This window comes from Mesorhizobium sp. 1B3 (assembly GCF_050958605.1).
In the GTDB taxonomy this organism is placed as follows: Bacteria; Pseudomonadota; Alphaproteobacteria; order Rhizobiales; family Rhizobiaceae.
In genome coordinates this window covers 399,575-511,419 of record NZ_JBJHDO010000002.1, presented here as the reverse complement: position 1 = coordinate 511,419, position 111,845 = coordinate 399,575, and the positions used below count along the sequence as shown (strand labels likewise).

Below are 111,845 nucleotides of genomic sequence, written 5' to 3'. Positions count from 1 at the left end.
TCGTTCAGGGCGCGGATCATCTCATCAATAAGGTGAGTGTTTCGGTCCTTGTCGGCTCCGAAACGCTCACCGTTCCAATGAAATGATGCCGGCGAGTGGACATGCAGATCCCACTCGCGCCACTCCGATCCCCTCGAGTACATCCCTGCCCCACCCCCATGCGTACGACTGTACCGCAGTCGTAACGTTGCTTCATTTTCTTTAATCTGATTCCGTAGCCCCGGCAAAAGGCTCCTGCTCAACCGGGGGATCTTCTTGGCAGTGAGCTGAACTCCATCGTAGCCATCCGGTCTGGGCCGCGGCAGACACACGTTTGTGCTAGATTGAGCCCATGGATATCGACACGGACGAGATCGATGATGCGGTCCTGGCGTTGCTCTGGCTGACGCTGCACAATGAACGCTGTGCCTGAAGAGCTTCGTGTGCGCCTTGGAGCTTGCGGCTCTCATCTAAAGCATGTCGCCTTTGACGTGATTCAAGATTCCCATTGAGGCTAAAGCGCGATCATTGCGGTTGAAGGAGAACCGCGATGGGCAGCCATTACCGATGGCGTTGCGTGTGCGTGTTGCTGGGTTTGTTGACGAGGGCCATGGACACCGGGAGGCGGCGCGGCATTTCCGTGTGTCGCCTCGATTCGTGAACGAGTTGATGAAGCTGCGGCGGGAAACGGACTCTGTGGAGCCGCGCCGCCAGGGGCATGCGCCGTGCGGGGGCAAGCTCGCGCCGCATGCCGCCTTTGTGCGTCGGCGCATGGCGGAGGCGGGGGAACTGACGCTGGATGAGTTGTGCGTGGAGTTGGCGGCGCGCGGGGTGAGCGTGCACCGTTCCAATGTCGCGCGCCTGCTGCATCGTCTCGGGCTCAGCCACAAAAAAACTCTGCAGGCCAGCGAGCATAAGCGCCCTGACATCCGTGAGGCGCGCGATCTGTGGGTGAGGCGGCGCAAGCGCTTCTTCAACAAGGCCTTGCCGCGCCTGGTCTTCATCGACGAAACGTCGACCACCACCAAACTGACCAAGCGCACCGGCTGGTCACCGAAAGGCGCGCGCTACAAGACGCATGCCCCCTTCGGCAATTGGAAGACGCAGACCTTCATCGCCGGCCTGCGCTGCCATGGCCTGACCGCCCCACGGATTGTCAATGCCCCGATGAACGCCCGGCGCTTCGAGACCTGGATCGAGACCCAGCTGGCTCCCGAACTCCAGCCCGGCGATGTCGTCATCCTCGACAATGTCGGGTTCCACAAGAGCGAGCGGGCGGCCGAACTGGTCCGCCAACGCGGCGCTTGGATGCTGCTCCTGCCGCCATACTCGCCCGACCTCAACCCGATCGAGATGGCCTTCTCAAAGCTCAAGGCGCTGCTTCGCAAGAAGGCGGCCAGATCCTTCGACGCCCTGTGCGACGCGCTTGGCGACATCTGCCATCTCTTCGAACCCACCCAATGCCGCAACTTCTTCAAAACAGCAGGGTATGGGGTCGATTCAGTGCGACACGTTTTAAGTGCGACACGCTTTAGCAAGCAGGATGCAAGACGCATTGGCCGCTAGGCCAATTCCGTGTGGATCATTTTTTGGCATTGGCGAGTCGGGCTCGGCTTTGGTTGAGCCTGTAGATTTCGCCGTTCATCACATGCGACTTGCGCTCCATCCATTCGCAGCGCGCCAGTTCCAGCACCATCATCTTGTTCAGGCTGTGGGATAGCCTTGAGGTCAAATCTGTCCAGGCTCTTCACTGGGGGAACTTCGCCGATTTTATCCGGCGCTCCACCGGTGAAAAGGAAACCCTTCTTCACCTACATGCTCGACAAAGGCGAGGAACACGTTGCCGTTCATGGCGCCGCCGTAAACGAAGGTTGGCCGAGCCGGAAGACGTTTTTTTTGGTTGTACCGCCCCCCGGGGAGGTACATTGGGAAAGAATGCACTCCGCCCCGGAGACTGATGATTGGCTAGAACTTCCCGACGATATTGAGGAACACGCCCTCGTTGCCGAGGGTGAAGTCGCGCAGGTCGCCGGAGAACCTGCCAGAATTGTAGCCGACCCCGACCTGGAAGTTGTTGCCGAGGTGCCGGTAGACGGCGGCCAGCGCCATCGCCGAGTTCCGATCAACCTCGGGCCACCTCAACTAACTGCCTTACCTTAGTTGCCGCGTCGCCAATATCGTTCCTCAACCGCCGTGGGCTGTTCTGCCGGTACTCGATACCGTTCCTCCTTAACGGAAATGTCGAGGTGCTCATGGAAGAGCGCGACATAGTCTCGATTAAATTGGAAATCCGAAGGAACACCGCCCATGATTTTGGCGACTTCCAAAGATGCGCCTCCTGTCGAAGTGACAGGAATAACTCTGGCATCCGGTTGGAATTTCCTGAACATCTCGTATTCGGCCACGACCCCGCCCATACCGCCGATGAACACTGCAGCCCTGAACTGAGTTTCGGTGAACATGCGTTCGCGCATCAGGCTCAGACTCGCTTCCCGATCCCCTCTAACGTTTGCGGTGAGAACGACGTTCTGGAAGCGCTTGTTGTCCTCCGGGAACTCCTCCTTGAACACCTCCGACTGATACAGGGTGACCCATTCGGCATAGTCGACGCTCATATCTTCGCACATGACGAGGATCATCGGGGTAATGGCCGGATGTCCGCCCCAGACCAGCGGTCTCCGCCCCAAGGTCACGTAAGCAAGTGCCGAGACCGCGGAGGTGATCGCCACGATGTCGGCTGTTTCCGCATAGGCGGGGCCACGCTTCGGGTCGGGAACTCCTGCCGATAGGAAGATTGCTTCAGTCATGATCAATCGTCCATTCCAGCCAAAGCCCAACCGGCCTCCGCAACCCGGATCGCCTTCACGGACTTGATCTGTTCGTCCAGCCAGGCAAGATGCTGGATCCAAGCATCCCGGATTCCGACGTGATCGTAAACCAGCACAGGGGCCTCGCCCTGTTCTGCCTTCTTGGCTTTCGAGGCTACATCGTTCAGGGCTTCCGCCGAAGGGATGCCGACGATCGGATATGCCCAGACCAGCCGTTCGTTCAGCAGGCGCACGGCAATTGCCCGATGTGCTCCGATCGCTTCAATCGAAGCTCCGATTTTCTCGACGTCGGCCCTAAATTTGCCAGTTATGGACATGTATCGGGCTGCAATGCTCCTGCTCCGAAGTCGTTCCACACGCAGAACAATGGACTCAGCGATGGCCTCGACGATCGGCCCCTCTTGCCCAAGAAGCTCTTCGGGATCCAAATAAACTGACTCTGCCATGTCAGTGAGCATTGTCGGCGTGTGTTCGGGCCATATCACGCGTATGACCTGAATTTCTTTCGCTCGGGCTCTGCCAATTTCTTGACGCGTCCATCTGCTCGCGGAATATGAAGGGGTGTCGAGCATTACCATGACATCAGAATCGACGAGGCGATGCCACAGGACGTCCTGGAAAGGATCTCCGGGACGAATATCATGGGTGTCGAGGAAGACGTCGAAGCCGCGCGAATTGAGAAGATCGTGAAGCTGCAAGGCAGCGGCCCGCGACTCCGTTCGTCGATAGCTGACGAAAACCCGACGCTGGGGACGGAGCAGCCCGACGCACTCGAGAACGGCGGACGACAATTCGGTCAGATTGCCATCGTCGGGCCGGCGCCTGAGGCCATTCGCAAATTGCAAGACCTTCGGGATCAAGGCGCCGAAGTCTTCCGTATGACCCACGGTCGGGATTACCGGCATGCTGGCGGCGACCAGTTCCTCCACCTGCGCGAGTTCGGGATGTCCCGCGCGCCCGAAATATATGGCTGCGAACGCGTTGCGTCGATCGCGGCCGCCAACGGACTGGCCATCGTGGATCAGAATATCCTCTCCAACCGATAGGCCGAAGTCGGCAATCATCTCTCCGATGGTCGTGGTGAGCCTGCGGCGTTCTTCGCCTGTCGGTTGCCCCAAGATCGCGAGCTCGTAGAGGCTCATCGGCCGGCAAGCCCTGCGGCCGTTTCGATCCAGCCGCCGATGTTCTTGTGACCGTTTTGCTGCGCATAGTCGTAGCTTTGGCAATGCTGCGAGAGCTGCACGACGGCAGTGGATGTCGGGGGGGCAAACCAAAGGTCGCCTTTAGGTATCGCAAGCGTGTAGTCGGCGTACTTCACCCACTTGTCGTCCTTCCATTCAGCGAGATAGATTCCTGTGTCGGTCTTGTAGAGGCCCATCTGCGCCAAGGGGTCCGCACCTTTCGTCGAAGTGTTGCCGTTCTTATCCTTGACACCATGGACATGCACAGTGAGTAGGCCGTTTCCCTTGATGACGCTCCGCGCGATCTCATAGCGGACCCATCGCCGCTTCCAGGTGTCCGTGCCGGTAAGTACGCAGGTCACCGAAGTGTTCTCGAGCCCTTTCCGAAGAAAGGTCTTTAGTGAGTCGTCGTTCTCGCGTTTCGACGCTTCAAAGACGCTGCTATCGAAGAAGCCGACGTCGATCTGATCTGCGGGCGAGATCACCCAAGAATTGCGGACGATCCAGGCGCGCCAGACATCCGGCGTGTAATGAAAGGAAAAGAATGTGCGTCTCGCCATCGGCTAGTTTCCATTTTCAAAGGTGACCATCACTAAACTGAAGGGAGCGCCATCAAGGCGTCTGGTTTCCGCTCAAGCGGTACCCGTTTCCGGCCGCGTCGAAGTGGCCGATACCGCCCGAGCTAGTTCATCAAGATGACGGTAGAGCTGTAGGTATTCGTTCCCGTGGGTGACGCCACGGGCATCCCTCGTTGGAATGACCAGGATTCGGTTCAGATCCTTCACACCGTCGGCATATCCAATTTCCCATGGGCACCAGCGGCTAGCCATCGAGTTTTGGGTAGCGAGGAAAAAGAACATCTCCAGGTCACGAATCTTACCCTGTATCTTCTCGGCAGTCCGGCGGTCAGGTCGCTCCGGCAGTGTATTGTCCTCCCAGTCTAGGTAGATTTGCCAGCCCTTCCGATGCAGATAGCCCTGGAGACCCTTTGCGAGATCGGCGTGGCTGATTTTTTATAGTTGAATAGCTTGCAGAACTTCGAATATTGCCTTGATCGATCGCCATTGTTTCCCCACTCCCTAAGCTGGAGTAAGACTTGCCCGATTCTCAACCGTTAAGCGAGTCCGGGGCTGCGGCCAGCAACCAGACGAAGCCGATCGACGTTCCATGGTATCTATGAGCATTGGTGCGAGCGCCCCGGATACAATTCGTGGGGCGGTTGGGGCTTCGAGCGCGGCAGAACCACGGTGTGGTATTGCTTCGAGCACGAAGGGATGGCGACACTGACGCCAGGCCGCCGAAGATAACGCAGCGAATAGGTAGCCGACACGCGCATCGCGAGCCATTCGGTGGTAAGGCCTCCCCAATATCACCGGAAGGAACTCCAGGAATGGCGTGGAACTCACCCAACGACGTGGACATCTTTGTTGGCGAACGTATCAGAATGATCCGCACGTCGATGGGGCTGAACTAGTACGATTTGGCCGTGCGCCTCGACGTATCTTATCAGCACGACCACGCCGAGACGGCTTCCTCTTATGGGTAAGGTCGATTTGCCTATACCCACGGTCCAGCAAGTCGCCCGGATGGCGCCCGAACTGAATGCCTGGACCTCAATGGCCGCCCAAGCCTATGGCATCTATGCCGGCGTCAATGAGGCCTTGAAAATGACGCGCGGCAAGCACGCCGTGGCTAAGCACCGCGCAGAAGAAGTTCGCCAAGAGATGATCATGATGACGCTGATCCGGCTATTCGCGGTCCTGGATCGGCAGTCGGAAGTATCGCTGCAGTCTGCATACCGGTTTCTCAAACAGCCGAATGCCTTGGATGAAGTGGCCCGATGTTACTCCGGCGGCCGAGAGGCTGGATCGGGTACCCTGTCGACATGCTCGGTGGCGCTGGACAAATTTCTTTCGGTCTACCGGGCCGTCGATTTCAAGAGCTTCGGCCGGATTCAGTCGTTCCGGAACGGCCAAATCGCGCACATCGTCTGGCCAGATGCGGAGAAGGCCAAGATCACCTACTCCGAAGTGGAAGCGATGATGCGGGCGTGCTGCGACATGGCGGGCCAGTTGACGCTAATGACCTCCGGCCTCAACGACTGGCCCGAGGAACGCCTCGACGAGGCACATCGGGAGGCTTATGAGTTCTGGTTAGCAGCGATTTTGGCAGATGCAGACGGGCGACTGAAAGTCGGCGACATCGCGGCAGTGAGCGATCATTCCTAGTCTTAGTCTAGGTCTCGCTTCGCCAGTCAGCAGCATGCTCGCTCAGCCAGTCAGCCTCCTGCTCGCTCCGCCAGTCAGCCGCTTGATCGGCTTCGAAATCCCGCATGTAGCTCTCTCTGTCCCATAGGTAGGAGTAGGCGCCGCCGAAATAGTTGGCGATGCCACGCATGACATCTCCGAGTCGAGCAAGGTCAATTGCTGAATGTTTCAGATCGATCGGTTTGCCCTTCTTGTCGAGATGGTACCGGAAATTGAATGAGCCAGGGTCGATATCGTCAAACTCGGCGATGATCGCAGCCATATGCGGGAAGGCTTCGTCCCTATCGGCGATGTCGAAACCGTCGCAGATCTGCCGGTACTTTTTCCAGAGCTCGCCGAGGCTATGGTTTTTTCGATCAGGCGAGATCCCGGTTCTCGGTCCGTACGTCTCAATCAGTTCCTTTAGCGACAACTCGATCATGTGACGATATAGGAAAACGATCGGATAAATTAGCAACTCATCGTCGCGGCGCGCGCTCAGCGCCTTGGCAATCAGGTGCGACGCCGCCTGCTCATATCCGTCGATCATGTAACGGAGCCGATCCCCGGGCTTTTGCTGAATGGGCGTGTGATTACCCGTCGGCGAAGGTGCAAACAGAACATCGCCGTCTGTTGGCCATCGTATTGGCGGCGGGAGTATCTTGGTGAAGTTGGCCATTGACGACACGGAATGGTAGCGAACTCGTTGAACCTACTAGTGTCGGCTACCGCGCACCAGCGGCAATATTGCATCGTCTACTCGGCAGCGAGTGCCAGCCGAACGCCGGGCCCGCCTCCGTTCTCCAAATGAACTGGAGCCCGGTGGTTCGACCGCGGCTCGAAGTGCGTTCATTGTAGACTGCTTGGCATCTGCGCCATTCTCGATTCGCGTGAAGGTGTTTGCCGTGACGCCGGCTTTCGCAGCGAGATCCCTAAAGCATTTCGCAGCCGACCGGATTCGGTCGGAGTCGCGAGAATGCGGCAAGAAGAAATACGTAAAGCGTGTCTCCCGAATCCGATTGCGGGCGACATGCTTTTAACTCCCCGGCCCAGAGCTGCCCTCGCCGTTTTGATCTGAACCGGCTTAATTTGTACGTTGTCCAGTTGACAGGATTCAGCTTCTCTCACTTCAATCCCCGTTGCGCCGGGTTACTCACTGCCCATGACCATACCAGCGACATTTGCTGGTGGGCCATCGATCGGCAGGACCTCGCTCGAAACCATGGTCGTGCCGCGCTATTGTTGTAACTTATAAAACGGACATGCTTGCTGATCCGCCGCGCCCCGCACAATTGCCTCGGCAAACCTGCAGCGCAATTCCATCAACAGCTTACCTTCTTGGAAGTCGTTCGAACTGACATCATTTCGTCCGCGGCCCCAGTCCTTCGCACACGCTTCTGAAGCGTCGCGAAAATCCCAGTACTCAGCAATAGCAACCAGAATTGCCAATCCGTCAGCCGTATCCTGAGCGTCAGCGAGTTGCAGCATGGACTCTTCGAAGCCGGGACCGACGGGTCCCGATTCGTGCCCTGAGATCCTGCCATCCGGACGGACGCATACCGCCAGCAAGTCGTCGCGCCACGCATGGCGCAGTCCGGGGCCTTCTGAGGGGTCGGAGAGATCGTACGTGTAAACCGCGACAGGCTGCGTCAAACGGGCAATGTCGTAAAGTGCCATCAATTCAGGCTCCCCATTGAAGGGATGCACTTCCTTCAACCGGGCAAGTCCGTCTGGCGACAGGCGCAAATCGGTCGCCGAATGGAAATGCGTTTTTGCCGGGATTGAAATCTTTGTTTCCGCAATGTACTCGCCGCGCTCCCAGAAAATATCCCACGGCGTGTCGGCATAGTCGGCACGTGGCATTTTATAGAGCGTCAGAAGCGCCGTCGCGGCTGGGCTCTCCGGCTCCATCTCCTTCCCTAGCCTCTCGCCATAGGCTGCCGCAGTTTCCTGGAGAAACGATGTTGCACCATCCGGGTCGAAAATGCCTGTGATCTCGGCGCATTCAACAAGCCATTGACGCTCGTCGTCGACGACCACAAGGCAACCATGCAATGCGGCGTACCCCCGCAGCGCACGCCGAAACGCCGGCCACCCGGATCCCGAGGATCCGTCCCCGTATCGCAGTTCGACATTACGTTCATCTGCAAGTGGCGAAATTGCGCCCGCCTTCAAGTCCTCTAGGATTCGGGAGGAAAGGGCGTGCCTTTCGTGTGAAAGGTTATAATTGTGCGATGTAATACCGATCATACAATCCTCATTAAGCGCATTTCTAAATTAATACGAGCGTTTGTAAGATTATCACTGCAAATTAAAACAAAGTCAACAATGAAATTACACAGATATTCAATAGACATATGTTCGATCCAACGTTTTTCAATTTCTTATGTCAAATTAGACACGCATACGGCTCGAAATAATGGCCAGAAACTTGCCATCCAGGCAAGGTCGAAAACGTTATTAGAGTTCACCCTACGAAGTTCCATTTGCTAATATGCCTTAACACTTGTTAGAAATGATCTTACTGTCGGGACCCGAAATGCGCACTCTCAGGGATCGCGTTGACGGCCGCCATTTGTCGACTCGGGCCTTAATACAGGCTTCGACCATGGCCTCGTCAGGCTACCAGCACCCAGGCTTCTGACCGGGAACCTGCCCCTTGCCGGCGTTCGCTGGGAACTAAACCAGGCCTTACAACTCAACGTTTTAAAACACTGCCGGAGGCTATTCTCTTAGCTTCAGCAGCCCAAACCGCCTCGTTCGGAAAATAGACCCGGTTTGCCCTCGGAAAGGTTGACGGTTCAAGACCGAATCCCCAGGCGTCAAAAACCGTCCCTCGTTCAAGACCGGAATTTCCGGAATCCTCTACTCTGAACAAGTGACGCCCGGCTGTGTCGCGCCCGTAGGTTCGCCCCAATTTTCCGAGATCAGCGGTAGCCTGTGCGACGGAACAGCGGAGTCCATCGAGTTCCTCACAGGCTGGAGGGAGCTTCAATGTACAATCGATTGCGTCTGCAACTGAAAAGCCGCCAAACAGGCAATATGACCAATCATTTTCAAGTGAGAATATACGAAGCCGAGACGTCCTAATTCCCATGTCTTGGTATGATAAGACGCTAAAATAAGCACACCCTTCAAAGACTGGTATATCCGCATCGGTAACAATCTTGGCATTCTCGCCGAATATGTCCCACTCTTTTTCCATGATTATTGTCCCTTATGTCATCACCCCCTATCGTCGTTAGACTTTTGCAAGGGACAAGGATCTAGATTGTTCACGACGAACGCGGCTATTCCAATCAGGTCAGGAATTACACAACGACGCCCTGACATAGCGGGACAATAGTGCGATGTAAGGACGCAGCACATGTCTGGCTTTTTTCAAAACCTAGCGAGGCTCCGCTGTCGCGGCAGGCCGCGATCGCATTTACGTTCGCCCAATCAAACCAGACCCGGTGAATGACAAGGAAGCGGCTGAAGCTCAGACTCCAACTTTGCAGGAGACGGCAGCCAATTTAACGTAATTACGATTACGGTAATCAGGACTACGCCATCAGCAGCGAGCACATTTCTCAAAAAGGTGCTTCCCGCGGCAGGGTTGCGGAAGATCGCGCACCCACTCCCCTCCGAGGCCGCCCAGCCGCTGGTCAAGCCCACGCACCGCCCTCCCGCCCTTTTGAAATCTAGCCACAGCACTTTTGCTGACCATCACTCCTTTGCCCGCAGCAGGGTGATTTTAGGCTTCTTCGACCAGCCAACGATCTCTTCGCATTCTTGATGACGCAGATTGGAGCGACCGCGGCGCTCTCGGTAACGGGCGGCCTGCAGCCGCGGCGGGGTTCGCGAGTATTGGGTCTGGCCGTAGATCGATGCAGTTGGCCCCTTCCCGGCGATCAGCTCGTCATCGTCGACAAGCCTACGACGCAAATCAAATACCTGGCCACCGCGGCGCAAGGCTCCCTGCTGTAGCTATTTCCGACGATCCCCTGCTCCCTCGACCCACCGGCACGCCAGCCGCACCTATGAGCACTGGTGCGAGCATCCAGCTTGCAAATCATGGGGCGGCTGGGGCTTTGATCGCGGCAAGGCCACAGCATTGTATTGCTTCGAGCACCGAGGGGACGGTGATGACCAGCTTAAGGCCTCCGAAGACAGCCCTGTCTAAAATGGACCGCTATCTTGATCGCCACCCCAAGATTCTGACAGTGGAGGATGCATCAGGATCCAGACCGGTCCCTTCGCTAACTAGGCGAATACACGCGCATTCATCGATCAGGAACTTCATCAAGCGCGCCTACGTGGCACGCGGTGTTCCGAGATGACGCCCGTGCCTTTGGGCAGTCTTGCCATGAGAGGTTTCGGCCGCCCGCGAAGGGGGTTGGCATCCGCGTAGAGGGCGACAAGTTCCAGCTTTTCAGCGGTGAGCGACGGATAGTCTTCAAGAATTTCGTCCACCGGGACGCCCGCCGCCATTGCGGCGGCGACATCGTGAACAAGGATACGCGTGCCTTTAATAACTGGCGAGCCGCCCATGACATCGTCGGAGACCGACACCATTTCACGCGCCACATCAAGCCGTTCGAGCCGCTTGATGGACCGTTCAAAGAAGGGCCGAAGGTCAATTGTCAGGTACTCGTCTCGAACTATCCAGTCCGCTTTCAGCAAAACCTTGGTAGCTGCGCGAGTCCAACTCCGCAGGCTCGGCTCGACATAGCGGATTGCGAAAAGTCGCTCTTCCGAGGTCAGGTGCTTGGCACTTTCGAAATAGAAAGAAATCAGAGCGCACGCGGCAGCCTGCACGTATCGGCCATTGTCGATCGAAACCAGCGTCTCCGGTAGAATGCGCTCATCGATGACGCGATTGACATCGCGCAGGCTCACGCGAGCTACCACGGCCGCCTCTGCGGCCTTCAACATTTCAGTGGCGGTCATGATGCCTCCGCCGTCCATAAATCCTCCGATGCGTCGGAACCTATATCGCAAGCAGCAAAATTTCAAAAAGCCTGACGCGTGTGGGCTCTTCACTGGCGACTCCGCCTACGACGCGTATGCGGTCGGAAGCGTGCTAAATCATACGTGCTGGACGAGGCGGTTTGCGCGCTCAAGGCAGTGCTTCAATCGATGTCATCTGACGCGCTCAGATCCGCAGTGGCATAGCACTTCTCGCCGTTTGCTTTGGATAAGGCCTACTCGTGTTTAGATGCGCATCTGCGTAAGCCTTGGCCGCAACGATCCGTTGCTCGTTGAGGGACGGATAATCGTGGAGGACTTCCGCCATAGCTTTGGACTTTGGGCTTTGGGGCCGTCCGGCTGCACGTACCGAAGTTCTTGATCGAAACGGCGTCAGGAGCCATATTGTCGGAGCGCCTCTCGTGATTTGAGGGTGATCGCATTTTTGGGATGCCGCCCGTCCGGGCCTTTCGACATCGGCCTCTGCTTGTATCGAGTTTTCCGCTGGGCCGCCCTCTACATTGGAGGCAAGAATGACTGCAACGCCTTTTGCGCTGCCTGAAGCAGTGCTGACCGCAATCTCAGCAGGAACTCCCGTCATCCGGGCTTACCGGGAACATCTGGGCTATTCGATCGACGACATCGCCGTCACCAGCGGTCTGACCGTTGAGGAGGTCGAGTTGATCGAATCAGGCTACCGTTTCGAAAAGGGCTATCGCGACCGCATTGCCCGGGCGCTTGGGCTGCCCGAAGGCATCTTCGACGAAATTTCGGACATCCCGAACGCTGCCTGAACGGCGGCCCGTATCACACCCCGCTGCCCTGTCTACGCATCAAAATCCTTATGGCAGCGGGGACAAGTCTCAGAATTCGTGCACCTGGCCGCCGACAGTAAGTCGCCGCGAGAGCAGCCTGGGGAGGAACAACGACTTCTGCGCGATGGCGGCCGAAGCGCAGTCTCCGATCTCCAGAGTCAGGCAGAAGGCTTCTACTGTGGCGCTCGCTTGTAGTAGACGCATCGGCGGGTTCTTCGTTGAGAGATGCTAAGGTCACCGTCATCAGGAGCGGTGCATGGTGATGTCCCGTGTGCTCGCCGAATGGATCGGTGCCGGTCACTTCGACAGGCTGGTCGACCAGTTTGGTCAGGACGCCCTTGTCGTCGATGAGCTGGATTCGGTCGTTGGTTTGCCCGTCTTCGAGGAAATCATCTCCGGTCATGCAAAATGGGGATCCAGCCTCAGAATGAGGGCTCCGGCATATCCCCCTTGCGGACGTCCTCGTAGTTCGGTGGCCCTGCAAACATTGGGCGGGTCAGTTGACCGGATGCCGAAATCGTCGACACTTGGAGAGATCGAGGCAGGCCCCGGCGGCAGGCCCTGAGATCGTTGCCGTGAAAACGAGCGCCAGTGCCACTCGCAACGCATCCGTGAGCCGATTTTCGGGATGCCGATATCGATCGAACAGATTGCGCAACAATCTCCCCTCGCCGTAAATTTGCTGGACCGCATTGGCCATGTAAACCTAACCGGAAATGATCCGGGCAACGTATCCCGCCATCCCGAGCCGTCTGATTTCCGCCTTGTCGCAATGGTCGCAACATGCCCAGAAACGCTTGATCTTCGTTCGGTTGCCGAAGGCCCAATCCAGAATTCGCACGGAAAGACTGGGGCGTCGGGTAGTCTTCGGTCCCTGAAAGTACTCCGAGATCGCGGCCCTCATGCAGGAGGAAGCGCGCATGATCTCGCTGACTTGGTCGATCTGGTGATAGTGCTGCTCCAGCATCTGTTGCCGATCAAGCACGGAAACCTGCGCTGACTCGACCGTTTTCTCGGCCATAAATCGCAATCGTGAAATGTCGCGGCCGAAGCTGGCACCGTTGTGGAACATGACTGCCACCGAGGGCTTTCCGTCTCTCCCGGCACGCCCGAATTCCTGTAGCTGGTCTTCAACCGAGGCCGATTGCTGCCAGTGGATCACGAGGCGCACATTTGGGACATCGAGGCCCATTCCGAAAGCATTGGTGCAGATGATCTGGTCGACTGACGGCTTGCTTTGCCCGAGAAAGCGTTTGACGAGTTCCTGCCGCCCCCATGCGTTTCCCAGTCTCGAATGATAAAGGGGCACTTCAAGTCCGAGATTGCGCAGCGCAGCTTGCAGTTCCTCGCCGACCTTCGTCGACGGCACGAACACCATGGCCTTCTGTCCTTGGAGTTGCGGCAATCGCAGAAGATACGCGATTTCTTCTGGTCTCTTTTCAGCTGCGCATCGCCACCGGAGCAGGGAGATATTCGGTCGGTCGACATCACGCACGAAGACTTCGGCGTCCTCGATGCCCAGTGATTTCAGGATACGCTGCTGCATCTCCCGCCCCGCAGTGGCCGTGAAAGCCAAAACGGGCGGCGATCCCAATTTCTCGCGGACTTCCTTGAGGCGGCCGTACTCTCGTCGGAAGTCCCTGCCCCACTGGTCGACGCAATGAGCCTCGTCCACGACGATGAACGACGGCTTTGTCTGCTTCAGGCGTGCCCGTTCATCCTCGTTCCGGACAAAGAACCGCTCCGGTGCCAGATACAGCAATTTGATCGCACCCCGCCCCAGCAGGGAAAACCGGGTCTGCTTCTCTTCGGCGCTCAAGTCGGAGTTTACGAACGTGGCCGGGATTTTCTTCGCGAGAAGATCCGAGACCTGCTCCGACATCAGGGTCTTCAACGGGCTGACCACCATTGTGAGACCCCGCCTTAGAACTGCTGGCAGCTGGAAGCAGAGGGTCTTCCCCGAACCAGTCGGGCTGACGACGAGCACGGACTTGCCGGACAACGCCGCCAGCACGATCGGCAGCTGTCCTTGCCGGAAACGATCCAGCCCGAACAGGCGCAGAACTGGCCCGAAGTTTGCGGCAGCTTCCAATGCCCGGCCATCCGTATCCAGCCACCCGGCAAGTCTTACGGCCCATCTTTCGATAACCCTGCGTGCCAGTCCGCCAGCAAGATTCGGATGATGGATCGCGTGACACCCATCGCAAAGAGTAACGAGGTTCGAGAGCTCGTCTGTTCCCCCCATCGATCGCGGCAGCAGATGATGAATGTCAGCTTCCGCGGACTTCGCGGGTGTCGAGCATGACACGCAGCGGAAGTTGTCTCTCTTGAGAACCAGCAGGCGGGTGTCTTGCCACGAGTCTGCTGCGGTCGATTGATTCATTAATCGAATTGTTTCCATGTCCCCAGGCCAAGATGTTCTCTAGCAGGCGTGGTTACTAAAAGCTGACCAGAAGTCCGTTGATCAGCCTCGTCCCTTGGTAGAAAGTGTGCTGGGAAACGGGGTTAATGGGTTTATGAGGCGGTGGACAGTAATCGGCACAATCTTCGCGCTGATGTCGTGGACCGGGGTGGCAACAGCGGCTGATATCGACGTGATAGCAGTCCCGGGTGCAATCGACTTCGTGATCATCAAAGGGGAAATCACGGACGGCGACGGTGACCGATTTGTCGACGCCGTCCAGAACCGCGAGAAGGTGACTGTCTACCTGGAGAGTCCTGGCGGGCTCGTCCGTGAAGCACTGCAGATCGGTGCGGAAATCCGGTTGCGTAACTATGCAACGCTTGTCGCCGGCGGCGACGAGTGTTTTTCAGCTTGCGGTCTGATTTGGGTGTCGGGTGCCCGCCGCTACATGTCTCCGGATTCCTTGATTGGATTTCACGCCGCATATCGCGAGGAAGCGGGAGAATTTCGGGAAAGCGGTGTCGCCAATGCCGAGATCGGCTCGTTTCTTACGCATCTCGGTCTACGAATTGAAGCCATCCGGTATTTCACGATCGCGGGGCCAAACAATTTCCTGCTGCTGACCCCGAAGCGGGCAAGAGAACTTGGAATCGATATCTTCCTGCTTGAGGGCGAAGATGTCGTCACGCCTTACGATGCGCCAACGGGTGACCGCTTTGCCGAACGATGGGTTCTGTACAACATCTTGAGGTCTCGATGTCAGGCGTACCTCCAAGCGGATCCCGTTACCCTCGAACAGGGCGCGAACGAGGCCTTTGCAAAGGGCAATGAGATCCTTGGAAGCGAAAAGTGGGGCGATCTATGGCTTCAGCTACTCGATCAACGGGCCGCCCAAATCCCTACCAAGGGCCTGGCGGTGCTTTGTGTGGAGGCCGAGGAGGACTTGCGAAGTCAGGGTCTTCCCACTGGTATCCATGGCCCCAGCTTCGATTGCGTGAAGGCTGCCACACCCACTGAAAGGGCAATGTGCGCGGACCAGAACATATGGTCCAAAGACCGGGCCATGAATTCGATCTACGGCTGGATTCGCAGCAACGTGAAAGCGGATCTCCGCAAGGGTATTCTCGCCGTCCAACGAAGCTGGCTTGCAATCCGAAACGATTGTGGTGGCGACAGGCAGTGCCTGAATTCTGTCTATGACCAGAGGCTGCAGGAATTGAAGCTGGTGGTGATCCAGTAAAACGGAGAGGTCATTGCGAAAGCGACGGCGTGGCCTCACGCAAGGGGGACAATGAGAACTATGCGGAGCAACAAATTGATTTTCGCTTTGCCTCGTGCCTGCTGTCGGCAGCCTGCTCCGCCGCTTTGGCAGACGAGAAAGCATGGATCGTCGTCGATCTTGAAAGGCCCGACGGAAAATCCGTCCAGAGGGCTTTCGATAATCCCGCTGTTCCGGATATGACGTTGAAGGAGTGCGAGGATTCACTCCAGTCGGCAACCCGACTTCGAATGTTCGTATAGCTTTATGTATCGGCCCGCCGCTTATAGCTGGTGCGGGAAACTTATAGCCGACCCGCTGTTCCGGATCGGCCTCTATAGGGGAAGTCACCATAACGATCAATTTCATGAAAGGAGGGGCAGGATTCTGGTCGGCGGCGGCCTACCCAACAGATTGATGCCGCCGAACATGTTCCTTTAGCAAGCTGGGGCATCAAGTATATGGGTAAACATCGGGGCAGCCATGCTTGAAGAGGCGAAGGCTGAGATCAGTACGAAAGGTCCGCTGCTGATGTGCATCCAGACGGAGGCACATTTGAGAAGCCAAGGACTTCCGACTGGCATCGATGGCCCCGGGATTCGCGTGGTCAAAGGCACCTACGACGACGAGATGGCAATGTGTGCCGACAGGAATCTATGGGCCAAAGACCGGGCGATGAGTTCGATCTATTCTGGATCCGCGACAATGTAGAGGTCTCAGTCCGAAAACGCATTCTGAGCGTGCAGCGGGAATGGTTGGCGGAGCGCGATGCGTGCGGCGACGACAAAGTTTGTCTGAACGATGTCTATGAGAGGCGCTTCCAGGAGCTGAAGACGATAGACATAAAGATGTGATCGCTGGTGGCTGCCATCAGCGCCTCCGCAGTCCGCGGTGTCAACAATGGGCCAACCGCAACCTACGGGGCGAGCAGCTCTATGGTATGTGGGTCGAGCACCCTGCCCCGCACGGTATCGCCCTCGCGGAAGTTTTCCTGAAACCAGCGCGCGATGTGTTGGTTGCCGCCGACAACCCTGACAGCACCGGTCCTGTTAGCTGTCCGGATTGATCTTGGAGACGACAATCTGGCTGCCGTCGCTGAAGCGTACGCGGATCGGATCGCCGTCTTTTCCAAGGAAACGGCTGGCTTCGATGCCGGGGTTGAGGAAGCCCTTGTTGTAATATGTAGGCCCTAGCACGATAGAGAGGTTGCCATGGCCGGGCCGCATGCCCGCGGCTCCGGCAGGATATCGGACACCGCGAGGGTATCTGATACTCGGATTCTTCCGCCTCCTCGCGTTCGGCGTCTTCGGAGATAGGCTGCAGCCCTGTATCCTTCCCGTTCCATGGCGGATCGAATTCCCTGATCAGGCTGTCCTCGAGACCTGCCGCTCGGTTGATTTCGAAATCCGCGTATCGGAGGTGGGTTATCGGCGTGAAGGCGAAGATGCGGATCTCGTTGCCCTGGGCGATGGCGGCTTTGATTTTGCCGTGGCAGCGCTTGTTCGTCGCCTGACTTCCCGGACGACAATACCTCCGCGTCCAGATGCGCGAGCTGCAGGAGGAGGCCCTCTCCGAACTCAGCGAATTTACCATTCCCATGGAAATGAGTGACACGATCGCGGGCACCATAAAGGTGTTCGAAGATCTGAGCCTGCCGGAAGGACTCAGGCAGTTCGCCTTCCTCGCACTGCCGAGCTCGTTGGAGAACCTCCGGCAGCAGGCCATCGAAACGCTAAACGACGGTTCGATGGTCTCCATGTTCGGGGCAACTCACCACGACGCGGACGGCAAGGCAGTCGCCGAGATTGAGGCGCTCGGTATCGGAGAGGAGCCGAGCGAGCAACGGGTTAAGTACAAGATGGAGGAGATCGAGGGCTTTCGGCGCTTCGAGCTAGTGAAAGGCTATATCCATCCGGCTCGGGAGTTCATCTCGTCGGCCTTCCTCAGTGAGCGGCACTTCTATCCCATCGTGCGCGCCAGTCCGTTCGTGCCGGCGAGCCACGAGCACATCTTCGCACTGGGCTTGGCGCGGTTGATCCAAGGCGACTACGTCTCGGCGGTCCACTTGCTGATTCCGCAGGTCGAGAACTCGATCCGCAACGTCCTCAAAAACCTGAACACCGATTCGTCGAGGATCCTCAGCGACATGATCCAGGAAGATCGGTCCCTCGACAGTTTGCTGACTAACTACAAGGCTGAGATGGATCGGGTGTTCTCACCTGATGTGGTGCTCCAGATCGACCTACTGTTCAACGGCAAGCCAGGTCCAGGCCTCAGGCTGAACTCGCTCACGGCAAGTTCAACACCGGATACTGCTATCACCCCAACACTGTCTACGCGCTGTGGTTCATCTACCAACTTTGCGTCGTGCCCATCCTTCGTATCTGGGCCTCACACATCGCCCCGGCAATCGAAGCAGACAGTTTCTAGTCAGCCAGACACAACACGAGATTGTTCAAACGGTCGCTTCGCCTATCCACCCGCCGCTGCCTTGCTGAGGATGGCGACTTTCGGGCCTTCGCACCGAACGCATTGGGGAATGGATGAGGTCGTCAGCGAACCGACCGCTTAAATTTCCAAAGCTGCGTCTGGCCTATACCGAGGGCGCGACCATCGTGGAAGCGCCTTTTGTGCGCTTTACGTCTTGACGACTTTTGGCCTTCTTGCGGCCTAGCTCGGAATAGCTGATGACGGCCATGCCGCCGACCAAGAGCCCCCCAAGGGCTCTTCTGTTCTGGATCTGTTTCTTATAATGAGAGGGGGCGCAGGGGGAATGATTCATGGCGGAGCAGCCACCGAACGGGGATGAAGAGCCAAAGGACTGGGAAGGCTATTTCAGCTATCGCTCTCAGCTCGAACATCTACGCGTTCAGCAAGTAACCGCCTTTGACAGTTCCATTGTAAATCTGGCTTCGGGTGCATTGGGGCTTTCTGTGGTTTTACTCACCGCCTTGGCCGCATTTATGCGGCCGGTTCACATATGGGTTTTATTCGTTGCATGGATCGTTTTTGTCCTTTGTATCATAGCCAATCTGGTTTCGTACCAGACTGGAGCAAAGGCGGCTGAAGTTGAGATGGCCGCGTTGGATAGAGGGATGCGAGGGGAAAGCCCGGCAGCCAATCCGAAGTGGAAAACGGTGACGCTATTCCTGAACCGGTCCGTCGTTTCTTTATTCCCAATTGGCTCGATCTTCTTGTTGGTATTTGCGGCATTGAACGCAATGGCTGTTAGTGAGCGACAAGTCTCTCCGGCTGCCAAGCCAGCAGGAGAGCAGACAAACAATCAATCAAACTGAGGGTGACATGAAGAAGATCATCGAAACGACGGTTAGACCATCACCAAAACCGCCACAGAACGGCATCACCTCAACCGGGAAGCCCGTAGCACGCCCGACGACTGCAACTTCAGTGAAGCCGCCAAAGGGGAAATGATATGGCAAGCTCGCCGCGTCCACCTTCACCTGGCCGCCCGACACCTTGGACAGGCGTGGTGCCAAGTCCAAAGCCGGTGAGGCCGCCTAAGTAAGGAGGGATTTTCAGAGAGCTCCGAGAGCAGAGATAGGGTCCAGCCTATCAATCACCGCTTTCAACAATTCTCCCTCCAGTGTGCCGTGTATTAGCAACGCCTCCACGATCAAATCTATCTCTCTTTTATTGCGCAAAACCAGGCCGCGAGCTTCCACCTCCGCGTCAAAGAGCCTGGAATGTACTCTGCGCGCCAAATCCTTGTGAGTGAGAAGCGCCCAGGAATAATCTTGAAATTCATAATGGAGCAGCGGCATCTCTTCGCCAAAACCTAGCTTGCTCTCCATATCCAGGGCGAGCCGTGTAGCCATAGCCAGATCGCTCTGCGTACTCCCGCCAGAGCTCGCCACCGCGCTGCCTAGGATTTGTTCCTCTGCCGTTCGGCCAGAGAGATAGAGCACAAGCATTTTTTCGAGGAAATCCTCCGTAGCTTCCTGTTCCAAAGGCCGCTCCATCCGGACCCAGCCGCCTCCTTCCGTCGTATCGATGGATACCGCAGAAATGCGCCCAACTCCCAGCGACATGTGAGCGACGAGATGACCTGCCTCGTGGATAGCCAGACGTCGACGAACATTAGCAGGGAGGGGCGGCTTGCTTTGCCCCAATGCCTGCACAAGATCATTAAACTCCAGCGCTCGTCCTGCCCGTCGAGCGGCTTGACGACCTTCCCGCACAACACGTTCGACATCAGCCGGGCTTAGCCCCGCCGCCCGCCGCCCGAGATCTCTTAGGACGCGGTCTGCATCTGAAGACATCATCATCTCAGCTCCCGATCAATTCAGCCGCGATCGGACCGTCGGCGACCAGTCGCCCCTGCCATCCGACTCGTGGAGTTCCTCCCGCGAGTCGGCTGCGAGAAACGGAAGGGCCGACTGGATGAGGGGTTCGATATCGTCGCCTAGGTGTGTACGAAAAATTCCGGCCAAAGCTTCAATGCTTGGAAGTGAGATGTCGAAGCGCTTTTCGAGCCGCCCGGATCTCAAGAGGGCATGGTCAATATGACCGACGCGATTTGTGGCCCCGAGAACAACGACCCCCTCTGACTTGGCAATTCCATCCAGAAGCTCCAGGGCTCGATTTACGATATTGTTCCAGTAATCCATGTACTCGCCATGGGCGTGGCGATGACCCAGCCCATCGACTTCGTCGAGAAATAGAATGCATGGAGCTAGGTCGCGAGCCTCTTCGAAAGCATCTGACATCCGTTCCAGCACGTCACCTAAATGCCCACGCTGAAGCCAGGTGGCTGCAGATGTAGCAAGCAATGGGATTTGAAGTGTGTTGGCCAGAGCTCGGGCGAACGTGGTTTTTCCCGTACCAGGCGGGCCAACGAGCAGCGCCTTGCTCGATACCTCCCTCCAGTGAAGTCGCCCCTGTTTGTAAAGATCGAGGTCAATTTTTAGGTCCATGCCCCACTCCTTGGCTTTGCCGTAGCCGCTAAGTGTGGACAGGTCCTCGGCGAAAATACCCAGTGTCAGTCGGTCGTCCGGCTTTGCTGGCCTGAATATGTCGCTGCCGGTGGATTTCTCCTTCTTCTTACGCGGCTTAGCGGCCTCACTCTGCTTGTCAGCCTGGATGGCCTGTTCTTCCTGTCGAAGCTTCGCGTAAAAGCTGATGCCAGAAACTTTGAATGATATCTGTTCGGCGGAAAGATCGGATCTGATCGCTACAACGAGATCAGGAAGGGATAACATTTCGAAATCCATGCCATCATCGAAATCGAGCAAATCAACTCCGGCCACCACTGCTGCCACTTGCTGAACAATTTCCTTGTCGACCTGACCACAATCCAAGATCACATGAGCTGCCGCACGCAAATCCTGGGCTATCTGATCAATTGCATTCGCGAGACAAAGGACGGGCAATCCTGTCATCAACGCATAGCCCACTGCTGGCACCTTGGCCGGGGCTTTCTCGCGAGGGTCGAAAAGAATGGCCTCCCACTCAGTGATTGGAAATCTATTGAAGCGAGGCTCTCTCTGAGAGCCGTCAATTAGATAGCCGTCTGCAAACTTCACCTGTTTTCCGAAGATGTGACCTTCTTCGAACAATTGCCGAAAAATTTCTGCGAAACCTGACGCTCGACAAGCGATGGCGACGATAGGCTGGTCCTTCTCGAACACGTCAAGCAGCTGTCGGGTCGACAGGTCAGATCGTTGTAGGGCTCGCTCCAGCAGAAAAATTGCTGCCATATGCGCGGATGTCAGCGAGTTGGTAATTTGGAGTACTAGGCGACGAACCTTGGCGGAGGAGGCCGCCCATATCCTTCTGCGCTCTGTTTCAGATCGTTCCAGATAGAGCTCTCGATCTAGGCCCTGGACGCCATCTAAATGGTTCGCTTCCACTCCACCCGGGTGTGAATCTCGCACCAGACTGCGCATTTTTCGTGCACTGACTTTGCAGTCGCCGCGTTCCACAAGAACGTCTGCTTCCCGTCCCTTCACATTTGTTGCCGCAACATCGAAGAGGCCTGCCAAAACCGCCTTCTGAATGACGGCGTCACGCGCAGTCCTTTTAGCCTGCCGCAATAGGAATCTTGAAAACACAGGTTTCATCGGGATTCTCTCAATGGGAGGAAGACTGGCTGGGGGCTTTTTGACCCAGGCGGTACCATCTTGATCGAGTTCGCGCCCACCCAAGCTCTTCGCTGATGACGACGAGATCAGACGTGATGATTTCCCTGTCCTGGCCACAAAGAATCGGATGACCAGCCGCGCGACCAATAAGACAGGCTGCGGGTCGAACTCCCACGCTCCAGAAATCGAGTATCGGGGCATTCTCTGGAAAGATTGGACCCGGCCATTCGAGCACTTTTCGGTCAGCAAGTTCGGCCAAATCCGCAGCCAGGGTAGAGAACCTCCCTGCTTCGAATTTCAGCGCGGATCGAAGCCGTTCGGAAGTTTCGAATTCGAACTTCAACATCATGACCACCCATGTGATTCGTTCCGTTCATTCGCGCGCGGCGTCTGCTTTGCCACATTTGCACGGTAAATGCAATTAATTACGCATTTCATGCAGATATCTGCATTAAATAGGCAATTTTTATCCGTTGATAACGGACGAATTTTCTCGAATTAAAACCGAATTATGGACGTTCCATCACAGCTCTTACGCGCTGCCAGGCATGCGCTTGGTTTGAGTCGCGAAGACCTGGCGCAACTCGCCGGGATAAGTGTCCGCACGCTCGCATCACTCGAAGCCGATGAGCCTGTGAAAATCGAAACATTGCGCAAAGTACAACGCGCGTTAGAGTCAAAAGGCGTGTCTTTCTCGGCGGGAGATGGGCACCAAGGACCGAAAATCCAGATGCCGCTGGGCTGGCCAGGGAAGCAATCTAAGGTTTAGGTACATTCTGAGGCCATCCAGCGCGCCCATGTCGGCCCGCATGGCGCTTTGCAGTTTTCCTTTAGAGTGACCGCCAGTCTTCGGATGTGCCGCCGAAGAAAATTGTCTGCAACTCTACGAGAGATAACAATCGGGAGCACCCATTGAGGTGCTTACACTTCCCAGGCGCTACGCAATTCGGCAGACATCGATCGAGTTAGTCGACCAGAGGATTTGTGGAATCACAACTACGGTAATTTGGTCGCGTTAAATCATAGGAACTGTGAATTTGTCAGAAGTGGCGAATCTCTGTCGCTTGGAATTCGCACATTTGGTTAGCGAAGCGAGGGCCTGCCTCGACTTTGCCACATTACACAGCGGTGAATGGAAAATATCCGGCATACATAGTTTATCGAACGGTTACAAAGTCTTAACTCAGGACGAGCGCGACCAATTTGCCCAAAATCGTATCGTGACTATTTGGAATCAAATCGCAACTATTTGTAATCAACTCGCTCTGATTTTGTCGCGTCACCAAGACGTTCGAATGGTGGGCCCGGAGGGACTCGAACCCCCAACCAAGCGGTTATGAGCCGCCGGCTCTAACCATTGAGCTACAGGCCCCACGCGCGCTGGATAGTTGCTTTTTTGCCCGCGCACAAGTCATTGCCGCAATCGCTACATAATCGGACCCTATGCGGTGCGTGCCGACAGGGCGAACCAATGGAGACCAGAATGACGATGAAGTATTCCGCTCTCGCGCTTGCAGCGGCGCTGGCGTTTCCGACCGTCGTGGGAGCGGCGGAGCCGGCGCAGACGCCACGGATCGTGGTGACGGGCGAAGGCGAAGCTTCCGTGGCACCCGACATGGCGCTCCTGTCGCTCGCCGTCATGCGCGAAGCGCCGACGGCACGCGAGGCGCTCGAGGCCAACAACAACGCCATGGCCGCCGTGATCGCCGCCATGAAGGCGGCCGGTATCGAGGAGCGCGACCTGCAGACCGCGGGCGTGCAGATCATGCCGCGCTACGACTACACCAACCGGCCCGACGGCACCCAGGAAGCGAAGCTCGCCGCCTATCAGGTGACCAACACCTTGTCGGTGCGCGTGCGCGACCTCGCCAAGACCGGCGAGATCCTGGATAAATCGGTGTCTCTCGGGGTCAACCAGGGCGGCAGCATCACCTTCACTAACGACAACCCCTCCTCAGTCATCACCGACGCGCGCAAGAAAGCCGTGGCCGATGCGCTCGCCAAGGCGCGCACACTGACCGAGGCCGCCGGTGTCGAACTCGGTCGCATCCTTGAAATCTCGGAAGGCTCCCACGCTCGGCCGCCAATGCCCTACATGGCCAAGGCAATGCGCGCGGAGGACGCAGGCTCCGTGCCGATCCAGGCTGGGGAGAATTCCTATAAGGTGCAGGTCAACGTCACCTTCGAGTTGAAGTGACCGACGGCAGCGGCCCCGATTTCAAAATCGGGCCGTTGCTGTAGTTTTTTGTTTTTCGTAGCGCTCTTACCGAACCGAAGGTTAGCGCCGCAATGCCGCTGTGTCCGTTTCGGCAAGCGGCTTTGGCTGAAATCCGACAAAGCCGGACAAAACAAATCCCCCCGGAGACGCTCTTCCGGGGGGATTTGTTGCCGATGCGCCGAGTTAGCCGATGACCGGGCAACTCGGAGCTCGGCCGAATCTCAGCCAGACGCGATCGCCATGGGAGCGTCCGCGCACGCTGATCGAATGGTGGCCCACATCGACGACCCGGGCGCGGCGGACGCCCATGCGTTCCGCTTTCCACAGGGCGCGCTCGGGCGTGCACCGATGACGGAAATCGTGCCGGCCATGACGCCGGTCCCTATCGCGATGATACCGTGGACCGTCGCCGATATAGAAGCCCGCACCGGGGCCATTGCCGCCGAAATTCAGATAAAGGCCATCGGCATGGGCAGGCATGGCGGCAAGTGCGCCAAGGCCAACAACGGCCGAAAGCACGGCGGTCCTGAGCTTGTTGAACATCATCTTCTCTCCTGTTGGCGGTATCTGTCTCGCCGAAGCGATGGCTGGAGAATGGCACCCCGTCACTGAACCATTCCGGAACCGACCGTTTATCGAACGTTCATCTTTCTTGCCGGGACACGACGGAGACGGGGAAAGCCCGGTAGCCCGGCCTTCAGGCTTGCTTTGGGGCTCGTTCGGAGAATATCAGCTGATGATTGGACAGCCGGGCGCGCGGGCGAACGTCACCCAGACGCGGTCGCCGTGCGAGCGGCCCCGAATGGTGATGGAGCGGCGGCTCACATCCTCGACACGGGCCCGGCGCACGCCCATGCGCTCGGCCTTCCACAGAGCCTGATCGGGCGTGCAACGACGGCGATATTCGTCATGACGGCGCCAGCGATCGTCGCGATCCCAACGCTCGTCGTCGTCATCCAAGTCGTCATCGTCGCCGCGATGCCGGCGATCGCGATGATCGTCATCGACATGGACGCCGACGCCCGGACCGCCGAAATCGAGATAAAGCTTGTCCGCGTGGGCCGGGCCTGCAAGCAACGCGGAAAATCCGATGGCTGCTGAAAGTCCGGCGGTCCTGAGCGTGTCGAGCATCGTCATTCTCCTCACGGAATCCTCTGATCTTTCGTCGCCGAGACAACGCGTCCTGGCAGACGCAAGCTGAACCGTCCACGAATCCCCCGTTCATCGGGCGTTCATCTTCAAGGGAATGTGCGTCGGCCGGATAGGGGAATATCAGCTCTTGGCGAGTTGAGCATTCCAGCCGGCCAGATCGCGATATTCGGTGACACGCGAGAACAGGCCGTCGTCGATCTCGAAGAAAATGCCGGCAAGCAGCGAATAGGACTGGCCGCTCGCCGCCGGCAGTCCTGCCCGTGTCGAAACATAGGTGCCGCGCAGGGTGAATTCGGCCGCCGCGCGTCCGCCGTCTTCGGCCACCATGATCGCGATATCGGACGCCGTTTCGCGGAAATAGCGTGTCTGCATGCCGAGTGACCATCGGAACTTGTCCTTGCCGATCTCGCGTCCACTCTCGCTCATGTCATGGGCGACATTGTCGGCGAGGCAGGCCAGCATCGTCTCATGGTCGCCTGCGTTGAAGGCTCGCAGATAGGTTTCGATCAGTTGACGCGTGGAAGCTTCGCTCATTCCGGTCGCTCCTCCTGCCGTCAGGGCTCGAATTCCAGCATGTAGTCGAAATAATCTTCAGGCTCGGCGAGGTCGCTCTCGGAGGCGGTGACTCGCCCGCGCACCGAAATGCCCGCCTCATGAACGGTCTCGCGGCTGCCCGAGACCAGCGGGTGCCACCAATAGAGATCGTGGCCTTCGGCGATCAGCCGATAGGCACAGGTCGATGGCAGCCACGCGATCTCCCGCACGTTTGTCGGGGTCAGGCCGACGCAGTCCGGGACCTTCTCCAGCCGATTGGCATAGTCGGTGCATCGGCATGTTTGCGGATCGAAAAGCCTGCAACCGACCGTCGTCCAATAGATGTCGCCCGTATCCTCGTCCTCGAGCTTGGCGAGACAGCATTTGCCGCAGCCGTCGCAGAGCGATTCCCACTCGGCCGAGGTCATCTCCTCCAGTGTCTTCGTTTTCCAGAAAGGCGCTTCCATGCGTGGGATGTCGCGCTCCGGGGCCTCGCGGTCAAGGCGTCCGCCGTTTTTTCCCTGCATTGAGCGTCCGACAGCTCTCCACAGCCGCCCAAAAGCCGCCCAGCAATCGCCCGGTAAAGGCCCAATTGCCGGCCGCGCAGGAACAAACGGACATGTTTGCGATTGTCGCAGGCGACGGGACGACCATAACAGGAGAACTTGCCTATGAAATGCCAGACCCGGATCTTGGCTGGAACCGCCATCGGGCTCTTGATGACCGGTGGAGCATTTGCGGCAGCGGCGGCAGCACCCCGCACGACTTTGCCTGCAGATTCGGCACCGGTCATCCTGGCGCAGGCCGAAGATTCCGGCAAAAAGCCGGAAGAGTCGTCCCCGACGGAAGAAGCACCTCAAGGAGCGGGGCCGGCGGAGCAGCCTGAAGCCCAACAGCCTGAAGCAGCTCCGCAGGAATCCCAACCGGAACAAGAGCAGCCCGCCACCGAGGAGCCCGCGCCCGAGCGCGGCTCCGAAGAGGAAGCTCGCGAGCCGGAGCCCAAAGCCGAACCTTCCGAGCCGGCCGCCGAACAGCCGTCCTCGGAACAACCGGCCGACAAGCGCCCTGCCGCGGAACAAAGCGGACCTGCAGGGGAGCCTGAGGCTGAAAGCCAGGAGCAGCCCGAGCCAGCTCCCGAGAAAGCGCCCACTCCGGAAGCCGCGCCGGAACAGCCTACGCCGGAGAAGGCGCCCGAGCCCTCCCCTGCTCCGGCCGAATCGGCCCCGACGCCGACACCCGAAACCCAGCCTGAAGAGGCTGCGCCCGGGAAGGCGCCTGAGCCGTCTCCGACTGAGGAGGAGCCAACAACCCCCGACGTGGCGCCGCAGCCAGCCCCCGCTCCGGAGCCGGCACCGGCACAGCCTACGCCTGATGAGGCCCAGGAGCAGGCGCCGGCACAGCAAGCACCCGCTGGAGAGGAGAAACCAGACACCCAGCCGGGCGAAGCAGGGATAGGCACGTCGGCTCCCATACTCGACAGCCAGAAGCGGTCACCCACGACCGATGACGCGACGCCCGTACCCACCACGCCGACGGCTCCCGGCGACGCGACGCCACCCGGGGCAGCGCCCGCACCTGCCCAATCGACCGAACCGTCAGTGCTGCCTGCCGACGACGGTTCGGCGCAACAAGAGGTGCGGCCGGCCCAACTCCAGCCGGTTACGGCGGAGGAAGGCCGACGCATCGAAAGGCGGCCGGAAGATCCGGTGCGTGAACGCCCACAAGGGGCCAAGGTCGTCCGCGAGATCGGCGATCGCGTCGTCATCGAGGTCGATCACCAGGTCATCGTCGAGAGCAATGACCGGCCGCGTATCGCCCGCGATGCCCGCGACGTCTATTACGAAGAGCTGCCGCGCGGCCGAACCCGCGAGGTGATCCTTCGCGAAGACGGCAGCCGCGTCGTAACCATCCGCAATCGCTACGGCGATGTCATTCGCCGTTCGCGCATCGCGCCCGACGACCGCGAATATGTTCTCGTCTATGTCGAGGATGCCGATTTCGATCGTGTCGGCGAATGGCGGGATCCCGGTCTCGACCTGCCGCCGCTGCGCCTGACCATCCCGGAGGACGAGTATATTCTCGATGCCGAGGAGGTGGACAACCCCGACGCCTACTACGCCTTCCTCGAACAGCCGCCGGTGGAGCGCGTCGAACGCCTTTATTCGATCGACGAGGTCAAGCGCTCTGCCCGGATCCGCGACAAGACGCGCCGTGTCGATCTCGACACGATCACATTCGAGTTCGGCTCGGCCGCCATTCCCGAAAGCGAGGTCCGGCGGCTGGAAGGCGTCGCGACGGCGATGGAGAAACTGCTCGCCAGGAATCCGGCCGAGACCTTCCTGATCGAGGGGCACACCGACGCTGTCGGCTCCGACGTGGCCAATCTCGCTTTGTCGGATCGACGCGCCGAGTCGGTCGCCGAAGCACTCACCAGCGTCTTCGGCATCCCGCCCGAGAACCTGTCCACCCAGGGGTACGGCGAGCAATATCTGAAGGTTAATACCGAGGAGCCCGAACGCCAGAATCGGCGCGTCGCGATCCGCCGGATCACGCCACTGGTCGCGCCGGTGGCCAGCGCTAAGTAGCGATAGTCAAAGGGAGAGTTTTGCCCCGCCACGGAACCGCCTCATAGCAATGCTATGAGCCAGCCTCCCTGCCTCATCCTCCGGCCCGGGGGATGGGCAAGCGCCCCGGCCGGCACTGCAGTAAGCCGGCCGGGCACCTTTTCCCCCTTGCAATCAGCCTTTCTTGGCCTGACATAAGAACCCGCACGGCTGGGAATTCTGAATGCGCGATATTCCAAAGCGCGGGTTCAGGTTTCCAAGCCAAATCACTGGACAGCAAATCGGCATTGATCGTAGCCGCTGGACCTGTACAGCCAGCCGGCTCCCGCAACTTAAAAATCCCTTCCACACGACCGGAATTACCGTATGAAGCGCCTCGAACTCCTGATCGAATCCGTCGTCCTCGCATCGCGATGGCTGCTCGTGGTGTTCTATCTCGGCCTCGCCGTAGCGCTGGCCATCTATGCATTGACCTTCAGCAAGAAGCTCTTCGAATTCGCCACCTCGGCGATGACCATGGCCGACACCGACACGATCCTGAAGATGCTCGGCCTGATCGACGCCGCGCTGGTCGCCAGCCTGGTCGTGATGGTGATCATTTCGGGTTACGAGAATTTCGTCAGCCGCTTCGACAATCACGAGGGCGAAGTGCACTGGTTGGGCACCATTGATGTCGGCTCGTTGAAGATCAAGGTGGCGTCGACGATCGTCGCCATCTCCTCGATCCATCTGCTGCAGGTCTTCCTCAATCATGCCAGCTTCACGCCGGTGCAGTTGATGTGGCTGACCATCATGCACCTGACCTTCGTAGCCTCGGCGCTGCTGCTTGCCTATATCGACCGTATCATGGCGCTCGCCAAGGGAAGCAAGAAGGGAGCCGTCGAGGAGCCCGGCCTCTGAGGATTTAATTTAAGTGGGGCCAGGAAGCGTACGGCGAAGTCGCCCAATCTTCTAACCGAATGCGCGTACGACCTTGGTCGGAACCGCCTCGAAAATTTCATCCGGTACGAAGAAGTCGGCGCCGAGTGGGCCCTCGGCACCCGGCGCATATTTCGAGAAATCGGTTACGCCTCCTTCACGAAGCACCAATTCGTCAATGAAGAAGTTACCGGTGCACTCGCGTGAGGGTGTCGTTACGATCGCATAGGCCGCGTCCGCCATGATGTCTGGCGAACGGCTCATCTCCGCCAACTTGGCGCCGCCCAGCAGATTGCGAACCGCCGCGGTGTCGATTGCCGTCAGGGGCCACAGAGAATTGACGGCGACGCCATCCCTGGCGAATTCGGCGCTCATCCCTAGCGTGCACATCGACATGCCGAACTTCGCCATCGTATAGGCGACGTGATTCTTGAACCATTTGGCGGCCATGTCGAGCGGCGGCGCGAGGTTGAGGATATGCGGGTTCACCGCCTTCTTCAGATGCGGAATGCACATCTTCGACACCAGGAAGGTGCCGCGCGTGTTGATCTGATGCATCAAGTCGAAACGCTTCATGTCCGTTTCGAGCGTCCCGGTGAGCTGGATCGCACTGGCATTGTTGACGCAGATATCGATGCCGCCGAAGGCCTCGACGGTTTTTTCGACCGCCTGCGCCACCTGGGATTCGTCGCGAATATCGCAGATCACGGGCAATGCCTTGCCGCCGGCTCGCTCGATCTCTTCCGCCGCCGTGTAGATCGTGCCCGGCAGCTTCGGGTGTGGCTCGGCGGTTTTGGCCGCGATGGTGACATTTGCACCGTCGCGCGCCGCCCGCAGCGCGATCGCCAGGCCGATGCCCCGCGATCCGCCCGACATGAAAAGCGTCCTGCCCTGAAGCGACATCGCGGTAACCTCCCTGTTTGGCTGAAGCGATCCTTGCGCGCCGAAGCGTCACGCGCAAGGGGCACTGGATGCCGCTCCCGCCGCGAAGCGCCTATGCGACGACAGCCGACACGACGGAATCAAGCAGAGCGACTATGTCCTGCGGCCTCAGCCGAACCTGGAGTCCGCGCTGACCTCCATTGACGTACACCAGATCTTGAGCCAACGCTTGCGCCTCGATCGCGCTCGGTAGTTTTCGCGTCTGGCCGAAGGGGCTTATGCCCCCGACCTTGTAGCCGGAGATCCGCTCGGCAGCGGCAGGTTTCATCATTTCCGCCGATTTTCCACCGAACGCGGCCGCCAGCTTCTTCATCGACACATCGCGGTTGGAAGGCACGATCACGCAGACGGGCTTGCCATCGACCAGCGCCATCAGGGTCTTGAGCACTCGTTCCGGCGGTTCGCGTAGCGCTTCGGCCGCATGAAGACCGATGTGGTCGGCATTGGGATCGTAGTCGTAGGCATGAACGGTAAACGCGACTCCCGCCTGCTCGAGTATTTTGGTCGCCCGTGTCGCCTTGGACATCCCATCTCCTTGAACCGCTCAAGACATAGACTACGCCGAGGCGTGCAAGCGGTCGGATGAAATATGCCGGAGCACGCCAGCCGTGCCCACCAGCGCATCCCCTACCCGACTACATCCGACGGTTCAAGAAAGTGAACGACTCGTGCCTGTTGTCGCCGGCCGCGACTCCCAGCTATCTCAATTCTGGTTGCGACGAGCGATCTTCAGCACCAGGAAGATCAATCCGATCAGGACAAGCGCGATCCCACCCGCGTAATATCCCGGTGCGCTATACCTGTAGCCTGCGGCTGTCGCCAGAAAGCCGAGGACGATTGCGGCCAGTCCGATGAGTTTGTTCATCAAGAATCTCCGATTTTGGGCCGTATATGCCTGACAAGCGGTCGGCCATAGTTGTCGCAATGGTTCCGAACGGCTCGGGGGCTGATACCGAACTCGTTCCTGAACGCGCGGCTGAAGCTGGAGGCGTCGCAAAAACAGAGCTCTTCCGCGATCTTGAAGATGGGTTTTTCGTTGACCGGGTCGGCAAGCAGTGTGCGCGCCTGTGCAAGGCGCTCGCGCTGGATGCAACGCTTCACGCCGCCCAAAGAATTGAAGAGTCGATAGAGGCTCGACCGCGATATCCCCAGGGTACGCCGGATATCTGCCTCTCCGAAAGTCGGCGAATGCAGATTTTCCCGGATAAGCTCGTGCGCGCGTTGCATGCGCGAGCCGTGGCGCCTTTGGCCGGGTTCCTCGTCGCTGTGGGACTTGCCCCCCAGGCATGCGCCGATCAACACCCTCGTCGCGCTTAGGAGCGGCCGCAGCTCGTCTTCGCTCAGGGTCGGCAGACGCTGTTCAAGGAGCAGCATGTAATCCACGAGGAGAGCCCCGAGCCCCGTATCCGGAACCCGGAAGCGGACCTTTTCCATGGCCGCTGAGTATTCGACGAACATTTCAGCCGGAAAGAGCACCATCAGGACGGACGCAGCACCGAAAGCGCCTTCATCGCAGCGGCTCAGCGGCTGGAAATACAATTCATAGAGCCCCGCCGGCCTTTCTTCCGCCAGGATGGAACCGGCTGTCCGGCAAGGAGAAACGACGAGGCACCAATAATCCGATGGGCTATCCACGACGCCGCGCAGCCCGTCGATGCAGGCTCTGCCAGTCCCCCGTACGACCCGAAATCTTTCGATAATGTCGACCGTTCGGGTTCGTGAAAGGCTATTTCTTCTATCTTCATCTCGGAACTGACGGGTCCGAAATGGGAAGCTTACGGCTTTGCACTTTTTCGCCTCGTCCGGGCTCAGTGGCAGCACATTCAACCACTCGCCGTCTCGCCCGCCGCGGTAATCTTGTTCGAATTGGGCCAAACTTGTCCTCGTACGATGACCCAAGCTCCCCGAGAGCCCACCTCGTTTTTTTACACAAGAAGTTTCATTTTCGCTAAATATATGTGCTCAGTGGAACTAAAGATTGTGTCGACTGGCTTACACCACGAAAGCTGGCAATCTGTTCGTACAGGTGGATTCAGGAAAACGGCACTCAAGAACATTTGCCGGCAACGATGAATGCGGGTTCGCAACAGTGACTGGGAGCCAACGCCAGTCTTACGGGCTGCCGGTCCCTAACGAATCCAGCACGTGAAGCACAATGAAATAATAAAGAATGCAGAGCGCGTAAGTCTGGCCGTTTCCGGTATAGATCTTGCGGAGCCGTTCCCCCGCACTATTGACGGCTGCCGACATGCCGTCCCAAAACCTGGCCGCCAGAGGCGTAAGAACTGTCCCGAGCGCCGGCCGATAGAACTCGTAGATGCTTGTCCGGCTCCAGGCCGCCAGTATCGCCCTTCTGTTTGCAGATGAGCTCCCGGCACCGGCGATTCCGACCTCGAGCGAACGCTGCCGCCGGTAGACGAACCACGTCGCCAAGAACAGAACGAGCGCCACGATCGTGGAGGCCGCCATCACCGGGACTGGGTTCCAATAGCCATAGATGGTTTCGAGGGCCATGCCCTCCCACACCAGCGTCGAGGCGAAATACGGATCGATGGCCTGCGAGATGGGGTCCATCAGAAGTTTCGGGTAGAACGAAAGAACCAAAATGCCGGCAACGAGCACCGATTGCGGAACCAGGAGGAGCACCGGCGCCTCCGTCGTTGCGGCGAATTCTATTTTGCGGGGGCCGAGGAATACCTGCCGCGCCAGGCGCGCCATGTAGAGAAAGCCGATGAACGTGACGAGCAGCCCAACGACAAGCTGTCCGTACAAGCCTTTGTCCGTCATTGCGCTGAGAAGCAGCCATTTTCCGCCAAATCCCATGAGTGGCGGCAGTCCCGACATGGCGACGAGTGCAAAGGCAACGGTGAAGAAGCTGAACGGCATGTTTCGCGCCAGGCCACCCAAATCGTCCAGGGATCTCGTACCGGTGCGCAGGACGATCCCGGCCGCGGCAAGAAACAGGATTCCCTTCACCATCAGATGGTTGGCGACCAGATAGAAGGCCGTGACCCAACCCAGATGGCTCATGAGAGCGATGGCCGTGACGATGTAGCCTAGCTGGCTCATGCTTGAACAGGCGAGCATGCGTTTGAGATCTGTCTGGTAGAGCGCCATCAGCGCGCCGGCCAAGGTCGTCATCAGTCCGATCCATCCCATCACGGCGGCCATGTTCAGGCCGAGGCCGGAGCGAATGACCATGTAGGTCGCGGCGAGCAGACCGAAAATGGCAACCTTGCTGATGACGGACGACAGGATCGCCGAGACGTCGTCGTCGGCTTCGGCATAGGCATCCGGCAACCAGACGTGAACGCCGACCGCGCCCGCCTTGATCAGGAAACCCATCCCAAGAAGGAGCACGGCCACGGTGGTGTCGGGGCCAGCAGTACGGAAAGCGGCGAGCTCGATGCTTCCATTGGCGGCCGCGGCGAGCGCGAAACCGGCGAGCAGCAGGAATGCCGATCCGAGCGAAAACAGGAGAAAGCACTGAATGTGCGGCCCGGAATTGCGCCCTTGGGCGATCAGAAAATACGAGGCGAGCGTTATGATCTCCCAGCAGTAGAAGAATTCGAGGCTGGTCGTAGCGCGCAGCAGGGCCGGCACTGAGATCAGCATCATGGCCATCAGGGGATGGAAACCAGGCCTGGCATCCGTGCGGTAAAGGCTTGCGGAGACCACGACGATACTGCCGATGAGAAGCAGCACGGCAAAAAGCCGGTTGATGCCCGTGACAGGGCCGATCAGCCATGTGCCGACCGCGAACACTGTGAAAAGCATCAGCACGGTCTTCACTCGTCCCGGCAGCCGGTCGAGAAGGTAGAGGACCGCCCCGGCGCAAAGCGGCGCGAACAGCCAGGAAGAGACCGCGCCCGTCGTACCGGCGGCGACATAGCCGGTAGCAAGCAGCAGCGCGGCGCAAGCAACGACCGGACCCAGGGACGTCCACGGCAACTTCGGCAACTCGCCGGAACGGGGCTCGCTCAAGGCGACGCCGAACCACCGGAACATGTAGGCAGCTTCCAACAGAGAGCCCGCCAGCACGAGTGCGATCCACCCCGGCTTTTCGGCCGCGGCCAGACGCATGGCCAGTTCCCACTTGGCCCAGAAGCCGGGGAACGGTGGGAGCCCGGCGATCGCGATCACCAGGAGGGCGAAGACAGCGAGGGTGAACGGCCTCCGCACAAGACCCGACCAGCCCGCGACCTCCTCCCGCTTGACCGCTCCGGCAAGCCAGAACAGCCCGGCCTTGGCGAACAGGTGGTTGATGAACAACCCTCCGATGACGAGCGGCAGCGCGGCGTCCGCCCGCAATTCCGTCAGCAATCCAAGAGATAAGGCCAGCAGTCCCATCTGCGCGATCGAGGAATAGCCGAGCAGTCGTTGCACCCGGGTCTGGCGAAGGCCGATCAGATTCGAGAACAGGAATGTGACGCCACCCGAAATGGCGATGAGCCAGAGCTGATCGCCGAAGAGCGGCAACAGCTTGAAGAGCGCGAAAAAGATCCCTGCCGAAACTCCGACCGAAACGAGCGCGGCGACACCGCTCGGTGCCGTGTCGTAGACATCGATCCCCCAGCCGTTTGCCGGAAAGGGCTTGAGTTCGATCAGCAGGCAGCACAGCACGAGAAGCAACGCCGTCCCCGCGATCGAACCTGTTATGAAGCTGCGATTCTGCACCAGGTCGTCGATATTGAGGACGCCGGTTACGTAATAAAGCAGGGCGGTCCCGAGCAGGAAGAAAGTGGAGGCTATGACTGTCGCGAGCACGTAGTTGAAGCTTGCGGCAATGGCGGCGGATGTCCGGCCAAGGCCCAACAGGCCATAGGTCGCGACCGACACGATCTCGAGAAATACGAAAAGATTGAACAGGTCTCGGGTCATGACCATGCCGCTGATCCCCATGATGAGGATAAGGTAGAGGAGCATGGCCACGTAGCTCTCCCGCAGGCGGTCCCAGAGATGCCAGGCGCCAAGCACACCAACGACATTCACGCCGAGTGCGAACAACCCTTCCCACCAGCCGAGGCGCAGGTTGATCGAGAGTGGCGGCAGACTTCCTGATGTCAGGATCTCGAAAGGCGCCGCGCCGTTCAGCAGCGAACCGAAACAGGCTGCGCTTATGATGGTCATGCCGAAGAGCGAGGCGAAAAAGCCGACCGGAGGCAACGGTCGGCCGATGCGATAAAGCAGCGGAATGAAAAAGCCTCCGCCCAGCCCGAGAATGAAAATATACAGCGGTTGCGAGAGGGCTTCTACCATCGCGACTCCGCGAAGGCTTCGATCGATAGAGTCTTTCTCGCATCGTAGAGCCGGATCGCATAGGCGAGCATGACGGCCGTGACGGAGAAGCCGATGACGATGGCGGTGACGACGAGCGCGGAGGGAACGGGGTCGACGGTGCGGGAGACTGCTTGCGTCACGCTGACCGCCTCGTCGAAGATCGCCGCTGTTCCTCCGGTGATATAGCCGGTCGAAACCATCACGATGTGGATGCCGCTGTCGACCAGCGAGAGACCGATCACGATACGTAAGATATTGCGATGGGTCAGCATGCCCCACAATCCAATCAGGATCAGGCAGAACCCTGTCGCCAGCAGCATGTGGGAAACCGGGAGATCAATCATCGCAGCAGCTCCTCTCGACCTAGTCACGAAAGCGATCGATGATCACGCTGAGCTCGGCGCCGACCTTGATGCCTAGAAGTACGGAGATGAGAGGGATCGCGCCGGCGCTGAAGACTGCGCCGAATTGGCCAAGCGGCAGGAAGCGCGTGTCGAGAAAACCGCCAGCCAGAACCAGGCCCAGAACACCTGCGCAGACATAGAGGACACCGTCCAGGGACTCTATCGTGCTGAGAACGGCGTGGCTGATCGGCGCGCGGGGAAAGGCGATCATCAGCAGCATGACACCGGATGCCACGACGGCTCCCCCCTGGAAGCCGCCGCCCGCCGATATGTGGCCGTTCATGATGACGTAAGCGCCGAACAGGAAGATGAGCGGCATGATGATGTCGGCACCGCTGCGTACCAGCTCGCTCGGCGGCCTCTCGATGCTTTCTTCGGCCTCCGTGACCACTGCACCACGGCCGCGGCCGCCCAAAAGCAGCCCCATGCTTGCCGCGACCATGAACAGCACGGCCACTTCGCCCAAAGTATCGAAACCGCGGAACGTGATCAGGATGCCGGTAATCACGTTGGGCGCACCCAACTCCACCGGCACCTCGCTCACGTAACGCCCCGCGAGCGGCGTCAAGGCCTGGCGTTCGTCATAGCCGCCGACCAAACCGGCGAAGATTACCCCGAAAGCCAGAAGCGCCAGCAAGATGAAACTGCGCCGGATCATGAGCCGCCCCGTTCACCGCTGGAATCGTGCTCGCGGGCGTCGCTGACGGTGGAAGGCGTCATCGGAATTCGAATGCCGTAGGCTGCGCGGGAAAGCGCATGGGACGACAGCGGATTCGTCATCAACACGAAATAGGCAATGATGAGCAGCTTGAAGGCCCAGCCCGGGTGATAAAAGGCGAGTCCCGTCAGCACCAATATGTTTCCGAGGGTCGATGCCTTGGTACCGGCCTGAATGCGGGTGAACGTGTCGGGCATGCGAAGCAGGCCGAGGCCCGCGGAAAAAAGGATCACCGCCCCGAGCAGCGCCAGCAGGCTTCCGACCGCTTCAGCCATTCGGCTCCCCACCACCGCCTGTCCGGCGGATCGTGTAAAGGAAGATGAGCGTCGAAAGGCCCGATCCGATTGCCGCCTCGGCCATGGCGACGTCGGGTGCGGCCAGCAGAATATAGGAGACGGCGGCAAAGAGGCTGGCCAGGCCCGCGCTGACCATGGCAGCCATCAGGTTCTTCAGGCAGACTGCAAGAATGCCGCTGGCAAGGATGCTGAGGCAGAGAAGGATGACGAAAAGCTCCAGCATCGGTCGGCCTACAGTCCCTTCTCCAGGAAGCGCGCAATGGCGAGGACGGCCAGAAAGCTCAGCAGCCCGTAGACCAACGCGACATCGAGATAGATGAAACGTCCCGAAACATGGGCGTAGAGAGCGATCAGCGAGAGCGAGATCACGGTGAGCGTGTCGATCGCCACGACCCGGTCGACGACGGTCCGCCCGATGATCAGGCGGATGACGCAGAACAGGATGCTGAAGACGATCAGAACGCCTGCGATGTTCATCATCACGTCAGCCAAAGACGTTCTCCAGATGCCGTTCATAAGGTCCGGCGATCATCTCGGTGGCTTCACCGCGGTCCGTCGTCGCAACATCCAGCCAGTGGATGAGAAGCGTGTCTTCCTCGATGTCGAGAACGAGGGAACCAGGTGTCAGCGCAATCGAATTCGCCAGCGCAAGACGCCCGATAGGAGATTTCAAACGGGTGGTGATCCTGACCACGCCGGGCCTGATGTCGATCCACGGCGAATAGACCCATCGCATGACGTTGATGTTGGCGCGCACGAGTTCGCGAAAAAACACGCCGGTATAGAGAATGAAGTGAAACAGGCTTCGAGGGCCAAGCCTGATTTCCTGCCAGGCCGTGCCGCGCCTGGAAAAAATATAGGCGATGGGCAAGGCGACCAGCCCTCCTGTGATCAGCACATCGGACGCCAGCGATGAATTGGCAATGATCCAGACGACCCACAGCAGGCCCCATAGAAAAAAGAAGCTCGTGGGAGGGGACAGCGATGTTTGGTCCGGCACGTGGCTGTTCGACATCGTTGCCTCCTGCTCATCACCTCGACAGTTCAGGCTCCGCACGATCGTTGGCGAACGATGTCGTGCCCGCCTCGTCCGACCTGGCGCCCGATCCGCGTTCGCTGCGTCCATATGCGATCACGTAAAGCACCGGCAGAAGCACCAGCGTCAGCATCGTCGCGACGAGCAGGCCTCCCATGATCGCGAACGCCATGGGCCCCCAGAACAAGGTAGGCGCGATCGGTATGAGGCCGAGCACGGTGGACAGCGCAGTCAGCATGATCGGACGCAGCCGGCCGGTTGCAGCGGTTACGACCGCGTCATGCACGCCGAGACCGCCCTCGCGTTCATCCGAAATCTGGACGAGAAGGATGACGGCGTTCTTGGCGATCATGCCGATCAGCGCCAGGATGCCGAGGATCGCCACGAAGCCCAGCGGCCGGCCGAACAGCAGGAGCGCACCCACGACCCCGATCAGTCCGAGCGGGAGGAGGACGACCACCATTCCGGCCTGAGCAAAGCTGCGCAGCTGAACCATCAGCAGTGTGACCATGATGAAGATCATCAAGGGCACGACGGCAAATACCGCCTGTTGGCTCTCCGCACTGGTCTCAGCGGTACCCCCGAGTTCGATGCTGTAGCCGCTCGGCAGGGCCGCGCTCAGCCCCTCTATGTCGTCTTCGACCGCAGCGACGACCGCTTCGGGGGTCGTGCCGGGCTTCACGTCGGCAAGCACGGTGAGTGTCGGCATGCGATCGCGCCGCCACACCAGCGGCTGCTCTTGCTCGTAGCCGAACGTCGCGAACGCGCTCAGCGCGACCGTGCGCCCGCCGGGCACCGGCACCTGCAACGTCGAGAGCGTGTCGAGCGAGATACGATCCTCGGAGTGCGCGCGAGCAACCACATTGACGAGATAGATGTCGTCCCGCAGTTGCGTGACCGGCGCGCCGGACACCGCCGTCTGCAGGATCGCGGCCAGTCCCTGACTGGTCAACCCGAGACGTCGTGCCTGGTCCTGATTGATTTCGATCCTGAGTTGGCGAGCGGGCTCGATCCAGTCGAAATGGACCCGATCGGATCCGGGGTGACGGGCAATCACCTCGGCAAGTGAAAAGGCCCGATCCCGAAGGACCTCGACATCGGGGCCGCTCAAGCGCCATTGCAATGGCCAGCCGATGGGAGGGCCCATTTCGAGCGGGCTCACTCGCGTGATCGCCTCGGGAAAAGTCTCGGTCAGGAAAGTATCCAGCTTGTCCTCGAGGCGCTGGCGCGCTTCGAGATCCTTTGCCATCACGACAATCTGCGAATGGTGATTGCTCGGCGGAAGGATGGCGAGCGGCAGGTAAAAACGAATGACGTTGCGACCGATATAGGAGCTCCAGAAATCAACGTCCTCGTCCTTCGCCAGCCACGTCTCGATTTGTCCGACAGCCGTCTCGCTGGCAAAGATCGAACTCGAGCGAGGCAACTGGAAGTCCACGATCAGTTCGTTGCGGTCCGAGGGCGGAAAGAACTGCCGATTGACCTGCGTAAAGCCGAGCAGGGCGAGCGCGAACAGTCCTGCCGTTACGGCAAGTGTGAGCCAGCGAAACCTTATGGCGAATTCGAGCAGGCGCGAGTAGGTGCGCAGCAACGCTCCCTCGCTGGCTGGTTTCGAGTCCGGCTTCGGCGGCCTCAGGAGCAAAGAGCTGAGGATCGGGGTGAAAAGCACCGCGACGAACCAGGACGTCAGGAGCGCGATGGCGACAACCTGGAACAGCGAGATCGTGTATTCGCCGGCCTGGCTTTCGGCAAAGCCGATCGGGACGAAGCCGGCAATCGTGATCAGGGTGCCGGTGAGCATCGGGGCGGCAAGCCTCGAATAGGCGGAAATCGAGGCGTCCGCCATCGTCTGGCCATTGGCCAGACCGCGCATGGTTGCATCCACGGTCGTCATCGCATCGTCGACGAGCAGGGCGAGCGCGATGATCAGCGCGCCCAGTGAGACCCGATGCAGATCGATTCCCAAAGTCTGCATGATAAGAAAGACAGCAGCGAGCGTCACCGGTATGGCGATCGCAACCACGGCCCCTGGCCTCACGCCGAGGGTTATGAAGCTGACGACGAGGATGATCGCCACGGCCTGGTAAAGCGAGGAAGTGAAGTCACCGATCGCCACCGTCACGACATCCGGCTGATTGGAAACGAGCACGGCATCGATGCCGATGGGCAGGTCCCCGATGGAGCGATCGACGGACGCGCCGACTTCCCGTCCAAGCTGGAGGACGTCACCACCTTCGCGCATCGATATGCCGAGCCCGATCGCCGGTTTGCCGTTGACGTGGAAAAGGGCGTTTGGAGGATCGACCAGCCCGCGGCGGATTTCGGCGACGTCACCCAGGCGTATCATGCGTCCGCCCGCGCTTATCGGGACGTCGAGAATGTCCGTTTCGTGCTCGAACGAGCCGGAAACCCGGAGCGCCAAATTCTCCAACCCGCTATTGATCGTGCCCGAGGGACGTATCGCGTTCTGGGCGGCAACCGCCGCGAACACTTGGCCATAGTCCAGGCCGAGCGCCGCGACCCGGTCAGGAAGCAGCTCGATCGTGATCTCTTCATCCCGAGCGCCGATAAACTCCACTTTTTCGATCGCCGGGACGTCGCGGATGAGCCCGGTGCGGACGCGATCCACTTCGTCGCGCAGATCGCGATGGGTGAAACCTTCGGCCGTGAAGCCGTAGATGATTCCGAAAACATCGCCGAAATCGTCGTTGAAGAAGGGGCCGACCACGCCCTGCGGCAAGGTGTGCCTGATATCACCGACGCGGTTGCGAACCTCCTGCCAGACATTGCCCACTTCTTCGGGGGGGAAGGTGCCGTCCAATTCGACATAGATCGTGACGATGCCCGGCCTTGTGATCGAGCGCAGCGCGTCCAGGCCCGTCGTTTCCTGAAGGGTGCGCTCGAGACGGTCTGTGAGCTGGTTCTGGGTTTCCTCCATGGTCGCGCCGGGCCAGGCAGCCGAGACGAGCATGGTCTTTATGGTGAAGCTCGGATCCTCGTCGCGACCCAGATTGGCGAAGGCGAAGACGCCGGCGATCAGCGCCACCGCCATCAGATAGATGGTGAGAGAGCGGCCCTTGATCGCCCATTCGGAGAGATTCGGGCCGATCATGAGGCGGTATCCGGCAAGCGCACCGTCTGGCCAGGCCGCAAGGCCTGGACGCCCGCCGTGACCACCATGTCCCCGGCCATCAGGCCATTCGAGACGACGACGGTCGTCGGCGCGAAGCGCCCGATCTCGATCAGTCGAAGCGCGACGGTCTTGTTTGCGGGATCGACAACCCAGACGGCCGGCTCGCCTTCCGACCGGGTCAGCGCATTCGCCGGAATCTCTATGCCGCCGCTGCTGCCGAAAGTCACGCTGCCGGTCACGGTCGAACCCAGCCGCATTTCCGCAGGCGGATCTATCAGGCCGACGCGAACACGGAAGGTACCGGTCTGCGTATTCGCCCGGGGCGAGACCTCGCGTACCCTACCCTGCGCACTGGCGCGCGGCGGCATCGACAATGTCACCAGAACCTCCGGTGCAGGAGGGCTCGCCGATATCATCGCGGCTGGAACATCGAATACGGCATCCTTGCCGTCATCCCGCGCCAGTTGCGCAATCATGCGGCCGGGCTGCACGACCTCGCCGGGCTCGGCGCCAACAACCGTCACGACACCCGGCGCATCAGCATAAAGCGCCGTATCGTCAAGGCGACGCCGGGCAATGCCGAGTTGAGCCTCCGCTGCATCGGCCGCCGCCTGGGCCGAGGTAAGCATCTGCTCGGCACGGTCGAGGGCAGCCCGAGCGACGATCTGGCGCTCGTAGAGATGGCGCTGACGGCCGTAGTTGAGCCGCGCTTCGGAAAGCTGCGCATTCGCCGCCACCACGCTCGACTCGGCTGCTCGCAGGGCGTTCTCCTCGTCGGTCGGATCCAGCCGGGCGATCGGTTGCCCGGCCTTGACCGCGTCGCCGACATTGACGAGGCGCTCGGTCACGCGTCCGCCGATCCTGAAGGCGAGGTCTACCTGTATCTGGCTCTCGATCGTTCCGGCCAGTTGCACCGTCTCGTTTCGCGTGCCTTCCTCGACGGTGATGATCCTGACCGGACGCGCCTGCTCCTCGCTCGTCGTCTCCCCGGAATCGCAAGCCGCAAGAGTGCCCGCGAGCAACAGCGCGAGAAACGATGGCAAGGCTCCAACGCCTGCCACATCGAAGATCGACATGAACTCACCTCGTCTCATCTTGCTTGCCGGCCGGTCCCGCTCAGTAGTCGACGGCGTCGCGGATAATTGGGCAGGTCATGCAATGGCCACCGCCACGACCACGGCCGAGTTCGGCGCCGATGATCGTGACGACCTCGATGCCTTCCTTGCGCAGCAGCGTGTTGGTGTAGGTGTTGCGGTCATAGGCGAAGACGACGCCGGGCGAAGCACATACCAGGTTGGCGCCGCTGTCCCACTGGGTGCGCTCGCGCATGTAGTCGTTGCCGCCGGTCTCGACGACCCGCATCTTCTTCAGCCCCAGCGCATCGCGGACAGTGTCGACGAACGACCCCTTGTCCTTGTGCAGTTCCAGGCCGCCCTTGCCATCCGGGCGATATGAGAAGGCTTCGATGCCGTTGACGATGTCCGGATAGAGAAGCACGCAGTCCCGGTCGGCGAAGGTGAAGACCGTATCGAGATGCATCGCCGCGCGCAGCTTCGGCATGGCCGCCACGATCACGCGCTCCGCCACACCCTTTTCGAACAGCGCCGCCGCGACCTGGCTGATCGCCTGCCGCGAGGTGCGTTCGCTCATGCCGACGAGCACGTTGCCCTTGCCGATCGGCATGACGTCGCCGCCCTCGAAGGTCGCGAGGCCGTGGTCTTTCAGCGGGTCGCCCCACCAGACATTGACCTTGCCGGCGAAGTCGGGATGGAACTTGTAGATCGCCGTCGCCAGGATCGTCTCCTCGTGGCGTGCAGGCCAGAAGAGCGCATTGAGGGTGACGCCCCCATAGATCCAGCAAGTCGTGTCGCGTGTATAGAGGGTATTCGGCAAGGGCGGCAGCAGATATTCGGTGACGCCGGCTGCATCGCGGATCAGCTCCAGTTGCTCGCCCCCGATGGCTTCGGGAAATTCATAGGTGGAAAGGCCCCCGATCAGCGTTTCCGCGAGCTCCCGGTTCGACAGTCCTTCGAGGTAGGAGCGAATCTCGTCGAGCAGGCCGAGGCCCATCTGGTTCGGAACGACCTGGTTGTCGAGGATCCATTTTTTCGCCTCGGGAACGGCCACGGTCTCGGCCAGAAGATTGTGCATTTCGACCACTTCGACGCCACGGTCGCGCATCTTCGTCATGAAATCGAAGTGGTCGCGCTTTGCATTGTCGACCCACAGGACGTCGTCGAAGAGAAGCGCGTCGCAATTGCTCGGGGTCAGCCGTTGATGGGCGCGGCCCGGCGCGCAGACCATGACCTTGCGCAGTTGGCCAACCTCAGAATGAACGCCCAAAGGGGTGTCGTTTGTCATGACATTGCCTTTCTGTTCAAGGGGTGATGATGCCGGTCATCAGTCCGTAGAACCCGATCAGCCCGGCGATCACGGTGACTGCGAAGACGACGAGTTCGGCCGTGGTGAACAGCTGCAACTTCTGCTCACGCCGCGCCCAGAAGTATAGGATCGTTCCCGGCACGAAGAGGACTGCGACAAGCAGGACGTATTTCAGCCCGGCGGCGATGAACATGAAGACCGTGTAGATAGCGGCTATCCACGCAAAGACCTGGTCGCGACCGCGTTCCTCCGGGGTCGTTTCATAACCCTGGCCACTCCGTGCCAGGAGGATTCCGTAACCGGCGACGAGCAGATATGGCAGGAGGGCAGTGACGCTCGTCATATCGAGCATGAAGTTGAACGCATCTCGGGACCAGTAGGTGGAGATGACGAACAGGGACACGATGATATTCGTCAGCCACAAGGCGTTGGCCGGAACCTTGTTGCCGTTCTGCGCCGCAAACAACCTCGGCATGTCGTCCGACTTTGCTGCCGCAAACAGCACTTCGGCACAGATCAGTGACCAGGCGAGATAGGCGCCGAGCACCGAAACGAGCACGCCGATGGAGATGAAGACCGCTCCCCAATGGCCGACGACCGCCTCAAGCACGCTGGCAAGCGACGGCTGCTGAACGGCTGCGATCGCCGATTGCGGAAGCGCTGCGTAGGGCAGCAATGTGACCGCCACCATCAGACCAGTGACGCCGACAAAGCCCAGGATCGTTGCCTTGCCCACATCGGAACGCTCCTTGGCGAAGCGTGAATAAACACTGGCTCCTTCGATGCCGAGGAACACGAATACGGTGATCAGCATGGTGTCGCGCACCTGGGCGATCAGCGGCTTTGGCGGCATATCCACACCGCCGAAGAAATTCTCGCTGAACTGGGCATAATTGAAGAAGAAGATAAGCACGAGGATGAACACGAGGATCGGTACGATCTTCGCGACGGTGACGATGGTGTTGATGAATGCCGCCTGTTCGACACCGCGCAGGATCAAGAAGTGGAAGGCCCAGATGCCGATCAGCGACACGATGATCGCAATTGTGCTGCTGCCGTCGCCGAAGATCTCAGGAAAGAAGCGGCCCAGCGTCGAGCCGATCAGGACCCAGTAGAAGACGTTTCCGAGGCAGCTGCCCAGCCAGTATCCGAAGGCTGAAAGGAAACCCATGTAATTGCCGAAACCAGCCTTGGCATAGGCAAAGACGCCGGAGTCGATGTCGGGTCGCTTCTCGGCGAGAGCCTGGAACACGCGCGCCAGCATGTACATGCCGGTTCCCGCAATGGCCCAGGCTATGATCGCGCCGAATGGACCCGTGGCGGCACCGAACCGGCCAGGCAGGTTGAAAATGCCTGCGCCGACCATCGACCCGACGACCATAGCGGTGAGGGCGAACAGCGACAATTTCTGAGTAGAACTCGATGCCATGTGTTCCCTCCGACACTAGCTCACGTTCTCGCCGGCGACTGCCGGCCGCACATCCGGCACAGAGACTATAACGCGGTCGGAGTTGGGGATGGATGAGTTGAGAATCCCAAGAATATGCCCTACGTCCCAAGTATTGGATACAACTTATGCGCAACCCGACAATTCAGGCGTTTTCAGCAACTTGCAAAAATTCCTTCACGACATTGAGAGCACTCCCCGTGCGTTCACGGTCAAGACGATTTTCCTAAAATACAGGGGTACTTGGGATAGATTCTTGATCCACGATCTCGTCGATCATGGAGTGCCAGACAAATCTTTCAGCTAAAGCTGGGTGGAGTTGATGTCGACTGCCCGGCAGGCCCAATTTTTTTAGGACGCGCGGACACGTACCTGAAACGTTCAGACCACCGCCGGCTTCCTGACCATCGCCTTGAGCAACATTCCGAACTGCACTTGGGTCGTGCTTGCGCTGCGGAAAAAGCCGATCAGTTCCCTCCACGGACCTTCGATCCTCGTCAACCCGGTCAGGCTGGCGACGACGGTGCCGATATCGGTTTGCCCCTTGATGACAAGCCACCCTCCCAGGAACAGAAGCCCGACTGCCCCAACGGCGCTGATCGACCTCAAGATGAGTTTGACGAGTTGTTTCAGGAAGAAGATCCGGCACCGCACGGTGAAGATGCGCGCGAAATCCTCGGTGACCATCGGGTCGGCCGCCGTGAGTTGGCCAACCGAAATCCGGTCGGTCGCATCGCGCATCGCCTGAACTCTTTCGCCGACCCTGCCGTTGATGCGCGCTTGCACGGCGCCTGCAACGAATGCCTGTGGCGCGATCACGATGACGGCCAGAATGCCGAGCAGCGGCTGGCTTATCATGATGAAGCCCAGAACACTGACGAGAGTACCCAGAAGCATCAGAGGCGTCGATATCGCTATCCCCGCAAACGAGCCCACGGCCTCGGCCTCTTGTGTCAGCATTGCGACAAATGTCCCGCGCGTCGGCAGATCGTCCTTAGTAGCCGCGCTATCGGACACATAGTTTGAATAGAGGCGGTCGCGTATGACGTGAACGGCGCGCTCGCCCAGGACCATGCGCCGGTAGTTGAGCGCGAATTTCAGCAATGTCGCCAGAGCGACAGCGGCAAAGAAGCCAGCGCACAGCCATGCAAGCTTGGTGAGATCGGCGCTCTCGACCATGCTGTTGATGATGAGCTGCTGAAACTTCAATGGGACCGCAGCCAAGAGTGCGACAATCACCGACAACAAAATCAAGAACCGTTGCTCTCTGGCCGTGCTCCGCCAGATGGCACGATAAAGCCCGGACAATGTTGGGTGATCTGAAGGGATAACTTCCATGAACAGCCCCCTTGGCGTCACGACAAGCGAGTACGACCCAGACTGTATGGAAGCTTATCGCTACGCAACCTGAATAGGCGTCCGTCCCCCCAGCCGAAAGAGAAAGAGACAGGCGGCAAAGCGAAGAGACTGCCAGCACATTTCTAAGAACGTAATTGAAGCATCTTTCAGCGCCGATAACATGAGGCAAAGGCACCGACTCGTGCAGGAGAAGACTTGTTGGAAGCACCGGTTGTCATCAGCGCGCCGAATCCACGCTCGCTGGATCTCATCTTCACGCCTTCAGATCGCGCCACCCTCCATCGCGGATATCAAGTGGTCGAGGCCGATCCCCTCGGGATCACCGGCCTCGACGGTGCCGTCCTTGCCAAGGCCCGCTACATCGTTGGCCAGCCGCCCCTCTCCAGCGAGACGCTGGCGCGGATGACGGCGCTACGCGCGATCTTCAACGTCGAGACCAACCTGATCAACAATATGCCCTACGAGGTGCTGTTCGAGCGCGGCATCCACGTTCTGACCACGGGCGCGGTCTTCGCCGAGCCTGTGGCGGAACTAGGTCTTGCCCTGGCACTCGATCTCGCGCGCGATATTGTCGACGCCGACCTTGCGTTCCGGAAAGGAGAAGAACTCTGGGGCGGCGACGGAAACAGGAGAGCCCGGCTGATGTCCGGCTCGGAAATCGGCATCATCGGCTTCGGCGACCTCGGCAAGGCGCTGAACCGGCTCCTGTCCGGCTTCCGTGCGCGCATCAAGGCTCATGATCCCTGGCTGCCCCCCTCGATGCTCGCCGAGCACGGCGTAATCCCGGCCTCGCTCGAAGAGGTCCTCTCTGGCAGCGATTTCGTGTTCGTCGTCGCGGCGGCAACGAACGAGAATGAGGGGCTCCTTGGGGCGGAGGCTTTCGCCACGATGCGAAAGGGTGCGATCTTTGTCCTTCTCAGCCGCGCCGGCGTCGTCGATTTTTCAGCGCTGATGGACGCAGTGAGGAGTGGCCACATCCTCGCGGCCAGCGACGTCTTCCCCGAGGAGCCGCTGGCCAGTGACCACCCAGTGCGGACCCTGCCTGGCTTTCTGCGCTCCGCTCACCGGGCCGGCGCGCTCGACGTCGCTTTCAAGAGGATGGGCGACATGGTGCTGGAAGACATGGCGCTGATGGATCGCGGCCTGCCTCCGATGCGCTGCAAGCGGGCCGAGCGTGAGACCGTGTCGCGCATGCGGTCGAAACCGGTGGACAGGAATTGAGGCCGACACCAAATAGCGCTTCAGGAAAATGAGCGACAGGCTGCCATGCGCATTGCAGTAATCGCCGACATCCACGGGAACATACTCGCGCTCGATGCGGTGCTCGAGGACATCGCCCGCGCACGGCCTGAGAACGGGGTTTATGCCCTCGGCCGCGTGATCCGCTAACTAACCCCGCTGCTCGGTGCCTTGCCCCTTCGAGAATCTGCCCACCGCCCGCCGCATGGCGCGCCACACGCCTTCGTCATCCAGTTTCTGCAGCGGATAATAGGTCATGCTGAAGAAGGCGATCGCCTCTACCTCCTGCCACCAGTCGAGCGGCCGGTCCACCGCGAGCGTCACGTTGTGGCGCAGCGTGCTGTCGGGGAACAGGCCTCGGGAGAGATCCGCTCGGGCATAGAATGTGTGCAAGGGCGTGCCTTGCTTGCCGACGAGCACAGCCGCCGCGCCGAAGCGACGGTCGTCCAACTCCGGGCGAGCGGCGAAGTCGAAGCGCATCTCCCCACGCCCATCGCCATCGACGAGCAGTTCTCCGGCGCCCTCGGCATCCCGCCCGTAACGCCATCGGAAGGTGAGCTTGTCCGGACCGCCCGAATAGCCCATCGCCGTGCCGAAGGGCGGCGGCAAGGCCACCAGGGGCACGAGATCCCCTGTCGCCCTTTCCACTTCGACGATCATGTGACGCGGATCGGCCTTGTCGGGATAGAGCAGCCAAGCCCCAGCCGGCCCCGTTACAATGGCGGCCCCAAACATGATGGCACAGAGCAAGCTGCTCCGCATAGGCGTGGTCCTCGACCACCATCATCCCAAAGAAGCGTTTGGGCGGCAAGCCGAGACCAACATTCGCACTGTCATGGCACGACGGGTCGAGGCGACGTCGTGCCTGCCCAGACGATCGCGAGGGCGACCAGCGGGAACGCCGCGGCCGCGAGGCCGAGATCGGATGGTGTCGCGAACTCCAGGATCCGGCCCCCGACCATCGTGCCGAGCGCTATGCCGAGATAGAGCGCCGAGGCGTTGAGGGAGAGCGTCAGATGCGCAAGCTCCGGCGCATAGCCGACGATCCGGCTTGCCTGCGCCGGCGGAAAAGCCCAGCCGACGATGCCCCACGGGACCATGAGCCCTATCAGCACAGGCCCGGACACGTCGTGCGGGAGGATCTTGAGCAGGACCGCCAGCGCCACGCAGATCGCCGACGACATGAGCAGCGACAGGATCACCATTCGGGTGGGCCCGATCCGGTCGGCCACGTAACCGCTGGCGAGATTGCCGATCACCGCACCGACGCCAAAGGCAAGCAGCATGCCGGGCATGGCAAGTCCAGGCAGGCCAGCGCCCTCGATCGCCAGCGGCGCCAGATAGGATAGGATCGTGAAGCCGCCCGTCAGATAAAGCAGCGTGACGAGCAAGGAAGGCAGGATGCCGGGCCGGCTTACGGCCTTCAGCCGCTCGCCAAGACTGAGGCTCACGCCTCGAACGTCCCGTGGCAAGCGGATCCAAAGAACGGCAGCACAGGAAAAGCCGAGCGCCGCCACGGCCGCGAACGCTCCCCTCCACCCCCAGAGTTCGGCGATCAAGGATCCGAGCGGAGCGCCGAGCGCGACGGCGAAGGTCGTGCCGCCGACCACGACGGCGATGGCCCGTGCGCGATGATCCGCGCCGGCCAGCGCCACGGCTGTCGCCTGTGCGGTCGCGGCGAAAAGCCCCGCTGCCATGCCCATCACGATCTGAGCCGCAAGCAGCGTGGCGAAGGACGAACTCGAGGCGGCGCCGAGATTGCCGGCAACGAAGACCAGCATGGTCACTGCCAGAACACGCCTCCTGTCGAGCGAGCCCGCCAAGGCCGAAAGAACCGGCGCACCGATAGCATAGGCCAGTGAGAAGGCCATGATGAGATACCCGGCATGAGGGATGGAAATGTGAGCGTCCCTGGCGATTGCCGGTAGCAGGCTGGAAAAGACGAAACCAACCGTGCTCATCGCAAACGATCCGACCGCGAGCCAGATAAGGCGCCTGTCCATCGCTTTGCTCCTTAATTCAAAAATCATTGAACAATTGAACTTGGCGCCTTGAGCTGTCAATATGGGTTGTCGATATCTCCCGACAAGCTCCTGACGCCGGACAAGGCGTTGAGGAGAAAGGTCACACTCGTTAGGTTTCCCGATGAGCCTGCCGCATCCACCCGCCGACCAGATCACCCTACCCAACGTGCTTGCTGTTCTCGGCGACGCCACCCGCCTCGCCATCGTCGGTCATCTCGCCAGGAACGAGGGCGTTCCGCTGAACTGCGGCAAATTCCTGGAACTCGGCTCCAAGACGAACCTGAGCTACCATTTCGCGAAACTTCGCGAAGCCGGCATCACCCGCACCGAGGTCGTTGGCACCAGCCGCCTCATCACGCTGCGCCGGGACGATCTGGAGCGACGCTTTCCCGGCCTCCTCGACAGCGTGATCGCCGCCGCCAATGACTTTCCCCTGCCCTCGGCCGACGGTCTCCGCGACTGATCCGTCTCGCTCCTGAACACAGCGCAGGAAAATCGTTCTTCGGGGGTTACATAGCCACACGGCTTCCCCTATAAGGCCCGCCTAGCCAGACTTCAGAATCCTCCTTGCGCACCGGCCGGGCACGCCCGTCCCGGTTTTTCGCGCGAGACCCGAACGGACGAGCCCAGACATGCCGAAACGCACAGATATCAAGTCGATCATGATCATCGGCGCAGGCCCGATCGTGATCGGCCAGGCATGCGAGTTCGACTACTCCGGCACCCAGGCCTGCAAGGCTCTGAAAGAGGAGGGATACCGGGTCATCCTGGTCAACTCCAACCCGGCCACCATCATGACCGATCCCGAACTGGCCGACGCCACCTATATCGAGCCGATCACGCCGGAAGTGGTGGCAAAGATCATCGCCAAGGAACGGCCTGACGCGCTGCTGCCCACGATGGGCGGCCAGACGGCGCTCAATACTGCGCTGTCGCTGCGCCGCATGGGCGTGCTCGAGCGCTACAATGTCGAGATGATCGGCGCCGATGCCCATGCTATCGACAAGGCCGAGGACCGGGCTCTGTTCCGCGAGGCCATGCACAAGATCGGGCTGGAGACGCCGCGCTCCATGCTGGCCAACGCGACCCAGGTAAAGGAGGAGGACCGGCGCAAGCACGAGGCCGAGCGCGCCGCCCTCAAGGCCCAGAACCCGGAAAATCTGGACGCCGAGCTCGACGCGCTGGAGACAAGGTGGAATCTCGGCGAGGGCGACCGCAAGCAGCGCTACATGGCGCATGCCATGGGCATCGCCGCGCAGGCTCTCGACCATGTCGGCCTTCCCGCGATCATCCGCCCCTCTTTCACGCTCGGTGGCACAGGCGGCGGCATCGCTTTCAACCGTTCGGAATTCTTCGAGATCATCGAGCGCGGACTCGATGCGTCGCCGACGACCGAGGTTCTCATCGAGGAGAGCGTACTCGGTTGGAAGGAATATGAGATGGAGGTCGTCCGCGACAAGGCGGACAACTGCATCATCGTCTGCTCGATCGAGAACATCGATCCGATGGGCGTTCACACCGGCGATTCCATCACGGTGGCCCCCGCCCTCACCCTGACGGACAAGGAATACCAGATCATGCGCAACGCCTCGCTCGCGGTGCTGCGCGAGATCGGGGTGGAGACCGGCGGCTCCAACGTCCAGTTCGCCGTCAATCCCGACAATGGCCGCCTCGTGGTCATCGAGATGAACCCGCGCGTTTCGCGCTCCTCGGCGCTCGCCTCCAAGGCGACCGGCTTCCCGATCGCCAAGATCGCCGCCAAGCTCGCCGTCGGCTACACGCTTGACGAACTGGAGAACGACATCACCGGCGGTGCAACCCCGGCTTCGTTCGAGCCGTCGATCGATTACGTCGTTACCAAGATCCCCCGTTTCGCCTTCGAGAAATTCCCGGGCTCCGAGCCGGTGCTGACCACCGCCATGAAGTCGGTCGGTGAAGTGATGGCCATCGGCCGCACCTTCCAGGAATCCCTGCAGAAGGCGTTGCGCGGCCTCGAGACCGGCCTCACCGGCCTCGACGAGATCGAGATCCCCGGCCTCGGCCACGGCGAGGACAAGAACGCCATCCGCGCCGCACTCGGCACTCCGACGCCGGACCGGCTGCGCATGGTCGCGCAGGCCATCCGCATGGGCACCTCGCTCGAGGAGGTGCATCAGATGTGCCGCATCGACCCATGGTTCCTGGAGCAGATCGCGGGCATCATCGCCATGGAGGCCCGCATCCGCGAGCACGGCCTGCCGCAGGACGCCGCAAACCTGCGCATGCTGAAAGCGATGGGCTTTTCGGATGCCCGGCTCGCTTCCCTCGCCGGCAAGGAAGCCGAGGAGGTCGCCAGGCTGCGCGCCAAGCTCGAGGTCCATCCGGTCTACAAGCGTATCGATACCTGCGCCGCCGAGTTCGCCTCGCCGACCGCCTATATGTACTCGACCTACGAGGTCCCCTTCGCCGGCCGGCTCGCCGACGAGGCCAAGGTCAGCGACCGCAAGAAAGTCGTCATCCTCGGTGGCGGCCCGAACCGTATCGGTCAGGGGATAGAGTTCGACTATTGCTGCTGCCATGCCGCCTTCGCGCTGCGCGACGCCGGCTATGAAGCGATCATGATCAACTGCAATCCGGAAACCGTGTCGACCGACTACGACACCTCCGACCGACTCTATTTCGAACCGCTGACGGCCGAAGACGTTCTCGAGATCCTGCGCGCCGAGCAGGCGGCCGGCACGCTGCACGGCGTCATCGTGCAATTCGGCGGCCAGACGCCGCTCAAGCTGGCGAATGCGCTGGAGCGCGCAGGAATCCCGATCCTCGGCACCTCGCCCGACGCGATCGACCTTGCCGAGGACCGCGACCGGTTTCAGAAGCTCCTGCAGAAACTGTCCCTCACGCAGCCCAAGAACGGCATCGCCTATTCGGTGGAGCAGGCGCGGCTGGTGGCCGGCGAGCTCGGCTTCCCCTTGGTGGTGCGGCCATCCTACGTTCTCGGCGGCCGCGCGATGCAGATCATCCACGACGAGGGCATGCTGCAGACCTATCTGCTCGATACCGTTCCAGGCCTTGTGCCGGAGGACATCAAGCAGAAATATCCCAATGACAAGACCGGCCAGATCAACACGCTGCTCGGCAAGAACCCGCTGCTCTTCGACACCTATCTGTCGGGTGCGATCGAGGTCGACGTCGATTGCCTGTGCGACGGCAAGGCCACCTATGTCTCCGGCATCATGGAGCATATCGAGGAAGCAGGTATCCATTCGGGCGATAGCGCCTGTTCGTTGCCGGTGTATTCGCTTGACGCAAGCCTTGTCGCCGAACTGGAGAAGCAGACGGCCGCCCTCGCCCGCGCCTTGAGCGTCGGCGGGCTGATGAATGTGCAATACGCGATCAAGGACGGCACGATCTTCGTCCTGGAGGTGAATCCGCGCGCCAGCCGCACCGTTCCCTTCGTCGCCAAGACCATCGGCCGGCCGATCGCCAAGATCGCGGCGCGCATCATGGCCGGCGAAAGCCTCGACGAGGCTTTTGCCCATTACGGCGACAAGCCCGACGCGCATTCGCTGGGTCACATCGCGGTCAAGGAGGCCGTCTTCCCCTTCGCCCGCTTCCCTGGCGTCGACATCCTGCTCGGGCCCGAGATGAAATCGACCGGCGAAGTCATGGGCCTCGACCGTGACTTTGCGCTGGCCTTCGCCAAGAGCCAGCTCGGCGCAGGGGTCGACCTGCCGCGTTCCGGCACGCTGTTCGTCTCGGTCCGCGACGCCGACAAGCAGGGCGTTTTGCCGTCGGTGAAGCGCTTTGCCGATCTCGGTTTCAAGATCCTGGCGACATCGGGGACGGCGCGTTTCCTGCGCGAGAACGGGGTCGAGGCGGAGAAGGTCAACAAGGTGCTGGAAGGGCGTCCCCATATCGAGGACGCCATCCGCAACCGGCAGGTCCAGATCGTCTTCAACACGACGGACGGCCAGACGGCGGTCTCGGACTCCAAGTCGCTGCGGCGCGCGACGCTGATGCAGAAGGTGCCGTATTACACCACGCTTGCAGGCGCCGCCGCCGTCGCCGAAGCGATCGCCGCGCTCAAGGCCGGAAGCCTGGAGGTCCGGCCGCTGCAGGAATATTTGTAGGATATGGCGGGGCGGGACCTTCCGGCTTCGGCCTGAAGGTTCCGCTCAAACCGATTTTCTGTCGATCCGGTTCACCGTACCCAGCGGCTCGGGATGCAACGCCGGGCCCGGCTCTCTGACCGGCGGGATCAGATCCGGCGCCGTCTCCGGTCGATGCCGAGCCCCGTCTCTTCGAGCAGTCCCTTGCGCTTGGCGTCGTAATAATAGCCCCGCGCATAGTATCGGACGGCGAGATTGTGATCGCCGTCGGCAACGAGATAGGCGCCGCGCAGATATTTGACGGCGTATTTCAGATTGGTCTCGGCGTCGAGCAGCCCCTTGGCTGAGCCCCGATACCCCATGCCGCGCGCCGTGGCATGCTTGATCTGCATCAGGCCCCAATGGCCGTTATTGTATGCGCCGGGAAAAAAATTGCTCTCGCGCTTCACGACGCGGCGCACGAGTTCCACCGGGACCTCGTAGAACGCCGCATATTGTGTGATCAGCCGATCCACATCGTTGCGGTCCGTCTCGATCACGACCGCCGGTGCGGCAACGGCCCTTGCCTCCATGACCGCGGGTTGAGCGCCGGCCTCGGTGTGAACGGCCGCATTCACCACGGGCGCGGCGGCCGCGGTGCTTGTGGCCGCCAGCGGGTTGGCCGACGGCGTCGGGCCGGCATAGGCGACGGCAACTGGCGCGTCGGCATCTTCGGCGGCGGACTCGATGACCGCGACGGCCGTACCGTCGGCAAGCGAGGGCATCACCGACACCGTCTCAGGCAATGCGAGGCTGAAAGTCGAGGTTGCAGAAAGACCGTCCGCCGACGCCATGACGGCGTCGCTTGAGGTGGTGCAGCCGGATACGAGCCCAAGAAGCAGCATACCCGGCACGAGCAGTCGCGGCGTCTTTCCCAACGTCGATCGCAAAGGCGCTGATACCCCTCAATTGGCCCGTCCTGTTTCGCAGCTTTAGCGCAGGTCGTCTGCTTCGGCAATCCGAGGGAAGATCACCGCGCCTCAGGGTTCTTCGAACGTCCGTAGCAGGCATCTCAGGACCGGGCAGGACGATTGATCGGTGGTGGGGACCCACCCCGTCTGAGCGTATTGGCCGCTCTCGCAGAAGCCGGCATGCGCTACGTACCGATCATAGAGCAGCAGGCCGCGTGACGATGTGAAGCGCAGAATGGCCTCCCCCTCCCGACGTACCAGAGCCTGAACCCGATTGCAGGTCAGCTCCTGGGTGTCGTATCGAGTGATCGCCTGCGCTTCGGGCGGCAAAAGCGAAAACGCGACTGCTAAGCCTGCTAACGTCTTCACGTCCGCGTCACGTGTCGTGGCTCTTCTGGAAACATCTGTAGACGATGCACCTGTTGGTGTCGCTGGCGGGAACCGAAGTCACTCTCGTAATGTCCGTTCCGTTGCAGAAGCCGCTATGGGCGACATAACGATCGTAGAGCGGAGCGCCACCTCTGCCGGTATAGGCCAAAATGACGGCGCCCTCCCGACGCACCGTCTCTTGGATGCGCGCGCAGCTCATCGTCTGTGAATTGTATCGCGAGATCGCCTGGGCATCGAGTGCCAAGAGCGAGAATCCCAGCGCCAGGGCAACAGCCGCCTTCATCTTCACCTCCATCATGCGTGCGGCAAACAGCCACCTCGTCGCCGCGCTTCGTCCGGAAAGTCGCAGGCCTCGCCAGCGCCCCTCAGCCTGAACCTGGCTCACTGTAGGTTATTTCCTTGCAGACAAGGACCAGGCAAGTAGGCGTGTCGCTTGCCGGAACCGAACTGGTCTCGGCAGACTCGCCGTAGCCGCAATAAGTGCCATCCGCTACATAACGATCATAGAGCGGCAGGCCGGGCGTGCGGGTGGAACTGTATCGGAGGATCGCCGCTCCCTCGCGCTGAATGGCTGCCTGGATATTCCCGCAACTCATGCTTCGCGAATTGTAGCGCGAGATTGCCAGGGCCTCAGCCGAGAAGAGCGACAGCGAAAGCGCAACAAGGAAAGCCCTCTTCATCGATCATCCCTCATGGCTGCGCTTCAATCGAAGCGGCGGAAGAAATCGTCGTCATAGGTTCTTTGCTCGCATTTGTAGACGGGGCAGGACGGCGTATCGCGGGTCGGCACCGACGCATACTTCGCGTATTCGCCGTAACTGCAAAACCCGTCATGCAGGACGTAGCGGTCGTAGAGCGGCAGGCTCGGATTACTCTTGGAGGAATAGCGTAGAATCACGGCACCCTCGTTGCGGATCGCCGCGTGCACCCGGCCGCATGTCATGCCTTGCGAATTGTAGCGCGAGATCGCGTAGGCATCGGCCGACACCGGAACCAGAAGCAACGCCAGCAAATACTTGCGTTTCATGATCGTCTCCACAACCCGGCGCTTCGCCGACGCCACCCGTCTCTACCAGGATAAGCGCCCGGCGAGCAGCCGCTAGCGGGAAAAACGAGCCGATGTGACGAATTCTTCCGCGGTGCTATGGTTCAGACGGTCAACTTTATGGGAGGAGCGTCGTGGAAAAGAGCAGGATCGGTTTTGTCGGCCTTGGCCTCATGGGGCATGGCATGGCCAAGAACGTGGTCGAGAAGGGCTTTCCCCTCACGGTCGTCGCCCACCGCAATCGTGCCCCCGTGGAGGACCTCCTCGGACATGGTGCTTCGGAAGCCCGGAGCCTCGTGGAGCTGGCACGGGCGAGCGACATAGTCCTGCTCTGCGTCACCGGCAGTCCCGAGGTGGAAGCCGTGGTCGCCGGCTCAGGCGGCCTCGCATCGGCCGGCAAGCCGCTGATGATCGTCGATTGCTCGACCTCCGATCCCTCCTCCACCTTACGCCTCGCCGCCGAACTCGAACCGCGCGGCATAAAGCTGATCGATGCGCCACTGTCGCGGACGCCCAGGGATGCCGAGGCCGGCACGCTGGACGTGATGGTAGGAGGCGAGCCCGAGGACTTCGAGCGCGCCCGGCCGGTGCTGGAGACCTTCGCCGGCCGGATCGTTCATACCGGGCCCGTCGGGAGCGGACACACGATGAAGCTTCTCAACAACTTCGTCTCGCTCGGTTATGCCGCCCTCTATTCGGAAGCCCTTGCGCTCGGCGCCAAGGCGGGGCTCACGCCGACAATCTTCGACGCGGTCATCCGTGGTGGACGCATGGACAACCCGTTCTACCGGACCTTCTTCCAATGGGTGCTCGACCGCAATCCCGACGCCCACCGTTTCGCGATCCGCAACGGCCTCAAGGACCTGAACTATTTAGCAGCATTCGCCAGCGCAGCCGGCATCGCCAATCCGATGGGAGCAGCCGTGCGCAATTCCTTCGCAATGGCAGGGGCAACTGGGAACGGTGAGAAATTCGTGCCGATGTTATCCGATATCATTGCCGAACTGAACGGCGTATCCTTGGCTGCAGGTTGAGCCCGTGAGCCGCTGGTTTCCGTATTTTCTTTCGGCGATGGGCTTGCCTCCGCCTTCAATGGCCACTATATGCGTCGCGTTGATATTTTCGGCCGAATGATCCGGGGCCGCGCTTCTCAAGCGTTTGCTGACGTCTTTCTCCAAAATTTCGATACCACCGGTCGGCAGCCGTTCGACCTAGCTACGTAGCAAACGACAGGAACTACACATGGCAACCGGAACTGTAAAATGGTTCAACAGCACCAAGGGCTTCGGCTTCATTCAGCCTGACGCCGGCGGTGCGGACGTATTCGTCCATATCTCGGCCGTTCAGCGCGCAGGTCTCTCCGACCTCGTCGAAGGGCAGAAGATCAATTTCGAGATCGAGCAGGACCGCCGCACCGGCAAGTCGTCCGCTGGATCTCTCAGCAAGGTAGGCTGATCTCGCAGCGCGCCCCGGCGACAGCCGGAAGCGCGTGGCAAGTCACGGATGTACTGGCGGCCTCGCGTCAAGCGCGCCGAAGTCTCCGCCGCTCCAATGTCAAGACAGCGGATTGCTGCGACAAGGATCGAACGGGCTTCTGATCAGGCTACCGAGCACGAAGGCGGGGTGTGACCCCGCCTTTTTGATTCAGCGACATCGTTGTCAAGCACAGGACCGTTCGGACGGTCGGCATGAACCTTCTTTCCGAGCTCAAAACCTCAGTATGAAATCCGCCCTCGCACCATGGTTCCGGCCTTGCGAGGCGATCTGCCCGTTATAGCTAAGCCCCAGCGTCGCACGGGGCGATACGGCGAAGTCGAAACCTGCCTCGATCAAGAGACTGTCCTTGGCGATCGGCGCCCCGGCGATCGTGAAGGGTGAGGAGCCCGCAAAGGCCTGAGTGGTAAGCGGGACGGTATCGCCGAAAGCATGCTGCCAGCCCAGCATGCCACGCGCCGTGGTCTTGTAGGAGCCGATGGCGAAATCGGTAGAAGCGCGCAGGCCGAGCGTCGTGAAGGTGACGTCGTTGGCGCTGCTCTCGACCGTAAGTGCCGCAGGCCCTCCCGTCCCGGAGAAGCCGTCGCTCTGCAGGTTGACGTAAGCCAGGTTGGCGAACGGCTCGAGGGCGACGACGCCCGCCTGCAGGCCGTACCCCAATTCGCCGAAGAGCTGGGTGGTGTCGGCACTGTAGCTGGCGGAAGGGGCATCGGCAAAGCCGGGGAAAGCGATCGTCCGGCTGCTGTCGACGTCGCTCCGTGTGTAAGCGATACCCGAACGCAGGGAGACAGACCCCCACCTGGCGCCGCCATAAAGACCGATGTGATAGTTGTCGCTGGAGGCAGAGGACCTCCGATCGTCGACCTTGAAGCTCGAATGGCTGTAGCCAGCAACGACGCCGAGGCGCCAGGCCTCGGAGACGAAGCCGTCGGCCCCGATTACGAAACCACCGATGGAGCGCGAGAACGCAGCGGCATTGCCGTCACTGTCGGCGTGGCTCCACGAACCGAAGGCCGAGCCCCAAGCCGCGAAGCTCTCTGTTGCGGGCGCCGCACGTTCCTGCGCGCCGCCACCATAGGCCATGATCTGGAATGAGCCTTCCCTGACATCTTCGAAGGCCGAACGCAGGCGATTGTTGACGGCATCGCGGATCTGGCGGCTGTCCTCGATCAAGCCCGTCGCGGTCGACGCATGGATTTCGCCGGAGAGCTGATCGAAGGCACTTCTCGCCACGTCTTCGTCGCGCGTCAAGGAGACCGCCTTCCAAAGTCGATTGTCGGCAGGGAGCGAATCGAGCGCCGTGGCGGTGGCGATCTGATTTGACGTCCTTCCGACGCTGGCGAAGGATCGGCCGTTGCGCTCCAGCATCAAGGTCACGTCGTTGCCGTCTCCGCCGGCGTAGTCGAGCGTCGACGACAGGAACAGCGGCCTGCCCGTGATCGCGCCGAACACGCCCTTGACCGCGTCGGCCCCGCGGTTGTCGATAAGCGTGAGCGGTCCCTTGCCGGGGGCCCATGCGTCGGCGGTGGTCGGCGAGAGCAGCAGGTCGAGCGTAGCGCCCGCTATGTCGACCTTGCCGTTGACGATGACCCGGTCGGCGGCACCAGGCGTTCCCTCGATCTGCAGAGTGCCGTGATTGACATAGTCGCCAAGGACCGTCTGGCTCCCGATCGAGTTGCCGGGGGCATGAATGCCGCCCGCTGCGATCGTTACGGTCGAGCCTGCCGAGCCGAGAGTTCCGGTGCCGCCGAGCACGCCGCCGTTTTTCACCAAGAGGGAGCCGCCGAGCGCCCCCGAACCGCCCTGCCCCACGACGAGTTTACCCGCCTCGACCGTCGTCCCTCCTGTGAAGCTGTTCTGGCCGTGGAGGACAAGCGTTCCAGGGCCGCTCTTGGTGAGCGATCCCATGCCGCTGATATTGGCGCCAAGCGCGGCGGAATCCGTGAAGTCGGCGACGATCGTCCCATCATTTTCGATCAACGGCGCGACGAAGGATCCTGCCGATCCACCGTTGCCTATGTTGAGGATGCCGAGCGCTCCTATCGTGACGGACCCAGTCGCCTTCACGATGCCACCATCGGCGACGATCAGTTCTCCGGGCAGGTCGCCACAAGCACAGGCATAGGTGCCGATCTCGAGCCCGACGGTCGAGAGAGACGCGTTTCGGCCGGTCACCACCACCGACGATGCGTCAAGTCCGGTCAATGCCGTGTCCGCGGCAATGACCGTATCACCGATGACATTGACGGCGCCGCCTGCCGAGACCGTCAGCAAGCCGGTACCACCGGCCATGACATTGCCGACCGCGAGGCCATAGGCGACGTTCCACGTCGAGCCGGCACCGGTTACTATCGCGCCGGCAGCGACAATCGGGCTATCGATGATGGCGCCGCCTTCGCTTTCCATGACTGCGCCGCCACTTATCGTCAGCGTCGCAGCCGTGTTGGCGATCCCGACGAAGGTCGGCGCGTCGGTGACCCTCACGGTCGTACCGATCCCGTCGGCCGTCATCTTTCCGCTGATGAACAGCAAGTCGCTATCGAAGCCGGCACCCCCGGTGATGTTCAGCCTTCCCAACACGCCCGTGCCGGCGAGGCGAGCCATGCCTGTGGAGAAGGAAGCACTCGATCCTGCGATCGCAACCGTGGCATCCTCGCCCACGGTCAGGTCGCCACCGATCGCGCTCGCGCCGGTGAGCGTCAGCGAGCCACCGACGACCTCCAGAGAGCCGGTCCCACCGATCCGGCCGCTGAAAGTGGTCGTAGCGCCCGTCTCCCCGACGGAAAGCACCGTCATGTCGCCCGTCGCGCCGATCGTCACCTTGCCGCCACCGCTCGGTCCGTCGGCAAGCGAACCGATCCCGGCGGCGATGTCGTCGGCGATCTCGAGCGTGGCCCCCGTATTCACGAGATAGTCGGAATCGGGGGAACCCGCCCCGTCGTCGGCGATCTCGAGCGTGCCCGCGGAAATGGTCGTGCGGCCGGAATAGAGATTGTCGCCGGACAACGTCAACGTGCCCGTACCGACCTTGGTCAGCCCGAGCGCCTTGAGCGTGCCGTCTTCAAGCAAACCGCTGAAGGTGGTCGAGGAATCGCCGCCGCCGACCGTCAGGACCGCATCTGCGCCGCCGTTGTTGGTCACGAGACCGGCCCCCGACAGCGAGGCGATGGTCTGGTCGAAACCGCCGAGATCAAGCACGCCGCCGCTCTGGACCGTGAAGGCGCTCGCCGCCGAAAAGGCGTCGACGGCGCCGCCGGCCAACGTGCCGGAGGAAACTGTCGTGCCCCCGGTGTAGACATTGTCGCCGGTGAGCGTGATCACGGCATTGCCGGATTTGATCACCGACCCGTCGCCCGTGATGACATTGCCGACGATCGTATCGATGCCCGACTGCGCGAAAGCCAACGAACTGCCGCCGACGACGCGGATATTGCCGCTCAGGTTCGTGGTTCCGGCACCGAAGCTCAATGTGTTCGTCCCGCCGGTGAAGGTGATGGCGTCTGCCCGAGCGCCCGCACCTCCGTCTGCCAGACCGCCCGCGACACTGCCGGTAGAGCCTACGAATACGTTCAGGTCGCTCCCGACAATGCCGGCACCGCCGACCCCAGCGAAACCATCACGGAGCGCATTACCAGCCGCTCCGCCGTCGCCTCCGGTCACAGCACTGTTGATCGTAAGCGTTGCGCCGCCCACGATCCGGATGCCTGCCCCACCGGCCCCGCCGTCGCCACCTGTCGGAACGGGACTACCCGTCACACTGCCACCATCGCCGCCGTCGCCACCGGCACCGCCAGACACGTTCGCATTGACACCAACTGTGACCGCGCCCGAACTCTCGAGGTAGAGCCCGGTACCGCCGCTGCCGCCCCCTCCACCGATAAAGCTGGAACTGTTGCCGCCGCTGCCGCCTGCGCCGCCGGTGATGCCGGTATTGAGCACACCGAGATCGCCGGGAGATGCAACGATCGCCGCCCCCCAGCCACCCGCTCCACCACCGCCGCCATCTCCGCCACCAATCCCGTCGCCACCGTTGCCGCCGGCCCCGCCCGTAGCGCCAGTTCCGGGAAGAACACCTCCGACATAACCATGCGCGCCGCCGCCGCCGCCGCTGCCACCACCGTAGGACGGCTCCGTCTGGCCTGAGTCGCCCCCTTGCCCTGACCTGGTCCCTCCGGCTCCTCCGGCAACGCCATCGGCAGACCCGCCATTTCCTCCGGTCGGGCCGGCTCCCCCACCGCCGCCGCCCAAGAAGCGGCCGACATTGCTGCCATTGCCGCCGGCACCGGTGACAGCGTCAGCGCCGCCGCCAGTGCCGCCTTCGGCAAGCGCCGGAATGTCCAGCGCGGCAAAAAGGACGACCCCGCAAAGCAATGTCGGCAAAAGCCGACGGCGTCCGGCCCCCGGTGCACAGCCAAGGCAGACCGCGCAGCGTTCTTCGAGAGCTTCCGACATCCAAATCCCCTACAGCAAGGATGAGCAGAACATCACCCGCTGAAACCTGCTGAAACCCGCTGAACGTTGTCTTCGTATCTGACGGGAATATCAAGGGGCATTCACCTCTACGTGGAATCTCCTTGTCGTGGCAGAGACATGTGCGATGTCGTGAAGTGCACCCATGCCGGCAGACCGCGCGACCCGAGGCGCTGGCCCGTAGGAAGACCGAAAAAACGGGTGGTCCTGCTGTTCAGACCGATGCTCGGTTTCAAGCCGACAAAACAGGCCTATGCGACGCTCAAGAGCCCTGAAGTGATGAGCACGCTGCGCAAGGGCCAAACCGCGCCTTGACAATAGGAGGGTAGAGTCACGGGAGAATAGCGATCAACCAACAAGCAGTTCGGCATCTACACATCTGGCGCGAGCCGAAGCTTTCCTTGCAACAAGGTCATCAGGGCAGCCACTCTATCGGAACGTGTCCCGGATCCGCCTCGACACGCCTCAGCCAGGCGCTGACCGCCGGATAGGCGCTGAGGTCGAAACCGCCTTTTTCCGCCGTATGCGTGTAGGCAAAAAGTGCGATGTCGGCAACGCTGCAGGCGTCACCGGCGAAGAACGCGTTCTCGGCAAGGTAGCTGTCCATCACCCTCAGCGCCTTGTTTCCCCGTTCGAGTGTCAGCGCCAACCGCTCCGGCGTCGCATCCCTGGCGCGTTCCGGAAAGGTGAGCAACGCCTTGCGAACGGCTATGTAGGGCTCGTGGCTGTACTGTTCGAAGAACAGCCACTGGTAGACGAGACCACGTATGTAACGGTCAGTTGGAAGGAAGCGGGTTCCTTCGCCCAGGTAGAGCAGGATCGCGTTGGATTCGGCCAGCCGCCGCCCATCCGCCAATTCAAGGAGCGGAACCATCCCGTTGGGGTTCTTGGCAAGATAGGCGGCCGTCCGCGTGGCGCCGTCGCGCGAGCTCACCTCGACATGCCGAAAACTCTCGCCGAGCTTGGCCATGAGAAGTCGCGGCTTGTAGCAATTGCCGCTGTCGATCATGCCGTAGATGGTGTGCATATGCTCATCCCCTTCGGGATCGCAGTATCGCTCCGGAAGCCGGGGGTTCCAACGATTTATTCTTCAGATACCCATCAACGGCGTTGATGTTTTCCGAACAGCGGCACCACCTTGCCGGGAGAATCCAACAGCCTTTCCAGCGACAATGATCCCTCCTCGAAGATGGTTCCTGCAAGCGCCGGCGGCGCCAGCAGCCGGCCCTGCAGCAGGTCGGCCTGACCGTCGATCGCCACGCGAAGCTGCGTCATCGTCTCGATGCCTCCGACGAGGATCTGCGCCCCGAGCTGACGGAACATTGCGGCCACTGGCGCGAACAATCGCGCCGTGCCATCGTCCTCGCAAAGCCTGCGGAACCATGCTCCCTCGATCTTGACGATGTCGGGCCTGAAGGCCCCGACCTGCCCCCCCGGCGAATGGCTGAAGTCCCCGATGGCAACCCGCATGCCGTGCCGGCGGATTTCCTTTGCCAGGGCCTGCAGCGATTCCTGGTCCAGCGCCGCAGCCTCGGAGATTTCGCAGACGACCAGCCGAGGGTCCAGATCGATCTCGCCGAGAATTTCCGCCAAAGCCGCCATCTCGCGCAGGAATTCACCGCTTCCCCGGGGATTGTAGCTCACGAAGAGTTCGAGCCAAGGCAGACCGACATTAGGATGGTTGCGCAGATGGAGCGCGTTGCACAGGCTTTCCACGAACAGCCTGCGGTCGGGCGAGACGTTGCCGAGGAACTCCGTCGCGGCGACCGCCTTCCCCTCGAGGAACGGGGCCACCCTTCCCTCGATGCCAATCGGCCGCAGCTCGGCACCGGCTCGTCTGAAGATGGGCTGATAGGCGCTCTTCAGGCGGAAATCGCCGAGCAGCCCAATCTCGATGCCGACTTCATCGACGAAGATTGCGTCAGCCACCGATGCCGGATGACCCATCGACGCGCTCACGGCCGGCAACTCCGGAGAGGAAGCGCCTTCCCGCCAACCCGGCAACCGATTATATGAGCAATTCCTGAATTACGCGACACTTTTGACTCCGGACTACATGCCGCGCAACCTGTCACCCAAGCTTTGAACCGCCGTTAATCCTCATCTTCAAATTGTCCGTATCGGTCGATTGATCGAATTGATGGATGCCGCGTCGGTTGTCGCTTGCGGTTTATGGTGCGATCGGACAATAGAGCGGCGGGTCCCGCGAGGACCCGGACGAGCTTATTGGAGAACACTCGCATGGCCTTTCTTGCCGACGCTCTTTCCCGCGTGAAGCCTTCCGCGACGATCGCCGTCACCCAGAAGGCGCGGGAGTTGAAAGCGAAAGGCCGTGACGTGATCAGCCTCGGCGCCGGCGAACCCGATTTCGACACGCCGGACAACGTCAAGGAAGCCGCGATTGCCGCGATCCGGCGCGGCGAAACCAAGTATCCGCCGGTCTCGGGCATTGCCCCGCTGCGCGAGGCGATCGCGCAGAAGTTCAAGCGCGAGAACAACCTGGACTACAGACCGGAGCAGACCATCGTCGGCACCGGTGGCAAGCAAATCCTCTTCAATGCCTTCATGGCGACGCTCAATCCGGGCGACGAGGTGGTCGTGCCGACACCCTATTGGGTGAGCTATCCCGAGATGGTCGCGCTTTGCGGCGGCACGGCGGTCTTCGCCCAGACGACCATCGACAACGGCTTCAAGCTGAAGGCCGACGTTCTGGAAAAGGCGATCACGCCGCGCACAAAATGGCTTGTGATGAACTCGCCCTCGAACCCTTCCGGCGCAGCCTACACCGAGGCCGAGCTCAAGGCTCTCGCAGACGTCCTGCTGAGGCATCCCCATGTCTGGGTCCTCACCGACGACATGTACGAGCATCTTACCTATGGCGACTTCGTCTTCCGCACCATCGCGGAAGTGGAACCCGCCCTCTACGAGCGCACGCTGACGATGAACGGCGTTTCGAAGGCTTACGCCATGACAGGCTGGCGCATCGGATATGCCGCCGGCCCGATCGGCCTTGTCAAGGCGATGGACATGATCCAGGGCCAGCAAACCTCCGGCGCCTGCACGATCGCGCAGTGGGCGTCCGTCGAGGCACTCAACGGCCCGCAGGATTTCGTCCGCAAGAACAAGGCGATCTTCCAGGCCCGGCGCGACCTCGTCGTGTCGATGCTCAACCAGGCGCGTGGCATTAGCTGCCCCTCTCCGGAGGGAGCCTTCTACGTCTATCCATCTTGCGCGGCGCTCATCGGAAAAAAGACCCCCGCCGGCAAGGTCATCGCCGACGACGAGACCTTCGTCAGCGAGTTGTTGGAAGCCGAAGGGGTCGCGGTGGTGCACGGCTCAGCCTTCGGGCTGGGTCCGAATTTCCGCATTTCCTACGCGACATCCGACACGTTGCTGGAGGACGCCTGCACTCGGATCCAGCGCTTCACTGCTTCATTGTCGTAGTTAAAGGGCGGCGTCGCGAGATGCCGCCCTTTTTGCCTGAAACGCGTCTTTTACCTCGTCAATCGAGAACGGGACAGCTCGGCTGCCGCCCGAAGGTGACATGGGCCCGATCGCCGTCTTCCGTGCGGCCCCTGACTTCGATCGTACGGCGGCCGGCCGAAACGACGCGAACACGGTCGAGCCCCATCCTTTCGGCCTTGTCGAGGGCCCGGCCTTCCGTGCACATTCTGCGCATGCTTCTCTCGCCGCGATAGCAGTCCTCATAGCGAGGATCGCACCTGTCCGGGTCACGTACGCGCAGCTCCGGGCCGCCACGGCCCAGATCCAGTTCGAGGGTCTGGGCAGTGACCGGAAGCGGAACGATCGCGCTGCCGGCGACGATGACGGCAAGCGCGCTGCTTTGGATCAGTCGTAGCATAATGATCTCTCCTCGGGAGGCGCTCCACTCCGAGCCGCCATCCTCGCTGTTGATCGACGCCTTTGTTGCCGAACCGTCGCCTCACTCGAGGGTCGGCCGGTCATGAGCCTCTAACGATTGAGGGGCGTAACGGTTTCAACGATCGTCGGGTCCTTGCTGCTATGCCGGCAAAGCAGGCTTGCCCTCGGCGGCCCCGCGTGGGACGATAGCTCGGTGGCGCGAATGCGCGCCCGCCGCGACGGCCGGAGGAGGCCGGCCGCCGCCTGGACGACGGTGCTCTAGCAGCAACGCCCGAGAGGAGGAGGTCAGCTCACCATGGGAAAACGTGCCGGAGGAAGACTGTCGGGACCGAAATGCATCGCCATCGTCGGTCCCTTCGCCAGCGGAAAAACCACCCTACTTGAAGCCATACTGGCCCGGACCGGAGCGATCCCACGCCAGAACAGCGTCGCCTCCGGCACGACCGTGGGCGACCATTCGGCAGAGGCGCGCGCCCACGCCATGAGTGTCGAGGCTAGCGTTGCCACCACGGAATTCATGGGCGACAGCCTCACCTTCATTGACTGCCCCGGGTCAATCGAATTCTCCTTCGAGGCCGAACCCGTGCTCGCGGCCTGCGATCTCGCGGTCGTGGTAGCGGAAGCCGACGAGAAGAAGATCCCCGCCCTGCAGCTGATCATGCGCAAGCTCGACGAGATCGGAGTGCCGCGCATCCTGTTCCTGAACAAAATCGACAAGACCGCGGCCGGTGTGCGCGACACGCTGAAGCTGCTCCAGCCGGCAAGCACCACGAGACTACTCCTGCGGCAAATTCCCTTGCGCAAGGATGGCATCGTCATCGGATCAATCGACCTCGCACTGGAGCGCGCCTATGTTTATCGCGAGTATGCCGAGAGCGAAATCACCGAAATCCCGACCGACGAGAAGGCGCGCGAAATCGAGGCTCGTTTCTCGATGCTCGAAACGCTGGCAGATCATGACGACCAGTTGATGGAGCAGTTGCTCGAGGAAATCGAGCCGCCGCGCGATGATGTCTTCGACGACCTCGCTGCCGACCTGCGCGCCGGGACGATTACTCCGGTGTTGATCGGCACCGCCGAAAAGGGCAATGGCGTGCTGCGCCTGCTGAAGGCGATCCGCCATGACGCGCCCGACATCGAAGCCACGCGACAGCGGCTTGGCGCGCCTGCCGATGGAACTCTCGTCCAGGTCATGAAGACCATCCACACCGCCCATGGCGGCAAGCTCTCGGTCTCGCGCATTCTCTCCGGGTCGGTAAACGATGGCGCGGAACTTTGGCTGTCCGACGGAAGATCGGCGAAGGTCTCTGGAATCTACCGGATGCTTGGCAAGGATCAAATGAAACTCACCTCCGCCAAGGCAGGCGAGACGGTTGCGCTCGGCAAGCTGGACGATGTCAAGACGGGTCATACCCTGACAACCGCCAAGGGCGGGATAGCCCCCCTCATCCAATTCGATCCGCCTAAACCCGTCTACGCCCTCTCTCTGCGCCCGAAGGAACGCAAGGACGAGGTCAAGCTCTCGGCCGCCATGCTCCGGCTCGGCGAAGAGGATCCGTCGCTGCGAGTGCATCACGAGCAGGATTCGTCGGAAACCATCCTCTCCGGGCATGGCGAGATGCACCTGCGTGTCGTCGTCGAGCGATTGGAGGGAAAGAACCAGATCGCGGTGGAGGGGCATGCCCCCGCCGTGCCCTACCGCGAGACGATCCGCAAATCGATCACTCAACGTGGCCGCCACAAGAAGCAATCGGGCGGCCACGGCCAGTTCGGCGACGTCGTGCTCGACATCAAGCCGTTGCCGCGCGGGGCCGGCTTCGAATTCACGGACACGATCACCGGGGGCGTCGTGCCCAAGCAGTACATCCCCTCCGTGGAAGCCGGCGTGCGGGACTTCCTGAAGGCCGGGCCGCTCGGTTTTCCCGTCGTCGATATCGCAGTAAACCTCGCCGACGGCTCCTACCACACGGTGGACTCCTCCGACATGGCCTTCCAGATGGCCGCCAAAATTGCCATGAAGGAAGGCTTGGCCGCCTGCTCGCCGGTGCTGCTGGAGCCGATCATGAAGGTGGAAATCTTCACGCCCTCCGACGCCACGGCGAAGATCACCGCGATCGTGCCCCAGCGCCGCGGCCAGATCCTCGGCTACGATGCGCGCCCGGGCTGGCCAGGCTGGGACGTGGTCGAGGCCACCATGCCGCAATCGGAGATCGGCAACCTGATCATCGAGCTGCGATCGGCGACGGCGGGGGTGGCAACCTATGTCGCCAGCTTCGACCATATGGCCGAACTGACCGGTCGCCTGGCCGACGAAGTGATGAACGCAAGCGGGAAAGCTGCCTGACAGGATCGGCCAATCCCGCCGCGCGTCGCACTGATATGTGATTGGCACCGCGCTTGCGCTTGACTGCCGCGAAGATCAGACTGCTTCGACGATGAAAAGTCGGGGAGCAACGATGTTTGCCGTTCACCGCCGCCCTGCCTGGGCCATTTCCGAATCATTGGCGACGCCCGAAAACGCCTTTCTCAATCGTCGAACCCTTATCAAGGCAATGGGTTTCGGCTTGATGGCGGCCGGCGGCCTCAACGCGGCGCAGGCCGAAGAGGCGGATCCGACGGCCGATCTCTACCCGGCGAAGAAGAACGAAGCCTACAAGCTCGACCGGACCGTCACGCCCGAAGAGATCAACGCCCACTACAACAATTTCTACGAATTCGGCACCCAGAAGGAGATCGCGCAGGAAGCGCAATCCCTCAAGATCCGCCCTTGGGAGATCGAGATCGGCGGCTTGGTCGATGCGCCGGCGACCATCGCCTTCGACGATCTCGTGCGGAAATTCCCACTGGAAACCAGGCTCTATCGCCACCGTTGCGTCGAGGCCTGGTCGATGACGATCCCATGGAGCGGCTTTGCGTTGAAACAGCTCGTGGAATTCGCGAAGCCGCAATCGGCCGCTAAGTTCATTCGTTTCGAGACTTTCCTCGACCCATCCATGGCCAGCGGGCAGAACAGCTTCCTTTATCCCTGGCCGTATATTGAAGGCGTGACCATGGAAGAGGCGGCCAATGAGCTCGCCTTTGTGGTGACAGGCGCCTATGACAAGCCTCTGCTCAAGCAGTTTGGCGCACCCATCCGGCTGGCGCTGCCTTGGAAGTACGGTTTCAAGTCGATCAAATCGATCCGCAAGATCGATTTCGTCGCTGAACGCCCGGTCGGGCTCTGGGAAGCCATCCAACCGAGCGAATATGGTTTCTGGGCCAATGTGAATCCCGACGTGCCGCACCCGCGCTGGAGCCAAGCGAACGAGCGTGTGCTGCACACGGGAGATGTCGTGCCGACCCAGATCTTCAACGGCTACGGTGCCCAGGTGGCCCATCTTTACAAGGATATGGATCCCGCCACGCTCTATATGTGATTCGGTTGAGTTTGGTTTTTGACCGGTCGCGAGCTACCCCTCACTCACTGCCCTGCCGGACATCTCTCTCCGCGCACGCGGGTGTGAGATTCACACATCAGACGAAGCTTTCTGGAGCACCCCGACCGCGCTTCGCGCGGCCACCTTCTCCCACAAGGGGGGACAAGGAGGAGTTTTGTATAAGCGGTCCTGTCAATCGCAAAACGCTGGTGATTGGCGAAAGCGCGGATGGCATCGGTCTTCTCCCCGTTCACAGCCTTTTACGGGAGAAGTGGCCGGCAGGCCGACGAGGGGCCGGCGCGGGCGGTTTGAAATCCGGGCAGGCCGCCCACTCAGTCAGCGAAGAGCCGTAGCACCCAGCGTACCGATGAAAAAAGCGGCGTCTGGGGGAGGGTCCAGACGCCGCTGATGCGGACCGTTCCGCGGGAGGCGGTACGGCAGGTCCGCCGCTACAGGCCGGCAGGGCGACCGGCAATCCAGCGGGACGCGGCGGTTGCCGAGCCCGGAATTTCACGTGATGCCCCCATCTCGTGAAGTTCCACACCGCGTCCTACCCCAATGAATATTACGCTGGCCGGGCCGGGGTCAGGTTACCGGAGGTTACATGTGACCGTTACGTGGCCAACCCTGCACAATTACTGCGCAATTTCGCCACAAAGCGGCTCGTTTGCGGATACCCGGACGGATCTCATGTAACCTCCGTTACATGAGATCAGGCACTGGCGGAGCGCTTTTCAGGTGCCCGACGAAACAGAAATTGCGACCCGAAGCCAGCAAAATCAGATCACGCTGGACAACCCTGCTGTGGCGGGCTTTCGACGGCGTCGCAAATCGGCATAGGGGGTTCCAGTTGGAACGCGCCCCTGCCACACCACCCGGCATGCGGGTCCGCACCGGGCGGTTCGAAGAGTTGAGGTCAGGCGAGCCGGGGATGCCAAGGGTGTTCATCCATTTCAAAGTCAGGACGGAGTTGAGCAGCAGGCTGCTATTGCGCCACCATCGACGGCTGTTCGCCGCGATCCGTCGCGCCACGTCGGGTTTGGACCCCATGGCCGACAGAGCCTTGTAGATGGTCTTGCCACGTTTCCAGTGCTTGAGCTGGATCGCCCTCACCCGGTGGCGCATCCATTCCTCCAGGTCTTTGAAGACCCGAGGAGTTTGCGCCAGCCGGAAGTAGGCTTTCCAGCCAGCTTACGGCGGGACTTACACCCGCAAGGGTGCGCCCATGCTGGGCGCACAAACAAAAAAGCCGGATCAAGAAGATCCGGCTAAGTTTGATTGGAAGTGCCTGTTAAGGCTAAACCTCCAGAGGGGAACACTCACCAGGCGCTAATGGGAGGAGGAACGCGCCCGGGAGATGTTCAATATATGGGCGATACCTGCCCAATAAACAAGCATGGAGTTTGCAAACCTCCCATGCAAAAAGGCACAGCCTGTGGCCCAAGCCCCTTCCGCATCAATAAGACCAACTGCGCGCCTTGGAGATCACGAAGTCGCGGAAGACATGCAGCTTGGCTTGGTTCTTCATCGCGTCGGGGTAGCAGAAATAAGTGTCGAAGGACGGCACCTCGGTCTCGGGCAGAAGCTGTATGAGGCCGGAATCCTTGTTCATCAGATAATCCGGCAGCATGGCGATGCCCGCTCCCCGCTGGACCGCCCTCTTGATCGACAGGATATCGTTGATCTGCAGCGTCGCGATGCGCTTGCCGGTTTCGAAGTCGCCGACCGTTTCCAGCCAGTTGAGTTCGCTGAGATGCGTGGGCACCGGCTCGCCGAACGTGACGATGCGATGGTTCTTGAGATCGGCGATGGAACTCGGCTTGCCGTATTTGCTGATATATGACGGCGCGGCGTAGAGGTGGAAATGGACCGTGAACAGACGCCGCTGGATGAGGTCCGGCTGCTGCGGCTGCCTGAGCCTGATGGCGCAGTCGGCTTGGCGCATGGTCAGATCGAGCTCTTCGTTCGCCAGGATCAGTTGAAGCTGGATGTCGGGATAAAGGTCGAGGAATTCGGTCAGCCGTTCCGTCAACCATCCCGCCCCGAGGCCGACCGTCGTGGTGACGCGCAGAACCCCGGAAGGCCGGTCCTTTGCCTCGGTGAGACGTGTCTTGATATTCTCCAGCTTCATCAGCACGTCATGCGCGGTGCGAAACAGCATCTCCCCCTGCTCGGTGAGCACGAGGCCGCGAGCGTGCCGGTGAAAGAGCGGCACGCCGACATCCTGCTCCAGGGCGCTGACCTGCCTGGAGATGGCCGACTGCGACAGTTTCAACGTCTCGGCGGCATGAGTGAAAGAGCCAGCCTCCGCCGCTGCGTGAAACACGCGAAGCTTGTCCCAATCCAACGCCATTTGTTCCCCTCGTATCGTCGGGCGTCTGGTTGTTATTCCGCAGCCTCCCGATGGACTTCCATCTCGGCCAGATATTTTTCCGCCTCGAGCGCCGCCATGCAGCCGAGGCCGGCAGCCGTCACCGCCTGGCGATAGACATCGTCGGTCACGTCGCCCGCCGCGAAGACACCGGGCACATCGGTCCGCGTCGAATCCGGTGCAGTCCACAGGTAGCCGTTCGGTTTCTGCTTGAGCTTGCCGGCAAACAGCTCGACCGCGGGAGCGTGGCCAATCGCCACGAATACACCATCGATCGGCATTTCCGTCACAGCCCCGGTTTTCGCGCTGCGCAGCCTGATGCCGGTCACCGACGGCGGCTGAGGCAGCTTGCCGGGTACGCCGGTGATCTCTTCGACCACGGTGTCCCACAACACGGTGATGTTCTCCTTTTTGAACAGGCGCTCCTGCAGGATGCGCTCGGCCCGGAATTCGCCGCGGCGATGGATGACCGTCACGTGCCGGGCAAGATTGGACAGGTAGAGCGCTTCCTCCACAGCCGAATTGCCGCCGCCGATGACGACCACATCCTTGCCGCGATAGAAGAACCCGTCGCAGGTCGCGCAGGCCGAGACGCCGAAGCCCATATAGGTCTGCTCGCTGGGAAGACCGAGCCACTTGGCCTGAGCTCCGGTTGCGATGATCAGCGCATCGCAGGTGTAGATCGTGCCGGAATCGGATTTCAGCCGAAACGGACGGACGTCGAGATCGACCTCCGTGATCATGTCGTTGACGATCTCGGTGCCGACATGCTCTGCCTGCTTGCCCATCTGTTCCATCAGCCAGGGCCCCTGGATGGGGTCGGCGAAACCGGGATAATTCTCGACGTCGGTGGTGATCATGAGCTGGCCGCCCTGCTGCAACCCTGAGACGAGCACCGGCTTCAGCATTGCGCGCGCGGCGTAGATGGCGGCCGTATAACCGGCAGGGCCGGAACCGATGATCAGGACAGGCGCGTGTTTAGTCATGAGATTGCCCTTGCGGACCGCCAGACGGCCCGGCGGCATGGAAACGATGCCGCCAATTTAGGTGTTGGCCCCTATACGTTGCAAGGCGGCGGATCGTCCCCTCCCCTGAAACCTCCCGTTTGCGAGCCATCGAAGCGCGCCCTCGCACCAAAAAGATGGGAATGGCGCCGGAAATATGAGGCAGTTGCACCTTTCCGTAGTTTAATTGCGTCAATACGAAACATTGTTGCGCCGATTCGCGCTGGAGAACCAATGCCCCTCAAGGCCGATCTCGACGCCATTGACTGGAAGATCCTCCGGGAACTCCAAGGCGAAGGCCGCATCACCAATGTCGAACTATCGCGACGCGTAGGGATTTCCGCTCCCCCTTGCCTGCGGCGGGTCAAGCGGCTCGAGGATGGAGGCATCATCCAGGGCTACCGCGCGCTGCTCAACGCACCCGCACTAGGATACGACGTGGTCGCCTTCTGCCTGATCGGTCTCCAGCACCAGTCCGAAGCGGAGCTGAAAGCCTTCTCCGACCGCACCCGCAACTGGCCGATCGTCAGAAAAGCGTGGATGGTGTCGGGCGAATCCGACTTTCTCCTCCACTGCGTGGCGACCGATCTCGGCACGTTCCAGAGCTTCGTCATCGAGGAACTGACTTCGGCGCCGAACGTAGACACGGTGCGTACGGCGCTCACCATCCGTCAGATCAAGGACGAGGGGACGGTGGCGATCGGGTGAGGGATGCCCTCGCCTACCTGGACAGGCTTGAAATCGACTTCGCAAGGGCGGCGTAATCTCTCGCCTCGTTCAGCCTCCTGCAGGCAAAGCCGTCCCCAATCACCTCGTCTTTTCCGATCAGCCAACCCACCTGGAGGCCGGCGCGTCTGCCCGCTTCCATGTCGGACGGCTTGTCGCCCACAATGATCGAACGTCCGAGATCGATGCCGAGCATCGTGGCAGCCAGGAGCAGCATGCCTGGATTGGGCTTGCGCATCGGATGGTCGGCGATGTCGAAAGGTGGGAGCCCGGCTTCGTGATAGGCACAGGCGAGCACCATCGCGATTGCGCAGCCTTCGGCATGCAGCAGGTCGAGAAGCCGCGCATTCACCTTGGCGAAATCTTGCCAATCCAGCAGCCCGCGCGCCACGCCGGATTGGTTGGAGACGATGACAGCCGGCACGCCGGCGGCATTCGCCGCGCGGATGACGGGAAGGATCTCGGGCAGGAGCGAGATCTCATCCGGCGTTCGCGGATAGCCGGTGTCGACATTGACGGTGCCATCGCGGTCGAGGAACAGCGCCGGCCGATCGGCCGTCTCGGCCTTTCCGGCAAAACACTGGACCCAGAGGCCGGCTTCCTTCAGTGGCAGCTGGCCAGCCGGATCCGACACGCGCTCAGCCATTGCTCAGCCGCTCTTCCACCGCCTCGCAGAGATAGTGGTAGAGGCAGAGGTGCCCTTGCTGGATCATCGGCGTGAAGGACGACGGAACGTTGAGCAGGATGTCAGACAGCGCCGCCAGCTTGCCGCCGCTGTCCCCGGTCAGGGAAATGACCGACATGCCCATCGCCCTCGCCTGCTCGGCCGCAAGCAGTATGTTCTTCGAATTGCCGCTGGTGGAAATGGCGATCAGCACGGCGCCTTCCGCGCCATGCGCCTCGACCTGGCGCGAATAAACGGTGTCGAAACCGTAGTCGTTGCCCCAGGCCGTCAGCACGCCGGCATTGGCGGGCAAGGCGATCACGTTGTAGCCCCTGCGCTCCTTGAGGAACCGGCCGACCAGTTCGCCCGCGATATGGATCGCGTCGGCCGCCGAACCGCCATTGCCGCAGATGAGCAGCGGCTTGCCCGCACGAAGCGCAGTGACGGTAGCGTCCACCGCCTGTTCCATCGCGGTCGACAGGTCGCGCTCGGCCATCTCCTCGATGACCTTGGCCGAGCGCGTCAGGTAGTCGTTGAGCGAAGCCATCACAATCTCAATTGCTGCCCTTGGGAGAAGAAATCTTGCCGATGAGACCGGTCGTGCTCTTGCCTTCGACCAGGCTGGCGAGCACGACCCGCCCGCCGGACGCCTGGACGATATCGGCGCCGACGACCGTCTCGACGGTGTAGTCCGCCCCCTTCACCAGGACGTCCGGCTTGAGCCTTTCGATCAGGACGAGGGGCGTATCCTCGTCGAACACGACGACCAGGTCGACCGCCGCCAGCGCCGACAGGATGAAGGCGCGGTCGCGCGCCGTGTTCAGCGGTCGGCTTTCGCCCTTCAGGCGGCGAACGGACGCGTCGCTGTTGAGGCCGAGGATCAGCCGGTCGGCGGTCGCCCTGGCCTGCTGGATCAGCGACACATGGCCCGCGTGAAGGATGTCGAAGCAGCCATTGGTGAAGGCGACGCTCAGCCCCTCGCGCCGCCAAGCCGCGGCGATCTGCTCCGCGGTGTCGAGATCGACCACCGAGCGCTCGGAATGGGATGTCGTGTCGCTGCGGAACAGCGCGGCCACCAGCTCTTCCGACGAGACGCGCGCCGTCCCGCGCTTGCCGACCACCACGCCGGCGGCGGCGTTGGCGACAATCGCCGCTGCCTGGCGATCGAGCCCGGAAGCAAGCGACAGGGCAAATGAAGCCACCACCGTGTCGCCGGCTCCGGAGACGTCGAAAACCTCGCGAGCCTGGGTGGGGATGTGGCGCGCATCCTCCCTGCCCACCACGCTCATGCCCTTTTCGCTGCGGGTGGCAAGCACGAAATCGAAGCCGTGCGCGCCGATGAGCTGCCGCGCAGCCTCTACGACTTCCTCATCGCTGGCGATCGGGCGGCCAACCGCCTCGCCAAGTTCCTTGCGGTTCGGCGAAACCACGGTGGCGCCGGCATAACGCGAATAGTCATGCCCCTTCGGATCGACGACGATGCGCTTGCCCGCCGCCGTGCAGAGGCTGATCAGTTCGGCCGCGACCCCGTCGAGCAGCATCCCCTTGCCATAGTCGGAAAGCACGACGATATCGGCAAGCGGCAGGTGCCTGCGGAAACGCTCGACGATCGCTTGCCTATGATCACCGGAAAGGGGCCGTATCTCCTCTTCGTCGAAGCGCAGCACCTGTTGATTGAGCGCGCTGAATCGGGACTTGGAGGATGTCATGCGCGACGGGTCGGTCAGGATGCCGGAAACGTCCACGCCCTGGTTCTCCAGCGTCGCGACGATCGTGCGACCGGCGGCATCGTTGCCGACGGCCGCGACCGGCAAGGCCGACCCGCCGAGCGATACGATGTTCGACACGACATTGCCTGCGCCGCCCAGCGTGAAAGTCTCATCGCGTCCATGCAGGACAGGGATCGGCGCCTCCGGCGAGATGCGTTCGATCACCCCGCGAACGAAACGATCAAGGATGAAGTCCCCGACAACGAGCACCTTCGCTTCACGGAACCGGTCGATTGCCGTCAAGAGATCGGTGGGGCTTCGCGTGGCCGCCATCGGTTCCTGTTGCTGGGTTTTGCCCGAGAATTCGCTCATGCGCTGCGGATATACTGCAAAATACCGGGACGCAACCGGCACCCGAATGCGAACCGTGAATGGACAATGGTGAATGCAAATAGCGCCGATAGATGAGCTGCCACCAAGGCCGAAGCTCCTATCGACCAATTTTCCGTTCACCATTCGTCGCGAAAACGTCTAAGAGAGCGCCGAACGGACCGACGGCAGGAGAAACCGATGATCGTGGTAACCGGTGGCGCGGGCATGATCGGCAGCAACATCGTTGCAGCGCTGAATGCGGCTGGCCGCTCCGATATCATGGTCGTCGACGATCTGACCGACGGCACGAAATTCCGCAATCTCGCCGATCTCGCCATCGAGGACTACCTGGACAAGGACGAGTTCCTCGCTCTGATCGAGCGCGACGCGATCGGTCCCATGGACGTGGTGTTCCATCAGGGCGCCTGTTCGGCTACCACGGAATGGAACGGCAAGTTCATGATGGAAGTGAACTATGCCTATTCCAAGAAGCTCCTGCATTATTGCCTGAATGGGCGCATCCCATTTCTTTATGCGTCGTCGGCCGCGGTCTATGGCGGCGCTTCCGAATTCCGCGAGGAACCGGAGTTGGAGCGGCCCCTCAACGTCTATGGCTACTCCAAGAAGCTCTTCGACGATTATGTGCGTGCCAAGGTGTTGCCGGCCGAGCATTCACCCGTTGCAGGGCTGCGCTATTTCAACGTGTACGGCCCGCGCGAGTCCCATAAGGGGTCGATGGCTTCCGTCGCCTTCCACCTGTTCAACCAGGTCGAGCGCGGCGAGAACCCGAAGCTCTTCGGTGCCTATGATGGCTATGGCCCGGGTGACCAGAGCCGCGACTTCATCCATGTCGAGGACGTGGCGGACGTCAATCTTTGGCTATGGAACCGTGGTGTCAGCGGCATTTTCAATTGCGGCACCGGCCGAGCCGAGCCCTTCCGGGCCATCGCCGACACCGTGATTGCCGAGCTCGGCAAAGGTCAGGTCGAGTTCATCGATTTTCCCGATCACCTCAAGGGCCGCTATCAGAGCTTTACGCAGGCTGATATGACGCGGTTGCGCACGGCCGGCTACAATGGCGCCTTCCGCGACGTCAGAACTGGCACGAAAGACTATGTCGCATGGCTGAAGGCCCATCGATTCTCGTGATCGGCCCGCGCTGGGTGGGCGACATGGTGATGGCGCAATCGCTGTTCATCGCGCTTCGGCAGATCCACCCGGGCGCGGTGATCGACGTCATGGCCCCGGCCTGGGCAGCACCGCTCGTCGGCCGCATGCCTGAAGTGCGAACCCGCATCGATGCTCCGTTCTCACGCAAGAAGCTGGAGTTCGGCCTGCGGCGCCGCATCGGCCGTTCGCTGAAAGGCCGCTACGACCAGGCATTCGTCATGCAGGGAAGCTGGAAGTCGGCGCTCGTGCCATTCTTCGCCGGCATACCGCGACGCACGGGGCACCGGCGTGAAATGCGCTATGGCCTGATCAACGACATCGTTCCCCTGCCCGACGCGATAAAGCGCAAAACGGCCCAGGCGTTCTTCGGCCTGGCCCGTGGCGGAACCTTCCAGCCTCCGCAACTCGCGATCGACAAGGACAACCAGGTGGCGCTCCTTGCCCGGCACAGCCTGCCGGAGAAGCAATTTGTCGCACTGATGCCCGGCGCGGAATTCGGCCCGGCAAAGCGCTGGCCGTCTGAAAAATACGCTGCCTTTGCCCGCAAGATGATGGAGGACGGCCTGCAGGTCGCCCTGTTCGGCTCGGCCAACGACAAGCCGGTGACCAGCGAGATCGCCGATCTCGCACCAGGCGCGATCGATCTTGCCGGGACCACACGACTGGAAGATGCCATCGATCTGATCGCGGCGGCGCGGCTGGCCGTGTCGAACGACAGCGGATTGATGCATATCGCGGCGGCAGTGGGCACTCCCGTGGTCGCGGTCTACGGCTCGACCTCTCCGGAGAATACTCCCCCACTGAGCGACCAGCGGGATCTGGTGTGGCTCCATCTCGACTGCTCGCCTTGCCATCAGCGCGTCTGCCCGCTCGGCCATCTCGACTGTTTGAACAAGCTCGACGCGGATCGCGTCCTGGCGGCCGCCCGGAAGCTGATGCGGGCAGTCGCATGAGGGTGCTTATCGTAAAGACGTCGTCGATGGGTGACGTCATCCACACCTTCCCCGCAGTGACCGATGCGCTGACCGCGCGCGCGGATCTCTCGCTGGACTGGTGCGTGGAAGAGCCCTTCGCGGGCCTCGTCGCCCTGCATCCGGGGATCGGCCATATCCACAAGGTTGCCCTCCGCAGTTGGCGCAAGAGCGCGCTCTCCAGCGAGACGCGATCGGCCGTCGACAACGTCAAGCGCGACATGCGCGAACGCCGCTACGACCTCGTGATCGACGCGCAAGGCCTCCTCAAAAGTGTGTTTCTGGCCAGAATGGCCGGAGCACCCATTGCGGGCTTCGACAGGCAAAGCGTAAGAGAGAGCCTCTCGGCTCTGTTTTATCGCCATCGCTTCAGTGTGGCGCGCGATCTTCACGCGATCACTCGGACCAGGCTGCTCTTCGGCGCGGCACTCGGCTATCAGCCGGACCTGGATCGCCTCGACAACGGCATCGTCGCTCCAGTCGCTCAGACGCCCCGTTATGGAGACCGTACGGTTTTCCTGCTCCACGGAACCAGTTGGGAAAGCAAGAAATGGCCGGTCGAATCCTGGATCGCCGTGGCCAGAGCACTGGCGACACGCGGGCTGACGCCGGTGACGACTTGGTCGAACCCGGCGGAGCGAGCCGTGGCGCAGGCAATCGCGCAGGCGGTGCCGCAGTCGGCTGTCATCGATCGTTCGCCGCTCGCCACAATCGCTGCCGAGATCGGCCGCGCGACCTTGGTGATCGGGGCAGATACGGGGCTGACGCATCTCGCCAGCGCCTTCGGGCTACCGACGATCGCCATCTTCCTGGCCACGCAACCGGGGCTGACGGGGCCATTGGGGCCGCATTCCATCGTGCTGGAGAGAGAAACGCCCGGCGTGGCGGTCACGCCGGCGCGCGTTGTCGGCATAGCCAATGAAATGCTCGGCCAGCCAATGTGACCCGCCGAGCGGCGCCAGACTTTTCGGATCGAAACCTTCCGAGATCCGATCCGGTGTCCGGTTCGATTTGCTTGATTAGATGAAATTGACCTGAACGATTTCGAAGCCGCGAGCGCCGCCGGGTGCGTTGACTTCGATGGCGTCGCCCACCTCCTTGCCGATCAGCGCGCGGGCGATCGGGGACGAAATGGAGATCCGCCCCGACTTCACGTCCGCCTCCTGATCGCCGACGATCTGGTAGGTCTTCTCTTCCTCGGTGTCCTCATCGACAAGCACGACGGTCGCGCCGAACTTGATCTTGTCACCGGAAAGCTTGGAAACGTCGATCACTTCGGCACGCGCGATGAGATCCTCGAGCTCGGCGATACGTCCCTCGTTGAGGCTCTGCGCCTCCTTCGCGGCGTGATATTCCGCGTTCTCCGAGAGGTCGCCATGCGAGCGTGCTTCCGAAATCGCTTCGATGATGCGCGGACGTTCCTCTTGCTGACGCCAGCGAAGCTCTTCCTTCAGCGTCTGGAACCCGTTTGCGGTCATCGGGACCTTGTTCATTTCAACCTCTTCTCTTGTCCGCCCTACGGCATCATCCTGGCCGTACGGCAAAAAGAAAACGGTCCGGCAGCCCTAGGCTGGCGGAGCCGTCTCATTTCGAACTTCCGTAATATAGCAACGCTTCCGGTATTTTCACGCTAAAAATCCGGTTTTGATGATTTGGTCGCGGCCGCAAGTCTTAATTCCCCTTCCCTCGGCGGCTGCAGCCAAGAGAATCTTTGCCCAAACGCTTGCTTGATTCGCCCTCACCCTGTTGTGATCGAGGATACACGGCTTTTGATGCCTGTCACCGCCCTGCTTGCTTGCAAGGACCAGCCGAACGCTTATGTCGATCAGATGTTCCAGAGCTTGCGCATCCTCGCCGCCCTTTCAGCCGCCAGCCTTCCCGTCGCCGGATCGGCCGCGGAAAGCCGAACCTTCAGGACCGACACGGTCAATGTGCAGGCCACCACCCTCGCCGACGGGCTCGAGCATCCCTGGGGTCTCGATTTCCTGCCTGACGGCAGCGCGATCGTGACGGAGCGGCCGGGTCGCATGCGCATACTCAGCAACGGGTCGCTGTCCGGTCCGCTCCAGGGGGTGCCCAAAGTGTGGGCGCAAGGTCAGGGTGGCCTGCTGGACGTCGTCGCCGCACCGGATTTCTCCACTTCTGGCATGATCTTCTTCAGTTTTTCACAACCCGGCAAAGGCGGCGCGGGAACAGCGGTAGCGCGGGCACGACTGGTCCGCGACGACGGCAAACCAAGACTGGAGGATGTCGATGTCGTCTTCTCGATGGCCAGGAAAACCGGCAAGGGGCAGCATTTCGGCTCTCGTCTGGTGTTCCATTCCGACGGCACCCTCTTCATCACCACCGGCGACCGTGGCCAGGGCGACCGTGCCCAGGACATGGCGGACAGCGCCGGCGCCGTTATCCGCATCAATCCAGACGGCTCGGCCCCCAAGGACAATCCCAAGCCCGATGGGTGGCTGCCTCTGTTGTGGTCGAAGGGCCATCGCAACATCCAGGGCGCTGCCTTCGATCCCGTCTGGGACGGTCTCGCCACGGTCGAACATGGCGCGAGAGGCGGGGACGAGGTGAACCAGCCGCAGGCCGGCCGCAATTACGGCTGGCCCGTGATCTCCTACGGCGTCAACTATTCCGGCTCCAAGATCGGCGTCGGCACGGCAGCAGAAGGCTACGAGCAGCCCCTCTACCACTGGGATCCGTCCATCGCTCCGTCAGGGCTCGCCTCCTACCAAGGAAACATGTTTCCGGAATGGAAAGGAGACCTCCTCGTCGGCTCCTTGAAATTCGAACTTCTTGTGCGGCTCGACCGGGACCGGGCCGGCAAGATCGTCGGCGAGGAGCGCATCTTGGAAGGTGAATTCGGCCGCATCCGGGACGTCAATGTCGCCCCCGACGGCTCGGTTTGGCTGCTCACCGACCAAAGCAATGGCTCGATCATTCGCCTCACACGCGCGGACTAAGCGCTTCGCGGCTAAGTGACCCGGCGCTTGACGGCATGCTCGTACCGGCAAGAGAATGGGCGGCTGCGCTGCGGCCGCCCATTCTGGCCTCGTCTCTCACCCACTCCCGCAGCCCGTGAGAGGGCGAAGTCCCGCATCATCCTCGTCTCTGGAATTGCAAGATCTGTTCGGAGAGCTCTGTGTATTCCGCGCAGCCCCGGCCGCACCTTTTCTCGATCTCGCGGAGCTGTTCGCGGGCGGAATTGACGTCGCCGAGCTGGAGGTGGGCCTCGCCCAGATATTCGCGCGCAAGCGTGTAATCGGGATTGGCCCGCAGCGCTTCCTCATAGTAGCCGAGCCCTACCTGCACTCGACCCTGCTTGCGGTGGGAATAGCCGAGATAATTGAGGATCCGCGGGTCCGATTTGTCGGCGGCAAGGCTGAGGACGACGATCGCTTCGCCATAGCGGCCGGCATTGGCCAGGTCGCGCCCCGCCTCGTAGAGGCTGTCGTCGTCGATCTCACCCCTTTTTGGGGTCACGCATTTCTGCCTTTTGGCGTCCCATACCTGCCCCCTCTTGCACTGGCTGGTCGTCTGGCCGCCGCCTCCGCCGCCGCCACCACCCGCCGAAAGGGCAGGCGTCGCCAGGAGCGGTCCCGCGAGAAGCATCCAAGCCAAGGCGAGGGTTAGTCTCTGCATGGGAGCCTCCTTCCTAGTCCTTGGATGTCCAACGCTTGCGCCCAGGCGTCTATTCCCAGCCTCGCGTAATTTTTGCTCCTCTCGACGCAAACCTTTCCGCAGCCATGCTCTAGGCGCGGAAGATCAGGGCCGCTCCGCCAGCAATGAGTATGAAGCCGAGGACATGATTCCAGGTAATCGCCTCCTTCAGGTAGAACACTGAAAAGACGACGAAGACACTGAGCGTGATGACCTCCTGGATCGTCTTGAGCTGCGCGGCCGAATAGACCTCATGGCCGATGCGGTTAGCGGGCACGGCAAGCCAGTATTCGATGAAGGCGATGCCCCAGCTAAAGAGAACCGCCGTGTAGAGCGGCCACATCTTGAACTTCAGATGGCCGTACCAGGCAAAGGTCATGAAGACATTCGACGCAACCAGCATGAGGATTGGCAGGATTTTTGGCGAGAGAAGCGTTGTCATCGGACCATCTTGAATAGGTGAAGCGGCGCATTTCAGCGCCCCGCCCCTTCCTGTCAATCCATGCCGCGCCATCCTTCTGCCGCAACGCCACGAAATGCGTTATCATCACCGCGCCCGAAGATGGAGGTGGCTGTGCGGCACCCTGACGAGAAGGAATGGGAACTTACCATCGACCCGGACACCGTGCGGCTGTTCATCCTCAAGGCAAAGGCGATCGGCGCCGCGATGAACGACGACTATGCGGGCGGCAGCGAGCACGAGATCGAACTCGACGGGGATGCCCGTGACAGCCATAACCACGACGGCCTCGCCGAGGAGGAGGAGGAAAATCTCACAGAAGAGGAATTACGCGAATTGATCGACGACCTGAACGTCGACGAGGCTGCGGACCTGGTTGCCCTCGTGTGGATCGGCCGCGGCGACTACGACGCGGCGGAATGGGCCGACGCCGTCAACGAAGCACGGCAACGCAGCAACAAGCGTACGTCGTCCTATCTCCTCGGCCTGCCGATGCTGGCCGACTATCTGGAAGAAGGGTTGGAAGCAATCGGCGCGTGACGAACCCGTCACTCAAAGTGATTCAGCCGAACAAAGCCAATCAATCCGTTGATTATCTTACGTTTGACGGTGGCACCGGCCAGGGATTGGATCTTGGTCGCGAGCGACGTGGCTTCCAATCCGTGACGCCCGTGGCATGTTCCCGCCATGGCATTGTTGGCGATCCGACTGGCGACCGGCCTCCTCTGCATGATCCAGGCGTTGGCTTGCGCAAGCACCGCATCAGCGCTCGACCTGCCTGCCCGGGCGCCGAAGCCGGCGTCTTCGCCGCTTGCTCCGACAGACGTCAACCCGCCGCCACTGCCTTCGCCGCGTCCGCAACATGGCGCTTCACCAACCATCCCGGGAAATCGGGGGCCATTGCCTTCAACACGTCCGGTTCCCGAACAGGCCCCTGCGCCAGCCGCGCCGCCTCGGAGCGACGAGACGGCGGACGAGTCGCGCCGGGCCACCCCGCCGGTTCCGACGGATGAGCTTGCGTGCCGTGCGCGGTTGCGCGCACTCGGCGTCGATTTCTCAGACCATGCCCCGATCGATGAGGCGCCAGGCTGCATTGTCGCACACCCTCTGACCATCAAGTCCTTCGGCAAAAACATCGATCTCGCGCCGGAAGCCGTACTCAACTGCGCCACGGCCGAGGCAACCGCACGTTTCCTGGCCGATGTCGTCGCCCCCGCCGCCAAATCTGTGTTCGACGACGACCTTCTGGCCATAAGCCACGGCTCCGCTTTCGTCTGCCGTCCCCGCAACGGCACGACCAAACTCTCCGAGCACGCCTTCGGCAATGCCATCGACATCGGCGGTTTCAAGCTGGCCGGCGGCCGGACCATAAACGTGACCGCGGCAACCGACTCCAGGGAAGCCGACTTTCTCTCCAGGGTGAGGATGGCCGCATGCGGACCGTTCAAGACGGTCCTCGGCCCCGGGACGGATGCCGATCATGCGCAGCATTTCCACTTCGACCTCGCCAAGCGTCGCAACGGCGGAACCTACTGCCGATGAAGCTGAGATTTCGGCGGCCTGAATCAGGCCGCAGGCGTAAAAGCTCGCGCTGAGTTTTCCTTTACCCTTCGCTCCTATTCTGGGCACCGAACGCGCACGAACGGGTCGATGTCGACCACGGCATCGGTCCGAAGATCGAGAGCGATTTTTTGCAGCGCTGACCTTTGGTTCGGAAAGCCGGATGCACAAATTCACAGAGACAGAGCGTCCCTTGCGCGCCCAAGCGGCCGCGCAGTGGCCCGTGGCGGACAGGATGGCTGCCGTCGCGTCGCGCTGCCGCCGGCTCCCGCGAAAGCCGATCCTTCTGAGCCTCGCTATCGGCCTGGCTGTCATTTCGGCCTGCAGCACCGACAACGTGCTCTCGCTGCGCCCGGAGGTCGATGTCGGGGTAACGACCGCCGCTTTGCCGGGCGGCGTCAGCAATCTGGCTCCTCCTGCACCGGTCCCAACCTATCAAGCCCGCACCCCTCCTTCGGCCGAGCCCGCTCCTGCCATCGCCGAGCCAGCTCTCACAGAGCCAGCCCTCGTCGAGACTGTGCCGGTCGTACCTGATTCGGTCGAGCCAGCCCCGATCACGCCGCAACTGGTTGGTTATCCGCATGTCGACGACCCGACGCTTTCTCCTCGTATGACGCCGGCGGAGCCGAACATTATGCCGGCCGACGAGGTGTCGTGCCGCCAGGAGCTTAAGCGGCTGGGCGTCCGCTACGAGGAATTGCCGCCGATCGACGACGGCGGTCTGTGCGCGATCGATCATCCGGTCAAAGTGTCGGCCATTGGCAATGTCCAGGTAAAGCCGGCCGCCACGCTTCGCTGCGAGATGGCGGCAACGATCGCCCTTTGGACGCGCCGGGAACTGATCCCTGCCGCCCGCACCCGCTACTTCTCAGGCGTCAAGACGATCCATCAAGGCTCGAGCTATTCCTGCCGCCGGATTCGCGGCACGAGGACGGCGTCGGAACATTCCAAGGGCAATGCCCTCGACATCATGCGCGTCGAGCTCAAGAACGGTCGCGACATCGACGTGCGCAAGCCTGGATGGTTCGCGTTCCGCCAGCGCGGTTTTCTGAATTCCGTGCGCGCCGACGGCTGCGACTATTTCACCACGGTTCTCGGGCCAGGTTACGACCATGACCACAGGGATCATTTCCACTTCGACATCAAGGAGCGCCGCAACGGCTATCGCGCCTGCCGGTGAGGGCTGACCAAAAACCCTGTCGGCCCCGTGTTTTTTGCTCTTCATCAAGCGCCGGGCACAATGCTATTGGGTCTCTATGATTTACATAGAAATCGCGACGGTCGTTGTACTCGTCGTCCTTAACGGTCTCCTCGCAATGTCCGAGCTGGCCGTGGTCTCCTCCCGGCCGGCCCGGCTGAAAGCCATGATCGAACGCGGGATCAAGGGAGCCGGTCCCGCCCTGGCGCTTGGCGAAAATCCTGGCCGTTTCCTCTCGACGGTGCAGATCGGGATTACGCTCGTCGGGGTTCTGTCGGGCGCATTTTCAGGGGCGACGCTGGGCGAACGGCTGGCCCGGCTGCTGTCGGAAAACGGTATGAGCACGGGGGCTGCCAACGCTTTGGGCGTCGGCATCGTGGTTGCCGCCATCACCTATGTGTCCCTCATCATCGGCGAGCTGGTGCCAAAGCAGATCGCCCTACGCAATCCGGAAGCGATCTCTGTCCGTGTGGCGCCCGCCATGACGCTTCTGGCCAAGGTGGCCGCGCCGGTGGTGTGGCTGCTCGATATTTCCGGCCGCGGCGTCCTGTGGATCATGGGCCAGCGCGAGGAAAGCGCCGAAAAAGTCACCGACGAGGAGATAAAGATGCTGGTGGCGGAGGCCGAGCATCACGGAACGATCGAATCCGACGAACGGCGAATGATTGCCGGCGTCATGCGCCTGGGTGACCGCGCCGTGCGCGGAGTCATGACCCCTCGGACGGAAGTGGACTGGATCAACCTCCAGGCGGACGAAGCGACAACCCGCAAGCTGCTGATGGAGACGCCGCACTCTCGGCTGCCCGCCGGAGAAGGCAGCGTCGATGCCATGGTCGGCGTCGTGCAGTCGCGCGAAGTGCTTGCCGCCGTCCTGGCAGGCCAGCCTTTCGATCCGCGCCGGCATCTGCGGCCCGCTCCCATCGTCCACGACCAGGCAGACGCCCTGGACGTCCTGGCGACCCTGAAGGATTCGGACGTGCCGATGGCGCTCGTGCATGACGAGTACGGGCATTTCGAAGGCATCGTCACGCCGGCCGACATATTGGAGGCGATCACCGGCGTGTTTCGCTCCGATCTCGACGAGGACGACCAGCTTGTCGTACAGCGCGAGGACGGCTCATGGCTGCTCGCCGGCTACATGCAGGCGGACGAGATGGCCGATCATCTCGGCATCGAGCTTCCGGAAAACCGCGACTACGAGACCGTTGCCGGCTACATCCTCTCCCATATGCACCACCTTCCCGTCACCGGCGAGTCGGTGGACGCCCAGGGCTGGCGCTTCGAGGTGGTCGATCTCGATGGTCGCCGTATCGACAAGGTGATTGCATCGAGGCTGCCGACTGCCCAGTAGCGTGGGATCGAGAGCCGTCTCGGAGAGCGCGTAGGGCAGCGCGTTGCGCTGCCCCTGCTGAGAATGATCCCGCAAGTGGGAGACCCGCGAGAGCAAGTGAAACCGTTCAGGCGGCCTTGGCATCCGCGCCCGCAGCATCTGCATCCCGCGCTGCCTTAAGGGCACGACCGAACCAGGAGAGCTGGTCGAGCATCTCGTTCGCGGCAGCGCCGAGGTGATCGAACTCGGCAATGTTCTGGCCGCCCTTGATCGCCGAATAATCTGCCCACACGATGTGGACGGCGGTCCTCACCGGGGCCATCTGCAGCTCGATCGCATTGAGGCGGAGCTGCTCGACCGCACGGGCGCCACCGACACCGCCGTAGCCGACGAAACCAGCGGGCTTCTTGTTCCATTCGGTATAGGCATAGTCGAGAGCGTTCTTCAGAGCCGCCGTCGGCCCGCGCGTATATTCACCGGTCACGAAAATGAAGCCGTCGAATTCGTCGACCTTCTTCTGCCACTTCTGAGCGACCTCGTTCTGTGACGGGACCCACAGGGAGGAGGCGACCTCGTCGAAGAACGGCAGCGGATAGTCGCGCAGATCGACGACCTCAACCTCGAGGTCACCACGCTTTGCTGCAAGATCGGCGATCCATTTGCCGGGCACATCCGCGAATCTGGCTTCGCGCGTCGAGCCGAGCACCACGGCAATCCTGGGCTTGGACATTGTCTTCTCCTTTCAGAATCTGGTATACTTTGGAAACTGGCACTATCTAGGTGACCAATGCCGCAGTGCACAAGGAGGCACTTTTTTGAAACCAAGGCACCCGCACCGCAGTGAAGACTGCCGCGCCGTCAGCGAGATCCTTCAGCGCGTGGGCGACAAATGGACGGTCCTGGTTGTCGGCAAGCTCGGCGACGGGCCGATGCGCTTCAGCGAGCTTCGTCACGCCGTCGGCGGCATTTCCCAGAAGATGCTGACCACCACCCTGCGCGGCCTGGAACGTGATGGATTCGTTACAAGAACGGTGTTTCCCACCATTCCGCCACGTGTCGATTACGAACTCACCGATCTCGGCCGCGAGCTGCTGGTGCCGGTCAACGCGCTCGGGGAGTGGGCGCGCTTGAACACGGCACGGGTCAGGGAAGCGCGCATGCGTTTCGACCTCGCGCACGCCGCGTAAACATTTCCGGAACGGACTGTTCACGCCTGGGGGACGGGCGTCGGCTTTCCGCTGGCGTCGAGGCGCACCATGACGAAATCGGCGTCGGTGACTTTCTCCATGAGGTCCGACAGATAGCGCTGCGCCCAGGCCTCGACCTTGAGCACCATCGAGGTCCGTCCAATTCGTTCGATATGGGTGTAGATGCAAAGCGTATCGCCGATCTTCATCGGCTTGGCGAACGACATCTCCTTCACGGCGGCAGTGACTACCCTGCCCTTCGCCCGCTCGGCGGCCCGGATGCCGCATGCCAGGTCCATCTGGGCCATGACCCAGCCGCCGAATATGTCGCCCGCAGCATTGGCGTCGGCCGGCATGGCGAGCGTCCGCAAGGTCAATTCGCCGACCGGCTTTTCCGTCTCCACCGTCTCATCCTCTCGTTGATCCGCCCGTTCGTAAGGCCGGCCTGACGAGCCGTCAACGCGCCTTCGCAAATGTTCGGGGCAGTCGCTTTTTTCACAGGCCATGCCGTAAGGCCGACCTGTGCAGTGGAAACGCGAGACTAGGCTTGGCCGCATATCGTTCCAGCCGGGCGTTGAGCGACACTATCCATGCAGACCTATGATTTCATCGTCGTCGGCTCGGGCTCCGCCGGTTCGGTAGTCGCGGAGCGCCTGTCGGCGAGCGGCCGCTTCTCCGTGCTGGTGCTCGAGGCGGGTGGCTCGGACCGCCGCTTCTTCGTGCAGATGCCGCTCGGCTACGGCAAGACCTTCTTCGATCCAGCCGTCAACTGGAACTACAAGACCGAGCCCGATCCCGGGCTGGCCGGAAACGCCGACCACTGGCCGCGCGGCAAGCTGCTCGGTGGCTCGAGCTCGATCAACGCCATGGTCTGGATCAGGGGCCAGCGCGAGGATTTCGACTCCTGGCGCGACGCCGGCAATCCCGGCTGGGGATTCGATGATCTTCTGCCGATCTTCAAGGCGGTCGAGGACAATGAGGCCGGCGCCGACGATTGGCGTGGCCGGGCCGGGCCGATCCACGTCACCGACAACAGACGGAACGTGCATCCTCTCTGCCAGCGCTTCCTCGCTGCCGGCAAGGAACTCGGCCTGCCCTTGAACTCCGATTTCAACGGCGCGGAGCAGGACGGCGTCGGCATCTATCAGATCACCACGAAAGGTGGCCGCCGTATGTCCGCTGCCCGCGCCTTCCTGCGCCCCGCAATGAAGCGGCCGAACGTCCGTGTCGAAACCGGCGCGCTCGCGACCCGGGTCCGCTTCGAAGGCAGTCGTGCAGTGGGCGTCGACTATTGCAAGGACGGGCGCCCCTGTTCGGTCGGCGCGGCTCGGGAAGTGGTGCTTTGCGCCGGCTCCGTCAACACGCCGCAATTGCTGCAGCTTTCCGGCGTCGGCCCCGCTCCCCTGCTAAGGGAGTTCGGGATCGCAGTCGTCCATGCGAACGACCATGTCGGTGCCAATCTCCAGGATCATCTCGGCATCAATTATACCTACAAGGCCACCGTGCCCACGCTGAACCAAGTCCTGCGCCCTTGGTGGGGCAAAGCACTCGTGGGAATGCAGTATCTTCTGCTGCGCACTGGACCCCTGTCGATGAGCATGAACCAGGGCGGCGGCTTCTTCCGTACCGATCCGGGGCGAGAACGAGCCAACATGCAGCTCTATTTCCAGGCATTCTCGACAGTCATCCCCAAGACCGGCGAGCGACCGATCCTGACGCCCGACCCCTGGCCGGGCTTTTCGATCGGGCTGTCCAACTGCCGACCGACCAGCCGCGGCTCGATCATGATCCGCTCCGGGAACCCCTCGGCCTACCCGAAGATCGTTGCCAATGCCTTTTCGACCGACGAGGATGTCGCCGAGATGCTGGATGCCGTGAAATTCCTGCGCCGGATGGCAGCGACGAGGGTGCTGTCGGAGGTCATCGCCGAGGAAGTGCTGCCCGGACCCGCCTGCCGCACGGACGAAGAGCTGGTCCTCGACTTCCGCAGGCGCAGCGGCACGGTCTATCATCCCGTCTCGACCTGCCGCATGGGTCCGGATCCGAATACCGCAGTCGTGGACTCCCGGCTGAAGGTGCATGGCCTCTCTGGCCTGCGCATCGTCGATGCCTCGATCTTTCCCGGCAACGTCACCGGCAACACCAATGCCGCAACGATGGTGACCGGCTGGAAGGGCGCGGATCTCATTCTCGCGGACCATCGATAACGGAGGGCCTCATGAAGATCACGGACGTCAAGACCTTTGTCGTCGGCAATCCGCCCCCGGGCATCGGTGGTCGTTACTTCATCTTCGTCAAGCTCGTCACCGATGGCGGCGTCGTCGGCTACGGCGAGGCCTACAATGCCACATTCGGACCACATGTGACGGCGAAGATGATCGAGGACTGTGCCGAGCGCTATCTGGTCGGCCAGGACCCGCACGATATCGAGACCTTCTTCCGGCGCGCCTATTCATCGGGTTTCACGCAAAGGCCTGACGTTTCGATGATGGGCTGTGTGTCGGCGCTCGAAATAGCTTGCTGGGATATCATCGGCAAGGAAGCGGGCAAACCGGTCTACAAGCTGCTCGGCGGCCAGGTGCACGAGACGCTGCGGTCCTACACCTATCTCTACCCTCACACCGGCAGCGCCTTCCCCAGCGAGGCCGATGATCCCGACCGGAACGTCTACAACGACCCCGAGCTTGCTGCCGAATGCGCGGCGCTCTATGTCGCGCAAGGCTTCAACGCCGTAAAGCTCGACCCGGCAGGGCCCTACACCGTCTTCGACGGCCACCAGCCCCGGCTGGTCGATATCGACCTGTCGGCCCGCATGGTGAAGGCGATCCGCGAGGCGGTGGGAAACAAGGCCGACATATTGTTCGGAACGCACGGCCAGTTCACGGCATCGGGCGCCTTGCGCATGGCGCGGGCCATAGAGCCATACGACCCGCTCTGGTTCGAGGAGCCTGTTCCGCCGGATGCGCCGGAAGTGATGGCGCAGGTAGCGCGCGGCACGTCTATCCCCATCGCGACCGGGGAAAGACTGACGACGAAATGGGAGTTCGCAAGGGTCATCGAGACCGGCGCCGCGACGATCCTGCAGCCCGACCTCGGACGATCCGGAGGCATCCTCGAAACCAAGAAGATCGCGGCTATGGCCGAAGCGCGTCACATCCAGGTCGCCCCCCACTGCTACTGCGGACCGATCGTCGGAGCGGCCAACATCCAGCTCGCCGTCACGCTGCCGAACTTCCTGATCCTGGAGTCGCTGAAACAATGGGATGGTTTCCACGGTAAGCTCTTGAAGAAGAAGATCGCCTGGGAGAACGGCAACGTCATTCCCTCCAGGGAACCCGGGCTCGGTGTCGAACTCGACGAAGCGGTCTGCGAGGCTCATCCTTGGGGCGGCAAGCCGCTGCATCTGGAGATGGCGCAAGGGCCGCTCTTTCCCTAAGCATGTCGTTTACCCAAAACCGCTGCACACTTTTGGGTGACATACATTAGGATTTCGGTTCGAGAACAAGGGGTTGGGAAGACATTCGGAATCGCTTTGGAAGCAGCATCGGTTCCAGGCCGACGGTCATGGCGAACGGCGTCATTTTCCTGTCGTAGCAACCATTGCCGGCCGGAAGCTGGCTAGGGGTGATCAGCAGAGAGTATTGCAGCGCATCTCATTCCGGATGGAACGCATGCCGCTTGCAGGCGTTGCGTCAGCAAGGGACTTACGTCGGAAGCCAATGCTGTCATCGCTATGACAATCGTAGAGAAAATCGAGATCCCGCCCTCGGAAGCGATTGCATCGGTCCGATATTTTCCTGAGGCTGAAGACCTCGAGGTAACGTTCCAGAGTCGTTCGATCTATCTCTACTATCATGTACCGCCGGTGATCGCCGAGGGATTCTCCGATGCTGAATCGGCAGGCGAATATTTTCACGACAATATTCTCGACCGATACGAATTCGCTCGACTGAAATAACTGCCAGGACGACACCCGATCGATCCAGATCACCTCAGACGACCGCAATCCTCGCAGATCATCGCTCGTGTGTCGAAACGCGCGGCACGTGGTTCTTTAAAGCATTTTCGTCGAAGTGTGCAGCGGTTTCGGGGAAAAAGACATGCGCTATCAAGAATCTACAGCGCATGTCTGCGAAACCACAGTGTTCGAGATGAGGGCTACTTACGATCTTTTTCCCGCTCGGCCTCACGTTTCTGCCGCAGGACCTCGTCGGTTCCGACAAGATGCTTTGCACCTCCAGGGATCGATGTGGACACCACGGCGGGCGGATCGCTCGCTGGGAAGGTATCTTCAAGGCCAGACTGAAGCTGCTCCTCCAGCGTCTGCGCCTCCTCGGATCGCCCCTCGGTCCGCCGACCTTTGATGTCTTCACACAGTTGCTTGGTATCGGGAGAGCTTCGAACCTCTTTGACGACCGAATAGAGTTGCTCGATGGCGAACTCTCTCATGGATTCGAATTCCGCCCTTTCGTCATTGGTCCCCTCGATCAGGTCCGCCATCGACTTCTCGAAGCGATCGATCGCGTCCACACCCTGGGACTGACATAGACGGCGAAGAGCCTCCCGAAGAAGCAGCGGACCAAAGAATGCAGACGAAGCAAGTTTGATCTGTTCGAGCTTCTGTGGGTCGGTGGAGTTTAGCATCGTTAGCCTCCGAATCCGGACCACAGTTAACTGCGCTCGACGCCCCCCGGTTCCATCGAGTCCGTGGCGCGGTCTCTGTGGCTGTGGATTTTTTTCTGCGGCGCTCGTGGTGGCCGGCGTGGCTACGATCGAGGCTGGAGGCTAAAGCGTGTCGCTGGCAATCGGATTCGGGTGACACGCTTTAGGTCTTTGTTTTGCCGCATTCTCGCGACGCCGACCGAATCCGGTCGGCTGCGAAATGCTCTAGTGCCCGGGCCGCCCCGATTTGCGTGACCGCCGCCTGCGCTGTCGCTCATCCGCGGGATCCTCGTAGGATCCAATGCCGGCACGCTCTGGGCGTACAGGCCGCGCATCGTCGGAGCCACCGAGATCCGGCTTGGGCGGGGTCGGCCCTTCCACCGGTTTCTCGGTGCGGCGGACGGTCATCTCGTCGAGCGTGTTCTTGCGGAACAACGACCGGTCGCCCCCCTCTCCCGGCGTGCCGTAGTCGGCGCCATGAGCTTCCTGATGGCTCTGCTTCTTGAACAGCGAACGCGGGACGGCATTTGCGGGAACCGCAACGTCGGCGCCCATCTCGTCGAGATGCGGCTTACGGAACACGCCCTTTCCGGAGGGCTTGGCCATGTCCGTTCCCGGCCCCATGTCGTCGAGCGACGGCTTCTGGAACAGCGACCGGCCCGATGGCCCTTCCCCGGCGACACGGTGGCGGGCCACGCCCTTGTTGTGCTTGCCCTTCTCGCGCCCGGAAACGGGGCTCTCGCGTTCGGCTTCGCGCGCCAGGGGATCGTCGGATACGGTAAGTTCCATCTCGCGCAGGCGCTTGATCTCGTCGCGCATGCGCGCTGCCTTCTCGAAATCGAGATTGGCGGCCGCGTCGCGCATGGCCTTCTCCAGATATTCCAGATGGGCCTTGAGATTGTTGCCCATCATCGCCCCTTCGCTCTGGGCGAAACTGGAAATGTCGGCGCGGACATGATCCTTCTCGTAGACGGAATCGAGAATGTCGGCGATGCGCGACTTCACGCTTTCCGGCGTGATGCCGTTCTCGGCATTCCACGCCATCTGCTTCTCGCGGCGTCGCTGGGTCTCGGCCATCGCCCGCTCCATCGAGCCTGTTATCTGGTCGGCATAGAGGATGACGCGGCCGTCGACATTACGGGCAGCGCGGCCGATCGTCTGGATGAGCGAGGTCTCGGAGCGGAGGAACCCTTCCTTGTCGGCATCCAGGATCGCAACGAAGCCACATTCGGGAATGTCGAGGCCCTCGCGCAGCAGGTTGATGCCGACGAGCACATCGAAGGCGCCGAGCCTCAAATCCCTGATGATCTCGATGCGTTCCAACGTCTCGATGTCGGAATGCATGTAGCGCACGCGAATGCCTTGTTCGTGAAGATATTCGGTCAGGTCCTCGGCCATGCGCTTTGTCAGCACCGTGACCAGCGATCGGTACCCCGCCTTCGCAGTGGCGCGGATTTCGCCGAGCACGTCGTCGACCTGCGCCTTGGCGGGACGGACCTCGACCGGCGGGTCGATCAGGCCGGTCGGCCGGATGACCTGCTCGGCAAATACGCCGCCTGCCTCTTCCATCTCCCAGGCGCCAGGCGTCGCCGAGACGGCGACGGTGAGCGGACGCATCGCGTCCCATTCCTCGAAACGCAGCGGCCTGTTGTCCATGCAGGACGGAAGACGGAAACCATATTCGGCGAGCGTCGCCTTGCGCCGGAAGTCGCCGCGATACATGCCGCCAATCTGCGGCACGGTCACGTGGCTCTCGTCGATGAAGATCAGCGCATCGTCCGGGATGTATTCGAAGAGCGTCGGCGGCGGTTCGCCCGGCTGACGTCCCGTGAGATAGCGCGAGTAGTTCTCGATGCCAGCGCAAGAGCCGGTGGCTTCCAGCATTTCGACGTCGAAGCGGGTGCGCTGCTCGAGCCGCTGTGCCTCAAGCAGGCGACCGGCACGGTTGAGCTCGTCGAGCCGGAACCTCAGTTCCTCCTGGATCGACTTGATTGCCTGGTTGAGCGTCGGCCGAGGGGTCACATAGTGCGAGTTCGCGTAGATCTTGACGCTCTTCAGGGCACCGGTCTTCTGGCCGGTCAGCGGATCGAACTCGGTGATGGCCTCGATTTCGTCGCCGAACATCGAGATGCGCCAGGCGCGATCCTCAAGGTGGGCCGGGAAGATCTCGATGGTGTCGCCGCGCACCCGGAACGAGCCGCGCACGAAATTGATGTCCTGCCGCTTGTACTGCTGGGCAACGAGATCCGCCAGCAGCTGGCGCTGGTCGAGCCTGTCGCCGACCTCCATCTGGAAGGTCATCGCCGTATAGGTCTCGACCGAGCCGATACCATAGATGCAGGATACCGAAGCGACGATGATCACGTCGTCCCGTTCGAGCAGCGAGCGCGTCGCCGAGTGGCGCATACGGTCGATCTGTTCGTTGATCGAGGATTCCTTCTCGATATAGGTATCGGTGCGAGGGACGTAGGCTTCCGGTTGGTAGTAGTCGTAATAGGAAACGAAATACTCGACCGCATTGTCCGGAAAGAACTGCTTGAATTCTCCGTAGAGCTGAGCAGCCAGCGTCTTGTTCGGCGCCAGGATCAGCGCGGGGCGCTGCGTCTCCTCGATCACCTTCGCCATCGTGAAGGTCTTGCCGGAACCGGTGACCCCGAGCAGCACCTGCGTGCGGTCGGCGCGACCGACACCCTCGACAAGATCGGCGATAGCGGTCGGCTGGTCGCCGGCCGGCGCGAAATCGGACTTCATCTGGATGCGAATGCCGCCTTCCGATTTCTCCGGGCGTTCAGGCCGGTGCGGCGTCCAGATCTTGCCGTTCTTATGCAGCGGATTGCCGCTCTCGATCAGCTTCGAGAGCGCCGCAACCGTGGCGGTGACGCCCGAAGTCGGGAGGGACTCCGCGTCTTCCAGCGAGATGTCGAGGCCGGCGACCGGATTGAGGCCCGCCGCGGCACGCTCCTTGGCGCTGGCGGCCCCGCCCATGGAGGTTCCGCGCGCCGTCTTGGTCGGCGCGGCCGAACGCTCCGGGATCTTCTTTCTCGGCTTGACGGGCTTGGCTTCCCCGCCGCCGCGGGGTTCCGTATCCGCCTCGCGCGCGATCTGCTGCGCCCATTCCGAGACGGAGCCGGACAAAGACGCGCCGGACAACTCGGCCTGCGGCGCCTCCGAAAATCCCTTGGGCTCGAGCGGCTCGGACGCATCCAAGAAATCAGTCAGGGGACTGCGTCTTTTCCGGCTGCCGAAACGATCGTCCTTCGCCGGAGGCGACTTTCTGTCTGGGGTTTTGGCCATGGCCTGAATATGGGAGGAGTCCGGCCAAATGGAAAGGCCGAACATCCCAGCGTCGAAAACGACTGCGACCATCCTGACAGTAAGCTGTCAGGATCAGTGCGGCACTGCATCAGTGCCTTGGGTGATCATTCCCCCTCCGCGCCGCGCCGCCAATATGCGACCGCGAGCTGATCCCCCTTGGCGATGCCGCATTCGTCTCGCCAATATCGCCGTATCTTCTGGATGGCGTCGAATTCCGCGCCGGCCCAGCAGAAATGGGCGCGATCGTTCGGAATCGAGATCTCACGCACGACAGCATCGAGCGAAGGCGAACCGCCTTCCCGATAAAGCCAGCGCAGCAGGACACCGTCGGGCTTCGACAGGGCAATCCGATCCGCTTCGCCTGGGATCTCGATGATCGCATGGCCGGCGGCAGTCGCCGGCAAGCTTTCGAGAATGCGGGCGATGGCAGGCAGTGCCGTTTCATCCCCGACAAGCAAATGCCAGTCGGCCGCCCGGGCACTGCGCCCACCTGGACCGGCCATGCCGATGACGTCGTCGGGTCGGGCGCGCGCCGCCCAGTCGCTGCCGGGTCCGGCATCGGCATGCAGCACGAAGTCGATGTCGACCTCGCCGGAGCCAAGCTCAATCCGGCGGATCGTGTATTTTCGCACTTGTGGCCTTTTTGCCGGATCGATCGCATGCGCAAGGCCGTCAACACCTCGGGTCGGCCATTCCGGCGCCTGTCCCTCGGGCGGGAAAAACAGTCGCACATGCAGGTTGTCGTCGGACGCGAAGCGATCGAGATCCGGTCCGGTCAGCGTTATGCGTCGCATATGCGGAGTGAGATCCAGCACGCGCAATACGCGCATTTCGCGGAAGTCGGAAAACTCCTTCCTTTCCGCAAAGCCTGACCAACGGATCTCCGGCACTTCCGGATAGGCGAATTCAAGCACGTGAGCGGCAAGGAAGGCGGTAACGTCCTCCAGGCCCGCCTGGCTCGGCGCGTGGGCTTCCAGGGCCAGTTCCCCGGCCATCGAGCGAATGACCGCCTCGGCATCCTGCAGTCTGGCCCTTGCGACGCCGCCATCGACCGTCACGTCGACGTCATGTTCGGCCATGTGCGCCCGCAATGCCTCCATCACTGCGACAGGTTTGCTGAGACGAACGTAGGCATGAGTGGACGGCAAGAGGTTGCTCCATTGCTACAAGGTCGGTCAGCGGCCAAAGTATCGCCGCTCGACATGCTGCTGTTCTCACCGATCGAGCCAATAGACGCCGGACATCGGGACAGCGAGGAAATCGCGGTTGATGGCGTCGATCGTCTCCTGCGGATCGAGATCGGCGAAGCGGTCCGGATGGAAGATGCGCGCGAGCTTTTCGATCATCACGATGTGCGTGGGCGAATCGTTGAACATGTGCCAGAGCGCGTGCGCGCGCCCCTCCCGCACCGCCGACAGTTCCGCGATGCCGACAGAGCCGAGAAGGCGGTCGAAGGATTGCCGGGCGGATTCGCGATCGATGCCCGGCCCGAGCACCAGCCCGCCGCGCGCGGCGAGATGGGCACCGCCAGTCGCGATATAGATCTTCGGATCGTCCACGATCAGTTGTTCGAGGCTGACGTCTCCGTAGAGTCCCGGCACCCGCTCGAGTGCCACATTGCGCCCTCCGGCAAGTTCTATCATCTCGTTGAACACGCCATGTCCGGGCGTCGAACAGCATGGCATGCCGCCGGCATGGACGTGCATGAAAACGCTGGGCCGATCCAGCGGCTCGGACGCAAGGCGCGACCGCACCCGTTCCAGGTGGGCCATATAAAAGGCAGCGAAGGCGTCGGCGCGTTCCTCCGCGCCGATCGCCCGGCCGAGCATCTTCAGGCTGGGCAATGAATTTTCAAGCGGATGGGAAAAGAAGTCGACCACGAGGACCGGGATCCCGAGTTGCGTCAGCATGTCGATCGAGCGCCCGGTTGACGGAGCTTCGGCGTCGTAAAGGCTCAATATGACGAGATCGGGAGACAACCCGACGATCGTTTCGACGGCAAGGCCATCTCCGGCCACTCCGCCGATCACCGGTATCTCGGCAACCCGGGGGAATTTTTCCGCCCAGGCGGCGAAGTTGGAAGTGTCGCGGCTGAAATCGTCGCGCCAGCCGACGACGAGCGAGGCGGGGTCGCGATGGATCAGGCCTATGACGGAGAGATGCCTGCCGGCGCCCAGCACGATTCGCCGTGCCGGGGCGTGCAACACGACCTCACGACCCATGACGTCCTTTATCTGGATCGGGTCGGCGCGTGCCGGGGCGGCGAACGAACAAGCGAGGACGAGGCCGACGATCAGCGCCGACAGCCAGATCAATTGCCGCAAGAAGGATAGAGCCGGCGCACGACGAGCCGCACCTTTGTCGTCCAACATCCGATCCACTGTCACCATGTGTATTTGAGGCTGGCTGTCACCGTGCGGCCCGCACCGTAGTTGCAGCTGCCACCCGTCAGGTTCAGGCAGTGCGAGACATATTTCTGGTCGAAGAGATTGGTGACGCCGAAGCGCAGCTTGGTACCTTCGAACTCGTTGCGGATCGCTCCGAAATCGAGCTCCGCGCCGATGTCGACGAGGGCGCGGCTTGGGATGCGCAGTTCCGGCCGATAGGTGCTGTCGGTTTGATAGGAAGACGTAGCCCGCACGCCTGCGCTGAGAGAAAGCCCGTCGATCAGGGATGGCCGATAGTTGAACCAGACGGCTCCCTGATGTTCGGGAAGTCGCAGCATTTCCCTGCCCAGCTCCGCGCGATTGTTGGATTCCAGGACTTCCGATTGCGAATAAGCATAGGCGACCAGCACGTCCAGCGAAGGCGTTAGCTCATATTTCCCCTCCACCTCGATACCGCGAACCCGCTGCTTGCCGGTCTGGACCGAAAAGCGCGTGTCCGTGAGGTCGGGAGTCAGCGAATTCTCGACCTGCAAATTGAAGAACGAGATGCCGATCATGCCCCGGGCGTCGGCGGGCTCGTATTTTACGCCGATCTCGAACTGCTCCGCCCGCTGCGCCACGAATGGATTACCGCGAAGATCGGTCCCGAGAAGCGGGAGAAACGACGTCATATAGCTGGCATAGGGGGCGAGGCCGTTGTCGAACAAATAGGTAAGCCCGACACGGCCGGACAGCTGGCTTTCGCTGGTAGTGACATTGGTGCCGGCAATACGGTTCTCGCTGTCGATTTCCGACGTGTCGTACCGGAGCCCGAATGTTCCAACCCACCGATCGTAGCGAATCTGGTCCTGCGCGTAGAAGCCGATCTGCTGCTGCTTCTGAAGTCCCGAGCGTTGGACCGGTGCGACGGGAAAGTCGTAGCCATAGATAGGGTTCAGATAGTCGATGGGCGGGACGAAGGTGCCCGGCCCGGTATTGCCGAAAATAGTATCGGATGTAGTGCTGATATAGTCCAGCCCGAACAGCGCGGTATGGTCGAACGCGCCGGTCTGGAAATTCGCTTCGGCCTGCGTGTCGACGGTGAAGGACCGCAGCGCGTCGTCCGAGATGGCCGTTACACGGTTGAGGGTCGTGCCCGGTGCGGCGTAGGCAAAGGCCGGGTTGACGAGCACCAGATCCATGTTCTGGTCCGCGCCACTGTAGCGCAAGTTCTGTCGTACGGTCCAAGTGTCGTTGAAGCTATGCTCGAATTCATAGCCCGCGGCATAGAAGTCCCGGTTGAATTCGCCCCAGTCGGGATCGCCCAGGAACACGTCTCGCGGAATTTGGCCGAACGGATTGGGAAGCAGCGTTCCGACAGCCGGGTAGAAACGCGGACTGAAGACCGGGCGATCGCGCTGGAAATAGCCATAGAGCGTCAGCGTCGTATCGGCTGTCGGGCTCCACGTCAGGCTGGGCGCGAGCATCAACTGCCGATCGCGCTCGTGATCGATCTGCGTGTGAAGGTTCTTGGCAAGTCCCGTGAACCGGTAGAGCCAGGTGCCGTCCTCCGACAGTTTGCCGGTCATATCCACGGCGCCCTGTATCCCGCCGAAACCGGTTGTCTGCACCACGGCCTCCCGATGGGCGGTGGGCTGTGGGCGCTTGCTGACCAGATTGACGAGCCCGCCGGGGACGGTCCGTCCGTAGAGAACCGATGCCGGCCCCTTGATGACCTCCACCCGTTCCAGCGCGTAACTGTTGATCGTTGGCGTGGCGTAGCCGTTCGGGTCGCCCGGAAGCACCAGGCCGTCGAGCCACGTCATGCCGAAAGCGTTGAAGCCGCGGATATAAAGCCAATCGTATCGGGTATCGAAACCGTTAGGATCGGCAAGAACGCCCGGCGTATAGCGCAACGCTTCGGCCACCGTGTTGGCGCCCTGCTCGTCCATCTGAGCACGCGTCACCACATTGACCGCCTGGGGGATTTCGACCAACGGCGTCGCCGTCTTGGAGCCAACGGTGGCGCGTTTTGCCACTATACCGTCATCAGGCCCACGCGCCGGCTCCGCCCCTTCGGCCGTCACCGAAATAGTGTCCAGTTCCGTCACGCTCTGCGCGCCGGCACCGGAGACCATCAATGCCATGCAGGACACTGCGGCAGCCATTGCCCATAGCCTGTCCAGAAAAATGCCCTTGCTTCGCACCTGCGCCCCACCCGTAAACTTGACTTTCATTGTCATATTATGGCTTACAAAAGCACGAGGCGACTTACAACGCCGATGCCTTTGCGCGGGCGTCAAAGTCGTTTGCAAGAAGCTCAAAGGGCTTGAAACGCATCTGGACGTGATTTTCGCCGGATAAGCTCGGAGAATGGAAGTGCGGTGGAGCTGAACAGGCGAAACGTCATGCGGGTCGTGGACATGGCGCGGCGGCCCGGCGTAACGGTGGAGAGCCGCGACGACCGGCTGTCCATGGAGGCGCCGCTTTTCCGTGGCGCGTTCTGGCATCGCGAATTGCGGCGAGGTCTACACGTCCACGCCAGCGACGTCTTCGAGGAAGCCGATTTCACCGCGAACTCGTCTCAACTCCCGGGCCTGTCCTGCGTCTTCTTCCTGTCGGGAGAAGTCCAGGTCGAGATCGGCGGGCGCACTTTTCAGTTCCGCGGTGGCGACGAGTTGCGCGAGGGCTTCATCATCTCCAGCGCCCGCGCCGAAAGCTTCCGTCGGCTCTCGCGTGGACACCAGCAAATTCGCCATCTGGTGGTCTCGGCCACGCCGGAATGGCTGGATCGTGACGGGCTGGCGTCGGTGAACGATCATCGCCTTGCCCAGGCGCTTCTGCAGGATCACCTCGCGAGCCAAAGCTGGAGAGTGACATCGCGTCTCGCCGGTCTCGTCCGCCGGATTCTCGCATCTTCGGGGAATCAGTCGACGCTCCAGGACCTGCTGGTCGAGAGCGCCGCGGTCGAGATCGTCGCGGAAGCGCTTGCGGCTTCGACTCACCAGGACAATGCACCCGCCACCCGAATGCTGTCACCCGCCGAGCAGGCCCGCCTGAAGCGCGCGGAGCACTTCATCCATGCCCGATCGACCGGACGGCTGCACGTGGAGGAGATCGCGCGCGAGGCAGGTGTCAGCGTCAGCGGATTGCAGCGCCTCTTCAGGGCCGCATATGGGGCGAGCGTTCTCGATCGCGTCCGGCAGACCAGATTGGACGAGGCCCGCGCCCTGCTGGTTCGTGGCGAGGGCTCGATCCAGGAAGCCGCGCAGCGCGCGGGCTATACAAGCGCCGCCAATTTCGCCACCGCTTTCAAACGTCAGTTCGGCATGTCCCCGGGCGAGGCGTCAAGAGGCGTGTAATCTTCCCGTCAGCCGGCGGACACCGCAAAACAGGAAGAATAGCGCAGCGGAACTGGCGCAACAGCTCCGGTTCCCATAGAAGAGCGCCGTGTCGAGCAACTTCCCCCTTTCCTATCAGCTCTCCTGGCTGCCGCGCTTTCTCGTCCCCTCGCTGGGCGGCGACAGCGCCGGCTTCGCGCCACCGGCCGGCGGATCGCCATCATCCGCGGAGAAGGTCGTGCGGCTGGTTTTCCTTGGGGATATTTCGGCGGTGGCAGGCCGGAAGGCTCCCATTATCGACAAGGCGTTACGAGACAAGATCGCTTCGGCGGAAGTCGTCATCGCCAATTGCGAGAGCCCGGTGGTGGCATGGCCGCGAAAACAGCCGGGAACCCTCCTTGGAACCCGCCATGCGATGACACGTCAATTCCTGTCCGAAGCGCTGGCGGCGGCAGGTATCGCCACGGACAGGCTGGTTCTATCGCTTGCGAACAATCACGCCCTGGATCAGGGAACGATGGGTTTCGACGAGACCACGCGGGAACTTACCGATCTCGGCATCCGAACCGTTGGGGCTGTTGCCGGCGGCCCGGTTCCTGTGGTGGGCGCAGGGCCGATGACCGTCGGCATTGCCGCTTTCACAGAATGGCGCAACGCCCGTTCGACGGATTTCGCCGGCCGCGTCATGACCAGTGACGCTTTTGAACAAGACGGCCGGGTCGCATTGGAACGGGCCGACGCAGATCTGGTCTGCGCTATGCCGCACTGGGACAGGGAGTTCCGGCATTTCCCGCATCCCACCACCCGGGCGACGGCAAGAAGATTAGCCGAAAGCGGCGTCGACCTCATCGTGGGCGGCCATACGCATGTGGTCCAGCCCATGCAGCGGATCGGGGACACGCTCATCGCCTACGGTCTCGGCGACTTCCTCGGAACAGCCTGGCCGCATTGCAGATGGCCGCTTCGCTTAGGGGCGATGCTCCTCGTCGATGTCGCTGCCGACATCTCCGCCTCCGGCCGGCGACGGGGAAAAATAGCCTCCTATGAGGTGGTGCCGTTCCTGCGGCGACGGGAAAGCGGCCGCGAGCACCTTATGTCGATCGGCTCGGTCCCCGGCGCCTTGGGCAAGGCTGTCGAAGCGCGCTGGCGAACGGTATTTTACCATGACTAAAACTTACAGCAGCCGACAAATCATTGAATTACTAGCGGCTTGCAAGTATCGACCATCCATGCGATACAAATCGTCCTCGGGCATTTGCTGACCCGGAGACTGGACGTTTGGACGACCCCTTTCCCCGATACTGTAAATATCTGACGGCCCCACTTTGGCGGGGGGTTAATTCATGCGCAAGACGCATGATCGCCAAGCCCACCGGACCTTCTCGACCGGAAACGGGGAGGCCCTACCAGCAGCAACGGGTGAAGGAGAATTCCCCCCAATGGCTCAGACCGGCACCGTAAAGTTCTTCAACGCAACCAAAGGTTTCGGCTTCATCACGCCCGACGGCGGCGCCAAGGACGTGTTTGTTCATATCTCCGCGATCGAGGCTTCGGGCCTGCGCACGCTCATCGACGGTCAGAAGGTCACCTTCGACGTTGAGCCCGATCGCATGGGCAAGGGTCCCAAGGCAGTCAATCTGCGCACGGCCTGACAGACATAAAGCTATTCGCCTCGCGGAAGCGATGGCATGAGGCACGGCGGGATTCCGTCGTGCCTTTTTTTGCGATCCCGAGCTTTCACCAGAATCGACTTCTCTCCTCCCCCTGCAATGGTCGGAGTCGGCCAGCGTCAATAAGCCATATTGAAAGTTTCGCTTGATCACTCCCGGAAAATGAAGGACAAAATTCTCGTTCGGGCATTTGCCGGCCCGGAGACCGGAATAGACTGCTCTGAGGCCCGACCCAGTCGGCGCCCAGGTGATCGCGAAAAGAAGGGCGTCCGCGGCCCCGCGCGAGAACTGTTTCTGCTCCTCCAGTAAACGGCCGAGCCTGAGCGGGATGCAACCCGCCCAGACATGATGATGGTGGGACAAAGGAGTTTCCCATGCCGCAGACCGGCACTGTCAAGTTCTTCAATCATGCCAAGGGTTTTGGGTTCATCACGCCGGATGACGGGGCGAAGGACGTGTTCGTTCATATTTCGGCGGTGCAGGCCTCCGGCCTTCCCGGCCTTGAAGACGGGCAGAAAGTCACCTTCGAAACCGAGCCGGACAAGCGGGGCAAGGGTCCGAAGGCGGTCAATCTCAGGATCGGCTGAAGCCAATCCTGGCGCAGTCGGCCGGGGCTTTCGCTCCGGCGGGGGAGGCAGATCAAGCGGGTTCCCGCAGCGTATCTGTCCGGAGCGGATTTTGCTTGGCGCCCGGCAGCTGCTTCTGGCGCCAAATCGCTGTTATTGGCGTGAAACGCCGACCGGGAGCATATCGAGCCCCTTTCCGCCCGAGAGGGAGCAATCAGGCCGCCCCAGCGTGGAATAACGATCCGTTCAGCTTGCGTTCAGACTGGATGCTCCAGATTCCATTCGAGAGTCGAACCTCGTCGCGGAGTCTCATGCGAACAGTTCGACGCAAGGAGAGAGAGATGAACCGCTTTCTGAAGAGTTCGATTTTGTCCGCGGCCGTGGCGGCGACGACGCTTGCCGCCCTTCCTGCCGCCAATGCCGGAGGCCGTCACGGATGGCATCGCGGGCACTCCGACGGTGACATGATCGCGGCGGGCATTCTTGGTCTCGCGGTCGGCGCAGTGGCCGCCGGCGCGCTGTCGCAGCCGCGGGGACCGGTCTATGAAGGCCCGGCCTATGATCCCTATGTCGACGACCAGTACTACCCGCCGGCACCAGCCAGGCGCTACGAATATCGGCGCGTCGAATATAGCTACGGAGATATCGAGCCGTGGAGCCGCGAGTGGTATCGCTACTGCAGGAGCCGCTACCGTAGCTTCGATCCGAGTTCGGGCACTTTCGTGGGTTACGACGGCCGCGAGCATTTCTGCGTAGCCCGCTAAGCTGACGCTGTCACAGAACTGCGCGGCCCGGCGCGCGCACAATCGAGGTGGCCTGGATGTGTCAGCATCCAGGCCATTTGGCATTATACCAGAAACGGGTTGGTCAGCCGCTCCTCGCCGAAACGGCCGCCGGGTCCGTGGCCGCACAGAAAGCCGATGTCGTCGCCAAGCGGCAGCAGCTTTTCCTTGATGGAGCGGATCAGAGCCTCGTGATCCCCCCCGGGAAGATCGGTGCGGCCGATCGAGCCGTGAAACAAGACATCGCCGACATGGGCGAAGCGGGCGGCCCGGTTGAAATAGACAACGTGTCCCGGTGCATGGCCAGGACAATGCAACACTTCGAAAACGTGGCCACTGAACGACAGAGTGTCGCCTTCGGCGAGGAACCGATCTGGAACGCAGTTACGCACCGGATCCGTGATGCCGAACCGAACCGCCTGGGCCTCGAGATTGGCGAGCAGCGGCCGATCGGCCTCGTGGGGCCCGAGGATCGGCACATCCAGTCTCCCCTTCAACTCCATCGCGCCGCCCGCGTGATCGATATGACCGTGGGTGATCCAGATCGCCGAGATCGAAAGCCCGTTGTCGCCGACGGCCTTCATGATCTGGTCGATATCTCCGCCGGGGTCGACCACGACGCCCGATTTTTCCTCGGTGTCGAACAGGATTGTGCAATTCTGCTGGAAGGCTGTCACCGGGATGATGCCGGCGTTCAACTGGCCCATGATGCTGCCTCGTTTGCGTGCGGTCGCGCGCACACATAGTTGCAGCGAGCGGGTCAGTCCACCCGGTGGCCCGTACTTTCGGCCCATGGCAACGAGATCGCAGCGCAGAACAACGACAGCGAGAAGAGGCGCTTGGCGTGCGCGAGCGACATGAAAGAGGGAAGACGGGCGCGGACGTGAGAGGGCCGCGAGCGAGCGGCTCCTGGCCGCCCGCTGAGAGGTGAAGCGCCGGGATCAGGCCCTGTTCATGGATTTCATGACAGCGCCGACGATCGCCGTGAGGATCGCGCCGCCGCCGACGCCGCCAATCGCATCGGTGAGAAGGCTGCCCATGGCACCGCCTGCAGCGGCGCCGGCTGCCGGATCGCCTGTCGTCGCACCGCCGAGCAAGCTACCGAGGATTGTTCCACCGGCCACACCGCCGACCGCGCCGCTGATGATCTTCGTCAGCTGCCCCATGGCCGCTTGCTGGATCGCTGCACCCACACCCATGCCACCAATGACACCCGTAATGATCTGCACGATAATCGGAAGAACCGTTTCCATCGACTTTCCCTCCAAGCAAACCGAGACTCGGTGAGTCCGGCGTGCACAGTGAGACGCCGAATGGAACGAAAGTCAAAGGAATAAGCGAATCCGGAATTATCAACGTCCGCAAGTTGCGGCTCTTGAAGATCTTTGCGGTTCGTTCGCTTTCTTATTCCGCGGCGATGGCTCGCTTGGGCTGTACCTCGGCGGTGTAGTCGTTCATCAACGTCTTGACGATTTCGCCAACCTCGAAACGATACGGCCCGATCTCGGACACCGGCGTGACCTCAGCGGCCGTACCGGTGAGAAAGCACTGCTCAAATCCTTCCATCTCCTCGGGCTGGATGGTCCGCTCGACAACATCGAAGTCGCGACGGCGAGCGAGATCGATCACCGTCCTGCGGGTGATGCCGTCCAGGAAGCAGTCCGGCGTCGGCGTATGTATCCTGCCGTCCTTGACGAAGAAGATGTTGGCGCCGGTCGCCTCGGCCACCTGGCCGCGCCAGTCGAGCATCATGGCGTCGGAGTAGCCCTTCGCCTCGGCCGCGTGCTTGGAAAGGGTGCAGATCATGTAGAGGCCCGCCGCCTTGGCTTTGGACGGCGCAGTGCGCGGGTCTGGGCGACGATACTCGGCCAGGTCGAGCCGGATGCCCTTCAGCTTCTGGGCCGGATCGAAATAGCTCGGCCATTGCCAGATGGCGATGGCGCAATGGATCTTGTTGCCCTGCGCCGAGACCCCGAGCTGCTCGCTCCCGCGCCAGGCGATCGGACGCACATAGGCGTCCTTGAAGCCTTGCTTCTTCAACAGCTCTCGGCACGCTTCGTCGATCTCGGCCACGCTGTAGGGAATACCGAAACCGAGGATCCGGGCCGATTCGTGCAGGCGCTCGGTGTGCTCGGTGAGCTTGAAGATTTCACCGCCATAGGCGCGCTCGCCCTCGAATACGGCACTCGCATAGTGAAGGCCATGGGTGAGCACGTGGATCTTGGCGTCGGCCCATTTGACGAACTGGCCGTCCATCCAGATGAAACCGTCGAGCTGATCGAAAGGAACGGATGCCATGACTGCCTCCCGCGGGCCGGAGCCCGATCATCGTTGATTGTCGTCCGCGGCACGAATGTCTGCGGCTGGAGCGTAAGCGGAGCACACGGCAAAGGCAAATTTGAGGGAAATTCCGGAACAAGCCGTTTTTCCTTGCCTTTCCGTTCGAATTCCGCCGAAAAGCTTGACGAAAATTACCAGCGCACCCAATTTATGTCAACATGGCTGACATAATTGGCATTCTCGGGATTCCTATGGCCGAACGCATCGCCGAATACGCCAAGCCGATCAGGACGGCGCTGACGCTGGAAGACGGTATCGATTTCACGATCATCGAACTCTTCTTTTTCGCCTACCGCGACTTCACCTCCGACCCGGACGTCCTGTTGGCCGACTACGGCTTCGGCCGCGCGCATCACCGCGTTCTCCATTTCGTGAACCGCCGGCCGGGCCTTACGGTGGCCGAGTTGCTCGACGTCCTGCAGATCACCAAGCAGAGCTTGGCGCGTGTCCTGAAGCAACTCATCGATACCGGCCATGTCATTCAGGTCCAGGGGCCTCGCGACCGGCGCCAGCGCGAGCTTTATCCTACGGCCAAGGGTCGCACCCTGGCTTTGGCGCTGGCGCGGCCACAGTCACGCCGCATCCATGCTGCACTGGAAGGCGCAGGCCCGACTGAGCGGGAAGCAATCGAACGCTTCCTCAAGGCCATGGTGAATGCCGAACTCCGGGCCCAGATCGACAATCGGCCCAGAGAGTAGGATAGTCTGTAAGGGGGAGAGCGTATGGAGGCAGTCCAGATGACCGACCCATCTTCCGTGCCGGATGATGACGCCCCGCATTTGCTGGTCGTCGACGACGACACGCGTATTCGTAACCTTCTGAAGCAGTACCTGACGGAGAACGGCTTCCGCGTCACAGTGGCTGGCACGGCGGCCGAGGCGCGGCGCAGGCTTGCCGGCCTCGATTTCGACCTCATCGTTCTCGACGTGATGATGCCGGGTGAAAGCGGCGTCGATCTCACCAAGTCGCTTCGTGACGAGCGCGACGTCCCTATCCTGATGCTGACGGCGTTGTCGGAGACGGAAAGCCGCATTAACGGACTGGAGGCTGGCGCCGACGACTACCTGCCCAAGCCGTTCGATCCGCGTGAACTGATTCTCAGAATCAGCAACATCCTGCGTCGCGGCGGACCGCAAAGCGTGCCGAAGGTCGAGCAGATCGTCTTCGGTCCTTACACCTTCCAGATCGCCAAGCGCGAGCTGAAGCGCGGCGGCGAAGCCCTGCGGCTGACCGACCGGGAGCAGGAGATCCTCGCGATCTTCGCCGGGCGGGCCGGCGAAACCATCCCCCGCCACGAGCTGGTGGCCGGCGAATCGGAAGTGGGCGAACGTACGATCGACGTCCAGATCAACCGGCTGCGTCGCAAGATCGAGCGCGATCCGTCGAACCCGGTCTGGCTTCAGACCGTCCGCGGCATCGGGTATCGGCTCAGTGTCGAATAGGATCGCGGCGTCGGCAGGACGGATCGACGCGCCGGTTCCCTCGGAGCCGCCGACGTCCTAGATTAGTGCCTGCAGCGGCGTAAGGCCGCCAATGGAAAGGCGGATGGCGGCATCGGACATCACACCGGCGGATAAGGCGAGCACGCTATCGCGCACCATGCGGGCGATCGGCGCGACGCAGGCCGAAGAGGCGCCCGGCGGGTCGCCGAGAGGCCGCCGGGCGGGCTTCGTCCCCCACAACTGGCGGCGCTTCTGGCGGCTGGTTTCGCGCTACATGCCGAAACGCCTCTATGCACGCTCACTCATCATCGTGATCGCGCCGATGATCCTGCTGCAGTCGGTCATCGCCTTCATGTTCATGGAAAGGCACTGGCAGACGGTCACGCAACGCCTGTCGCAAGCGGTCACCCGCGACATAGCGGCGATCATCGACATGATCGAAACCTATCCACCGGGCGATAATTATGCCGAGGTCATCCGCATCGCGCAGGACAGGCTCTCCCTCAAGATCGACCTGCTGCCGCCCGCTCCCTTGCCGGCTCCGGGGCCGAAACCGTTCTTCTCGATTCTCGACCATATTCTGAGCGAGGAGATCACCAGGCAGATCAACCGCCCATTCTGGCTCGACACGGTCGGCAATTCCAACATCGTGGAAATCCGCATCCAGCTGGAAGACAAAGTGCTGCGGGTGTTCGCCAGGCGAAGCCAGGCCTATGCGTCGAACACGCATATCTTCCTGCTGTGGATGGTCGGCACGTCGCTGGTCCTGCTGACCATAGCGATCCCATTCCTGCGCAACCAGATCCGACCCATCATGCAGCTCGCCGAGGCCGCCGAGAGCTTCGGCAAGGGCAGGCCGACGCCGAGCGACTTCAAGCCGCGCGGGGCGGAGGAAGTCCGACGCGCCGGCATCGCATTCCTGCAGATGCGCGAACGAATCGAGCGCCAGATCGAGCAGCGCACGGCGATGCTCACCGGCGTGAGCCACGATTTGCGCACGATCCTCACCCGCTTCAAGCTTCAGCTTGCCCTGGCCGGCAAGAAGATCGACACGACGGCGCTCAACCAGGATATCGACGACATGCAGTCGATGCTGGAAGGTTATCTCGCCTTCGCTCGTGGCGAGGCCGCCGAGGACACCGGGCGGTTTGACCTCAGGTCCTACCTCGACAAGCTGGGCGATGAGGCAAGGCTGCGCAAGCGAGGCTTCACCGCCTCGATCGCCGGCAAGCCGGAAGTCCAGGTACGGCCGAATGCCTTCTCGCGCCTGCTCGGCAACATCATTGGCAATGCCTTCCGCTACGCCGAGAACATCAAGGTGACCGCGATCCACACGCGCGGCGCCCTGATCGTGACGATCGAGGATGACGGCCCGGGAATCCCGCCCGAACGGCGCGAGGACGTGTTCAAGCCTTTCGTTCGGCTCGATTCCGCGCGGCAGGATGTTGGCGGCACTGGTCTTGGCCTGGCGATCGCCCGCGATATCGCGCGCAGCCATGGCGGCGACATCACGCTGGACGAAAGCGCGATGGGGGGACTGAAGGCGACGATCAAGGTCCCGGCCTGACCAACGTTGATTCCGCCTCAAGATGCGGCAACGCCGTTCCATGCGAGGCGGCGGCAGCCCTGGAACATCCTTCATCTTCCCGTCATGCAATTCTGCTCAAAGCGCCGGGACGGTGAGGCGTGCCGCCGATTCCTGGCCGCCGGAAGACGGGAATTGCCCTTGCGGATCCTGATGGTGACCGATGCCTGGCGGCCTCAGGTCAATGGCGTCGTGCATACGCTGGAGCGGCTTTCCGAAGCTCTGCTTGGTTCGGGCGTCGAAACGCAATTCCTGACGCCCGCCCATTTTCGCACCCTGCCGCTGCCTACCTATCCCGATATCAGGCTGGCACTGACAACGCCTCGTCATGTGGCGCGGCTGATCGACGGTGCCGCGCCCGATCACATCCACATCGTGACGGAGGGGCCGCTCGGACTGATGGCGCGCCGCCATTGCCTTGCCGTGCGACGGCCATTCACAACCAGCTATCACACGCGCTTTCCCGAATATCTCCGCGCACGGCTGCCGATGCCGGAGGACTGGACCTATCGGTGGCTGCGCAACTTCCACAATGCGGGACAGGGAACGCTGGTGGCGACCCAGTCGCTGGCCAGGGATCTCACCGCCCGCGGCTTTACGCGCCTGAAGCCTTGGACGCGTGGCGTCGACACCGGGCTGTTCAGGCCGGATCGGCGCCAGGATCTCGATTTCCCGAAACCGGTTTTCCTCTGCGTCGGCCGGGTTGCCGTCGAGAAGAACCTGCCAGCCTTCCTCGAGCTCGATCTACCCGGGAGCAAGCTCGTGGTCGGTGATGGACCCGAACTCGAGAAGCTGCGGTCGAAGTATCCCCAGGTCTTCTTCCTCGGCCACAAACCGACGGACGACCTCGCCAATCTCTATGCATCGGCCGACGTGTTCGTCTTCCCCAGCCGCACCGACACGTTCGGCAACGTTATCATCGAGGCGCTCGCGAGCGGCACGCCGGTAGCCGCTTTTCCCGTCACAGGCCCGATCGACATCGTCGGTGACGGCGACGGCGGCATCGTCTCGGAGGATCTGCGGCAAGCCGCACTCTCGGCGCTCGGCATCAGTCGCGAGCAGGCGCGCGCCAAAGCCTTGCGCTACAGCTGGAGCTCTTGCGCCGAAATGTTCATGGATGCGGTGCGCTCAGCCCTGACGGACACTCCGCGCCCGTGAAGTCCTATACCATTGGCCAAAGCAACTGACCGTTCGCGCTGCCCCCTGCCGAAAACCTCCCCCTTGGGGCTACGAGATTCACACATCTCGTGGGGGCGCCCTGGATGGTGAAATATGTTTAGCAATGCACCGAAAGCCCAAAGAGCGGGATGGTTGCGGGTACCGGTCGGCCGACGATCCGCGTTGAAGGCCTGCGCCAAATCGCCAATGTTTGTGATTGGCATCGACATAGAAGCTTCGTCACCCACGGACCCGAGCGAAGCGAGGTGATCTGTGGATCCATTCCGTTCCATGCGGCCGGCCGCCCAACGGTGCGGAACGAAGCAGCCACCGCAAGCGATAGCAGCTATCATCCGCTTCTTCCGTACCGCCTGAGATGTGTGAATCCGGTAGGAGGAGATGTCCGGCAGGACGGAGGGCTAGCTGCGCGGCAGGCGCATCGCCATGCACATTTGCTTGGCGGCTAAAAAAGACGACCGCCGTTCGGAACCTTGCGCTCGATCGCGCCCAACACGACGTCGCCGTCCTCGTCGGGAAATCCGAGCGTGAGCACTTCGGACATGAACTTGCCGATCTGGCGCGGCGGGAAGTTGACGACAGCGAAGACCTGCCGGCCGATCAGCGTCTCCGGCGTATAATGCTTCGTGATCTGCGCGGACGATTTCTTGATGCCGATCTCCGGTCCAAAATCGACCCTGAGCTTGATTGCCGGCTTGCGCGCCTCGGGAAAAGGCTCGGCTTCAATGATCGTGCCAGCGCGGATGTCGACGCGATCGAAGTCGGCAAAAGTGATATCGGGCCGGCGCGGCCCGTTCCCGGCTCCCATGAAACCCTCTCAGGCGTTACCGTAGGTTTCGAACAGCACCCCGGCCAAGGCTTCCCTGGCCGAGACACCCGACCAGACGACGAATTGGAACGCCTGAAAATAACATTCGCAGGCTTCGAGCGCGCTCGAAAGCAGCACCTCGACCTGCTGGCTGGTCGGCTCGACCCCGCCGGCCAGGAGCAAGGACTGGCGGAACATGATCGCACCCTCCTGCTCCCAGAGGTCGAAATGGCCGAACAGCATCTGTTCGTTGATCAGCGAAAG

112 protein-coding genes, 1 tRNA gene and 2 pseudogenes (2 of these 115 running past the window's edge) are annotated in these 111,845 nt (G+C 61.4%); 44 read left to right on the top strand and 71 right to left on the bottom strand.

Features of this window, described 5'->3' with window-relative positions; translation table 11 throughout:
- A protein-coding gene (locus ACCO56_RS07540) for a TrlF family AAA-like ATPase (RefSeq protein WP_433639194.1) crosses the window boundary here: on the bottom strand, positions 1-143 show its beginning. It extends 2,920 nt beyond the left edge of the window; the window shows 143 of its 3,063 coding nt (coding positions 1-143); its start codon is at positions 141-143; the stop codon falls past the left edge of the window.
- A gap of 188 nt (positions 144-331) precedes the next feature.
- Here ACCO56_RS07540 and ACCO56_RS07535 point away from each other — a divergent pair.
- Positions 332-409 (top strand): annotated as a pseudogene (locus ACCO56_RS07535) (DUF6429 family protein); the annotation flags it as partial.
- Between the two features lie 104 nt (positions 410-513).
- Positions 514-1,545 carry an IS630 family transposase gene (locus tag ACCO56_RS07530; RefSeq protein ID WP_433639192.1) on the top strand — a complete coding sequence of 344 codons (1,032 nt, stop codon included), beginning with the start codon at positions 514-516 and terminating at the stop codon, positions 1,543-1,545.
- A 399-nt stretch (positions 1,546-1,944) separates the two neighbouring features.
- On the opposite strand, the gene ACCO56_RS07525 is transcribed toward ACCO56_RS07530, so the two are convergent.
- The 5 genes from ACCO56_RS07525 to ACCO56_RS07505 all read right to left on the bottom strand — a co-directional run bounded on the left by ACCO56_RS07525 (position 1,945) and on the right by ACCO56_RS07505 (position 4,998).
- Positions 1,945-2,088 (bottom strand): hypothetical protein, encoded by a 144-nt coding sequence (locus tag ACCO56_RS07525; protein ID WP_433639190.1) that lies wholly within the window; start codon positions 2,086-2,088, stop codon positions 1,945-1,947.
- Positions 2,089-2,135: 47 nt separating this feature from the next.
- Entirely contained in the window at positions 2,136-2,786 is a 651-nt protein-coding gene (locus ACCO56_RS07520) for a hypothetical protein (protein ID WP_433639189.1), read from the bottom strand.
- 2 nt (positions 2,787-2,788) lie between these two features.
- Complete coding sequence (locus ACCO56_RS07515) at positions 2,789-3,949, bottom strand: toll/interleukin-1 receptor domain-containing protein (RefSeq protein ID WP_433639188.1); 1,161 nt, start codon at positions 3,947-3,949, stop codon at positions 2,789-2,791.
- Positions 3,946-4,548, bottom strand: a complete 603-nt coding sequence (locus ACCO56_RS07510; protein ID WP_433639186.1) for a TIR domain-containing protein — start codon at positions 4,546-4,548, stop codon at positions 3,946-3,948. The genes ACCO56_RS07515 and ACCO56_RS07510 overlap by 4 nt, the downstream gene beginning before the upstream one ends.
- A gap of 72 nt (positions 4,549-4,620) precedes the next feature.
- Positions 4,621-4,998, bottom strand: a complete 378-nt coding sequence (locus ACCO56_RS07505) for a TIR domain-containing protein (RefSeq protein ID WP_433639810.1) — start codon at positions 4,996-4,998, stop codon at positions 4,621-4,623.
- 576 nt (positions 4,999-5,574) lie between these two features.
- Between ACCO56_RS07505 and ACCO56_RS07500 the strand changes: the two genes are divergently transcribed.
- Positions 5,575-6,216: a hypothetical protein gene (locus ACCO56_RS07500; RefSeq protein WP_433639184.1), complete on the top strand. Its 642-nt coding sequence runs from the start codon at positions 5,575-5,577 to the stop codon at positions 6,214-6,216.
- Positions 6,217-6,223: 7 nt separating this feature from the next.
- On the opposite strand, the gene ACCO56_RS07495 is transcribed toward ACCO56_RS07500, so the two are convergent.
- The 5 genes from ACCO56_RS07495 to ACCO56_RS07475 form a co-directional block, all read right to left on the bottom strand.
- Complete coding sequence (locus ACCO56_RS07495) at positions 6,224-6,784, bottom strand: hypothetical protein (protein ID WP_433639182.1); 561 nt, start codon at positions 6,782-6,784, stop codon at positions 6,224-6,226.
- Positions 6,785-7,470: 686 nt separating this feature from the next.
- Positions 7,471-8,484 carry a hypothetical protein gene (locus ACCO56_RS07490; RefSeq protein ID WP_433639180.1) on the bottom strand — a complete coding sequence of 338 codons (1,014 nt, stop codon included), beginning with the start codon at positions 8,482-8,484 and terminating at the stop codon, positions 7,471-7,473.
- Positions 8,485-8,932: 448 nt separating this feature from the next.
- Positions 8,933-9,439 carry a hypothetical protein gene (locus ACCO56_RS07485; RefSeq protein ID WP_433639177.1) on the bottom strand — a complete coding sequence of 169 codons (507 nt, stop codon included), beginning with the start codon at positions 9,437-9,439 and terminating at the stop codon, positions 8,933-8,935.
- A 503-nt stretch (positions 9,440-9,942) separates the two neighbouring features.
- Positions 9,943-10,188 carry a hypothetical protein gene (locus ACCO56_RS07480; RefSeq protein ID WP_433639175.1) on the bottom strand — a complete coding sequence of 82 codons (246 nt, stop codon included), beginning with the start codon at positions 10,186-10,188 and terminating at the stop codon, positions 9,943-9,945.
- Positions 10,189-10,518: 330 nt separating this feature from the next.
- A complete protein-coding gene (locus ACCO56_RS07475) occupies positions 10,519-11,166 on the bottom strand; it encodes a DUF433 domain-containing protein (protein WP_433639174.1) in 648 nt (215 codons plus the stop codon).
- A gap of 551 nt (positions 11,167-11,717) precedes the next feature.
- On the opposite strand from ACCO56_RS07475, the gene ACCO56_RS07470 reads away from it, so the two are divergent.
- Positions 11,718-11,978 carry a helix-turn-helix domain-containing protein gene (locus ACCO56_RS07470; RefSeq protein WP_433639172.1) on the top strand — a complete coding sequence of 87 codons (261 nt, stop codon included), beginning with the start codon at positions 11,718-11,720 and terminating at the stop codon, positions 11,976-11,978.
- 69 nt (positions 11,979-12,047) lie between these two features.
- Here the strand turns inward: ACCO56_RS07470 and ACCO56_RS07465 are convergent, their stop codons facing one another.
- Positions 12,048-12,203 (bottom strand): hypothetical protein, encoded by a 156-nt coding sequence (locus ACCO56_RS07465; protein WP_433639170.1) that lies wholly within the window; start codon positions 12,201-12,203, stop codon positions 12,048-12,050.
- Positions 12,204-12,255: 52 nt separating this feature from the next.
- On the opposite strand from ACCO56_RS07465, the gene ACCO56_RS07460 reads away from it, so the two are divergent.
- Positions 12,256-12,564, top strand: coding sequence for a hypothetical protein (locus ACCO56_RS07460; RefSeq protein WP_433639168.1), 309 nt, complete (start codon positions 12,256-12,258; stop codon positions 12,562-12,564).
- A 141-nt stretch (positions 12,565-12,705) separates the two neighbouring features.
- Here ACCO56_RS07460 and ACCO56_RS07455 read toward each other — a convergent pair whose 3' ends face one another.
- Complete coding sequence (locus ACCO56_RS07455; RefSeq protein WP_433639166.1) at positions 12,706-14,382, bottom strand: RecQ family ATP-dependent DNA helicase; 1,677 nt, start codon at positions 14,380-14,382, stop codon at positions 12,706-12,708.
- Positions 14,383-14,515: 133 nt separating this feature from the next.
- Here ACCO56_RS07455 and ACCO56_RS07450 point away from each other — a divergent pair, with 133 nt between their 5' ends.
- Together ACCO56_RS07450 and ACCO56_RS07445 are read left to right on the top strand one after the other, a co-directional pair.
- Complete coding sequence (locus tag ACCO56_RS07450) at positions 14,516-15,643, top strand: hypothetical protein (RefSeq protein WP_433639164.1); 1,128 nt, start codon at positions 14,516-14,518, stop codon at positions 15,641-15,643.
- Positions 15,644-15,672: 29 nt separating this feature from the next.
- Entirely contained in the window at positions 15,673-15,924 is a 252-nt protein-coding gene (locus tag ACCO56_RS07445) for a hypothetical protein (RefSeq protein WP_433639162.1), read from the top strand.
- A 786-nt stretch (positions 15,925-16,710) separates the two neighbouring features.
- Here ACCO56_RS07445 and ACCO56_RS07440 read toward each other — a convergent pair.
- Positions 16,711-16,887, bottom strand: a complete 177-nt coding sequence (locus tag ACCO56_RS07440) for a hypothetical protein (protein ID WP_433639160.1) — start codon at positions 16,885-16,887, stop codon at positions 16,711-16,713.
- Between the two features lie 317 nt (positions 16,888-17,204).
- On the opposite strand from ACCO56_RS07440, the gene ACCO56_RS07435 reads away from it, so the two are divergent.
- Both ACCO56_RS07435 and ACCO56_RS07430 read left to right on the top strand, forming a co-directional pair.
- Entirely contained in the window at positions 17,205-18,233 is a 1,029-nt protein-coding gene (locus tag ACCO56_RS07435; protein ID WP_433639158.1) for a hypothetical protein, read from the top strand.
- Between the two features lie 208 nt (positions 18,234-18,441).
- A complete protein-coding gene (locus ACCO56_RS07430) occupies positions 18,442-18,957 on the top strand; it encodes a hypothetical protein (protein WP_433639156.1) in 516 nt (171 codons plus the stop codon).
- Here the strand turns inward: ACCO56_RS07430 and ACCO56_RS07425 are convergent.
- From ACCO56_RS07425 to ACCO56_RS07410, 4 genes are all read right to left on the bottom strand, one after another.
- Positions 18,949-19,158, bottom strand: coding sequence for a hypothetical protein (locus ACCO56_RS07425; protein WP_433639155.1), 210 nt, complete (start codon positions 19,156-19,158; stop codon positions 18,949-18,951). The genes ACCO56_RS07430 and ACCO56_RS07425 overlap by 9 nt on opposite strands.
- A 39-nt stretch (positions 19,159-19,197) precedes the next feature.
- On the bottom strand, positions 19,198-19,947 hold the full coding sequence (locus ACCO56_RS07420; protein WP_433639153.1) for an ATP-dependent Zn protease: 750 nt from the start codon (positions 19,945-19,947) through the stop codon (positions 19,198-19,200).
- A gap of 12 nt (positions 19,948-19,959) precedes the next feature.
- Positions 19,960-20,595, bottom strand: a complete 636-nt coding sequence (locus ACCO56_RS07415; protein ID WP_433639808.1) for an AAA family ATPase — start codon at positions 20,593-20,595, stop codon at positions 19,960-19,962.
- Positions 20,596-21,751: 1,156 nt separating this feature from the next.
- Positions 21,752-22,108 carry a DUF6634 family protein gene (locus tag ACCO56_RS07410; RefSeq protein WP_433639806.1) on the bottom strand — a complete coding sequence of 119 codons (357 nt, stop codon included), beginning with the start codon at positions 22,106-22,108 and terminating at the stop codon, positions 21,752-21,754.
- 165 nt (positions 22,109-22,273) lie between these two features.
- On the opposite strand from ACCO56_RS07410, the gene ACCO56_RS07405 reads away from it, so the two are divergent.
- The gene (locus ACCO56_RS07405) at positions 22,274-22,531 is read left to right on the top strand and encodes a helix-turn-helix domain-containing protein (protein ID WP_433639151.1); all 258 of its coding nucleotides are present in this window, start codon (positions 22,274-22,276) and stop codon (positions 22,529-22,531) included.
- Between the two features lie 527 nt (positions 22,532-23,058).
- On the opposite strand, the gene ACCO56_RS07400 is transcribed toward ACCO56_RS07405, so the two are convergent.
- Positions 23,059-23,134 (bottom strand) — tRNA-Ile (locus ACCO56_RS07400).
- A gap of 111 nt (positions 23,135-23,245) precedes the next feature.
- Here ACCO56_RS07400 and ACCO56_RS07395 point away from each other — a divergent pair.
- On the top strand, positions 23,246-23,959 hold the full coding sequence (locus ACCO56_RS07395; RefSeq protein WP_433639150.1) for an SIMPL domain-containing protein: 714 nt from the start codon (positions 23,246-23,248) through the stop codon (positions 23,957-23,959).
- A gap of 204 nt (positions 23,960-24,163) precedes the next feature.
- Here the strand turns inward: ACCO56_RS07395 and ACCO56_RS07390 are convergent, their stop codons facing one another.
- The 4 genes from ACCO56_RS07390 to ACCO56_RS07375 form a co-directional block, all read right to left on the bottom strand.
- On the bottom strand, positions 24,164-24,526 hold the full coding sequence (locus ACCO56_RS07390; protein ID WP_433639147.1) for a hypothetical protein: 363 nt from the start codon (positions 24,524-24,526) through the stop codon (positions 24,164-24,166).
- Positions 24,527-24,709: 183 nt separating this feature from the next.
- On the bottom strand, positions 24,710-25,111 hold the full coding sequence (locus ACCO56_RS07385) for a hypothetical protein (RefSeq protein ID WP_433639145.1): 402 nt from the start codon (positions 25,109-25,111) through the stop codon (positions 24,710-24,712).
- 141 nt (positions 25,112-25,252) lie between these two features.
- A complete protein-coding gene (locus tag ACCO56_RS07380) occupies positions 25,253-25,666 on the bottom strand; it encodes a ketosteroid isomerase-related protein (RefSeq protein WP_433639143.1) in 414 nt (137 codons plus the stop codon).
- A gap of 20 nt (positions 25,667-25,686) precedes the next feature.
- Positions 25,687-26,133, bottom strand: a complete 447-nt coding sequence (locus ACCO56_RS07375) for a YcgN family cysteine cluster protein (protein WP_433639803.1) — start codon at positions 26,131-26,133, stop codon at positions 25,687-25,689.
- Positions 26,134-26,337: 204 nt separating this feature from the next.
- Here ACCO56_RS07375 and ACCO56_RS07370 point away from each other — a divergent pair, with 204 nt between their 5' ends.
- Together ACCO56_RS07370 and ACCO56_RS07365 are read left to right on the top strand one after the other, a co-directional pair.
- Positions 26,338-28,251: an OmpA family protein gene (locus ACCO56_RS07370; RefSeq protein ID WP_433639141.1), complete on the top strand. Its 1,914-nt coding sequence runs from the start codon at positions 26,338-26,340 to the stop codon at positions 28,249-28,251.
- A 345-nt stretch (positions 28,252-28,596) separates the two neighbouring features.
- Positions 28,597-29,130: a TIGR00645 family protein gene (locus tag ACCO56_RS07365; protein WP_433639139.1), complete on the top strand. Its 534-nt coding sequence runs from the start codon at positions 28,597-28,599 to the stop codon at positions 29,128-29,130.
- A 51-nt stretch (positions 29,131-29,181) separates the two neighbouring features.
- On the opposite strand, the gene ACCO56_RS07360 is transcribed toward ACCO56_RS07365, so the two are convergent.
- The 16 genes from ACCO56_RS07360 to ACCO56_RS07285 form a co-directional block, all read right to left on the bottom strand.
- Entirely contained in the window at positions 29,182-30,051 is an 870-nt protein-coding gene (locus ACCO56_RS07360) for an SDR family oxidoreductase (RefSeq protein WP_433639136.1), read from the bottom strand.
- Between the two features lie 91 nt (positions 30,052-30,142).
- Positions 30,143-30,616, bottom strand: a complete 474-nt coding sequence (gene ybaK, locus ACCO56_RS07355) for a Cys-tRNA(Pro) deacylase (protein WP_433639133.1) — start codon at positions 30,614-30,616, stop codon at positions 30,143-30,145.
- A 177-nt stretch (positions 30,617-30,793) separates the two neighbouring features.
- Complete coding sequence (locus ACCO56_RS07350) at positions 30,794-30,955, bottom strand: hypothetical protein (RefSeq protein ID WP_433639131.1); 162 nt, start codon at positions 30,953-30,955, stop codon at positions 30,794-30,796.
- Entirely contained in the window at positions 30,955-31,725 is a 771-nt protein-coding gene (locus tag ACCO56_RS07345; RefSeq protein ID WP_433639129.1) for a helix-turn-helix transcriptional regulator, read from the bottom strand. The genes ACCO56_RS07350 and ACCO56_RS07345 overlap by 1 nt, the downstream gene beginning before the upstream one ends.
- A gap of 477 nt (positions 31,726-32,202) precedes the next feature.
- Positions 32,203-35,349, bottom strand: coding sequence for a complex I subunit 5 family protein (locus ACCO56_RS07340; protein WP_433639126.1), 3,147 nt, complete (start codon positions 35,347-35,349; stop codon positions 32,203-32,205).
- On the bottom strand, positions 35,343-35,714 hold the full coding sequence (locus tag ACCO56_RS07335) for a sodium:proton antiporter (RefSeq protein ID WP_433639123.1): 372 nt from the start codon (positions 35,712-35,714) through the stop codon (positions 35,343-35,345). The genes ACCO56_RS07340 and ACCO56_RS07335 overlap by 7 nt, the downstream gene beginning before the upstream one ends.
- Positions 35,715-35,733: 19 nt before the next feature.
- Entirely contained in the window at positions 35,734-36,432 is a 699-nt protein-coding gene (gene mbhE / locus ACCO56_RS07330) for a hydrogen gas-evolving membrane-bound hydrogenase subunit E (RefSeq protein WP_433639121.1), read from the bottom strand.
- Entirely contained in the window at positions 36,429-36,767 is a 339-nt protein-coding gene (mnhG, locus tag ACCO56_RS07325; protein WP_433639118.1) for a monovalent cation/H(+) antiporter subunit G, read from the bottom strand. Before mnhG ends, mbhE begins: the two co-directional genes overlap by 4 nt.
- Positions 36,760-37,011: a Na(+)/H(+) antiporter subunit B gene (locus tag ACCO56_RS07320; protein WP_433639116.1), complete on the bottom strand. Its 252-nt coding sequence runs from the start codon at positions 37,009-37,011 to the stop codon at positions 36,760-36,762. The genes mnhG and ACCO56_RS07320 overlap by 8 nt, the downstream gene beginning before the upstream one ends.
- A gap of 8 nt (positions 37,012-37,019) precedes the next feature.
- Positions 37,020-37,271, bottom strand: a complete 252-nt coding sequence (locus ACCO56_RS07315; RefSeq protein ID WP_433639801.1) for a monovalent cation/H+ antiporter complex subunit F — start codon at positions 37,269-37,271, stop codon at positions 37,020-37,022.
- A gap of 1 nt (position 37,272) precedes the next feature.
- Positions 37,273-37,803, bottom strand: coding sequence for a Na+/H+ antiporter subunit E (locus ACCO56_RS07310; protein ID WP_433639114.1), 531 nt, complete (start codon positions 37,801-37,803; stop codon positions 37,273-37,275).
- 16 nt (positions 37,804-37,819) lie between these two features.
- Positions 37,820-40,936, bottom strand: coding sequence for an efflux RND transporter permease subunit (locus ACCO56_RS07305; RefSeq protein WP_433639112.1), 3,117 nt, complete (start codon positions 40,934-40,936; stop codon positions 37,820-37,822).
- Positions 40,933-42,033, bottom strand: coding sequence for an efflux RND transporter periplasmic adaptor subunit (locus tag ACCO56_RS07300; protein WP_433639109.1), 1,101 nt, complete (start codon positions 42,031-42,033; stop codon positions 40,933-40,935). The genes ACCO56_RS07305 and ACCO56_RS07300 overlap by 4 nt, the downstream gene beginning before the upstream one ends.
- Before the next feature lie 40 nt (positions 42,034-42,073).
- Positions 42,074-43,318, bottom strand: a complete 1,245-nt coding sequence (locus tag ACCO56_RS07295; protein WP_433639107.1) for an arginine deiminase — start codon at positions 43,316-43,318, stop codon at positions 42,074-42,076.
- 16 nt (positions 43,319-43,334) lie between these two features.
- Positions 43,335-44,768: a basic amino acid/polyamine antiporter gene (locus ACCO56_RS07290; protein ID WP_433639105.1), complete on the bottom strand. Its 1,434-nt coding sequence runs from the start codon at positions 44,766-44,768 to the stop codon at positions 43,335-43,337.
- Between the two features lie 399 nt (positions 44,769-45,167).
- On the bottom strand, positions 45,168-46,124 hold the full coding sequence (locus tag ACCO56_RS07285; RefSeq protein WP_433639102.1) for an ABC transporter transmembrane domain-containing protein: 957 nt from the start codon (positions 46,122-46,124) through the stop codon (positions 45,168-45,170).
- 219 nt (positions 46,125-46,343) lie between these two features.
- On the opposite strand from ACCO56_RS07285, the gene ACCO56_RS07280 reads away from it, so the two are divergent.
- The gene (locus tag ACCO56_RS07280) at positions 46,344-47,366 is read left to right on the top strand and encodes a hydroxyacid dehydrogenase (RefSeq protein ID WP_433639101.1); all 1,023 of its coding nucleotides are present in this window, start codon (positions 46,344-46,346) and stop codon (positions 47,364-47,366) included.
- A 45-nt stretch (positions 47,367-47,411) separates the two neighbouring features.
- On the top strand, positions 47,412-47,534 hold the full coding sequence (locus ACCO56_RS07275; RefSeq protein WP_433639859.1) for a metallophosphoesterase: 123 nt from the start codon (positions 47,412-47,414) through the stop codon (positions 47,532-47,534).
- Here ACCO56_RS07275 and ACCO56_RS07270 read toward each other — a convergent pair whose 3' ends face one another.
- Positions 47,535-48,146, bottom strand: coding sequence for a hypothetical protein (locus tag ACCO56_RS07270; protein ID WP_433639100.1), 612 nt, complete (start codon positions 48,144-48,146; stop codon positions 47,535-47,537).
- Between the two features lie 71 nt (positions 48,147-48,217).
- Complete coding sequence (locus ACCO56_RS07265) at positions 48,218-49,387, bottom strand: MFS transporter (protein WP_433639097.1); 1,170 nt, start codon at positions 49,385-49,387, stop codon at positions 48,218-48,220.
- 142 nt (positions 49,388-49,529) lie between these two features.
- Here ACCO56_RS07265 and ACCO56_RS07260 point away from each other — a divergent pair, with 142 nt between their 5' ends.
- Positions 49,530-49,871: an ArsR/SmtB family transcription factor gene (locus ACCO56_RS07260; RefSeq protein ID WP_433639096.1), complete on the top strand. Its 342-nt coding sequence runs from the start codon at positions 49,530-49,532 to the stop codon at positions 49,869-49,871.
- A 169-nt stretch (positions 49,872-50,040) separates the two neighbouring features.
- Positions 50,041-53,520 (top strand): carbamoyl-phosphate synthase large subunit, encoded by a 3,480-nt coding sequence (carB, locus tag ACCO56_RS07255; RefSeq protein ID WP_433639094.1) that lies wholly within the window; start codon positions 50,041-50,043, stop codon positions 53,518-53,520.
- A 128-nt stretch (positions 53,521-53,648) separates the two neighbouring features.
- Here the strand turns inward: carB and ACCO56_RS07250 are convergent, their stop codons facing one another.
- The 4 genes from ACCO56_RS07250 to ACCO56_RS07235 form a co-directional block, all read right to left on the bottom strand.
- On the bottom strand, positions 53,649-54,416 hold the full coding sequence (locus ACCO56_RS07250) for a transglycosylase SLT domain-containing protein (RefSeq protein WP_433639092.1): 768 nt from the start codon (positions 54,414-54,416) through the stop codon (positions 53,649-53,651).
- A gap of 409 nt (positions 54,417-54,825) precedes the next feature.
- Positions 54,826-55,224, bottom strand: a complete 399-nt coding sequence (locus ACCO56_RS07245) for a hypothetical protein (RefSeq protein WP_433639090.1) — start codon at positions 55,222-55,224, stop codon at positions 54,826-54,828.
- Positions 55,205-55,519: a hypothetical protein gene (locus ACCO56_RS07240; RefSeq protein WP_433639088.1), complete on the bottom strand. Its 315-nt coding sequence runs from the start codon at positions 55,517-55,519 to the stop codon at positions 55,205-55,207. The genes ACCO56_RS07245 and ACCO56_RS07240 overlap by 20 nt, the downstream gene beginning before the upstream one ends.
- A 23-nt stretch (positions 55,520-55,542) precedes the next feature.
- Entirely contained in the window at positions 55,543-55,866 is a 324-nt protein-coding gene (locus tag ACCO56_RS07235) for a hypothetical protein (RefSeq protein WP_433639087.1), read from the bottom strand.
- Positions 55,867-56,018: 152 nt separating this feature from the next.
- Between ACCO56_RS07235 and ACCO56_RS07230 the strand changes: the two genes are divergently transcribed.
- Both ACCO56_RS07230 and ACCO56_RS07225 read left to right on the top strand, forming a co-directional pair.
- Complete coding sequence (locus tag ACCO56_RS07230) at positions 56,019-56,918, top strand: NAD(P)-dependent oxidoreductase (protein ID WP_433639084.1); 900 nt, start codon at positions 56,019-56,021, stop codon at positions 56,916-56,918.
- A 208-nt stretch (positions 56,919-57,126) separates the two neighbouring features.
- A complete protein-coding gene (locus tag ACCO56_RS07225) occupies positions 57,127-57,339 on the top strand; it encodes a cold-shock protein (RefSeq protein ID WP_433639082.1) in 213 nt (70 codons plus the stop codon).
- A 252-nt stretch (positions 57,340-57,591) separates the two neighbouring features.
- Here ACCO56_RS07225 and ACCO56_RS07220 read toward each other — a convergent pair whose 3' ends face one another.
- The 3 genes from ACCO56_RS07220 to ACCO56_RS07210 all read right to left on the bottom strand — a co-directional run bounded on the left by ACCO56_RS07220 (position 57,592) and on the right by ACCO56_RS07210 (position 63,807).
- On the bottom strand, positions 57,592-61,830 hold the full coding sequence (locus ACCO56_RS07220) for an autotransporter domain-containing protein (RefSeq protein ID WP_433639080.1): 4,239 nt from the start codon (positions 61,828-61,830) through the stop codon (positions 57,592-57,594).
- Between the two features lie 433 nt (positions 61,831-62,263).
- Positions 62,264-62,875, bottom strand: a complete 612-nt coding sequence (locus ACCO56_RS07215) for a glutathione S-transferase family protein (RefSeq protein ID WP_433639078.1) — start codon at positions 62,873-62,875, stop codon at positions 62,264-62,266.
- A gap of 74 nt (positions 62,876-62,949) precedes the next feature.
- The gene (locus ACCO56_RS07210) at positions 62,950-63,807 is read right to left on the bottom strand and encodes an EAL domain-containing protein (RefSeq protein ID WP_433639076.1); all 858 of its coding nucleotides are present in this window, start codon (positions 63,805-63,807) and stop codon (positions 62,950-62,952) included.
- A 282-nt stretch (positions 63,808-64,089) separates the two neighbouring features.
- On the opposite strand from ACCO56_RS07210, the gene ACCO56_RS07205 reads away from it, so the two are divergent.
- Positions 64,090-65,292, top strand: a complete 1,203-nt coding sequence (locus ACCO56_RS07205) for a pyridoxal phosphate-dependent aminotransferase (protein WP_433639074.1) — start codon at positions 64,090-64,092, stop codon at positions 65,290-65,292.
- A gap of 58 nt (positions 65,293-65,350) precedes the next feature.
- On the opposite strand, the gene ACCO56_RS07200 is transcribed toward ACCO56_RS07205, so the two are convergent.
- On the bottom strand, positions 65,351-65,710 hold the full coding sequence (locus tag ACCO56_RS07200; protein ID WP_433639072.1) for a hypothetical protein: 360 nt from the start codon (positions 65,708-65,710) through the stop codon (positions 65,351-65,353).
- Between the two features lie 315 nt (positions 65,711-66,025).
- On the opposite strand from ACCO56_RS07200, the gene ACCO56_RS07195 reads away from it, so the two are divergent.
- Positions 66,026-68,074 (top strand): elongation factor G, encoded by a 2,049-nt coding sequence (locus ACCO56_RS07195; RefSeq protein ID WP_433639071.1) that lies wholly within the window; start codon positions 66,026-66,028, stop codon positions 68,072-68,074.
- Positions 68,075-68,186: 112 nt separating this feature from the next.
- The gene (gene msrP / locus ACCO56_RS07190; protein WP_433639069.1) at positions 68,187-69,146 is read left to right on the top strand and encodes a protein-methionine-sulfoxide reductase catalytic subunit MsrP; all 960 of its coding nucleotides are present in this window, start codon (positions 68,187-68,189) and stop codon (positions 69,144-69,146) included.
- Between the two features lie 702 nt (positions 69,147-69,848).
- On the opposite strand, the pseudogene ACCO56_RS07185 reads toward msrP, so the two are convergent.
- The 3 genes and pseudogenes from ACCO56_RS07185 to trxB all read right to left on the bottom strand — a co-directional run.
- A pseudogene (locus ACCO56_RS07185) lies at positions 69,849-70,322 on the bottom strand (group II intron maturase-specific domain-containing protein); the annotation flags it as partial.
- A 280-nt stretch (positions 70,323-70,602) separates the two neighbouring features.
- Entirely contained in the window at positions 70,603-71,499 is an 897-nt protein-coding gene (locus ACCO56_RS07180) for a LysR family transcriptional regulator (protein WP_433639067.1), read from the bottom strand.
- A gap of 32 nt (positions 71,500-71,531) precedes the next feature.
- Positions 71,532-72,542, bottom strand: a complete 1,011-nt coding sequence (trxB, locus tag ACCO56_RS07175) for a thioredoxin-disulfide reductase (protein WP_433639066.1) — start codon at positions 72,540-72,542, stop codon at positions 71,532-71,534.
- Positions 72,543-72,755: 213 nt separating this feature from the next.
- Between trxB and ACCO56_RS07170 the strand changes: the two genes are divergently transcribed.
- Complete coding sequence (locus tag ACCO56_RS07170) at positions 72,756-73,229, top strand: Lrp/AsnC family transcriptional regulator (protein WP_433639065.1); 474 nt, start codon at positions 72,756-72,758, stop codon at positions 73,227-73,229.
- Positions 73,230-73,242: 13 nt separating this feature from the next.
- Here the strand turns inward: ACCO56_RS07170 and ACCO56_RS07165 are convergent, their stop codons facing one another.
- Genes ACCO56_RS07165 through rfaE1 form a run of 3 tightly spaced genes read right to left on the bottom strand, consistent with a single transcriptional unit; the run spans position 73,243 to position 75,953 of the window.
- Positions 73,243-73,893: a D-glycero-alpha-D-manno-heptose-1,7-bisphosphate 7-phosphatase gene (locus ACCO56_RS07165; RefSeq protein WP_433639062.1), complete on the bottom strand. Its 651-nt coding sequence runs from the start codon at positions 73,891-73,893 to the stop codon at positions 73,243-73,245.
- A complete protein-coding gene (locus ACCO56_RS07160; RefSeq protein ID WP_433639060.1) occupies positions 73,886-74,458 on the bottom strand; it encodes a D-sedoheptulose-7-phosphate isomerase in 573 nt (190 codons plus the stop codon). The genes ACCO56_RS07165 and ACCO56_RS07160 overlap by 8 nt, the downstream gene beginning before the upstream one ends.
- Before the next feature lie 7 nt (positions 74,459-74,465).
- Positions 74,466-75,953 carry a D-glycero-beta-D-manno-heptose-7-phosphate kinase gene (gene rfaE1, locus ACCO56_RS07155; RefSeq protein WP_433639058.1) on the bottom strand — a complete coding sequence of 496 codons (1,488 nt, stop codon included), beginning with the start codon at positions 75,951-75,953 and terminating at the stop codon, positions 74,466-74,468.
- Positions 75,954-76,190: 237 nt separating this feature from the next.
- On the opposite strand from rfaE1, the gene rfaD reads away from it, so the two are divergent.
- From rfaD to waaC, 3 genes are read left to right on the top strand one after another with little or no spacing between them, the layout of a single operon-like run.
- Positions 76,191-77,141 carry an ADP-glyceromanno-heptose 6-epimerase gene (rfaD, locus tag ACCO56_RS07150; RefSeq protein ID WP_433639056.1) on the top strand — a complete coding sequence of 317 codons (951 nt, stop codon included), beginning with the start codon at positions 76,191-76,193 and terminating at the stop codon, positions 77,139-77,141.
- Entirely contained in the window at positions 77,114-78,115 is a 1,002-nt protein-coding gene (gene waaF / locus ACCO56_RS07145; RefSeq protein ID WP_433639054.1) for a lipopolysaccharide heptosyltransferase II, read from the top strand. Before rfaD ends, waaF begins: the two co-directional genes overlap by 28 nt.
- The gene (gene waaC / locus ACCO56_RS07140; RefSeq protein ID WP_433639052.1) at positions 78,112-79,077 is read left to right on the top strand and encodes a lipopolysaccharide heptosyltransferase I; all 966 of its coding nucleotides are present in this window, start codon (positions 78,112-78,114) and stop codon (positions 79,075-79,077) included. The genes waaF and waaC overlap by 4 nt, the downstream gene beginning before the upstream one ends.
- A 75-nt stretch (positions 79,078-79,152) precedes the next feature.
- Here the strand turns inward: waaC and greA are convergent, their stop codons facing one another.
- Positions 79,153-79,626 carry a transcription elongation factor GreA gene (gene greA / locus ACCO56_RS07135; RefSeq protein WP_433639050.1) on the bottom strand — a complete coding sequence of 158 codons (474 nt, stop codon included), beginning with the start codon at positions 79,624-79,626 and terminating at the stop codon, positions 79,153-79,155.
- A gap of 279 nt (positions 79,627-79,905) precedes the next feature.
- On the opposite strand from greA, the gene ACCO56_RS07130 reads away from it, so the two are divergent.
- Positions 79,906-81,096, top strand: a complete 1,191-nt coding sequence (locus tag ACCO56_RS07130) for a PQQ-dependent sugar dehydrogenase (RefSeq protein WP_433639048.1) — start codon at positions 79,906-79,908, stop codon at positions 81,094-81,096.
- Positions 81,097-81,232: 136 nt separating this feature from the next.
- On the opposite strand, the gene ACCO56_RS07125 is transcribed toward ACCO56_RS07130, so the two are convergent.
- Positions 81,233-81,775, bottom strand: coding sequence for a tetratricopeptide repeat protein (locus ACCO56_RS07125; protein WP_433639046.1), 543 nt, complete (start codon positions 81,773-81,775; stop codon positions 81,233-81,235).
- A 109-nt stretch (positions 81,776-81,884) separates the two neighbouring features.
- Positions 81,885-82,235: a DMT family protein gene (locus ACCO56_RS07120; RefSeq protein ID WP_433639044.1), complete on the bottom strand. Its 351-nt coding sequence runs from the start codon at positions 82,233-82,235 to the stop codon at positions 81,885-81,887.
- 132 nt (positions 82,236-82,367) lie between these two features.
- On the opposite strand from ACCO56_RS07120, the gene ACCO56_RS07115 reads away from it, so the two are divergent.
- Positions 82,368-82,793, top strand: coding sequence for a DUF3775 domain-containing protein (locus ACCO56_RS07115; protein WP_433639042.1), 426 nt, complete (start codon positions 82,368-82,370; stop codon positions 82,791-82,793).
- An 8-nt stretch (positions 82,794-82,801) separates the two neighbouring features.
- On the opposite strand, the gene ACCO56_RS07110 is transcribed toward ACCO56_RS07115, so the two are convergent.
- Positions 82,802-83,134, bottom strand: coding sequence for a hypothetical protein (locus ACCO56_RS07110; protein ID WP_433639040.1), 333 nt, complete (start codon positions 83,132-83,134; stop codon positions 82,802-82,804).
- A 19-nt stretch (positions 83,135-83,153) separates the two neighbouring features.
- Between ACCO56_RS07110 and ACCO56_RS07105 the strand changes: the two genes are divergently transcribed.
- The 3 genes from ACCO56_RS07105 to ACCO56_RS07095 all read left to right on the top strand — a co-directional run bounded on the left by ACCO56_RS07105 (position 83,154) and on the right by ACCO56_RS07095 (position 86,362).
- Positions 83,154-83,795: an extensin-like domain-containing protein gene (locus ACCO56_RS07105; RefSeq protein WP_433639038.1), complete on the top strand. Its 642-nt coding sequence runs from the start codon at positions 83,154-83,156 to the stop codon at positions 83,793-83,795.
- Positions 83,796-84,048: 253 nt separating this feature from the next.
- Complete coding sequence (locus tag ACCO56_RS07100) at positions 84,049-84,993, top strand: extensin family protein (RefSeq protein WP_433639798.1); 945 nt, start codon at positions 84,049-84,051, stop codon at positions 84,991-84,993.
- A gap of 76 nt (positions 84,994-85,069) precedes the next feature.
- Positions 85,070-86,362, top strand: coding sequence for a hemolysin family protein (locus ACCO56_RS07095; protein WP_433639036.1), 1,293 nt, complete (start codon positions 85,070-85,072; stop codon positions 86,360-86,362).
- Positions 86,363-86,468: 106 nt separating this feature from the next.
- On the opposite strand, the gene ACCO56_RS07090 is transcribed toward ACCO56_RS07095, so the two are convergent.
- The gene (locus ACCO56_RS07090; protein WP_433639034.1) at positions 86,469-87,071 is read right to left on the bottom strand and encodes an NADPH-dependent FMN reductase; all 603 of its coding nucleotides are present in this window, start codon (positions 87,069-87,071) and stop codon (positions 86,469-86,471) included.
- Positions 87,072-87,156: 85 nt separating this feature from the next.
- Here ACCO56_RS07090 and ACCO56_RS07085 point away from each other — a divergent pair, with 85 nt between their 5' ends.
- Positions 87,157-87,528: a winged helix-turn-helix transcriptional regulator gene (locus ACCO56_RS07085; protein WP_433639032.1), complete on the top strand. Its 372-nt coding sequence runs from the start codon at positions 87,157-87,159 to the stop codon at positions 87,526-87,528.
- A gap of 20 nt (positions 87,529-87,548) precedes the next feature.
- Here ACCO56_RS07085 and ACCO56_RS07080 read toward each other — a convergent pair whose 3' ends face one another.
- A complete protein-coding gene (locus ACCO56_RS07080) occupies positions 87,549-87,884 on the bottom strand; it encodes an acyl-CoA thioesterase (protein ID WP_433639796.1) in 336 nt (111 codons plus the stop codon).
- 234 nt (positions 87,885-88,118) lie between these two features.
- On the opposite strand from ACCO56_RS07080, the gene ACCO56_RS07075 reads away from it, so the two are divergent.
- The 3 genes from ACCO56_RS07075 to ACCO56_RS07065 all read left to right on the top strand — a co-directional run bounded on the left by ACCO56_RS07075 (position 88,119) and on the right by ACCO56_RS07065 (position 91,486).
- Positions 88,119-89,735, top strand: a complete 1,617-nt coding sequence (locus tag ACCO56_RS07075) for a GMC family oxidoreductase (RefSeq protein ID WP_433639030.1) — start codon at positions 88,119-88,121, stop codon at positions 89,733-89,735.
- Between the two features lie 11 nt (positions 89,736-89,746).
- The gene (locus ACCO56_RS07070) at positions 89,747-90,964 is read left to right on the top strand and encodes a mandelate racemase/muconate lactonizing enzyme family protein (RefSeq protein WP_433639029.1); all 1,218 of its coding nucleotides are present in this window, start codon (positions 89,747-89,749) and stop codon (positions 90,962-90,964) included.
- A gap of 297 nt (positions 90,965-91,261) precedes the next feature.
- Complete coding sequence (locus ACCO56_RS07065) at positions 91,262-91,486, top strand: KTSC domain-containing protein (protein WP_433639026.1); 225 nt, start codon at positions 91,262-91,264, stop codon at positions 91,484-91,486.
- Between the two features lie 200 nt (positions 91,487-91,686).
- Here ACCO56_RS07065 and ACCO56_RS07060 read toward each other — a convergent pair whose 3' ends face one another.
- From ACCO56_RS07060 to ACCO56_RS07040, 5 genes are all read right to left on the bottom strand, one after another.
- The gene (locus ACCO56_RS07060) at positions 91,687-92,172 is read right to left on the bottom strand and encodes a hypothetical protein (RefSeq protein WP_433639024.1); all 486 of its coding nucleotides are present in this window, start codon (positions 92,170-92,172) and stop codon (positions 91,687-91,689) included.
- 243 nt (positions 92,173-92,415) lie between these two features.
- On the bottom strand, positions 92,416-95,484 hold the full coding sequence (gene uvrB / locus ACCO56_RS07055) for an excinuclease ABC subunit UvrB (protein ID WP_433639021.1): 3,069 nt from the start codon (positions 95,482-95,484) through the stop codon (positions 92,416-92,418).
- A 125-nt stretch (positions 95,485-95,609) separates the two neighbouring features.
- On the bottom strand, positions 95,610-96,653 hold the full coding sequence (locus ACCO56_RS07050; RefSeq protein ID WP_433639019.1) for a DUF2218 domain-containing protein: 1,044 nt from the start codon (positions 96,651-96,653) through the stop codon (positions 95,610-95,612).
- A 66-nt stretch (positions 96,654-96,719) separates the two neighbouring features.
- Positions 96,720-97,877 carry an ABC transporter substrate-binding protein gene (locus ACCO56_RS07045; protein WP_433639017.1) on the bottom strand — a complete coding sequence of 386 codons (1,158 nt, stop codon included), beginning with the start codon at positions 97,875-97,877 and terminating at the stop codon, positions 96,720-96,722.
- Between the two features lie 11 nt (positions 97,878-97,888).
- Positions 97,889-100,039, bottom strand: a complete 2,151-nt coding sequence (locus tag ACCO56_RS07040) for a TonB-dependent siderophore receptor (RefSeq protein ID WP_433639015.1) — start codon at positions 100,037-100,039, stop codon at positions 97,889-97,891.
- A 240-nt stretch (positions 100,040-100,279) separates the two neighbouring features.
- Between ACCO56_RS07040 and ACCO56_RS07035 the strand changes: the two genes are divergently transcribed.
- The 5 genes from ACCO56_RS07035 to ACCO56_RS07015 all read left to right on the top strand — a co-directional run bounded on the left by ACCO56_RS07035 (position 100,280) and on the right by ACCO56_RS07015 (position 104,212).
- Positions 100,280-101,233: a helix-turn-helix transcriptional regulator gene (locus ACCO56_RS07035; protein WP_433639012.1), complete on the top strand. Its 954-nt coding sequence runs from the start codon at positions 100,280-100,282 to the stop codon at positions 101,231-101,233.
- Positions 101,234-101,321: 88 nt separating this feature from the next.
- Positions 101,322-102,383 carry a CapA family protein gene (locus tag ACCO56_RS07030; protein WP_433639010.1) on the top strand — a complete coding sequence of 354 codons (1,062 nt, stop codon included), beginning with the start codon at positions 101,322-101,324 and terminating at the stop codon, positions 102,381-102,383.
- Between the two features lie 268 nt (positions 102,384-102,651).
- Entirely contained in the window at positions 102,652-102,864 is a 213-nt protein-coding gene (locus ACCO56_RS07025) for a cold-shock protein (protein ID WP_433639008.1), read from the top strand.
- A gap of 392 nt (positions 102,865-103,256) precedes the next feature.
- A complete protein-coding gene (locus tag ACCO56_RS07020; protein ID WP_433639006.1) occupies positions 103,257-103,469 on the top strand; it encodes a cold-shock protein in 213 nt (70 codons plus the stop codon).
- A gap of 320 nt (positions 103,470-103,789) precedes the next feature.
- Positions 103,790-104,212 (top strand): BA14K family protein, encoded by a 423-nt coding sequence (locus ACCO56_RS07015; protein WP_433639005.1) that lies wholly within the window; start codon positions 103,790-103,792, stop codon positions 104,210-104,212.
- Positions 104,213-104,295: 83 nt separating this feature from the next.
- Here the strand turns inward: ACCO56_RS07015 and ACCO56_RS07010 are convergent, their stop codons facing one another.
- The 3 genes from ACCO56_RS07010 to ACCO56_RS07000 all read right to left on the bottom strand — a co-directional run bounded on the left by ACCO56_RS07010 (position 104,296) and on the right by ACCO56_RS07000 (position 106,528).
- Positions 104,296-104,937: an MBL fold metallo-hydrolase gene (locus tag ACCO56_RS07010; RefSeq protein ID WP_433639003.1), complete on the bottom strand. Its 642-nt coding sequence runs from the start codon at positions 104,935-104,937 to the stop codon at positions 104,296-104,298.
- A gap of 234 nt (positions 104,938-105,171) precedes the next feature.
- Positions 105,172-105,483, bottom strand: coding sequence for a hypothetical protein (locus ACCO56_RS07005; RefSeq protein ID WP_433639002.1), 312 nt, complete (start codon positions 105,481-105,483; stop codon positions 105,172-105,174).
- A 151-nt stretch (positions 105,484-105,634) separates the two neighbouring features.
- On the bottom strand, positions 105,635-106,528 hold the full coding sequence (locus tag ACCO56_RS07000; RefSeq protein WP_433639000.1) for a branched-chain amino acid aminotransferase: 894 nt from the start codon (positions 106,526-106,528) through the stop codon (positions 105,635-105,637).
- A gap of 233 nt (positions 106,529-106,761) precedes the next feature.
- On the opposite strand from ACCO56_RS07000, the gene ACCO56_RS06995 reads away from it, so the two are divergent.
- The 4 genes from ACCO56_RS06995 (at position 106,762) to ACCO56_RS06980 (ending at position 110,755) form a co-directional block, all read left to right on the top strand.
- The gene (locus ACCO56_RS06995; protein ID WP_433638997.1) at positions 106,762-107,268 is read left to right on the top strand and encodes a MarR family winged helix-turn-helix transcriptional regulator; all 507 of its coding nucleotides are present in this window, start codon (positions 106,762-106,764) and stop codon (positions 107,266-107,268) included.
- Positions 107,269-107,307: 39 nt separating this feature from the next.
- On the top strand, positions 107,308-108,012 hold the full coding sequence (locus ACCO56_RS06990; RefSeq protein WP_433638994.1) for a response regulator: 705 nt from the start codon (positions 107,308-107,310) through the stop codon (positions 108,010-108,012).
- A 157-nt stretch (positions 108,013-108,169) separates the two neighbouring features.
- A complete protein-coding gene (locus ACCO56_RS06985; protein WP_433639793.1) occupies positions 108,170-109,579 on the top strand; it encodes an ATP-binding protein in 1,410 nt (469 codons plus the stop codon).
- A 159-nt stretch (positions 109,580-109,738) separates the two neighbouring features.
- Positions 109,739-110,755 (top strand): glycosyltransferase family 4 protein, encoded by a 1,017-nt coding sequence (locus ACCO56_RS06980; RefSeq protein WP_433638991.1) that lies wholly within the window; start codon positions 109,739-109,741, stop codon positions 110,753-110,755.
- Between the two features lie 463 nt (positions 110,756-111,218).
- On the opposite strand, the gene ACCO56_RS06975 is transcribed toward ACCO56_RS06980, so the two are convergent.
- Both ACCO56_RS06975 and ACCO56_RS06970 read right to left on the bottom strand, forming a co-directional pair.
- A complete protein-coding gene (locus ACCO56_RS06975) occupies positions 111,219-111,581 on the bottom strand; it encodes a tRNA-binding protein (protein ID WP_433638989.1) in 363 nt (120 codons plus the stop codon).
- Between the two features lie 9 nt (positions 111,582-111,590).
- A protein-coding gene (locus tag ACCO56_RS06970; RefSeq protein WP_433638987.1) for a YbjN domain-containing protein crosses the window boundary here: on the bottom strand, positions 111,591-111,845 show its 3' portion. Its footprint extends 246 nt past the window's final position; 255 of the gene's 501 nt are visible here — the last part of the coding sequence; its start codon lies beyond the right edge, outside the window; it ends in the stop codon at positions 111,591-111,593.

Bases quoted from the DNA above. Each gene is read 5' to 3' on its own strand.
- ACCO56_RS07470 (WP_433639172.1), top strand. From the start codon at position 11,718: ATGACTGCAACGCCTTTTGCGCTGCCTGAAGCAGTGCTGACCGCAATC.
- ACCO56_RS07200 (WP_433639072.1), bottom strand. From the start codon at position 65,710: ATGCTACGACTGATCCAAAGCAGCGCGCTTGCCGTCATCGTCGCCGGC.
- ACCO56_RS07170 (WP_433639065.1), top strand. From the start codon at position 72,756: ATGCCCCTCAAGGCCGATCTCGACGCCATTGACTGGAAGATCCTCCGG.
- ACCO56_RS06990 (WP_433638994.1), top strand. From the start codon at position 107,308: ATGACCGACCCATCTTCCGTGCCGGATGATGACGCCCCGCATTTGCTG.
- ACCO56_RS07235 (WP_433639087.1), bottom strand. From the start codon at position 55,866: ATGAAACGCAAGTATTTGCTGGCGTTGCTTCTGGTTCCGGTGTCGGCC.
- ACCO56_RS07215 (WP_433639078.1), bottom strand. From the start codon at position 62,875: ATGCACACCATCTACGGCATGATCGACAGCGGCAATTGCTACAAGCCG.
- ACCO56_RS07000 (WP_433639000.1), bottom strand. From the start codon at position 106,528: ATGGCATCCGTTCCTTTCGATCAGCTCGACGGTTTCATCTGGATGGAC.
- uvrB (WP_433639021.1), bottom strand. From the start codon at position 95,484: ATGGCCAAAACCCCAGACAGAAAGTCGCCTCCGGCGAAGGACGATCGT.
- ACCO56_RS07125 (WP_433639046.1), bottom strand. From the start codon at position 81,775: ATGCAGAGACTAACCCTCGCCTTGGCTTGGATGCTTCTCGCGGGACCG.
- ACCO56_RS07120 (WP_433639044.1), bottom strand. From the start codon at position 82,235: ATGACAACGCTTCTCTCGCCAAAAATCCTGCCAATCCTCATGCTGGTT.
- ACCO56_RS07410 (WP_433639806.1), bottom strand. From the start codon at position 22,108: ATGTTGAAGTTCGAATTCGAAACTTCCGAACGGCTTCGATCCGCGCTG.
- ybaK (WP_433639133.1), bottom strand. From the start codon at position 30,616: ATGTCCAAGGCGACACGGGCGACCAAAATACTCGAGCAGGCGGGAGTC.
- ACCO56_RS07015 (WP_433639005.1), top strand. From the start codon at position 103,790: ATGAACCGCTTTCTGAAGAGTTCGATTTTGTCCGCGGCCGTGGCGGCG.
- waaC (WP_433639052.1), top strand. From the start codon at position 78,112: ATGAGGGTGCTTATCGTAAAGACGTCGTCGATGGGTGACGTCATCCAC.
- ACCO56_RS07265 (WP_433639097.1), bottom strand. From the start codon at position 49,387: ATGGACAGGCGCCTTATCTGGCTCGCGGTCGGATCGTTTGCGATGAGC.
- ACCO56_RS07260 (WP_433639096.1), top strand. From the start codon at position 49,530: ATGAGCCTGCCGCATCCACCCGCCGACCAGATCACCCTACCCAACGTG.
- ACCO56_RS07205 (WP_433639074.1), top strand. From the start codon at position 64,090: ATGGCCTTTCTTGCCGACGCTCTTTCCCGCGTGAAGCCTTCCGCGACG.
- ACCO56_RS06975 (WP_433638989.1), bottom strand. From the start codon at position 111,581: ATGGGAGCCGGGAACGGGCCGCGCCGGCCCGATATCACTTTTGCCGAC.
- carB (WP_433639094.1), top strand. From the start codon at position 50,041: ATGCCGAAACGCACAGATATCAAGTCGATCATGATCATCGGCGCAGGC.
- ACCO56_RS07285 (WP_433639102.1), bottom strand. From the start codon at position 46,124: ATGGAAGTTATCCCTTCAGATCACCCAACATTGTCCGGGCTTTATCGT.
- ACCO56_RS07100 (WP_433639798.1), top strand. From the start codon at position 84,049: ATGGCTGCCGTCGCGTCGCGCTGCCGCCGGCTCCCGCGAAAGCCGATC.
- ACCO56_RS07305 (WP_433639112.1), bottom strand. From the start codon at position 40,936: ATGATCGGCCCGAATCTCTCCGAATGGGCGATCAAGGGCCGCTCTCTC.
- rfaE1 (WP_433639058.1), bottom strand. From the start codon at position 75,953: ATGGCGGCCACGCGAAGCCCCACCGATCTCTTGACGGCAATCGACCGG.
- ACCO56_RS07525 (WP_433639190.1), bottom strand. From the start codon at position 2,088: ATGGCGCTGGCCGCCGTCTACCGGCACCTCGGCAACAACTTCCAGGTC.
- waaF (WP_433639054.1), top strand. From the start codon at position 77,114: ATGGCTGAAGGCCCATCGATTCTCGTGATCGGCCCGCGCTGGGTGGGC.
- ACCO56_RS07365 (WP_433639139.1), top strand. From the start codon at position 28,597: ATGAAGCGCCTCGAACTCCTGATCGAATCCGTCGTCCTCGCATCGCGA.
- ACCO56_RS07020 (WP_433639006.1), top strand. From the start codon at position 103,257: ATGCCGCAGACCGGCACTGTCAAGTTCTTCAATCATGCCAAGGGTTTT.
- ACCO56_RS07520 (WP_433639189.1), bottom strand. From the start codon at position 2,786: ATGACTGAAGCAATCTTCCTATCGGCAGGAGTTCCCGACCCGAAGCGT.
- ACCO56_RS07415 (WP_433639808.1), bottom strand. From the start codon at position 20,595: ATGGACCTAAAAATTGACCTCGATCTTTACAAACAGGGGCGACTTCAC.
- ACCO56_RS07450 (WP_433639164.1), top strand. From the start codon at position 14,516: ATGAGGCGGTGGACAGTAATCGGCACAATCTTCGCGCTGATGTCGTGG.
- ACCO56_RS06985 (WP_433639793.1), top strand. From the start codon at position 108,170: ATGCGGGCGATCGGCGCGACGCAGGCCGAAGAGGCGCCCGGCGGGTCG.
- ACCO56_RS07130 (WP_433639048.1), top strand. From the start codon at position 79,906: ATGCCTGTCACCGCCCTGCTTGCTTGCAAGGACCAGCCGAACGCTTAT.
- ACCO56_RS07440 (WP_433639160.1), bottom strand. From the start codon at position 16,887: ATGCGGCCCGGCCATGGCAACCTCTCTATCGTGCTAGGGCCTACATAT.
- ACCO56_RS07465 (WP_433639170.1), bottom strand. From the start codon at position 12,203: ATGCGTCTACTACAAGCGAGCGCCACAGTAGAAGCCTTCTGCCTGACT.
- ACCO56_RS07375 (WP_433639803.1), bottom strand. From the start codon at position 26,133: ATGGAAGCGCCTTTCTGGAAAACGAAGACACTGGAGGAGATGACCTCG.
- ACCO56_RS07110 (WP_433639040.1), bottom strand. From the start codon at position 83,134: ATGGTTGGTGAAGCGCCATGTTGCGGACGCGGCGAAGGCAGTGGCGGC.
- ACCO56_RS07320 (WP_433639116.1), bottom strand. From the start codon at position 37,011: ATGCTGGAGCTTTTCGTCATCCTTCTCTGCCTCAGCATCCTTGCCAGC.
- ACCO56_RS07035 (WP_433639012.1), top strand. From the start codon at position 100,280: ATGCGGGTCGTGGACATGGCGCGGCGGCCCGGCGTAACGGTGGAGAGC.
- ACCO56_RS07040 (WP_433639015.1), bottom strand. From the start codon at position 100,039: ATGGCTGCCGCAGTGTCCTGCATGGCATTGATGGTCTCCGGTGCCGGC.
- ACCO56_RS07195 (WP_433639071.1), top strand. From the start codon at position 66,026: ATGGGAAAACGTGCCGGAGGAAGACTGTCGGGACCGAAATGCATCGCC.
- ACCO56_RS07515 (WP_433639188.1), bottom strand. From the start codon at position 3,949: ATGAGCCTCTACGAGCTCGCGATCTTGGGGCAACCGACAGGCGAAGAA.
- ACCO56_RS07095 (WP_433639036.1), top strand. From the start codon at position 85,070: ATGATTTACATAGAAATCGCGACGGTCGTTGTACTCGTCGTCCTTAAC.
- ACCO56_RS07275 (WP_433639859.1), top strand. From the start codon at position 47,412: ATGCGCATTGCAGTAATCGCCGACATCCACGGGAACATACTCGCGCTC.
- ACCO56_RS07495 (WP_433639182.1), bottom strand. From the start codon at position 6,784: ATGATCGACGGATATGAGCAGGCGGCGTCGCACCTGATTGCCAAGGCG.
- ACCO56_RS07180 (WP_433639067.1), bottom strand. From the start codon at position 71,499: ATGGCGTTGGATTGGGACAAGCTTCGCGTGTTTCACGCAGCGGCGGAG.
- rfaD (WP_433639056.1), top strand. From the start codon at position 76,191: ATGATCGTGGTAACCGGTGGCGCGGGCATGATCGGCAGCAACATCGTT.
- mbhE (WP_433639121.1), bottom strand. From the start codon at position 36,432: ATGATCCGGCGCAGTTTCATCTTGCTGGCGCTTCTGGCTTTCGGGGTA.
- ACCO56_RS07045 (WP_433639017.1), bottom strand. From the start codon at position 97,877: ATGTTGGACGACAAAGGTGCGGCTCGTCGTGCGCCGGCTCTATCCTTC.
- ACCO56_RS07395 (WP_433639150.1), top strand. From the start codon at position 23,246: ATGACGATGAAGTATTCCGCTCTCGCGCTTGCAGCGGCGCTGGCGTTT.
- ACCO56_RS07385 (WP_433639145.1), bottom strand. From the start codon at position 25,111: ATGCTCGACACGCTCAGGACCGCCGGACTTTCAGCAGCCATCGGATTT.
- ACCO56_RS07060 (WP_433639024.1), bottom strand. From the start codon at position 92,172: ATGCTAAACTCCACCGACCCACAGAAGCTCGAACAGATCAAACTTGCT.
- ACCO56_RS07220 (WP_433639080.1), bottom strand. From the start codon at position 61,830: ATGTCGGAAGCTCTCGAAGAACGCTGCGCGGTCTGCCTTGGCTGTGCA.
- ACCO56_RS07270 (WP_433639100.1), bottom strand. From the start codon at position 48,146: ATGCGGAGCAGCTTGCTCTGTGCCATCATGTTTGGGGCCGCCATTGTA.
- ACCO56_RS07380 (WP_433639143.1), bottom strand. From the start codon at position 25,666: ATGAGCGAAGCTTCCACGCGTCAACTGATCGAAACCTATCTGCGAGCC.
- ACCO56_RS07090 (WP_433639034.1), bottom strand. From the start codon at position 87,071: ATGTCCAAGCCCAGGATTGCCGTGGTGCTCGGCTCGACGCGCGAAGCC.
- ACCO56_RS07390 (WP_433639147.1), bottom strand. From the start codon at position 24,526: ATGATGTTCAACAAGCTCAGGACCGCCGTGCTTTCGGCCGTTGTTGGC.
- ACCO56_RS07165 (WP_433639062.1), bottom strand. From the start codon at position 73,893: ATGGCTGAGCGCGTGTCGGATCCGGCTGGCCAGCTGCCACTGAAGGAA.
- msrP (WP_433639069.1), top strand. From the start codon at position 68,187: ATGTTTGCCGTTCACCGCCGCCCTGCCTGGGCCATTTCCGAATCATTG.
- ACCO56_RS07335 (WP_433639123.1), bottom strand. From the start codon at position 35,714: ATGATTGATCTCCCGGTTTCCCACATGCTGCTGGCGACAGGGTTCTGC.
- ACCO56_RS07420 (WP_433639153.1), bottom strand. From the start codon at position 19,947: ATGATGATGTCTTCAGATGCAGACCGCGTCCTAAGAGATCTCGGGCGG.
- ACCO56_RS07350 (WP_433639131.1), bottom strand. From the start codon at position 30,955: ATGAACAAACTCATCGGACTGGCCGCAATCGTCCTCGGCTTTCTGGCG.
- ACCO56_RS07160 (WP_433639060.1), bottom strand. From the start codon at position 74,458: ATGGCTTCGCTCAACGACTACCTGACGCGCTCGGCCAAGGTCATCGAG.
- ACCO56_RS07490 (WP_433639180.1), bottom strand. From the start codon at position 8,484: ATGATCGGTATTACATCGCACAATTATAACCTTTCACACGAAAGGCAC.
- ACCO56_RS07485 (WP_433639177.1), bottom strand. From the start codon at position 9,439: ATGGAAAAAGAGTGGGACATATTCGGCGAGAATGCCAAGATTGTTACC.
- ACCO56_RS07010 (WP_433639003.1), bottom strand. From the start codon at position 104,937: ATGGGCCAGTTGAACGCCGGCATCATCCCGGTGACAGCCTTCCAGCAG.
- ACCO56_RS07310 (WP_433639114.1), bottom strand. From the start codon at position 37,803: ATGTCGAACAGCCACGTGCCGGACCAAACATCGCTGTCCCCTCCCACG.
- ACCO56_RS07510 (WP_433639186.1), bottom strand. From the start codon at position 4,548: ATGGCGAGACGCACATTCTTTTCCTTTCATTACACGCCGGATGTCTGG.
- ACCO56_RS07225 (WP_433639082.1), top strand. From the start codon at position 57,127: ATGGCAACCGGAACTGTAAAATGGTTCAACAGCACCAAGGGCTTCGGC.
- ACCO56_RS07340 (WP_433639126.1), bottom strand. From the start codon at position 35,349: ATGGTAGAAGCCCTCTCGCAACCGCTGTATATTTTCATTCTCGGGCTG.
- ACCO56_RS07370 (WP_433639141.1), top strand. From the start codon at position 26,338: ATGAAATGCCAGACCCGGATCTTGGCTGGAACCGCCATCGGGCTCTTG.
- ACCO56_RS07475 (WP_433639174.1), bottom strand. From the start codon at position 11,166: ATGACCGCCACTGAAATGTTGAAGGCCGCAGAGGCGGCCGTGGTAGCT.
- ACCO56_RS07025 (WP_433639008.1), top strand. From the start codon at position 102,652: ATGGCTCAGACCGGCACCGTAAAGTTCTTCAACGCAACCAAAGGTTTC.
- ACCO56_RS07455 (WP_433639166.1), bottom strand. From the start codon at position 14,382: ATGAATCAATCGACCGCAGCAGACTCGTGGCAAGACACCCGCCTGCTG.
- ACCO56_RS07430 (WP_433639156.1), top strand. From the start codon at position 18,442: ATGGCGGAGCAGCCACCGAACGGGGATGAAGAGCCAAAGGACTGGGAA.
- ACCO56_RS07240 (WP_433639088.1), bottom strand. From the start codon at position 55,519: ATGAAGAGGGCTTTCCTTGTTGCGCTTTCGCTGTCGCTCTTCTCGGCT.
- ACCO56_RS07460 (WP_433639168.1), top strand. From the start codon at position 12,256: ATGGTGATGTCCCGTGTGCTCGCCGAATGGATCGGTGCCGGTCACTTC.
- ACCO56_RS07080 (WP_433639796.1), bottom strand. From the start codon at position 87,884: ATGCCGGCCGACGCCAATGCTGCGGGCGACATATTCGGCGGCTGGGTC.
- ACCO56_RS07405 (WP_433639151.1), top strand. From the start codon at position 22,274: ATGGACGTTCCATCACAGCTCTTACGCGCTGCCAGGCATGCGCTTGGT.
- ACCO56_RS07065 (WP_433639026.1), top strand. From the start codon at position 91,262: ATGACAATCGTAGAGAAAATCGAGATCCCGCCCTCGGAAGCGATTGCA.
- ACCO56_RS07070 (WP_433639029.1), top strand. From the start codon at position 89,747: ATGAAGATCACGGACGTCAAGACCTTTGTCGTCGGCAATCCGCCCCCG.
- ACCO56_RS06995 (WP_433638997.1), top strand. From the start codon at position 106,762: ATGGCCGAACGCATCGCCGAATACGCCAAGCCGATCAGGACGGCGCTG.
- trxB (WP_433639066.1), bottom strand. From the start codon at position 72,542: ATGCCGCCGGGCCGTCTGGCGGTCCGCAAGGGCAATCTCATGACTAAA.
- greA (WP_433639050.1), bottom strand. From the start codon at position 79,626: ATGAACAAGGTCCCGATGACCGCAAACGGGTTCCAGACGCTGAAGGAA.
- ACCO56_RS07360 (WP_433639136.1), bottom strand. From the start codon at position 30,051: ATGTCGCTTCAGGGCAGGACGCTTTTCATGTCGGGCGGATCGCGGGGC.
- ACCO56_RS07075 (WP_433639030.1), top strand. From the start codon at position 88,119: ATGCAGACCTATGATTTCATCGTCGTCGGCTCGGGCTCCGCCGGTTCG.
- ACCO56_RS07500 (WP_433639184.1), top strand. From the start codon at position 5,575: ATGGCGCCCGAACTGAATGCCTGGACCTCAATGGCCGCCCAAGCCTAT.
- ACCO56_RS07295 (WP_433639107.1), bottom strand. From the start codon at position 43,318: ATGACAAACGACACCCCTTTGGGCGTTCATTCTGAGGTTGGCCAACTG.
- ACCO56_RS07435 (WP_433639158.1), top strand. From the start codon at position 17,205: ATGCGCGAGCTGCAGGAGGAGGCCCTCTCCGAACTCAGCGAATTTACC.
- ACCO56_RS07005 (WP_433639002.1), bottom strand. From the start codon at position 105,483: ATGGAAACGGTTCTTCCGATTATCGTGCAGATCATTACGGGTGTCATT.
- ACCO56_RS07290 (WP_433639105.1), bottom strand. From the start codon at position 44,768: ATGGCATCGAGTTCTACTCAGAAATTGTCGCTGTTCGCCCTCACCGCT.
- mnhG (WP_433639118.1), bottom strand. From the start codon at position 36,767: ATGGCTGAAGCGGTCGGAAGCCTGCTGGCGCTGCTCGGGGCGGTGATC.
- ACCO56_RS07300 (WP_433639109.1), bottom strand. From the start codon at position 42,033: ATGTCGATCTTCGATGTGGCAGGCGTTGGAGCCTTGCCATCGTTTCTC.